Annotated in this window: 94 protein-coding genes (1 of these 94 only partly in view); 43 read left to right on the top strand and 51 right to left on the bottom strand. The window is 57.8% G+C overall.

What is annotated here, in order from left to right; genetic code table 11:
• The 4 genes from J0X19_RS17005 to J0X19_RS16990 all read right to left on the bottom strand — a co-directional run.
• On the bottom strand, window positions 1-405 hold the 5' portion of the coding sequence (locus tag J0X19_RS17005; protein ID WP_206985624.1) for a cytochrome-c peroxidase. The gene continues 1416 nt to the left of window position 1, outside the view; only the first 405 of its 1821 coding nucleotides appear in the window; its start codon is at window positions 403-405; its stop codon lies beyond the left edge, outside the window.
• The gene (locus J0X19_RS25165) at window positions 405-1268 is read right to left on the bottom strand and encodes a leucine-rich repeat domain-containing protein (RefSeq protein WP_206985623.1); all 864 of its coding nucleotides are present in this window, start codon (window positions 1266-1268) and stop codon (window positions 405-407) included. Before J0X19_RS25165 ends, J0X19_RS17005 begins: the two co-directional genes overlap by 1 nt.
• Window positions 1269-1318: 50 nt before the next feature.
• Complete coding sequence (locus tag J0X19_RS16995; RefSeq protein WP_206985622.1) at window positions 1319-2995, bottom strand: alkaline phosphatase PhoX; 1677 nt, start codon at window positions 2993-2995, stop codon at window positions 1319-1321.
• A 399-nt stretch (window positions 2996-3394) separates the two neighbouring features.
• The gene (locus J0X19_RS16990; protein ID WP_206985621.1) at window positions 3395-3871 is read right to left on the bottom strand and encodes a DinB family protein; all 477 of its coding nucleotides are present in this window, start codon (window positions 3869-3871) and stop codon (window positions 3395-3397) included.
• A 178-nt stretch (window positions 3872-4049) separates the two neighbouring features.
• Between J0X19_RS16990 and J0X19_RS16985 the strand changes: the two genes are divergently transcribed.
• The 3 genes from J0X19_RS16985 (at window position 4050) to J0X19_RS16975 (ending at window position 8351) form a co-directional block, all read left to right on the top strand.
• The gene (locus J0X19_RS16985; protein WP_206985620.1) at window positions 4050-5393 is read left to right on the top strand and encodes a type IX secretion system plug protein; all 1344 of its coding nucleotides are present in this window, start codon (window positions 4050-4052) and stop codon (window positions 5391-5393) included.
• A 68-nt stretch (window positions 5394-5461) separates the two neighbouring features.
• The gene (locus J0X19_RS16980) at window positions 5462-6748 is read left to right on the top strand and encodes a cation:proton antiporter (RefSeq protein WP_206985619.1); all 1287 of its coding nucleotides are present in this window, start codon (window positions 5462-5464) and stop codon (window positions 6746-6748) included.
• Between the two features lie 148 nt (window positions 6749-6896).
• Window positions 6897-8351 carry a M48 family metalloprotease gene (locus tag J0X19_RS16975; RefSeq protein WP_206985618.1) on the top strand — a complete coding sequence of 485 codons (1455 nt, stop codon included), beginning with the start codon at window positions 6897-6899 and terminating at the stop codon, window positions 8349-8351.
• Here the strand turns inward: J0X19_RS16975 and J0X19_RS16970 are convergent.
• From J0X19_RS16970 to J0X19_RS16955, 4 genes are all read right to left on the bottom strand, one after another.
• Window positions 8332-8670 (bottom strand): hypothetical protein, encoded by a 339-nt coding sequence (locus J0X19_RS16970; protein WP_206985617.1) that lies wholly within the window; start codon window positions 8668-8670, stop codon window positions 8332-8334. The two genes, J0X19_RS16975 and J0X19_RS16970, sit on opposite strands and share 20 nt — an antisense overlap.
• 80 nt (window positions 8671-8750) lie before the next feature.
• A complete protein-coding gene (locus tag J0X19_RS16965) occupies window positions 8751-8960 on the bottom strand; it encodes a zinc ribbon domain-containing protein YjdM (protein WP_019947089.1) in 210 nt (69 codons plus the stop codon).
• 147 nt (window positions 8961-9107) lie between these two features.
• Window positions 9108-10205, bottom strand: a complete 1098-nt coding sequence (gene ychF / locus J0X19_RS16960; protein WP_206985616.1) for a redox-regulated ATPase YchF — start codon at window positions 10203-10205, stop codon at window positions 9108-9110.
• A 739-nt stretch (window positions 10206-10944) separates the two neighbouring features.
• Window positions 10945-11301: a DUF3276 family protein gene (locus J0X19_RS16955; protein ID WP_206985615.1), complete on the bottom strand. Its 357-nt coding sequence runs from the start codon at window positions 11299-11301 to the stop codon at window positions 10945-10947.
• A 265-nt stretch (window positions 11302-11566) separates the two neighbouring features.
• Here J0X19_RS16955 and J0X19_RS16950 point away from each other — a divergent pair, with 265 nt between their 5' ends.
• The 3 genes from J0X19_RS16950 to J0X19_RS16940 are packed head-to-tail and all read left to right on the top strand — an operon-like array spanning window position 11567 to window position 12986.
• A complete protein-coding gene (locus J0X19_RS16950; RefSeq protein WP_206985614.1) occupies window positions 11567-12487 on the top strand; it encodes a DUF58 domain-containing protein in 921 nt (306 codons plus the stop codon).
• A gap of 24 nt (window positions 12488-12511) precedes the next feature.
• Window positions 12512-12769 (top strand): hypothetical protein, encoded by a 258-nt coding sequence (locus tag J0X19_RS16945; RefSeq protein ID WP_206985613.1) that lies wholly within the window; start codon window positions 12512-12514, stop codon window positions 12767-12769.
• A 19-nt stretch (window positions 12770-12788) separates the two neighbouring features.
• On the top strand, window positions 12789-12986 hold the full coding sequence (locus J0X19_RS16940) for a hypothetical protein (protein ID WP_206985612.1): 198 nt from the start codon (window positions 12789-12791) through the stop codon (window positions 12984-12986).
• A gap of 7 nt (window positions 12987-12993) precedes the next feature.
• Here J0X19_RS16940 and J0X19_RS16935 read toward each other — a convergent pair whose 3' ends face one another.
• The 3 genes from J0X19_RS16935 to J0X19_RS16925 form a co-directional block, all read right to left on the bottom strand.
• Window positions 12994-13635: a DNA-3-methyladenine glycosylase family protein gene (locus J0X19_RS16935; protein WP_206985611.1), complete on the bottom strand. Its 642-nt coding sequence runs from the start codon at window positions 13633-13635 to the stop codon at window positions 12994-12996.
• Window positions 13636-13650: 15 nt separating this feature from the next.
• Entirely contained in the window at window positions 13651-14079 is a 429-nt protein-coding gene (locus tag J0X19_RS16930) for a leucine-rich repeat domain-containing protein (protein WP_206985610.1), read from the bottom strand.
• A gap of 306 nt (window positions 14080-14385) precedes the next feature.
• Entirely contained in the window at window positions 14386-15411 is a 1026-nt protein-coding gene (locus J0X19_RS16925) for a threonine aldolase family protein (protein ID WP_206985609.1), read from the bottom strand.
• 98 nt (window positions 15412-15509) lie between these two features.
• Here J0X19_RS16925 and J0X19_RS16920 point away from each other — a divergent pair, with 98 nt between their 5' ends.
• Window positions 15510-15683 (top strand): hypothetical protein, encoded by a 174-nt coding sequence (locus tag J0X19_RS16920; RefSeq protein WP_022826037.1) that lies wholly within the window; start codon window positions 15510-15512, stop codon window positions 15681-15683.
• A 94-nt stretch (window positions 15684-15777) separates the two neighbouring features.
• Here the strand turns inward: J0X19_RS16920 and J0X19_RS16915 are convergent, their stop codons facing one another.
• Window positions 15778-16272 (bottom strand): metallophosphoesterase family protein, encoded by a 495-nt coding sequence (locus J0X19_RS16915; RefSeq protein WP_206985608.1) that lies wholly within the window; start codon window positions 16270-16272, stop codon window positions 15778-15780.
• A 262-nt stretch (window positions 16273-16534) separates the two neighbouring features.
• Between J0X19_RS16915 and J0X19_RS16910 the strand changes: the two genes are divergently transcribed.
• The gene (locus tag J0X19_RS16910) at window positions 16535-17212 is read left to right on the top strand and encodes an NUDIX hydrolase (protein WP_206985607.1); all 678 of its coding nucleotides are present in this window, start codon (window positions 16535-16537) and stop codon (window positions 17210-17212) included.
• An 83-nt stretch (window positions 17213-17295) separates the two neighbouring features.
• On the opposite strand, the gene coaD is transcribed toward J0X19_RS16910, so the two are convergent.
• From coaD to J0X19_RS16890, 4 genes are all read right to left on the bottom strand, one after another.
• Window positions 17296-17760, bottom strand: coding sequence for a pantetheine-phosphate adenylyltransferase (gene coaD / locus J0X19_RS16905; RefSeq protein WP_206985606.1), 465 nt, complete (start codon window positions 17758-17760; stop codon window positions 17296-17298).
• Between the two features lie 80 nt (window positions 17761-17840).
• Window positions 17841-18722, bottom strand: coding sequence for a DUF3822 family protein (locus J0X19_RS16900; protein ID WP_206985605.1), 882 nt, complete (start codon window positions 18720-18722; stop codon window positions 17841-17843).
• Window positions 18723-18889: 167 nt separating this feature from the next.
• Entirely contained in the window at window positions 18890-19399 is a 510-nt protein-coding gene (locus tag J0X19_RS16895; protein WP_206985604.1) for an NUDIX domain-containing protein, read from the bottom strand.
• 27 nt (window positions 19400-19426) lie between these two features.
• The gene (locus J0X19_RS16890) at window positions 19427-20035 is read right to left on the bottom strand and encodes a DUF4126 domain-containing protein (protein WP_206985603.1); all 609 of its coding nucleotides are present in this window, start codon (window positions 20033-20035) and stop codon (window positions 19427-19429) included.
• A gap of 137 nt (window positions 20036-20172) precedes the next feature.
• On the opposite strand from J0X19_RS16890, the gene J0X19_RS16885 reads away from it, so the two are divergent.
• The 4 genes from J0X19_RS16885 to J0X19_RS16870 all read left to right on the top strand — a co-directional run bounded on the left by J0X19_RS16885 (window position 20173) and on the right by J0X19_RS16870 (window position 23249).
• Complete coding sequence (locus tag J0X19_RS16885) at window positions 20173-20622, top strand: PaaI family thioesterase (protein ID WP_206985602.1); 450 nt, start codon at window positions 20173-20175, stop codon at window positions 20620-20622.
• A gap of 94 nt (window positions 20623-20716) precedes the next feature.
• The gene (locus tag J0X19_RS16880; RefSeq protein WP_206985601.1) at window positions 20717-21124 is read left to right on the top strand and encodes an endonuclease domain-containing protein; all 408 of its coding nucleotides are present in this window, start codon (window positions 20717-20719) and stop codon (window positions 21122-21124) included.
• A gap of 28 nt (window positions 21125-21152) precedes the next feature.
• Window positions 21153-22577 carry an ATP-dependent DNA helicase gene (locus tag J0X19_RS16875; RefSeq protein WP_206985600.1) on the top strand — a complete coding sequence of 475 codons (1425 nt, stop codon included), beginning with the start codon at window positions 21153-21155 and terminating at the stop codon, window positions 22575-22577.
• Between the two features lie 141 nt (window positions 22578-22718).
• Window positions 22719-23249 (top strand): DUF1573 domain-containing protein, encoded by a 531-nt coding sequence (locus J0X19_RS16870; protein ID WP_206985599.1) that lies wholly within the window; start codon window positions 22719-22721, stop codon window positions 23247-23249.
• Between the two features lie 160 nt (window positions 23250-23409).
• Here J0X19_RS16870 and J0X19_RS16865 read toward each other — a convergent pair whose 3' ends face one another.
• The 5 genes from J0X19_RS16865 to J0X19_RS16845 all read right to left on the bottom strand — a co-directional run bounded on the left by J0X19_RS16865 (window position 23410) and on the right by J0X19_RS16845 (window position 27705).
• Entirely contained in the window at window positions 23410-23787 is a 378-nt protein-coding gene (locus J0X19_RS16865) for a DUF423 domain-containing protein (RefSeq protein ID WP_206985598.1), read from the bottom strand.
• An 88-nt stretch (window positions 23788-23875) separates the two neighbouring features.
• Window positions 23876-24541 carry a YggS family pyridoxal phosphate-dependent enzyme gene (locus J0X19_RS16860; RefSeq protein ID WP_206985597.1) on the bottom strand — a complete coding sequence of 222 codons (666 nt, stop codon included), beginning with the start codon at window positions 24539-24541 and terminating at the stop codon, window positions 23876-23878.
• 153 nt (window positions 24542-24694) lie between these two features.
• A complete protein-coding gene (locus tag J0X19_RS16855) occupies window positions 24695-25741 on the bottom strand; it encodes a vWA domain-containing protein (RefSeq protein ID WP_206985596.1) in 1047 nt (348 codons plus the stop codon).
• Between the two features lie 151 nt (window positions 25742-25892).
• Window positions 25893-26813, bottom strand: a complete 921-nt coding sequence (locus J0X19_RS16850; RefSeq protein WP_206985595.1) for a hypothetical protein — start codon at window positions 26811-26813, stop codon at window positions 25893-25895.
• On the bottom strand, window positions 26806-27705 hold the full coding sequence (locus J0X19_RS16845; protein ID WP_206985594.1) for a DUF58 domain-containing protein: 900 nt from the start codon (window positions 27703-27705) through the stop codon (window positions 26806-26808). Before J0X19_RS16845 ends, J0X19_RS16850 begins: the two co-directional genes overlap by 8 nt.
• 101 nt (window positions 27706-27806) lie before the next feature.
• On the opposite strand from J0X19_RS16845, the gene J0X19_RS16840 reads away from it, so the two are divergent.
• Window positions 27807-28181, top strand: coding sequence for a DUF4296 domain-containing protein (locus J0X19_RS16840; protein ID WP_206985593.1), 375 nt, complete (start codon window positions 27807-27809; stop codon window positions 28179-28181).
• A 76-nt stretch (window positions 28182-28257) separates the two neighbouring features.
• Here the strand turns inward: J0X19_RS16840 and J0X19_RS16835 are convergent, their stop codons facing one another.
• The 6 genes from J0X19_RS16835 to egtB all read right to left on the bottom strand — a co-directional run bounded on the left by J0X19_RS16835 (window position 28258) and on the right by egtB (window position 34393).
• Window positions 28258-28596, bottom strand: coding sequence for a tRNA-binding protein (locus J0X19_RS16835; RefSeq protein WP_206985592.1), 339 nt, complete (start codon window positions 28594-28596; stop codon window positions 28258-28260).
• A gap of 47 nt (window positions 28597-28643) precedes the next feature.
• Window positions 28644-29204, bottom strand: coding sequence for a DUF922 domain-containing protein (locus J0X19_RS16830; RefSeq protein WP_206985591.1), 561 nt, complete (start codon window positions 29202-29204; stop codon window positions 28644-28646).
• Between the two features lie 147 nt (window positions 29205-29351).
• On the bottom strand, window positions 29352-30719 hold the full coding sequence (locus J0X19_RS16825; RefSeq protein WP_206985590.1) for an MATE family efflux transporter: 1368 nt from the start codon (window positions 30717-30719) through the stop codon (window positions 29352-29354).
• A 60-nt stretch (window positions 30720-30779) separates the two neighbouring features.
• Entirely contained in the window at window positions 30780-31886 is a 1107-nt protein-coding gene (locus J0X19_RS16820) for a pyridoxal phosphate-dependent aminotransferase (RefSeq protein ID WP_206985589.1), read from the bottom strand.
• A 67-nt stretch (window positions 31887-31953) separates the two neighbouring features.
• Window positions 31954-32979 carry an L-histidine N(alpha)-methyltransferase gene (egtD, locus tag J0X19_RS16815; RefSeq protein WP_206985588.1) on the bottom strand — a complete coding sequence of 342 codons (1026 nt, stop codon included), beginning with the start codon at window positions 32977-32979 and terminating at the stop codon, window positions 31954-31956.
• Window positions 32980-33076: 97 nt separating this feature from the next.
• Window positions 33077-34393: an ergothioneine biosynthesis protein EgtB gene (gene egtB, locus J0X19_RS16810; RefSeq protein ID WP_206985587.1), complete on the bottom strand. Its 1317-nt coding sequence runs from the start codon at window positions 34391-34393 to the stop codon at window positions 33077-33079.
• 280 nt (window positions 34394-34673) lie between these two features.
• On the opposite strand from egtB, the gene J0X19_RS16805 reads away from it, so the two are divergent.
• From J0X19_RS16805 to J0X19_RS16775, 7 genes are all read left to right on the top strand, one after another.
• A complete protein-coding gene (locus J0X19_RS16805) occupies window positions 34674-34925 on the top strand; it encodes a KGG domain-containing protein (RefSeq protein ID WP_206985586.1) in 252 nt (83 codons plus the stop codon).
• Window positions 34926-35088: 163 nt separating this feature from the next.
• Window positions 35089-36177 (top strand): o-succinylbenzoate synthase, encoded by a 1089-nt coding sequence (locus tag J0X19_RS16800; RefSeq protein ID WP_206985585.1) that lies wholly within the window; start codon window positions 35089-35091, stop codon window positions 36175-36177.
• A 168-nt stretch (window positions 36178-36345) separates the two neighbouring features.
• Window positions 36346-37644, top strand: a complete 1299-nt coding sequence (locus J0X19_RS16795; protein WP_206985584.1) for an aspartyl protease family protein — start codon at window positions 36346-36348, stop codon at window positions 37642-37644.
• Between the two features lie 133 nt (window positions 37645-37777).
• Window positions 37778-38932 carry a lysophospholipid acyltransferase family protein gene (locus tag J0X19_RS16790; RefSeq protein WP_206985583.1) on the top strand — a complete coding sequence of 385 codons (1155 nt, stop codon included), beginning with the start codon at window positions 37778-37780 and terminating at the stop codon, window positions 38930-38932.
• A 214-nt stretch (window positions 38933-39146) separates the two neighbouring features.
• Window positions 39147-40085, top strand: a complete 939-nt coding sequence (locus J0X19_RS16785) for an alpha/beta hydrolase (RefSeq protein ID WP_206985582.1) — start codon at window positions 39147-39149, stop codon at window positions 40083-40085.
• 207 nt (window positions 40086-40292) lie between these two features.
• Window positions 40293-40766 (top strand): phasin family protein, encoded by a 474-nt coding sequence (locus J0X19_RS16780; protein WP_206985581.1) that lies wholly within the window; start codon window positions 40293-40295, stop codon window positions 40764-40766.
• 189 nt (window positions 40767-40955) lie between these two features.
• Window positions 40956-42644: an ABC1 kinase family protein gene (locus tag J0X19_RS16775; protein ID WP_206985580.1), complete on the top strand. Its 1689-nt coding sequence runs from the start codon at window positions 40956-40958 to the stop codon at window positions 42642-42644.
• A gap of 71 nt (window positions 42645-42715) precedes the next feature.
• Here the strand turns inward: J0X19_RS16775 and J0X19_RS16770 are convergent, their stop codons facing one another.
• The 8 genes from J0X19_RS16770 to J0X19_RS16735 form a co-directional block, all read right to left on the bottom strand.
• The gene (locus J0X19_RS16770) at window positions 42716-44188 is read right to left on the bottom strand and encodes a glycoside hydrolase family 30 protein (RefSeq protein ID WP_206985579.1); all 1473 of its coding nucleotides are present in this window, start codon (window positions 44186-44188) and stop codon (window positions 42716-42718) included.
• A gap of 79 nt (window positions 44189-44267) precedes the next feature.
• Window positions 44268-46403, bottom strand: a complete 2136-nt coding sequence (locus tag J0X19_RS16765; protein ID WP_206985578.1) for an RICIN domain-containing protein — start codon at window positions 46401-46403, stop codon at window positions 44268-44270.
• Window positions 46404-46555: 152 nt separating this feature from the next.
• Window positions 46556-48013 (bottom strand): glycoside hydrolase family 30 protein, encoded by a 1458-nt coding sequence (locus J0X19_RS16760; protein WP_206985577.1) that lies wholly within the window; start codon window positions 48011-48013, stop codon window positions 46556-46558.
• A gap of 40 nt (window positions 48014-48053) precedes the next feature.
• Window positions 48054-49478, bottom strand: a complete 1425-nt coding sequence (locus J0X19_RS16755; protein WP_206985576.1) for a glycoside hydrolase family 30 protein — start codon at window positions 49476-49478, stop codon at window positions 48054-48056.
• Window positions 49479-49897: 419 nt separating this feature from the next.
• On the bottom strand, window positions 49898-51376 hold the full coding sequence (locus J0X19_RS16750) for a RagB/SusD family nutrient uptake outer membrane protein (protein ID WP_206985575.1): 1479 nt from the start codon (window positions 51374-51376) through the stop codon (window positions 49898-49900).
• A 63-nt stretch (window positions 51377-51439) separates the two neighbouring features.
• Window positions 51440-54658, bottom strand: a complete 3219-nt coding sequence (locus tag J0X19_RS16745) for a SusC/RagA family TonB-linked outer membrane protein (protein ID WP_206985574.1) — start codon at window positions 54656-54658, stop codon at window positions 51440-51442.
• Window positions 54659-54765: 107 nt separating this feature from the next.
• Window positions 54766-55596, bottom strand: a complete 831-nt coding sequence (locus J0X19_RS16740) for a PfkB family carbohydrate kinase (RefSeq protein WP_206985573.1) — start codon at window positions 55594-55596, stop codon at window positions 54766-54768.
• A gap of 230 nt (window positions 55597-55826) precedes the next feature.
• On the bottom strand, window positions 55827-58688 hold the full coding sequence (locus J0X19_RS16735) for a hybrid sensor histidine kinase/response regulator transcription factor (RefSeq protein WP_206985572.1): 2862 nt from the start codon (window positions 58686-58688) through the stop codon (window positions 55827-55829).
• A gap of 560 nt (window positions 58689-59248) precedes the next feature.
• On the opposite strand from J0X19_RS16735, the gene bglX reads away from it, so the two are divergent.
• The 8 genes from bglX (at window position 59249) to J0X19_RS16695 (ending at window position 74322) form a co-directional block, all read left to right on the top strand.
• The gene (gene bglX, locus J0X19_RS16730; protein WP_206985571.1) at window positions 59249-61564 is read left to right on the top strand and encodes a beta-glucosidase BglX; all 2316 of its coding nucleotides are present in this window, start codon (window positions 59249-59251) and stop codon (window positions 61562-61564) included.
• Window positions 61565-62164: 600 nt separating this feature from the next.
• Complete coding sequence (locus J0X19_RS16725; protein ID WP_206985570.1) at window positions 62165-64027, top strand: cellulase family glycosylhydrolase; 1863 nt, start codon at window positions 62165-62167, stop codon at window positions 64025-64027.
• Between the two features lie 41 nt (window positions 64028-64068).
• The gene (locus J0X19_RS16720) at window positions 64069-66084 is read left to right on the top strand and encodes a 7TM diverse intracellular signaling domain-containing protein (protein WP_206985569.1); all 2016 of its coding nucleotides are present in this window, start codon (window positions 64069-64071) and stop codon (window positions 66082-66084) included.
• A 634-nt stretch (window positions 66085-66718) separates the two neighbouring features.
• A complete protein-coding gene (locus tag J0X19_RS16715) occupies window positions 66719-69712 on the top strand; it encodes a SusC/RagA family TonB-linked outer membrane protein (protein WP_206985568.1) in 2994 nt (997 codons plus the stop codon).
• 114 nt (window positions 69713-69826) lie between these two features.
• Window positions 69827-71371: a RagB/SusD family nutrient uptake outer membrane protein gene (locus J0X19_RS16710; protein ID WP_206985567.1), complete on the top strand. Its 1545-nt coding sequence runs from the start codon at window positions 69827-69829 to the stop codon at window positions 71369-71371.
• Between the two features lie 38 nt (window positions 71372-71409).
• Window positions 71410-72231 carry a PKD domain-containing protein gene (locus J0X19_RS16705; protein ID WP_206985566.1) on the top strand — a complete coding sequence of 274 codons (822 nt, stop codon included), beginning with the start codon at window positions 71410-71412 and terminating at the stop codon, window positions 72229-72231.
• 44 nt (window positions 72232-72275) lie between these two features.
• On the top strand, window positions 72276-73145 hold the full coding sequence (locus J0X19_RS16700; protein ID WP_206985565.1) for a glycoside hydrolase family 16 protein: 870 nt from the start codon (window positions 72276-72278) through the stop codon (window positions 73143-73145).
• 340 nt (window positions 73146-73485) lie between these two features.
• Window positions 73486-74322, top strand: a complete 837-nt coding sequence (locus J0X19_RS16695) for a glycoside hydrolase family 16 protein (RefSeq protein ID WP_206985564.1) — start codon at window positions 73486-73488, stop codon at window positions 74320-74322.
• Window positions 74323-74331: 9 nt separating this feature from the next.
• On the opposite strand, the gene J0X19_RS16690 is transcribed toward J0X19_RS16695, so the two are convergent.
• From J0X19_RS16690 to J0X19_RS16665, 6 genes are all read right to left on the bottom strand, one after another.
• The gene (locus J0X19_RS16690; RefSeq protein WP_206985563.1) at window positions 74332-74838 is read right to left on the bottom strand and encodes a hypothetical protein; all 507 of its coding nucleotides are present in this window, start codon (window positions 74836-74838) and stop codon (window positions 74332-74334) included.
• 81 nt (window positions 74839-74919) lie between these two features.
• Window positions 74920-76656 carry a phospho-sugar mutase gene (locus tag J0X19_RS16685; RefSeq protein WP_206985562.1) on the bottom strand — a complete coding sequence of 579 codons (1737 nt, stop codon included), beginning with the start codon at window positions 76654-76656 and terminating at the stop codon, window positions 74920-74922.
• Window positions 76657-76919: 263 nt separating this feature from the next.
• Entirely contained in the window at window positions 76920-78161 is a 1242-nt protein-coding gene (locus J0X19_RS16680) for a T9SS type A sorting domain-containing protein (protein WP_206985561.1), read from the bottom strand.
• 107 nt (window positions 78162-78268) lie between these two features.
• Window positions 78269-79255: a T9SS type A sorting domain-containing protein gene (locus J0X19_RS16675; RefSeq protein ID WP_206985560.1), complete on the bottom strand. Its 987-nt coding sequence runs from the start codon at window positions 79253-79255 to the stop codon at window positions 78269-78271.
• A 613-nt stretch (window positions 79256-79868) separates the two neighbouring features.
• Complete coding sequence (gene hppD / locus J0X19_RS16670) at window positions 79869-81002, bottom strand: 4-hydroxyphenylpyruvate dioxygenase (RefSeq protein WP_206985559.1); 1134 nt, start codon at window positions 81000-81002, stop codon at window positions 79869-79871.
• A gap of 222 nt (window positions 81003-81224) precedes the next feature.
• Complete coding sequence (locus tag J0X19_RS16665) at window positions 81225-82142, bottom strand: DMT family transporter (protein ID WP_206985558.1); 918 nt, start codon at window positions 82140-82142, stop codon at window positions 81225-81227.
• A 94-nt stretch (window positions 82143-82236) separates the two neighbouring features.
• On the opposite strand from J0X19_RS16665, the gene J0X19_RS16660 reads away from it, so the two are divergent.
• The 3 genes from J0X19_RS16660 to J0X19_RS16650 all read left to right on the top strand — a co-directional run bounded on the left by J0X19_RS16660 (window position 82237) and on the right by J0X19_RS16650 (window position 83941).
• Window positions 82237-82626, top strand: coding sequence for a hypothetical protein (locus J0X19_RS16660; RefSeq protein WP_206985557.1), 390 nt, complete (start codon window positions 82237-82239; stop codon window positions 82624-82626).
• Window positions 82627-82730: 104 nt separating this feature from the next.
• Window positions 82731-83075 (top strand): DUF952 domain-containing protein, encoded by a 345-nt coding sequence (locus J0X19_RS16655; protein WP_206985556.1) that lies wholly within the window; start codon window positions 82731-82733, stop codon window positions 83073-83075.
• Between the two features lie 77 nt (window positions 83076-83152).
• Window positions 83153-83941 carry a hypothetical protein gene (locus tag J0X19_RS16650; protein ID WP_206985555.1) on the top strand — a complete coding sequence of 263 codons (789 nt, stop codon included), beginning with the start codon at window positions 83153-83155 and terminating at the stop codon, window positions 83939-83941.
• 52 nt (window positions 83942-83993) lie between these two features.
• Here J0X19_RS16650 and J0X19_RS16645 read toward each other — a convergent pair whose 3' ends face one another.
• From J0X19_RS16645 to J0X19_RS16630, 4 genes are all read right to left on the bottom strand, one after another.
• Window positions 83994-85430, bottom strand: a complete 1437-nt coding sequence (locus J0X19_RS16645; RefSeq protein WP_206985554.1) for a carbohydrate-binding protein — start codon at window positions 85428-85430, stop codon at window positions 83994-83996.
• Between the two features lie 529 nt (window positions 85431-85959).
• Complete coding sequence (locus J0X19_RS16640) at window positions 85960-87858, bottom strand: ABC-F family ATP-binding cassette domain-containing protein (protein WP_206985553.1); 1899 nt, start codon at window positions 87856-87858, stop codon at window positions 85960-85962.
• A gap of 80 nt (window positions 87859-87938) precedes the next feature.
• Window positions 87939-91493 carry a PAS domain S-box protein gene (locus J0X19_RS16635; protein WP_206985552.1) on the bottom strand — a complete coding sequence of 1185 codons (3555 nt, stop codon included), beginning with the start codon at window positions 91491-91493 and terminating at the stop codon, window positions 87939-87941.
• A gap of 281 nt (window positions 91494-91774) precedes the next feature.
• A complete protein-coding gene (locus J0X19_RS16630) occupies window positions 91775-92008 on the bottom strand; it encodes a hypothetical protein (RefSeq protein WP_206985551.1) in 234 nt (77 codons plus the stop codon).
• 162 nt (window positions 92009-92170) lie between these two features.
• Between J0X19_RS16630 and murI the strand changes: the two genes are divergently transcribed.
• The 8 genes from murI (at window position 92171) to J0X19_RS25160 (ending at window position 105773) form a co-directional block, all read left to right on the top strand.
• A complete protein-coding gene (gene murI, locus J0X19_RS16625) occupies window positions 92171-92986 on the top strand; it encodes a glutamate racemase (RefSeq protein ID WP_206985550.1) in 816 nt (271 codons plus the stop codon).
• 206 nt (window positions 92987-93192) lie between these two features.
• Window positions 93193-94197: a Kelch repeat-containing protein gene (locus J0X19_RS16620; protein WP_206985549.1), complete on the top strand. Its 1005-nt coding sequence runs from the start codon at window positions 93193-93195 to the stop codon at window positions 94195-94197.
• Window positions 94184-95521, top strand: coding sequence for a DUF4270 family protein (locus tag J0X19_RS16615; protein WP_206985548.1), 1338 nt, complete (start codon window positions 94184-94186; stop codon window positions 95519-95521). Before J0X19_RS16620 ends, J0X19_RS16615 begins: the two co-directional genes overlap by 14 nt.
• A 243-nt stretch (window positions 95522-95764) precedes the next feature.
• A complete protein-coding gene (locus J0X19_RS16610; protein ID WP_206985547.1) occupies window positions 95765-96451 on the top strand; it encodes a hypothetical protein in 687 nt (228 codons plus the stop codon).
• A 32-nt stretch (window positions 96452-96483) separates the two neighbouring features.
• Window positions 96484-97656 carry a glutathionylspermidine synthase family protein gene (locus J0X19_RS16605; protein WP_206985546.1) on the top strand — a complete coding sequence of 391 codons (1173 nt, stop codon included), beginning with the start codon at window positions 96484-96486 and terminating at the stop codon, window positions 97654-97656.
• 847 nt (window positions 97657-98503) lie between these two features.
• Complete coding sequence (locus tag J0X19_RS16600) at window positions 98504-101872, top strand: T9SS type A sorting domain-containing protein (RefSeq protein ID WP_206985545.1); 3369 nt, start codon at window positions 98504-98506, stop codon at window positions 101870-101872.
• 404 nt (window positions 101873-102276) lie between these two features.
• On the top strand, window positions 102277-104190 hold the full coding sequence (locus J0X19_RS16595; protein WP_206985544.1) for a T9SS type A sorting domain-containing protein: 1914 nt from the start codon (window positions 102277-102279) through the stop codon (window positions 104188-104190).
• 239 nt (window positions 104191-104429) lie between these two features.
• On the top strand, window positions 104430-105773 hold the full coding sequence (locus tag J0X19_RS25160; protein WP_206985543.1) for a T9SS type A sorting domain-containing protein: 1344 nt from the start codon (window positions 104430-104432) through the stop codon (window positions 105771-105773).
• A 92-nt stretch (window positions 105774-105865) separates the two neighbouring features.
• On the opposite strand, the gene J0X19_RS16585 is transcribed toward J0X19_RS25160, so the two are convergent.
• From J0X19_RS16585 to J0X19_RS16570, 4 genes are all read right to left on the bottom strand, one after another.
• Window positions 105866-106192, bottom strand: a complete 327-nt coding sequence (locus tag J0X19_RS16585; RefSeq protein WP_206985542.1) for a HesB/IscA family protein — start codon at window positions 106190-106192, stop codon at window positions 105866-105868.
• A gap of 120 nt (window positions 106193-106312) precedes the next feature.
• On the bottom strand, window positions 106313-106723 hold the full coding sequence (locus tag J0X19_RS16580) for a hypothetical protein (RefSeq protein ID WP_206985541.1): 411 nt from the start codon (window positions 106721-106723) through the stop codon (window positions 106313-106315).
• A 103-nt stretch (window positions 106724-106826) separates the two neighbouring features.
• Window positions 106827-107243 (bottom strand): Fe-S cluster assembly scaffold IscU, encoded by a 417-nt coding sequence (iscU, locus tag J0X19_RS16575; protein WP_206985540.1) that lies wholly within the window; start codon window positions 107241-107243, stop codon window positions 106827-106829.
• A gap of 117 nt (window positions 107244-107360) precedes the next feature.
• Window positions 107361-108575: an IscS subfamily cysteine desulfurase gene (locus J0X19_RS16570; protein ID WP_206985539.1), complete on the bottom strand. Its 1215-nt coding sequence runs from the start codon at window positions 108573-108575 to the stop codon at window positions 107361-107363.
• Between the two features lie 169 nt (window positions 108576-108744).
• On the opposite strand from J0X19_RS16570, the gene mce reads away from it, so the two are divergent.
• The 4 genes from mce to J0X19_RS16550 all read left to right on the top strand — a co-directional run bounded on the left by mce (window position 108745) and on the right by J0X19_RS16550 (window position 111868).
• Window positions 108745-109146 (top strand): methylmalonyl-CoA epimerase, encoded by a 402-nt coding sequence (gene mce, locus J0X19_RS16565; protein WP_206985538.1) that lies wholly within the window; start codon window positions 108745-108747, stop codon window positions 109144-109146.
• A gap of 128 nt (window positions 109147-109274) precedes the next feature.
• The gene (locus J0X19_RS16560; protein ID WP_206985537.1) at window positions 109275-109853 is read left to right on the top strand and encodes an L-threonylcarbamoyladenylate synthase; all 579 of its coding nucleotides are present in this window, start codon (window positions 109275-109277) and stop codon (window positions 109851-109853) included.
• A 129-nt stretch (window positions 109854-109982) separates the two neighbouring features.
• Entirely contained in the window at window positions 109983-110264 is a 282-nt protein-coding gene (locus J0X19_RS16555) for a hypothetical protein (protein WP_206985536.1), read from the top strand.
• 185 nt (window positions 110265-110449) lie between these two features.
• Window positions 110450-111868, top strand: coding sequence for a CCA tRNA nucleotidyltransferase (locus J0X19_RS16550; protein ID WP_206985535.1), 1419 nt, complete (start codon window positions 110450-110452; stop codon window positions 111866-111868).
• 334 nt (window positions 111869-112202) lie between these two features.
• Here J0X19_RS16550 and J0X19_RS16545 read toward each other — a convergent pair whose 3' ends face one another.
• Together J0X19_RS16545 and J0X19_RS16540 are read right to left on the bottom strand one after the other, a co-directional pair.
• A complete protein-coding gene (locus tag J0X19_RS16545; protein ID WP_206985534.1) occupies window positions 112203-114860 on the bottom strand; it encodes a PspC domain-containing protein in 2658 nt (885 codons plus the stop codon).
• 54 nt (window positions 114861-114914) lie between these two features.
• Window positions 114915-115277 carry a PadR family transcriptional regulator gene (locus J0X19_RS16540; protein ID WP_206985630.1) on the bottom strand — a complete coding sequence of 121 codons (363 nt, stop codon included), beginning with the start codon at window positions 115275-115277 and terminating at the stop codon, window positions 114915-114917.
• Between the last annotated feature and the right edge of the window lie 66 nt (window positions 115278-115343).

Raw genomic sequence — 115343 nt, 5'->3', positions numbered from 1 at the left:
CCGGTTCGGGCGGCTGTCGGGAGCGGCGTACACGTATTCTTCCAGCACCTGAAACCCGCTGGGCGGAATGACTTCGCCCGGCTCACCCGGTTCGGTTTCGGGCAGAGCCGCGCCGTTGATGCGGCCAGCGGCGTGCGGGTAGTAGTACTCAACGGCAAATTCCAACTGCTTGTACTGCTGCCGGCACGCGGCAAACTCGCGGCGCAGCGCAACGGTATCGGCGGAGTAGGTGCGCTCCTGGAAGTGGGTGAGGGCGGCGTGGAAATCACGCAGATGGCGGCTGTAATACACTTTCACTTGCTCGGCGGGCGTTTTGCGCAGCACCACAAACGAGAACAGCAGCACCGACAAACCGAGCAGTAATGAGCGGCCAACGCTGCTAAAATCAATTAGGCGAAAGGACATCAGAAGTAAAGTTTAGCGCCCGGCAGCGTGGTTTCCGCTTGGCGGCGGGCGGCGGGGGTGAAGGCGTTCTGCTTCACGATAATGGTTTTGAGCTGCTTTAGCTTGCTCAGTGAGCGGGGTAGGGTGGTAAGCTGGTTGTCGTTGAGAATCAGCATTTCCAGTTTGGTGAGCTTGCCGAGGCTTTTAGGCAGCGCTCTGAGTTGGTTGCCCGACAGAATCAGCACCTTCAGGTTCTGGCACTCGCCCAGGCTGGCAGGTAGTTCCTCCAGCTGGTTGTTGGACAGATTCAATTCCTCCAGTCTAGCTAAATCCCCGAGCCGGGCGGGCAGCTGTTGCAGCTTGTTGTCGTTCAGGTACAGGTAGCGCAGGTTGCCCCACCGGTTCACCGACGCTGGCAAAAACAGCAGCTGGTTGTGCGACACGTCGCAGTATTCCAGCTGGTTCCACTGGCCCACCTCTTCAGGCAAGGACGTGAAGTTGTTGTAGGCGCTCAGCAGGTACCGCAAACTATCCAGGCCGGCCACGCTGGGCGGCAGCTCGGTGAGCATGTTCTGCTCGATTTGCAGCTGCCGCAGCCGGCGCATATTACCTAAGGAAGCCGGCAAATCCAGCAGACTGTTCTTGTTGAGAAACAGCACCCGCAGGCTATCCAGCGCCGTTAGGTTTTCGGGCAGGTGGCGCAGGTGGTTTTCGTGCAGGAACAGCAGCCGCAAGCTGCGCAGCTGCCCGATGCTGGGGGGCAGTAGTTCCAGGCTTTGGCCCCGCAGGTTCAGCTCTTTGATGCAAGCAGGCTGTTGCAGCGACTGAGTGAGGGAAAAAGACGTTTTCGGAGGGCACTGCGCCAAACAAGTGTTGCCCTGCACAACATGCAGGGCAACAACTAGTAAGGAGAAAAGAGAAATCAGGGTTGACCTCACTGCTTGATGAACGGACGCGTGGTGGTGGTGGTAGCCGTGGTGATAACCAGGTTGTAGTGGCCGTTGGTCAGCTTGCTCACCGGCAGCTTCAACGTGTTCTGGCCCTGGTTGAGGGTGGCAGCCTGCTCGAATACGCGGGCTCCCAGCGTGTTGTACACCGTTAGGGTAGCCGCTTCTTTCTGGTTGTGGCTGAGTTGCAGCGTCAGCTCCGAGCCGTTCACCGGGTTCGGGTACACATCGGCTTTGGCTAGCTCGGCCTGAGCGCCTTTCGTGCTCAACGCCGTGCCCAGTACGCCCTTGCGAGCAATAACCACGGCCGTGGACTTGTTGAATACCACCGACTGCCCGGCGGCGTCTACCGTGGCCAGGGTGTTGGCGTCGGGGCTCTGCATGGAGATGAAGATGAACCGCTCGTCGGGCGAGAAGGTCATGCCGGTTGGCTCGCAGCCGGCGGGCGTTACGGCAAACACTTCCACGGCGGGGTTGGCCTGGGTGTGGCAAGGCTTAATCAACCAGACGTGGTTGCGGCCGCCGTCCTGCAACACGTACAGGTTGCCCTGCGAGTCGAAGGTCAGGTTGTCGTTGCCGGTGCGCCACAGTTCCGAGATAGTGCCCGTGCCGTAGTTGATGTTGTAAGCCTGCGCGGTGTTGGTGGGCGTGTTGCCAGCAAAGATTTCGAAGTTGCTGAACGTGGTGCCGGTAGCGCCCGTGTCGGTGAAGCGGTAGATGGTGCCGGGGCCCTTGGCCGTGAAGTACACCTGGCCGGTCAGGGGGCTGATTTCGATGTCCTCCACGCCGTTGAAGCTGGTAGCACCCAGCGCCCGAGCGGCGGCCGTAGTGTTGTTGCACTCAGCGGGCGTCGAGTTCGGAATTACAATCCAGGTGCCCGTGGTGCCCGTACCGATGGCGCCGTTGAGTTGCAGGGCATAGAGCGTACCGTTGCCGAGCTGGCCGGGCGTGGTGGCCACGTACTTGTACACGAAGCTGTTGCTGGAGCCATCATCGGCGCCTTCGTAGGCGGTGCGCTGGTCGGCGGCTACCACGATGTTCTCGTGCTTGAGGCGGCCCATTTTCCAGAGCTTATCGGGCGTGCCGTCGCCGTTCTGGTCTTTTACGGTGTGCGTAACCGGGTCGATTTCCACGTTCCAGCCCGAGTCCATGTACCCGTCGTTGTTGGTGTCGGTGGGGGTGGTGGGGCCGGTGTTTTCCTCGCAGGTTACAATCGTGCTCCACGGCGTAACCGTGCCCGAGCAGTTGTTGATGGTGCCAGTTACGGGACCGAAATTCACAGGGTGCTTGGCCGTTACGTTCCACAGCTTGGTGGCGGCGTTGAAGTTCAGGCTGAGCATGCTCACGCCCGAGGTAGTACCCGAGCCCTCGTGGTTGATGGACAGGTAGCCGTTGGTGCTGCTGCCCGCAATGGGAGCGTAGCCCGTGAAGTCAAATGCCTCCAGCATGTTGCCGTCGGCCGCGTTGGTGTAAGGCATGTTGCCCTGGGCCAGCATCTGGAACGTATGCGTCGACGGAATGCGTAAATCCTGGGGCTGGGTGGTGGGCTCCACCGACGTAAACCGGCTAATGTGGTCGGCGGGCAGGGTAGGGCAGGGCACTTGCGCCAGGGCTTTCCCACCACCGAGCAGAGCGGCTAAGAGAAGAGTAGAAGTAGGTTTCATAGGGGATTTTATTGTTGCTGAATTGCGCTGCAAGTTCCAAATCCACTATTTCGTCTGGTTTACGTCCAGGTTACCACTGTATAAAGCCACTGTGAAGTTAACGTTACCTGCCGGGGGCCTATAGTATTGGTAAGTATCTGTACCAGCCTCTGCTTGCTAACTCAAATTGCGGGCTAGCCGCGTAGCGGCGAAAGGTTGGTAGCTCAGCAGGCCAAAGACGGGCCGTGCCGTGCCGCGTAGCGGTGCCAGAGGCACACCCCCTTCTGGCACCGCTACGCGGCGCACCGTTCCAACAGAATCCAGTAGCTACCAGCCTTTCGCCGCTACGCGGCTAGTCCGCAATTTGGGTTTGCCAAGGTAGCTGCAACTATTCGTGCAGCCAAGTCTGGTTCCTGTAGTTCACTTGCCGGCAGCACCTGATGTCTGTTTCGATTCCACCAATTTTTTAATCACAACTATTTGCCCTAAGTGGTAATAGCTATGCTCAATTACGCCTTCGATGTTGCGCAAATAGCTGCCGTACTGCTCATCTACGAACGGCTTTGCCAAGATGGAGTCATCGAGCTGCTGAATTTGGCTGGCAAACTCTTCGGCGTTACTCAAGAACTCCCTTACCAGCGTATTCCAATCAGTTTCAGTTGTTATTTCTGCAAAATCATAGCTGTACTTGTCACTGATTTCCAGGTTTCCGCCTCTGAAAACCTGCAAGAGCCCTTTCAGATAATAGGTTAAGTGAAAAGTTAAGGCGGCAATAGTATTTAGGTTTTCCACCCGTTGAATTGCCTGCTCCCAGTGTATGGCCAGCAGCTGTTCCTGGCAATTGGTATTGGCAATCCATTTGCCATCGAGCAGCACCTCGCGGAGCCGGGCGGCCAAGTAGTGGGTCGTGGTCATGTTATTTCACGGGTTGGTGGCCTCCGGCGGCGGTTCCGCTTGCTCAGCGCGCAGGGGAAAACCTGGGGCTGGCAGGCGGAAGCTGGCGGGTAAGCTGTAAATCTGAATTAGTCGGCTGCTGCTAGTAGCCAAGATAAACCGCTGCTCGTACATTCGTCTTATGCCTCGTCTTTCCTACCTCGCCAGCCTGTTGCTGCTAGCCGTGTCCTGCGTGCCGCTGGGTACGCCCATCACCGACCCCAACGCCGCCCGCCGGCCCGGTGGCGCCCCCCAGCAACCCCCGGAATACTACGCCGACCGCACCCTGCGCTACCAAGATTACATCTACGACCCCAACGTGCGCTCGGTGCAGTGCTACGTGGCTTCGGGCAGCAACACCGAAATCTTCACGCCGCCGGTGGTGCCCATTTCGCAGGAGCAGCCCATTACGCTGGAGTTCGACATTGTGGCCGAGCAAAGCCAGCGCCTCACCGCCAAGCTCGTGCACTGCGACGTGGACTGGAAACCGTCGATTCTGACGGATATGCAGTTTCTGAGCGAGATAAACGAGTTTCTGTTCACCGATTACCGCACGTCCGTCAATACCAAGGTGCCGTATTACCACTACAAGCTGCGGGTGCCGCGCGTGAAGCTGAGCGGCAACTACCTGCTGGTGGTGCAGGGCGCCGGCAACACGCCGCTGCTGAGCCGGCGGCTGCTGGTGTACGAAAACGGCGTGCAGATTGCCCTGAAGCAGGGTATTCCGGTGGCCGGCACCGAGCGGTACACCTTGCAGCAGGTTGATTTTGGCATTCGCTACAACATGCAACTCGTCAACCCGGCGCAGGAAGTGAAGGTGGTGCTGCGCCAGAACTTCCGCTGGGACAATGCCAAGTACAACCTGCGCCCCACCTTCGTGCGCGACGCTGAGCGCCAGCTCGACTACCAGTACTTCAACTTCGAAAACGCCTTCCCGGCCCTTACCGAGTTCCGCTTCTTCGACCTGCGTACGTTCCGCTCTCTGGGCATCGGCGTGGCCAAGCTCGATGCCAATGCCTCGCCCCGTACGGCCTTGCTGCAGCTGGATGGTACCCGCAACGGCCAGGCTTACACCCAGTTCGAGGATATTAATGGGCAGCGCGTGTTTGAGAGCCGGGAGTACGGCAACGGCGCCACCAACGCCGACTACCTAAACGTGACGTTTCAGCTGAAGGCCGAGCAGCCGGCGCCCGGTCCCGTGTACGTGCTGGGCGCCCTCACCGACTGGCAGCTCAAAGACGAGTTCAAGCTCACCTACGACGCCGAAAACCAGCTCTACACCGGCCAAGCCCTCGTGAAGCAAGGCTACTACAACTACATCTACGCCACCCAAACCGCGCAGGGCCCCAACAGCGTGATGTGGGAAGGCAGCCACCAGGAAACCGAAAACCAGTACGACCTGCTGGTGTATTACCGCCCACCCGGCACCCGCGCCGACTTGCTGATCGGCTACCAGAGCATCGACTTCAACAGCCGCCGGCCTTAGATAATAACCAGCCGAAAAGGCAGCGGCTGCGTACATTGGAGCTTCCTCTCCTATAGATGCAGCCGCCTATGTCGCTCTACAACCTGATTCTGGTGGTGCTGGGCGTAGCCATTCTGGCCGTGGCCTGGCTCCCCTCTTTGTTGCGCAAGTATCCGCTTTCCTACCCCATTCTGTTTGTAGGGTTGGGGGCACTGGTCTTTTCGCTGCCGCTGGGCCTGCCCAATCCCGACCCCGTCGAGCATTCCACTTTCGTCATGCACCTGTCGGAAATCTGCGTGACGGTGGCCCTCACGGGTACTGGCCTCAAGATTGACCGCAAATTCTCGTTGTGGCGCTGGCGGGCTCCTTTGCAACTGGTACTGGTACTGATGGTGATTACTATCGGGGTTTTCACGGTGGTGGCTTGGCGGCTCGGGGGGCTCTTGCCCGCTTCGGCGGTGCTGCTGGCGGCCACGCTAGCCCCCACCGACCCCGTATTGGCCGGCGACGTGCAGGTAGGCAAACCTGGCGAGGGCGGCGAAGACAACGTGCGTTTCTCACTTACCGGCGAGGCCGGCCTCAACGATGGTTTGGCCTTTCCCTTTGTGCATCTGGCCGTGGTACTGCTGCCCACCGCCGCACTGGCACTGCCTCTCACCGACCGGCTATGGCACTGGGCCTGGATGGACGTGGGGTACCGCACGGGCATGGGCGTAGTGGGCGGCTGGCTGGCCGGCAAGGTGCTCTCGTTCCTGATTTTCGATTTGCCCCACCGGATTCGAATCAACCCGGAGGCGTATGGCTTTGTAGCGTTGGCGGTTACGCTCACGGCCTATGGCCTTACCGAACTGCTGCATGGCTACGGTTTCCTGGCTGTATTTATTGCCTCCGTCACGCTGCGGGGCCACGAGCGAAGCCATGAATACCACACTGAGATGCACGAATTCACCGACCAGCTGGAGCGACTCTTCATTGTGGCTATCCTGATTCTGTTTGGTGGGGCGCTGGTGAGTGGGTTGCTGGCGCCACTCACCTGGAGCGGCGCGGCGCTGGGCCTGTTTCTGCTGTTGGTGCTGCGGCCGGCCGGTGGCCTCCTGACCCTGGGCCGCAGCCGGGTGTCGTGGCCGGAACGGTTGGTTATTTCGTTTTTCGGGATTCGTGGCATTGGCTCCTTTTTCTATTTGGCTTATGCGTTCAGCGAGTGGCATTTTGCCGAGGCCCGCGAGCTATGGGCCATTACCGGCTTCACCGTCCTGACTTCCATCATTATGCACGGCACCCTTGCCACTCCCGTCATGAACTGGCTGGACCGCCACCACGGCCGTCCTACCGTGCTGGAGCTGGAAGAGCAGGAGCTGGAAAAAACGGCCACCTGAAACGAGGGCAACCACTCAGGCTCTCTCCCGGGAGGGTTGCCATGCAGTTTGGCACAGTAGTAGCCAAGCAAGGTTAAATGGCTTGTAACCTTTGTATAGCTCAGGTTCGTTGCAGGCCTATCCTATTCCTCGCTCTACTCTCTCACGTATGCAACCTACTCTCACCTCCATTGCGCGCGTCGGCCTCACCCTAACGCTCCTGTTGCCGCTGGCGGGCTCCCGCCTCGCCGCCACTAAAACCAGTGCCATACCCTCGCCGCCCCCGGTGCAAGGCGCCCAGCCCGACCCGCAGGTAATTGCGCAGTTCGGGCTGCTCGACAACGCCAAGCTCCAGAACTACATCGACCAGAAAGGCATGCAGATGGGCCGGATTTCCGACCGCCCCGCCGATGTAAAAGGCTTCACCGTTGTTGATTCGCCGATTATCAACGCCTTTGCCACGCCCGATGGCCACGTGTATTTTACCCGCGGTATTTTGGCTTATTTCAACAACGAGGCGCAATTCAGCGGCGTGCTGGGGCACGAAATAGGGCACATTACGGCCCGCCACGGCCAGAAGCAGCAGACTCGTTCCACGCTAGCCAACGGGGCTATTCTGCTAGGGTCCATCTTCTCGCGGCGCATTGCCTCCATTGCCCAGCCGGCTGCGCAAGTGGTAGGGCTGGGCTTGCTCAAATACGGCCGCGACGATGAAACCGAATCCGACCAGCTGGGCGTGAAATACTCCAGCAAAATCGGCTACGACCCGGCCTCTATGGCCGACTTCTTCCTGACCCTCTCGCGCACCGAGCAAAGCAGCGGCGCAGCTACCGTGCCCACCTTCCTGTCGTCGCACCCCAACTCCGCCGACCGATACACCAACGTGAAAAAGCTGGCCCAGCAAGCCGAACAGCAAGCCGGCCGCCAGCTCGCCGTCAACCGTGACCAGTACCTGCGCCTGATTGAGGGCCTGCCCTACGGCGACAACCCGCGCGAGGGCTACGTGGAAAACAACACGTTCTACCACCCCGATTTGAAGTTTCAGTTTCCGGTGCCGCAGGGCTGGAAGTCGCAGAACTCGCCCAGCCAGTTCCAGATGGCTGAACCCAACGGCAAGGCGGTAATCGTGCTGCTGCCCGCCGGCAACAAAGGCCTCGACGAAACCGCCCAGGCGCTGGTGCAACAGCTGAAAATCCAGAACGCCCAGGCCCAGAAAACAACCGTTAACAACTTCCCGGCCATCGTTATTCAAGGCGACCAGGTGGGCCAAGACCAGCAAACTGGCCAGCAGGGTATTACGGCCAACACGCTGAGCTATCTGATTCAGGATGGCCAAACGATTTATGCCCTCGTAGGACTTTGCGGACCTGGTACCCTGAACACCTACGGCGGTACCTTCCAAAACGTCGCTCAGAACTTCCGCCGCCTCACCGATGCCAGCAAAATCAACAAGCAGCCCGAGCGGGTACGCATCAAAACCGCTAAAGCCGGCCAGACACTAGCCTCGGCCCTGGCCGCCAACGGTATTCCCTCCAAGCGCTACGAAGAAATGGCCATCCTGAACGGCATGAAAACCACCGACAAAATGACGGCTGGCATGCTGTTTAAAGTGGTAGGGAAGTAGTGAGAGCTGCCTTCAAACCGGGTTTTAAATACCAGACAAAACCTCTAGTTGAATTATGTTTACCTGTAAATATTATTGTCCACCATTCGATGGTCTTACCGTCTGCCTTACTGTAAGAAAGATGCTCACTTATTTTTCTGCCTAATCTGCCGGCTAATGCGTTTGCGGCTACAAAATGTTTATACCCTAAAACTTCGGCAACTTGTGGTGCTGTAACTCCATTTGTATGCTCAAATGCCAGAGCCAATAATGTCGCTTCAGCTTCTGACAGCTGTCTACAGCGGGCTAGTGCTTCTGAAAAGTCTTCCTTCGTATCCATTACTCAAAAATAAAAAAACGCCCCAGCCGACTCGTTCGGCTGGGGCGCTTAAGTTACTGGTTGTTGCTGAAGAAACGGCGTTAGGCTTTCTTCAGAAACTCGGTTTTGAGCACCATCGTGCTGCCACCGGCGCGACCTTCAATTTCGGCGGGTGAGTTGGTGAGGCGGATGTTCTTAACCACTGTACCGCGTTTGAGCGTGAGCGAAGAGCCTTTCACCTTCAGGTCCTTGATGAGCGTCACCGAGTCGCCTTCCGCGAGCAGGTTGCCGTTGCTGTCTTTTACGTCCATGAGGAGAACGGCTTATTGCGGTAGAAAATAGAACGTCATGCTGAGCCTGTCGAAGCATCTCGCGTGCTGACGCAAGATTACCAATTCAGCCTCAGCACGCGAGATGCTTCGGCAAGCTCAGCATGACGGTGAGTGTATTTTGTTCAACTACACGTTAAAGCGGAAGTGCATGATGTCGCCGTCCTGCACCACGTATTCTTTGCCTTCCACGGCCATTTTACCGGCTTCTTTGATTTTTACCTCGGTCTTGTACTCCTGGTAATCGGCCAGTTTAATCACCTCGGCCCGGATGAAGCCTTTCTCGAAATCAGAGTGAATGACACCCGCCGCGGCCGGTGCTTTGTCGCCCTTGTGGATGGTCCAGGCGCGTACTTCCTGCACCCCGGCCGTGAAGTAGGTAATCAGGTTGAGCAAAGAGTAAGACGCGCGAATCAGGCGGTTCAAACCCGACTCGGTGAGGCCATATTCGCCCAGGAACATCTCTTTTTCCTCGGGGTCTTCCATCTCCGCAATCTGCGACTCAATGGCCGCCGACACCAGCACCACTTCGGCGCCTTCCTGCGCTACGTGGGCCTGCAACGCTGCCGTGTGGGCGTTGCCGGTGGTGGCGCTGGCCTCGTCTACGTTGGCCACGTAAATCACGGGCTTGATGGTGAGCAGCTGCAAGTCGGCTACGGCTTCCAGCTCCTCGGGCGTGGCCTGCACGGCGCGGGCGTTCTGGCCGTCCTCTAGCGCCGCCTTGAACTTCTGCAACGCCGCTACTTCCTTCTTGGCCTGGGCGTCGCCGCCTTTGGCCGAGCGCTCCGACTTAGCGAGCTTCTTATCCACGCTCTCCAAATCTTTGATTTGCAGCTCGGTATCAATAACGTCCTTGTCGAAAACGGGGTCAACGCCGCCGGCTACGTGCACGATGTTGGGGTCGTCGAAGCAGCGGATAACGTGAATGATGGCGTCCACCTCGCGGATGTTAGCCAGAAACTTGTTGCCCAACCCTTCGCCCTTGGAAGCGCCTTTCACCAGGCCGGCAATATCCACAAACTCGATGATGGTGGGCAGTACCCGCTTGGGGTTCACCAGCGCCTCCAGAATCTGGAGCCGCTCGTCGGGCACGGTAATCACGCCCACGTTCGGCTCGATGGTGCAGAACGGGTAGTTGGCCGATTCGGCCTTGGCATTGGAAAGAGCGTTGAAAAGCGTGGATTTGCCGACGTTTGGCAGGCCGACGATACCGCAGCGGAGACCCATATAACAGTGAATGAGTGAATGAGTGGATGAGTGAATGGGGCTAGGCCGCGCAATTCGGGGGCAAAGGTACGGGGCTTTTCCGGGGAAAGCACGGCTGACTTGGTACTGCAGCCATCAACACGTGAATAGTTGAACCAGCCACTGCGCTGTAGGTGTTGAGCAGGCATGTGTGAACACCATAAACCCGCCCGGAAATTGCAGCGCTTCTGCTTGTATCTAGCAGCTGGCGTGATTGTTATAGTCACGCAATACTACGGACTTTGAGAGGTTGTTTAAAATAGCAAATACATCCACCAAGACGGTGTAGAGACGCCTACTTGCGTCTCGGTGTTGTAACAACAGTAGCCGAACAGTGCGCTCAACAAGACGCACGTGGGCGTCTCTACATCGTTCTGATGACTTACACACTTGCTTAAATAATCCAGGCTGCAAGGTATCCGCGTAGCGGTGAGAGGTTTGTAGAATGGGTTATTTTCGGCACGAAGCGCCGCGTAGCGGTGCCAGAATAGCAGGTAGCTCTGGCACCGCTATGCGGCGCACACCTACTGTCGCTGTATATGCTACAAACCTCTCGCCGCTACGCGGCTACCTCGCAACTTGAGTTGAATAGCTTCTTAAAAGCCGATGGTTACCGGACTACCTCAAATAGTAGCGCCCACTCCTTGCTGTAAGGAGTGGGCGCCACCGTAGGATAAGCCGATAATTAATGTACTAACTGTTTCGCTAGGCTCTGGGGTGCTTAGTAATTATCGTCGGCGCGGTTGGGGTTGAAGCCGGCGTCGCCATCCGGATGGTGGTCGTATACTGGCCGTGGGCGGTCCAGCTCGGCTACTTCCTCGGGGGTAAGTAGCTCCTCGCGCACATATTCAACGGCGTCCTGCAACGCGTCCACGAACTTCAAAAAATCTTCCTTGTATAGGAAAATTTTGTGCTTCTCATAAGAGAAGGTGTCGTCGTCGCGGAGCTTGCGTTTGCTTTCCGTGATGGTCAGGTAATAGTCCTGGCCGCGGGTGGCTTTCACGTCGAAGAAATACGTGCGTTTGCCAGCCTTAATACGTTGCGAATAGATTTCTTCTTGGTCGTGACGGTCTTCCACAGTGCCTTCCGTAAAGTTATGTTATTCTAAGATGATTGAAGTGTTTGCGAAAAATACGGGCTTCCTCGCATATATAAAAATTTAAAGGGCTGCTTTTTTGAACCAGGCACGGGTATCTTTGTTTTACTTGCCTTCCGATAAGCGTATAAAACGCATTTATGAACTTGCAGGGGCATTTTTAGGGTTGACGCTCTTATAGATGCGGCTTGAAATATTCCGCTGAACCGGTACTTTTCCACCTCATTACTTTTTGAATCTTCCGCCTATGCCTCAGCCAATCGACCTAGCTGCCATCCGCTCTTTCGAAAATTTGGAATTTCTGGCTCGTCAGCTGGTAGAAGGATTCATTACGGGCTTGCATCAGTCGCCGTACCACGGTTTCTCGGTGGAATTCTCGGAGCACCGGCTTTATAACCCTGGTGAAAGCACGCGCCACCTCGACTGGAAAGTGTTTGCCCGTACCGATAAGCTGTTTGTGAAGCGCTACGAGGAAGAAACCAACCTGCGCTGCCACCTGCTGCTCGACGTAAGCCCCAGTATGTACTACCCCGAGCCCAGCCACGACAAGCTGCGCTTTGCGGTGCTTTGCGCGGCGGCCATTGCCACTATGCTGCAAAAGCAGCGCGACGCCGTGGGCCTCGTCACCTTCGCCGACCAAGTAGAACTGCAAACCCCCGTGCGTAGCACCAGCACCCACCGCCACACGTTGCTGCTCACGCTCCAGCAGCTATTGGAGCGGCCACCCACCCCGCGCCGTGCCACCACCGACGTCGCCAGCGTGATTCACACCATTGCCCAGCAAATCCCGAAACGCTCGTTAGTGGTGCTGTTTTCCGATATGCTGGGCCGGGCGCCCGAAGAGCAAACGGCCACCCTGGCCGCGCTGCAACACCTGCGCCACCAAAACCACGAGGTGCTGCTCTTCCACATCATGGACCGCGCCACCGAGGCCGATTTCAACTTCCAGGACCGGCCCTACGTGTTTGAGGACCTGGAAACCGGCGAAACCGTGAAGCTGCAACCCAACCAGGTGCGCGAGCAATACCAGGCGGCCATGCGCCAGTATGAGCACGAGCTAGTGCTACGTTGCGGCCAGTACAAGATTGATTTCGTGCCTGTAGATATTCGGGAGCCGTTCGATAAGGTGCTGTACGCCTATTTAGTGAAGCGCGGTAAGGTCCGCTAACATTCTCAATTCGCCTTTCTGCTTATGCCAGTATGGTATTGCCGGGTGTGCGGCCTCGATTATGATGAGTCGCCGTGGGGACCAGATAATCAGTCGCCGGATTATAGTATTTGCCACTGCTGCGGCGTAGAATTCGGTTACGAAGACTATACCCCCGACTCCACCCGGCGCTACCGGGCGGAGTGGCTGGCCAACGGGGCCTCGTGGTTCTACCCGAAAGTGAAGCCCGCTAACTGGCAACAAGCCGCGCAGCTTCGGCAGGTGCCGGAACTATACCGGTAGCCAACTTCTTCCTATCAGTATGCTGGTTGACATTTTCTTTGCCATACTTTTCCTGAGTTTGCCCTCGGCGCTCATCACCGCCTACATTGCCCACATGAACGACCGGTCGTTGTGGCGGTGGCTGGCGTTTGGCTTCTTGGTACCCTACGTAGCCACTTTCGTAGCTATGATAGTCACGTATTTCGACCAGAAAAAGGCCGGCACCCTCGACGAATAGCGGCGCCTTATTTCGCCGGCGTGTTGTCCAGTGACTGCCACAGGTACTTGCAAGCCAGGCTGCGGTAGGGGCGCCACGGCTCGGCAATTTCGGTTATGCGCCGGAGCAGAGCCTGGCCGGTTTCCTCGAGCCCATAGTGCTTACGCATGGCGTTTTGCACGCCTAGGTCGCCTTCGGCAAATACGTCGGGCTGGTCGAGGGCAAACATCTGGAGCATTTGGGCGGTCCAGCGGCCTACGCCTTTTATCTGAGTGAGGTGCTTGGTGAAATCGTCTTCGGGAAGCTGACTAAGGTGGGCGTGGTCGAGTTGGTCGCGCTGGGCAAAATCGGCAACGGAACGCAGGTAGCTGGCTTTCTGCCGCGAAAGACCCGCCGTGCGCAGGTCTTCATCGGTCATAGTAAGCAGGGCCGCTGGTTCGGGGTAGCCGTCGGGTGGGAACAGGGCCTGCACTTTGCGCCAGATGGCCGCGGCGGCCTTGGTGGAAATCTGCTGGCCGACAATGGCGCGCAGCAAAGCCAGATACAAATCCTCGTGAGCCGCCGGCTGAATGGGGCGCCCGCGCTGGATAATGGCGGCCAGCACAGGGTCGGCTTGGGTGAGGTAGTCGCGGGCGGCGGCGTAGTTATCGGAATCGAAAGGAGTGAGCATGGAATGGCTTCAAGGTTATTTAACGCCGTTCAGACAAACACGCAACTTCGGGAAACGGCTATGCAACTCGTCGTAATCGACGCCAGCCAGCAACGACGAATAGCTCAGTTCCAGGTGCGTCAGGCTTGGCGGCAAGTGTTTGATGGGCAGATACCGCAGGTATGTATCCCGAAAGCTCAGGTACCGTAGCGCCCTCAATTCCCGGAACGATTCGGGCAACATGCTCAGCGGATTCTGACAGTTTTCGATTCGTAGCAGTTCCAGTCGGTGCAGGTTGCTGATGGTGGCAGGTAACTTGGTGATGTCGGTACCGCGCAGCATCACATAGCGCAGGTCAGTCAAAGTTGTCAGCCACAATGGTACTTCTATCAGCGCTAGGTTGAGCACCAATAGCTCACGTAGTTGAATGAATTGCCCCATTTCGACGGGGAGAAAACAGGGCATTTCCCAAGCTTGCCCGCCGCCGTGTAAGGACAGGCTCCGCAGTTGGCGCAATTGAAGGAGATCAGCGCTGCGTGAGGCCAAGTTATAGTCGAAACATAGTGCCAACTCCCGCACCCGGCCAGCGTGCCGCACCGCATCAGGCAATGAAGTCCAGCGCTTCGGTTTAAACCAACCGCGCCACCAGTAAGGCCGTCGGGCTCCGAAACTATATTCAGCCTGAAAGCTCATATGGCTACTAACGGTATGTACGTTGCAAGATGTTGATTCGACTAGATTGCACTGGTAACACCGGACTTCTTTAAGTCTCTAAAACGCCGACAACGCGTCTTCTATCCGCGTAATCATCTCATCATCCACATCCAGATGCGTCACGAAGCGAATCATCTGAGGGCCAAACGACGAAGCTTTGATGCCTTGTTCCTCTAGTTGCGCCAGAAATTTTTCGGCCGGCATTTCGGGCTTCAGCCGGAAGATAACCAGGTTGGTTTCCACGGGCAGCACTTCGGCCACGTAGGATTGCTGCGCCAGCTGCTCGCCCAGCTGCCGGGCGCGGCGGTGGTCGTCGGCCAGCCGGTTCACGTTGTTTTCCAGGGCATAGAGTCCCGCAGCGGCCAGGTAGCCGGCCTGCCGCATGCCGCCGCCCATCACCTTGCGGATGCGCTTGGTTTTTTGGATGAACGCCTTGCTGCCCAGCAGTACCGAGCCCACCGGCGCGCCCAGCCCTTTACTCAAACACACCGAAATGGTATCGAACAAGCGGCCGTACTCAGTGGCTTGCTGGCCGGTGGCTACCAGCGCGTTGAAGATGCGGGCTCCATCCAGGTGCAGCGGAATACCGTGGCGTCGGCTCACTTCGGCAATGGCTTCCAGCTCAGATAAGGCGTAGCAGCTGCCGCCGCCGCGGTTGTGCGTGTTTTCCAGCGAAATCAGGCTGGTGGTAGGGTAGTGCACGTTCACGGGCCGGATGGCGGCTTCCACTTGCGCGGCCGTCACGCGGCCCCGCTCCCCGGCCAGCAGCGCCACCGACGCGCCCGAGTGAAATGCAATACCGCCCACCTCCCAAAGGTAAATGTGCGAAGTCTGCTCGCAAATCACCTCCGACAGCGGCTCGGTGTGGGCTTTGATAGCAATTTGGTTGGTCATGGTGCCGGACGGACAGAACAAGCCAGCTTCCAGCCCGAAGCGGGCAGCCGCCTCGTTTTCCAGGGCGCGCACGGTGGGGTCTTCCTCGTACACATCGTCGCCGACGGGGGCCTGGAACATCATTTCCAGCATGGCCGGAGTGGGGCGCGTAACGGTATCAGAGCGCAAATCAATCAACGGATTCATCATCAGGGGAGAAGGTAAAACGGGGAAAGGTTTCTCGGTTTCAAATTTATGACTTACTTTTGCCCCTCCTTTACAGAAAGACCTTAACCGACCCGGAAAAAATGAGCGCTACCCGACTGAAGCGTAAGCACCGCAAGAACATTGCCCGTGCCAACAACAAGCAGACCATCATCAAGCAATTGCTGTTGACTCCCGTTCTGAAGAACGTGGATATCGAAGAACTGAAAGCCCGTTTCCCTAAGGCCGGCGAAGCAAAGACGGAAGCTGCGGCTTAGGCTGCGCACCATCTGGCACACCCGACCCCGGTGTCGGTGGGTTTCGGTCAGAACCAATGAAAAGCGTTTTCTCCTACTCGGGGAAGACGCTTTTTTATTTAGGCCCTAGCTCGATTACCTGGAGCTGCTGCACTTTGCCCTCAGCCACCTCAAAGCGTAAGAGTGTGCGCACCTTATGGAAGCCATGCCGCCCGGCCGCGCCGGGGTTGAGGTGCAGCAAGCCCAGCTTGGGGTCGGGCATGACTTTGAGCATGTGCGAGTGGCCGCTGATAAATAAGCCGGGCCGTTCCTGCGCAAGCAAGGGCCGCGCCACCGGGCTATAATGACCAGGGTAGCCGCCAATATGCGTCATGAGTACGTGCAGTTCTTCGATAACAAACGACTGCACCAGCGGCTGCGTAGCGCGCACGTCGCGGCCATCAATGTTGCCGTATACGCCGCGCAATGGCGCCACGGCCGCCAGTTCCTCGGCTACAGCGGCCGTGCCGAAGTCGCCGGCGTGCCAGATTTCGTCGCAGCCGCTGAGATGATGCAGGATTCGCTCGTCGAGGTAGCTGTGAGTGTCGGATAGCAAACCGATTTTCTTCATCTGGCGAAGGTACAAGGCGAAAAGGAGAGCGGTAGAAATAGTGAATTACCTATTTTCGGGAACTTGGCGCCTGAAGTGAGAGTGGCCGAAACTGCGGCAGGGCTCCTAATAATTTGCCATCTTATGAGCCTCGAACAACTCAACCGGCGCCAACCCGTATCTTGCCCGACTTCTTTGCTCTTTCGTATGCGAAGATTTATGTTGTGCTTTGCAACAGGCCGCGGCCTGCATCTCTCTCAGTAGACCTCCTGATTACCCCGCGATGAACGTCTTCATCAACGATATTCCGCTGATTATCAAAAAGAACAGCGAGAAAGTATATAAGCATAAGTACGACCTGATTCTGAATCCGGAAGACGAGTTCATCTCCAAGGATTTAGTGGGCGACGTGCTGGTGCGCGACGTTACCGACGTATTTGTGGACCGGCTGCTGCGGCTGATGGAAGTGAAAAAGCTGAAGAAGCTAACTTCACTCACCATGCTGGCCCGCAAGAAAAGCCGCCTGATTCTGCACCTGAAAGACCAATTTCGCATTGTGAAGGCCGCTGGTGGCCTCGTAGTGAAAGACGGGAAGGTGCTGATGATTTATCGGCTCGGCAAGTGGGACCTGCCCAAGGGCAAGCTTAAGAAGGAAGAGGACCCCGGCATTGGGGCCCTGCGCGAAGTAGAAGAGGAGTGCAATATCAAAGTGGAATTGGGCGACAAACTGCCCAGCACCTGGCACTCCTACGCCTACAACGGCAACAAGATTCTCAAGAAAACCAACTGGTACATCATGCGCTGCCTCGACGATACGCTGATGAAGCCTCAGGCCGAAGAATATATCGAAGAAGTACGTTGGATGACGCCCAAAGAGGCGCTATCGGTGCTTGACTCATCGTACGCCAGCATTGCCTTGGTGATGCGCCATTACCTGAGCGAGAATCCAATTAAAAATTAAGAATTAGCACTTAAAAATTGGGCGCCGGATACACGTATAAGTGGTGATCCGGCGCCCAATTTTTAAGTGCTAATTCTTAATTTTTAATTATTAAAAGGCGGTAGCTCAAATGGCACAAAGTCGTTGACGTTGCCGCCGAAACGGTGAATTTCGCGGATGATGGTGCTGCTGATGGCCGCTAGCACCGGTGAGGTAATCAGGAACACGGTTTCCAGCTCGGGGTTGACGTGGCGGTTGGCTTGCGCGATGGTGTTTTCGTACTCGAAATCCGTGGTATTGCGCAAACCGCGCAGCAAAAACTTAGCCCCCACTTCCCGCGCAAAATCGGCTGTTAGGCCTTTGTAGGCTTGCACCGATACGCGTGGCTCATCCCGGAACACGTCTTCAATCATGCCAATCATTTGCTCGACGGGCAAGTAACGAACCTTGCTGCTGTTGTTGCCGATGGCAATAATCACTTCGTCGAACAGCTCGGTGCCGCGCCGCACCACGTCTAAGTGGCCGTTGGTAAATGGGTCGAAAGAACCGGGGAATAAGGCAATGCGCATAAGAGAGTAGCTAAGTAAGTGAGTAACTGAGTAATTTATTTAAGCGGAGCCACTGATTACTCAGCTACTCCGTTACGCAGTTACTCGCAGAGGTGCAGGCTGTATAGCTCGAAGAAGCGGTACTCAAACAACTCGTTGAGACGGTAGCTATAGTGCAGGTCGAAGGGTCGGTTGCCGAACTTCACGTGGCGAATGTATTTGCGCAACACCGTGAACAGCTCGGAGTCGTGCATCAGGTCGCCCCACACCACTACCGGGTCCTGGTCGGGGTTGAGCTGGAGTTCCTGCATCACCAGGATGGTGTAGTAAATCAGGTCTTCGGGGGAGCTGAAGGCGAATACGTTGCAGAACTCCGGCTTTTTGTCGCGGATAACGATAATAGTCAGCTCGTGGTGACCGATGCTCAGGTAGAAGCGGCGCGAAGTAGTTGATTCGCTCTGATGCACCAGGCCTTCGAGCATCGCGCTGGTTTGATGCAGCAAGGTGCCGGTAGGATACGTGCCCCGAAACCAGGCAACCAAGGCGTTTTCAACGGCAAATACGCTGGCGACTTCCTGGCTGGTATGCGTGTAGGCGAGTACGGTTTCGCGCTCTGAATCAACGGCATGGTGCAAACGCAAATACCTGTCCTCGTCGCCGGGACGTAGCAGCGGCGACGGCAGCAGCGTGAAGTGCCGGTTCTGGACAGCCAACCGCACGTGGTTCCAGCCGGGCTGGCCTACCAAATCATGGTGGGCGGCCAGGGCTTGCAGCTGGCCGCCGTAGGAGGTAGCGGGTAGCGCCGCGTAGTCTTCCAGCACCACAAACTTGTTGCGGCGCACATCGGCTACGCCCACGCGCAGGCCGGCTGGGCTGGCCGTTAGGTAGAGGTTGTAAGCGGCCAGATTATCAGCGTCCAGGGTTTCGTCGCGGAGGCGGTGCAGGGCTGTGGGAGCCGGCAGGTGCGACGAAGGAACGGACATAGCAGCGGAAACTAGTGGATCGACAGACACAGGCATTGCGTAAGGCAGAAGTCCAAAGGTACTTAGGTCCGTCTAAACTGGCGTTAGACAAATCCAGCCAAAGGCTTTTGCCATGAACCGGGCGTAAGTATCAGTAGCTTATTTGCTGCAAACGTATTCGTCAAGCCTCACGATTTAAACCGAATCTGCGGAATGAACACGTCATCGGGGCTGATGATCTGGCGGAGCATGGGATGCACCTGGGGGGCAGGCAGCCGCAGAAGCTGCTGCGGGGCCACGAAGGCTAGCTCGGTGAGCAGCTGCGCATCGGCGGCATGCTCGGGGTCGAGGCCAAGTTGAGGAACGGCAGCCGAGTCGGTTAGCGTTACCTCAAAGAACAGTTCCAGCGCCTGCAAATCAGCGCTTTGGTACTCGTGCAGATGCAGAAAACGACCTGCGGTTACGGCCAGGCCGGTTTCTTCCTGAAACTCGCGCCGCAAGCAGTCCTGAATCGTTTCGCCAAACTGCCAGCCCCCGCCGGGTGGCGACCAAAACGCTGCGTCGTCGGGGAGTAGGCCGCGGTGGGCGGTGAGCAGTAGCTTGCCTTCCTGCACCAGCAGCCCGCACACGCGCACCCTCACGCGGCCACTATATGCTTCTAGGAGCTTGAAATCGGAAAGAGAATCGGGAGCAGACATGCAATAGGTGTAATAGAACGAGTAGCCTCAACGGCTGGGCAGCGCCGGTGTTGCGGCAGCCCGCCGATTGGTACGCCGCAGCCGCCAGCGCCGCAGCCGGGTGGCAATATACAGCACCAACACCAGCCCGAGGCCAGCAGCCAACGCCGGCAAGAGCAGCGCCAACGCCGTGCCTACAATGGCTAACGTGTTTTCGATGGTGGCTAGTATAGGGTTGCCGAGACCCGCCGTGGTGAGGGTGGAGCCGGCCCTTAGCAGCGAGGTGCCCGTTTGAATAATACCCGCCGTGCTACCGCCCACCACGATGCCTAGGCCCCAGCGCACCGCCGGGTCGAGGTCGGGGAGGGCGGCTGTCATGAGCACGGTACCCGCAATAAATGAGGCTGGCGTAGTTATCGAGTCGAGCACGTTATCAACCACCGGAAAATAATAGCCCAGGATTTCGGCCACGGTAGCCGTGCCCAGCGCGGCCACGGCCGCCCAGCTACCCAGCCACGCAAACCCCGCCGACGGCTGCAACAGGCCAGTGCGGTAAGCCAAGCTAGCGGCCAGCATCGGCACAAATACCCGGAAGCCACTGCACGCCGCCAGGGCCAAACCAAGGGCGCCACTCAACAAGTATTCCTGCGGTTGCATGGTCGTTTTTCGTTGTTGGTTTTTCGTTTTTCGGTGGCCGGAAGGCGGCGGACTGCACCAGGTCTGAGTCGTAGTAAACCTTCCCAACTAATATCGAAAAACAAACAACTAAAAACGAATACCGAACTTCGGCCCCGATGAACACACCCGACACTCCGGCCATTTCTCCCGCGGCCGACAACAACCTCGAAGCCCGGATCCGCCGCAAGCTCACGCGCCAGCACTTCATGCACCTCATTGGGGCCGACCTCACCCATATCGAGCCCGGCCGGGTGGAAGCTGAGTTAGTATTGGGCCAGCAGCACCAGCAGCAGAAAGGCTTCGTGCATGGCGGCCTCACGGCCACCATGGCCGACCTCGCCGCCGGTTTCGCCGCCGTTACCCTCGTGCCCGACGATACCGGTGTGGTAACGGTGGAGCTGAAAACCAGCTACCTGCACCCTGGCATCGGCCAGAAGCTGCGCGCCGTAGGCTGGGTGCTGAAAGCCGGCCGCCGCCTGTATTTCTGCGAAGCCGAAGTGTGGTGCGATGACCTGCTGATTGCTAAAGCCACCGCCACCATGGCCGTAGTAGAGCCGCAAGGCTAAAATAAAGTTAAAACTAGAGCTAAAGAACTAGCTCCCCTCCTTTTTTAAGGAGGGGCTGGGGGTGGTCCAATCGTCCGCATCTATATTGACCCAAATGAAGCTTGCTCACCATAACCAGCCTGAGTTAAAAAGCACTAGGAAAGCACTGCGCGATAATCTCACGCCTGCTGAGGCTACATTATGGCGGGCACTACAAAACAGTCAACTTGATGGCCGTAAGTTTCGCCGACAGCATAGCATCGGGAATTATGTGATAGATTTTTATTGCCCAGCTGAGCGTCTGGCAGTGGAACTAGACGGGCACGGGCATTACACAGTTTCAGGGGAAGCTGCTGACATGGAGCGCACCAAGTTTCTGCAAAATATATCTGTTCGTGTGGTGCGTTTTGAGAACAAAATGGTGTTTGAACAGATAGAGTTTGCGCTAGAAGGTATCAGACAAGCTTTTCGTAACAACGACTTAACCACCCCCAACCCCTCCTTAAAAAAGGAGGGGAGCTAGTTCTTTAGCTCTAGCTTTGTTAGTATCTATGCTCTCACTCCGTACCCCCTCCGTCCGCGACCATTTTCCCTACGAACCAACGCAGGACCAGGCCACGCTATTTCAAAAGCTGGACGTGTTTCTGAAGGACGACTTGCCGGGCCGGAAGGCGTTTGTATTGCGAGGTTATGCTGGTACCGGCAAAACCACCGTGGTCAGCGCCCTGGTGCAGTGGCTGCACAAGCTGGGCCGCAAATACGTGCTGATGGCGCCTACCGGCCGCGCGGCCAAAGTAATGAGCGCCTACGCCGGGGTGCCGGCCAGCACCATCCACAAGAAAATATACCGCCAAACCAGTGGTTCACCCAGCCAGAGCCTCTCGTTTCAGCGCCAGCCCAACCGCGCCCAGGACACGCTGTTTATTGTGGATGAGGCGTCCATGATTTCCGACGAAAAAGCGTTTGGGGAACATGGCCTGCTCGACGACCTGATGAACTACGTGTTCGAGAAGCCCTCGAACCGGCTACTGCTCATCGGCGACACGGCCCAGCTGCCACCAGTGGGCCAGCTGCTTAGTCCCGCCCTCGACCCGGAACTGCTGCGGCACCGTTTCCGGGCGACGGTGGACGGGGTGGAGCTGCGCCAGGTAATGCGCCAGGCCGAGGCTTCGGGTATTCTGATGAATGCCACGGTGCTCCGCGAAGAGTTGCGCCAGGAGCAGCCCAACATCCAGTTCCACACCCGCGGCTACCCCGACCTGTTCCAGATGGGCGGCGACAAGCTGGAAGACGGCTTGCGCTGGGCCTACAAGAACTTCGGGCACGAGAATACCACCATCATCTGCCGCTCCAACAAAAACGCCAACCAGTACAACCAGATGATTCGGCGGGTGCTGTTTGAGGCCGAGGATGAAATCGAGTCGGGCGACTACCTGATGGTGGTGCGCAACAACTACTTCTGGCTGCCCAAAGACTCGGAAATGGGCTTTCTGGCCAACGGCGACTTTGTGCAGGTGGTGAAAATCATCCGGCGCACCGAGGAATTCGGCTTCCGGTTCGCTGATGCCCGCGTGCGCCTCGTAGACTATCCCGACGAGCCCGACATGGAAATTAAGCTCCTGCTCGACACGCTACACACCGAAAGCCCCGCCCTGCCCGCCGACCGGAGCAAGGAGCTGTACGAAGCCGTGGGCAAGGACTACGACCACCTCACCACCAAGCGCGACAAAAGTGCCGCCCTGCGCAAAGACCCGTTCCTGAATGCGCTGCAAGTGAAATTCGCTTACGCCCTTACCTGCCACAAAGCCCAGGGTGGCCAATGGCAAGCTGTATTCGTTGACCACGGCTTTTTGAAAGAGGATATGGTGAATTCCGAGTTTGCACGCTGGTTGTACACGGCCGTTACACGGGCATCGGAAAAGCTTTTTTTGCTTAACTTCAATCAGAAGTTGTTGGCAGAGAAGCCGGAAGCGTAAGCGCGTCGAACGAAAAGCGGGGCGCATGATGTTGGGCTTCACGGAGTCTTCACCGATTGGGTGGAAAACTGGCACTCAACTTGCGGCACCCGCCAAAACCAGTATTTTTGTTTTCCTCAATTCATAACGCAGTACCACCTCATGAAAAAAGCACTTGTACTTGCCCTGTCGCTGGCCTGCGCTGGCTTCGCTGCCCAGGCTCAAACGGCGGCCGTTAAGCCTGCTAATGCCCAAACCAAAGTAGCTGGCCCCCAAATCCAGTTCGATGAAATGAAGTACGACTTCGGCACCGCCAAGCAAGGGGAAGTGGTGAAGCACGTATTCAAATTCAAAAACATCGGCACTCAGCCGCTGGTGATTTCCAACATCGGCGTAAGCTGCGGCTGCACCACGCCGGAGTGGACCAAAGAGCCCGTAATGCCCGGCAAAACCGGCACTATTACCGCCAACTTCAACACCGCTGGCAAAATGGGTATGCAGAACAAAGTGCTGACCGTGGAGTCGAATTCGGCCGCCGGTAACGCTATGGTATCGGTAGTAGGTGAGGTGAAAGAAAATGGCACCCCCACCATGACGGTTGACAAAGTGGAATCGGCTGCGGCTGCTCCTGCCGAGAAAGTGAAAATCAAAGCCGATGACAGCAAAGCCAAAATGAAGGCCAAGAAGTCGTAAGCTTCATCTAGCTGAAATAAAAAAGAGGGATTCGCATTCAGCGAGTCCCTCTTTTTTTGTGTACATCTCGCAAGAAATCGTCATTCCGACGCAGGAGGAATCTGAGTGTACTAGTTCAACAGCTTCACTCAGATTCCTCCTGCGTCGGAATGACAACCGGCTATACCTGCCGGGCGGCCAGTAGTAGCGTAATCCAGCCGGCAATGAGCAACAGACCCCCGATGGGGGCCACGGCGCCCAGCTTGGTAACGCCCGTGAAGCACAGCAGATATAAGGAGCCACTGAATAGCAGTACGCCCCCCAGCCATAACCAAGCGGTAGTGCTCAGCAGGCGCAGCTCGGGGCGGGCATGCAGCAACACGCCTACCGCCAGCAAGCCCAGCGCATGGTAAAACTGGTAGCGCACAGCCGTTTCAAACGTGTCGAAGCGGCCGGAAGCTTCCAGCATCGGGCGCAAGCCGTGCGCCCCAAATGCGCCGATGCCTACTCCGAGGGCGCCCAGCAGGGCAGCGAGTTGCAAAATGATTCGTGCGGTCATGAGTTGGTTTTTCGTTGTTGGTTTCTTGTTTTTCGCTGTTGGTGTGTGATATGGCGTAACTGCCGAAAACCAACAACGAAAAACGAATCTAGCGGGCCCCAAAAATAGCGCTGCCCACCCGGATGAGCGTGCTACCCTCGGCAATAGCCAGCTTATAGTCGGAGCTCATACCCATGGATATTTCCCGGAAATACTCAGCATCAGCGAAGTAGCGCGTGCGCAGCAGCTCGAAATAACCGCGCAACTCACTGAACTCCCGGCGCAGCTGGGTTTCGTCGGGGGTGTTGGTGGCAATAGCCATAACCCCCGTGATGCGTACGTGCTGTAACCCCTTGAAGGCGTCGGATTGCAGAATTTCCTCGGCTTCAGGGAGGGTGAGGCCGGTTTTTGTTTCTTCGGCGGCAATGTGGAACTGGAGTAGCCCATTGATGACGCGGCCGTACTTGGCAGCTTGCTTCTCCATTTCCAGCAGCAGCTTCAGGCTATCTATGCTCTGAATGGTGTGCACAAATGGCGCAATATATTTCACCTTATTGGTTTGCAGGTGCCCAATCAGGTGCCACTCAATATCGGCGGGCAACTCGGGGTGCTTGGCAGCCATTTCCTGCACCTTGTTCTCGCCAAAAAGCCGCGCGCCGGCGTCGTAAGCCTCTTGCAGCTTCTCCACCGGGTGCGTTTTCGTAACGGTAACCAGGCGACAATCCGTGCCCGCAAGCTGGTTTTGAAAGAAGTGGATATTATCGGAAATGGACATTAGTTGATGTGCTGATTTTCGATGGGTTGATTGTTGATGAAGAGTAGTTAATGGTTGGTTGTTGCTGAGCAGATGGGCAGTATTCTTTTGGAAGTCAACGCGTTTTTGGGTTGCCTCATCAGCACATTAACACCTCAGAAACCAGCACATTAATTAATCTTCCAGCGAGTTAACGAGGAACGTGTTTTTGAGGCCCAGCCACAGCAGCCATAGCCCTACGCACCAGAACAGATAAATGCGGTAATAGTCGCGGGTGTTGCGGAAGCGGGTTTGCTTGATTTCTGATTTTTCGTAGCGGTTGATGCGCTGAAACACCTGGCGCAGGGCGGCGTTGTCGGTGGCCCGGAAGAACTGACCCTCGCCGGCTTCGGCAATCTGGCGCATGGTGGTTTCGTCGAGCCGGGTGTTTACGTAATTGGTGCGCCCCAGCCCGTCTTTGCCAAATGGCACCACGCCATCCTGCCCCAGCCCAATGGTGTAGATTTTCAGGCCGTAGGCGTGGGCGAGCTGAGCAGCTGTAAGCGGGTCGAGGCTGCCGGCCGTGTTTTCGCCGTCGGAGAGGAGGATGCACACGCGGGTACGGCTGTGGGAGTCGCGCAGGCGGTTGGTTGCCACGCCCAGCGCCGTACCAATGGCGGTGCCGTCATTGGCAATCATGCCTAGTTTCAAACCCTCAATACTCTCGCGCAGCAACTCATAATCGGTGGTGAGGGGCGCCAGCGAGTACGCATCACCGGCAAACACCACCAAGCCCAGCCGGTCGCCGGAGCGGCCATTTACAAACTCCTGCGCCACCCGTTTAGCGGCTTCCAGGCGGTTGGGGCGCAGGTCGCCCAGCTCCATCGAGCCCGATACGTCCAGCACCAGCAGAATATCAATGCCCTCTCCCGACTGCACCACTCGGTCGTCGGTGCGTTGGGGGCGGGCCAGCGCTACTATCCCAAACGCCAAGCTCAGGCCCAGCACAATATCAGGAAGGAAGCGCAGCACAGCACTCCAGTCGCGCCGGATGTCGCCCTGCACGAAGGCCACGCCCAGCTTGCTGCGTCGCCGGTACGCGAGCAGCCAACGCACCCCAAACAGCAGCGGAATGCCCGCAATCAGAAACAGCAGCCGCGGCTTTTCCCAGGCATAGCTGGCCAGGGTGGCGTAGCGTAAGCTATCCACAAGAGGGGCCAGAAACTGTTGCCAAAGCTGCATTCTTTTTTGAATTAAGAATTAAGAATTAAGAATTAAGAATTAAGAATTAAGAATTAAGAATTAAGAATTAAGAATTAAGAATGCATTCGTTGAAAGCCAGTTGTATTGGTCACAAAGCTCAGCCCCTGGTAACCAGCTGACACCCGACAACTCATACCCCATACTTTTTGATTATTAATTCCTCGAACCGGCGCTGGGCGAAGTCGCGCAGCAGGTCGAAGGCGAGGTCGGTTTCGGTATCGTCTTCCGTGAACTGGTTGCCATAAATAACCCGGTCGGCGAGGCGCAAGGCCAGTTTCACGTCATTATCGTTTTGGTAATGCGCTACTATCTCGCGGGTGGTGAGGCTATTGATAACGCTGTTTTCGAGCGTGGTGAGGTAATTTTTCCAGAGCGTGATGGCGCGTTCCATGTTGTTGAGCGAGCGGCTGAGCGTAAACCGCTCGACGTGGCGGGCGTACTGGGTCAGGAAATACACGTGGTTTTTGCGCAGCTTATACAGCTGATACTGCCGCCGCCACCGTCGGCCAAACCCCAGCGCCACGCCCCCCAGCACCACCGCCACCAAACCCAAACCAGCCAGCCAGTATGGATAGTTGAAGGTGGGCTCAACGGGCAGCAAGGTGGTGTTTTCGCGCAAAACAGGCGCCGCGCCATCCGTTACCGGGGCCACTGTCCGCTTCAGGCGCACGGTGGCTACCGTGGCCGGCGCAGTAAGCGTATCGAGGCCTTGCAGAATAGTGACGGGCAACGCCAACTGCTGCACCGAATCAAGCGCGAAGGTGCGCAGGTGATACACCGTTTCGTCGAGGCTACGGCCCCGGCGGGTGCGGGTGGGCCGGTAAGTTTTGCCCACGTACTCGAAGGGCGCGTAATTGGCCGTCGAGTCGGGGAAGATGACGTTCAGCCCCGGCTCGTGGGTGTAGCTCAGCTCGTAGTCAACCAGCTCGCCCACTCGCACCGACGGTTGCAGGAAACGGCCGCGCGGCGGAATCGTGTCGGCGGTTGACTGGGCCGCACTGGCAAGCGGCAGTGCCAGCAACACCAGCAAATAGAGCAGCGCTTTACCCACGGCCCGCCCGGAGGTTGCGCCGCCGAAACAGCCGAATCAGCTGGGGCATGTAGTCGGCATTGGTGGCAATGGACAGATATTCGGTGCGGTGGCGGCGGCAGATGTGGCTGATTTGGGAACGGTTTTGCTCGTAGGTGGCGCGGTAACGGGCCCGGAATGCACTCGAAGAGGTGTTGGTCCAGATGGTGCGGCCAGATTCCTGGTCGTAGAGCGGCACGATGCCCAAGGGCGGAAACTCCCGCTCCCGCTGGTCGAGGAGCTGCACCACTACCAGGTCGTGCTTTTGGGCCAGCATGGTTAGCTCCCGCTCGTAGGTGGAGTCAATGAAATCGGAAATCAGTAGAATAATGCTGCGCCGCTTCAACAGTCCCAGCGCCTGCTTGATGCCCGCACCCACCGCCGTCTGCCTAGACTTGGGCTCCAGGTCGTAGAGCCGCTTGATGAGGGCGTAGGCGTGCCGGATGCCTTTGCCAGGCGGTAAGTACAGCTCCTTTTGGTCGGAAAAAGCCAGAATGCCCAACTGCGCATCCTGCCGGGCGGCGGCCAGCGCCAGAATCCCGCAGATTTCGCGGCCTACATCCAGCTTGCTACGGCCCTGGGCACCCACTTGCTGTGAACCGCTGACATCAAACAGCAGCAATACCTGCTGTTCTCGCTCTTCCTTGTAGGTTTTGATGAACGTGCCGTGGCCCTTGCTCGATACGGCCCAGTCGATGGCGCGCACCTCGTCGCCGTATTGGTAGAGGCGTACGTCGTCGAATTCGAGGCCGGTACCCTTGAAAACGGAGCGGAAATTGCCTTGAAGTTGCGCGTCCACGGCCTTCAGCATCCGGATTTCCAGCTGCTGAAGCTTGCGCACGAGCAATTGAAACGGGGTAGTGGGCGCATTCATAACAGCTAAACTACGCGAATCAGGTAAGTATTGCCGTTCGTATAAAAAGCAGACATCCAAATAAGCCACCGGAAACCAGTAGGAAATTGTATTTTTGCGCCGTGAAACACTTGCTCTTTCGGGTTTATCCGCTAACACTTAGCTTGCTATTCGCCGGCCTGCTGCTGGGCTGCCAACGCTCCGACGATGTGCCGCCGCCGCAGCCTTTGATGCCCCGCGTGCAGATGGTCAGCGTGCTGGCCGACCTGCACTTGCTGGAAGCCCGGGTGGAAAGCTCCCGGCTCTCCACCGACTCGGCGCGGGCTTTGTACTTGCAACAGCAGAAAGCCATCTTCTGGCGCTATGAAATAAGTGATTCGCTGTTTCACCAGAGCTACCGCTACTACGCCACCCACGGCAAAGACCTCGACGACATCTACGGCGTCGTGCTCGATACGCTGTCGATGCGGCAAATGAAGCTGGGGGAGAAGAAGTGAAATGGCGAGATAGTGAAATGGTGAGTTTGTGGCAAATAGAACGTCAAACTCACTACCTCACCAGTTCACCGGTTCATTATACCAGGCGGCTGCCGTTGGGAACGGGCCCGGCCAGCGCGGCCAGCACAATGTAGCCCTGCTCGTCGGCGGCCCCGGTTACCAGTACTTCCGACATAAATTTCCCAATCTGCTTGGGTGGGAAATTGACCACGCACAGCACCTGGCGGCCTACGAGGTCGGCGGGCTGATAGTGCTGCGTGATTTGGGCGCTGGAGCGTTTGCGGCCGATTTCAGGGCCTAAGTCGATGAGCAATTGATAGGCGGGGCGGCGGGCTTCCGGAAATTCACGGGCTTCCAGGATGGTGCCCACCCGCAAATCAACCCGCTCGAAATCAGCCCAGGTAATAGCAGCCATAGTACTAACAAGGAAAGGTGGAGCGCAAAATAAAGGCTTCGCGCCACTTACTGCTGGGCGAAGGCCGTTAGCTGGTTGAGGCGCAGCTGCACCTGGGCTTCCCAGAACTTCTGTTTTTCAGCGTTGAGGCCGTGGTTGGTTTCGCCGTCGTAGCGGCTTTCCTCGCGCTGCCAGGCGGCAAAGGCGGCCTTGGTCAGGTTGTTGAAAGCGGGGTTGAGGTGCTGGCAGTCCAGTTTCACCAAACTCAGCTTCTGGCGCAGCATGCGGGCGTGCAGCTCGGTCAGGTCGAAGTGCAGCTGCTCGTGGCGCAGTAAGGCCGGTGAGGCGTTTTTGGCGTCGCGCACCCACGATTCAGTGGGCATGAATACGGCCTTCACGCTGGAGCGAAACACGAAATCGGTGCAGCCCACTTGCACGTCGATGTTGCTGGCCGTGAGAGCCGCCAGCTGTTCCGTAGCAATGGGCCGGCTTTTGAAATCCACCCAGGCAAGTGGCCGTTCTGCCGACCAGGCAATGGTTTCTTTGGGCGGAGCAGTTTTGGCCGGGGTTTGCGCAAGAGGCTGCGGCGCAGGAGCCAGCAATAGCAAGAGAAAAGAGAAAAAAGCCATTTTCAAATATAATAACCAGATAACCCACCGAAAAAGCGACTAGGTTTTTCTGATACATCAACGGCGAAACTCTCGTTCCAGAAAGACCCCGAAACTGCACATTTCGAAGTTGGGAGATAAAGAAAAATGGTTTCTGCGGACAGTAAATCAATTGCCCGCCAGCACCGCAGGCGGCGCTGCTACCACAGTGCTGTGCTGCCGGAAGCGCCACAGCAGTACCCCCGCCACCAGCGTCAGGCCCAGTAGCAAGCCCAGCCACACGCCCACATTGCCCATCTCAAATACAAAGCCCAGCGTGTAACCCAGCGGCAGCGCCACCACCCAATACGCCAGCAACGCCACCACCGACGGCACTTTCACGTCTTCAAGGCCGCGCAACGCCCCCAGGCCCACCACCTGCAAACCATCGGAAACCTGGAAAGCGGCGGCAATGAGCAGCAAGGTGGCGGCCTGGGCTACCACGGCCGGGTCGTGATTATAGAAATGCGGAATATAGAAGCGGGCCGCCACCAGCAGCAACCCCATAGTGGCCATAAATAGGAACGCCAGCAGGTAGGCGGCCAGCCCCGCCTGCCGCGCCCCAAAGGCGTCGTTGAGGCCGCGCAGGTTGCCCACCCGGATGGTGGCCGCCGCCGCAATGCCGCTGGCAGCCATGTAGGTAACGGAGGCGACGTTGATGGCAATCTGGTGGGCCGCTAGCGAAGTGGCGCCGAGCCAGCCAATCATGATGGCCGAGAAGCTGAACGCACCCATTTCAAACATCATCTGCACGCCAATGGGGGTGCCCAAACCCATCAATCGGCGCAGCGTGGTCCAGTCGGGGCGGAACCACGAGGGCACGGCGGTGCGGTAAGGTTGCAGGCGCGCCGCCCGCAGCACGTAAGCGCCCATGAGCAGCGCCATCAGAATGCGGGCCGCCACCGTGGCCCACGCTGAGCCCATCATGCCCATCTGCGGCGCCCCGAAGTGCCCGAATATGAGCAGGTAGCACAAGCCGGCATTCACCACGTTGGCCATAATGGAGAGGTACATAGCCTGCCGGGTGAGGCCCAGCCCTTCAGCAAATTGCCGGAATCCCTGAAATACCATCAGTGGCAGCAATGACAGAAATATCACCCGAATCCAGGGAGCGGCCAGGGCTACCACCTCGGCTGGCTGGCCCAGGTACTTCAGCAGCGGCGCAATCAGCAGGCCCGTAGCCCCGAGCACCAGCCCCGCCACCGCGCACAGCCACACGCCGCTGCCCAGCAGCCGGCCCAGTTGGCGTACGTCGCGCTGCCCGTCGGCGGCGGCTACCAGTGGCGTAATAGCCATTGAGAGGCCCATGCCCATCACCATTACCATCGTATTCACGCTCACGCCCAAACTCACCGCCGCCAGCGGCACTTTACCGGTCTGCCCGACCATCACTGAGTCGCACACGTTAACCAAAACGTGGCCTAACTGGCTAAGCACAACCGGATAAGCTAGCGAAATGGTGGGTTTGAGGTGGGGGCGGAGGGCGGCGAAAGACATGAGAGCAACAGCAGAATGAAGCCGCAAAGGTAACCCCGTAAAGCCAAGCGCCGGGTTATGTTACAACGAAACAGGCGGCCGAAGCGCCTTATCGAGCCGTTCGAGGGCCTGGGCTAACTCGGAAGTTGGCACCGCATAAGACAGCCGCACGAAACCGGGTGCGTGGCAAGTAGCCCCGTCCACCACTTCCACACCGGCAGCCTGTAAACGAGCTACGAGTTGTGCCGAACCGGGAACGAGCGGCAGGGTAGGGTCGAGGAAGGCCCGCAAATCGGGAAAGGCGTAGTAGGTGCCGCCGGGTGGCTGGGGCAAGGCCTGCGGGAGTGTGGCCAGGAAGTTGAAAAGCAGTTGCCGGTTTGGGAGCAGTTGCTGACGCAAAGCGGCGGTAATGGCGGGCTTGTTTTCGGTAGCTGCCAAGGCGGCCATCTGGCTAGGAACCGCTACGGCCCCGGCGGTGGTAAACTGCTGCGCGGCACACGCCTGGGCAATAGGCGCCGGTGCCACCAGGTAGCCGATGTTCCAGCCCAGCAGCGCCAACGACTTGGAAAACCCATTCACCACCACGTGCTGGCTATGCGGGTCGGGGAAAGAGAGCAGCGTAGGAACGGCCGCAGCTTCAAAGCAGATACCATCGTAGATTTCGTCGGACAGCACGAATAGCTGCGGATGCTGACGGGTTACGTCTAACAGCGCCTGTACTTCAGCGCGGGTGTATATCCGGCCGGTAGGGTTGTTGGGGTTGGTGAATAACAGCAGCCGCGTGCGGGGGGTAATGGCTGTTGCTAGCGTGTGGGCTGATAACGTGTAATTGTCCTCGGCACTGAGGGGCAGTTCGCGCACTGTGCCACCGGCCTGCTCAACCAAACCCCAGAAGCCGAACCAGTTGGGCGTGGGCAGCAGTACCTCGTCGCCGGGGCGCAACACGGCGCGCAATATGGCAAACAGCGCCGCTTTGGTACCGGGCGTTACCACCACTTGGCTAGCCGAAAGACCCGGTAAAGCACCTTGCGCTTGGTAGCGGGCAACCAGGGCCTCGCGCAGTTCCGGCAACCCCTCCGGCGGACTGGCTGGTAGCTTGCCACTCGCCAGCAAAGCCGTTACGCGGGCCAAGGCTGCGGTTGGCAGCTGGAAATTGCCATAGCCGGAAGCAAGGCTGATAGTAGGCATTGGCAGTTGTGTTGCGGTTGTTGGCTTGCGGTTGCTTTAGGCTGAAATCCAACAGCCAACTCGGTACTTAGGCCGGCCGGAGTACGACATCAGCAAAGTAATCCTGCGAGTCGGTGAAAAACTCGGTTACGCGCAGACCGGCTTCGGCGGCCAACACTTCAATTTGCGGCGCCGTGAACTTGTAGGAATTCTCGGTGTGAATGGTTTCCCAGGCCCTAAAGTCGAAGGTTTGCTGCAAGGCGGCCATGTGCACGGCTTGAGCGCGGGTGCTTACTAGAAACGACCGAACGGTGCCCGCCAGCGGGTCGTAATCGGTGTAGTGCTGCCAGTGCGCCAGGTCGAAATCGGCACCCAGCTCCCGGTTGAGGCGCGTAAGCAGGTTCAGGTTGAAAGCAGCCGTAACGCCTTGGCTATCATCATACGCCGCCCGAATAAAGCGCGGGTCTTTCTGCAAGTCGAAGCCGATAAGTAGCCGGTCGTTGGTGGTGAGGGGGCCGGCCAGGGTTTGCAGAAACGCCTGCCGGTCGTCGGGCGAGAAATTGCCGATGTTGGAACCCAGAAACAGCACCACTTTGCGGCCCGGCCGGGAAGCCATCAACTGCAACGCCGCCGAATAATCGGCCACAATAGGCTCCACCCGCAACTCCGGCAGTTCCTCTCCCAAACTGGCCGCCAGCCCGTCCAGCGCCGCCCCGGAAATATCAACGGGCACGTAGGTGAATACCGCGTTGGTTTCCAGCAGATGTCGGAGCAATATTTTGGTTTTCAGACCGTCGCCGGCGCCTAGCTCAATCAGAAAGAACGGTTCCTGCGCCGCCGCGGGCCGTAGTGCCGTAGCCAGGGCCGCCTGGTGCTGGGTCAGGAGCCCAAACTCGGTGCGCGTGGGGTAGTACTCGGGCAGGGCCATGATTTGCTGAAACAGCCGGCTGCCTTCGTCGTCGTAGAAATACATCGACGACAACGTTTTCTGCGGGCGGCTCAGGCCAGCGGCTACGTGCTCCTTCAAGGCCGTTAGCTGTTGGTCGTCGGGCGTGAGTTGCTCGGGTTCGGAAGAGGCCGTCAGGAAGGAGGTTGAAGCGGAAGGAGAGGTCATGAACGAATACTGGAAGGCGTAGAGTGAGAACCGCGCCGGGTGACAGAAGCAGTTGATTCAAAGCGAAAAATCAACGAAAAAAATGTTGGAAGCCAAGCTAGCGGGCCAGCCGAATTCCCGTGAATTGCCAGCGCTTATCGGCGTGGAAGAAGTTGCGGTACGTGAGCCGGATGTGGCTGACCGGCGTGGCGCAGGAGCCCCCGCGCAGCACCAGTTGGTTGACCATGAACTTGCCGTTGTACTCGCCCAGCGCCCCGGCCGCACGGCTATACCCCGGATACGGATGATACGCCGAATACGTCCATTCCCAAGCGTCGCCGAGTAGCTGGTGGCAGCGGGTAGGGTCGGCATCGGCGGGTAGCGGCTGCGGGTCGAAGAGGTTGCTTTCCAGGAAGGTACCGCCCGCAGGTGTGGCCCCAAAGTGCCGGGCCGCTACTTCCCATTCGGGTTCGGTGAGCAGGCGGGCGCCCGCCCAGTTGGCGTAGGCATTGGCCTCGTAGAAGCTGACGTGCGTAACCGGCGCGGCCAAGTGTACGGGTTGCAGGCCATGGTGCGTGAACCGGTGCCAGCCGTTGTCTTTCTGCACCCAATAAAGTGGGGCCTCCCAGTGCATGGTCTGCACTAAGTCCCAGCCTTCGCCCAGCCAGTAGCGGAAATCCTGGTAGCCGCCGGCGGCTATGAATTCCAAATATTCGCCGTTGGTTACCAGCCGGTTCTGCACCTCGAAATCGGTCGTCAGTACCTCATGCGAGTTCAACTCATTATCAAAGCAAAAGCCATTGCCCTCGTATCCAATACGCGAAATACCACCAGGTACCGGCAGCCAGGTAGCCCTTGGGGCTTCCGGATTCGTTGCCTTTCGGGTTGCATCTTCTAACCCGGAATTATCAAGATATGCCGGCGCTAAAGGGCTGGTGCTGAGAATGTATTTGATGTCGGTGGCCAGTAGCTCCTGATGCTGCTGCTCGTGCTGCAAGCCTAACTCGAACACCTCGTGGAAGGCGGGGGGCAGCGTATCGGCCAGGGCCAGCAGCTGCGGCATGTGGGCATCTACGTGGGCCCGGTAGGCATACACATCGGCCAGGGCCGGACGCGAGATGGTGCCCCGGTCGGCGCGGTTCACGCGGGAGCCCAACGAGTTGTAGTAAGAATTGAACAGGAAGGCGTAGTCGGGGTGATACACCTGGTAACCAGGTAGATGCTCCTTAAGCAGAAACGTTTCCCAGAACCAGGTAACGTGCGCCAGGTGCCACTTTGGCGGGCTCACATCCAGCATGGGCTGCACTACCGTATCTTCGGGCAGCAGCGGCCGGCACAGCAGCTCAGTGCGCTGGCGGATGGTATGGAAACGGTTGGTTAGGGTGGACGCAGCAGTGGTAGCCGGCGTGGCCAGAGAGGGAGAGGCAGCAGACATATGGAAAGGCAGTTGAGGTGGAGAGGCTAGAAAGTAACTGTATTTCTCTGGTTCAGGTTTTGGCACCTGCGGATGTAGCGCGGCGCTTGGTGCGCAAGCTCCTCCGTATTTGTCGCAACCGGTATTTGTATATCGCGCAACCTCATCAGTACAAAGCGGTATTTTAGGCCAATACGGGCGTTTTTTGTTGGTTTTGATTGGTCTGGGTGGACGGGTGTGCGTTTATTGTCCTTTCCAACGCCCCTAACAGGCATTCCTTTCCACTACACATATTTGAGCTATGCAGACTAACCCCTCAACCAACGCCGTAAAGCAACCAATCGTTAAGTCGAAGGCTGCCGCCGATGCCAAAGTGAAGCGTCCGCGGGGCTTTGCGGCCATGGACCCCGAGCAGCAGCGCAAAATTGCCAGCGAAGGGGGCAAAGCCTCGCACGAGAGTGGCCGGGGCCACCGCTTCACGGCCGAAGAAGCTCGGGCCGCCGGCCGCAAAGGAGGCCAGGCTACCCGCAAAACCCCCACTGCCAAAGCGTAGTCCGCTACCCGCAATACGTGCCGTTTTACTTGATAAAAGCCGCTTCGGAATTGTTCCGGAAGCGGCTTTTGTGTTTGGGGCATCATGGCTGACCAAAGCTATACTGCATTTGCCCAAGCGGCCGCCACAACTTGCTCTGGCTAATCTGCCGTACTATTGCCTTATGCTTCAGCTTCATTATTCGCGGCGGGTGCTGCGCTTCAACTTTCCGGCCCGAACCTCCCGCGGGGCCCTCACCGAGCACACGGCCTGGTACCTGCACCTTACCGATACGCAACGGCCGGGCCTGGTGGGCTTGGGCGAAGCCGCCCCGCTGGCCGGCCTCAGCCCCGACTACCGCCCCGATTTCGAGGCGCGCCTCGCCAACCTATGCGCCGATTTCAACCGCGCCGGATTTGCGCCCGATGCCGGGCCGGAAGAGGTGCTGGCGCTGGCAGAGCCTACCTGGCCCGCGCTCCGCTTCGGTCTGGAAACCGCCCTGCTTGATTTGCACCACGGCGGACAGCGCCAGCTGTTCAGCAACACCTTCAGCCGCGGCGAAGCCGGGATTCCCATCAATGGGCTGGTGTGGATGGGCGATGCCGCGTTTATGCGCGAGCAAATCCGGAAGAAGCTGACCGAAGGCTATTCCTGCCTGAAACTCAAGATTGGCAGCCTCGATTTCGCCACCGAACTGCAGCTGCTCAGCGAAATCAGGGCCGAAGCCGGGCCCGCCGAGCTAACCTTGCGCGTGGATGCCAACGGCGCCTTCGCCCCCGCCGAGGCGCTGACGAAGCTAGAGCAGCTGGCCCGCTTTCAGCTGCATTCCATTGAGCAGCCGCTGGCCGCCGGGCAGTGGGCTGCTATGGCCGAAGTGTGCCTTCACTCGCCAGTGCCAGTGGCCCTGGATGAGGAGCTGATTGGCGTTGTGGACCCCGCGCTACAGGTGGCGTTGCTTGATGAAATTCAGCCGGCGTATATCATTCTCAAGCCCACATTGGTAGGCGGGCTGGCCGCTGCCGCGGGCTGGTGGCAGCAAGCCGAAGACCGGGGCATCAGCTGGTGGCTCACGTCGGCGCTGGAGTCGAATGTGGGGCTGAACGCCGTGAGCCAACTGGCCGGCGAGTACGCCCTCCCCAACTTTCCGCAGGGCCTGGGCACCGGGCAGCTCTACCACAACAACCTGCAAGCGCCCCTCCACATTCAGGCCGGCCAGCTCCACTACAACCCGCACGGCGCATGGGAATTGCCGGTAGCTACCCAAGAACAGTAGCCCTAAGGCGCAAGCAAGCAGACCGGGCAAGGAGTAACAGAACGGATGCGCAGCGGGCTGGTACTTAGTCGTTTGTTGGCGCTGCCTTTTGTAGAGCACCGAAGGACGTGGGCGGCCCTGGCGAAACAGGTGGTTTTTTGGCTATATTTCCCAACCCGCCCCTGTCCTATGTCTGCCTGCCGGTTTTATGCGCGCTATTTTCTGCTGTGCCGTTGGTGGCCGGGCTGGCAGTGGTGCAAGCTGTGGCTGTTGCTGGCTTTGGTGCCCACTTTAGCGGAGGCGCAAGTGCCCGGCACGTCGGCAGCTTTCCGCTTCGAGAAACCCAAAGAACACAAGGTGCGGGTGCCGTTCGAGTTTCAGCGCAACCTGATTATCGTGCAAGCGCAACTCAATGGAAAGGGCCCGTTCAACTTTCTGCTCGATTCGGGAGTGGGTATCTCGCTTATCACCGACCCCACGCTGATTGAGCTGCTGGGGCTGCGGCGCGGTGTCAGCTACAACGTGGTGGGGGTGGGAGAGGAGAAGCCGCTGGAAGCCTTTGCCTCCGACAGCGTACGGGTGCAGCTCCACGGCGTAGTGGCGCCCGCATTGTCGTTTCTGGTGCTCTCAGCCGATGTGCTCAACCTCTCGGGCTACGTGGGCATTCCGGTGCACGGCATCTTGGGCTATGATGTATTCAACAGCTTCGCGGTGCAGATTGACCCCGTGGCAGTGGAGCTGTTTTTTCACGACCCGGCCACTTACCGCCCGCCGCGGGGCCGCCGCTGGACGCCCGTTCCGTTCGACATCGAAGGGCGCAAGTCCTACCTCACGGTGCCCGTTGCCCTTACCGATTCCCTGACGCTGCCGCTCAAGCTCATTCTCGACACCGGGGCCGGCCACGCCTTGTCTTTGGAAACCTACTCCGACCCGCGGCTGCGGGTGCCGGCCAAGCGGCTACAGTCGCAGCTGGGGCGTGGGCTCAGTGGCGCCATCAACGGCTATCTGGGCCGTGTGCCAAGCATTCAGCTGGGCCGGTACCGCCTCCGCAACCTGCTAACTTCGTTTCCCAACGTGGAAAGTGGGGCGCTCCGGGCCGAGGTGCCGCGTAACGGCAACATCGGTTTTGAAACGTTGAAGCGGTTCGAGGTAATCATCGATTACTCGCGCAACACCATGTGGCTGCGCCCCAACGGCTTGTTCCGGGACCCGTTCGAGCACGACATGTGCGGGATAGAGCTGATAGCCTCAGGCCCCAGCTACCACCGCTACTTCGTGCTGCGTATCGAACCCAACTCCCCCGCCGCCGAAGCCGGTCTTCAGCTCGATGATGAGCTGCTGTCCATCAATCTGCTGCCGGTGAAAAGCATGAGCCTGACCCAAATCAGCCGCCTGTTCCATTCCGCCGATGGCCGCAACATGTTTCTGCTGCTGCAGCGCAACGGCGAGCTGGTTTCCACCGTCATCCGCCTGAAGCGGCAGATTTAGCTGCCGCCGCGTGGCAGAGCGTGGTTAGCGCAATACAGGGCCAGGTGCAGGGCCGAGCTTTGGCATGGCCCCCAAAACCGCTACATTTAAGAACTTGCGCTCCGTATAGCTTTACCCCCGCCCACCCCGCCTGATGCCCCCGCCCCCCGTGTTGCCGCCCCCGCCGCTTGCCATTCAGGCTAACCAGCACATCTACTCCGACTATTTCCGGGCGGATTTCGTGGAAGCCCTGGACCGCAACATCCTGCAACTGCTCGACCGGGTGTGGTTTCGTTCGCGCCTGATTGGGTTCGAGGACTTTCCGGAGCGCAATAACCCCGAGCGGCCTCTCATTTTTGCGTCCAACCACTCGGGTATGGCTTTCCCCTGGGATGCCATTGTGGTACTGGCGCACATGTGGCGCACCCTGCCCGGGCAGCGCGGATTGCCCCGCCCGCTGTCGGCGCCGCTGCTTTCCCAGTCCACGCTCATGAACCCGTTTCAGGTCAAGGATTTTTGGAAGAAGTGCGGCTGCGTGGATGCCACCACGCTCAATTTTGAAACGATGATGTACTATCAGGACCACAACCTGATGCTGTACCCCGAGGGCGTGCCGGGCATTGGCAAGGGCTTCAACAACAAGTACGAGCTGCAACGGCTGGCCAGCAGCATGGTGCGCCACAGCATCACGCACCGCACCGACATCATGCCGTTTTACACCATCAACGGCGAGTACCTGAACCCCTACGCCTACAGCTGGGAGTGGCTAAACCGCCTGAGCAAGAAAGTAGGAATTCCGTTTATTCCACTGGGGCCCATTGTATTGCTGGTACTGTTGCAGCCCTGGTCGTTCTACATGGCGTATCCGGCGCAGCTGAATTACGTGCTGGGCTCCCGCATCAAGCCCTACGAGATGATAACCAAGGACCCCGCCGACCTGACCCGCGAGGACTACACGGCCCTGTCCGAGAAAGTGCGCCTGCTGATGCAAGCCGAGATGAACGAAGCCGTAGCCAAGCACGGGCAGCAGCCTTACCGCTGGCGCGAGCTATGGCAGCGCATGAAAGAGAACTGGCGCTACTTCCCGTTTTTCCTGCCCGTGGCCTGGCCGGCGCTGTTTCGGGAGTTCGAGCGCCTGTACGTGCACGAAGGCCGCCGCGACTTCAAGATGCAGCTCGACAAGCCCGGCGCCTGGCTGCGCATGGTGTGGCGCAACCCGTTCACCCTCACATTCTTTATTCCCATCCTCGGCTGGATTCCCATTGCCATCCGTGGCTACAAAGGCCACCGCATCGGCGAGAAGCCGTGAATTGGTTGATTGGTGATAGTTGATTGTCAGTTGGTGATTGGTCTGAGAGTATGGCGAATCAATAATCACCAACTGACAATCAACTATCACCAATCAACCAGCAGCTAACAATCAACCATTAACCTACGTATCTGATAAGCAGCACCTAATGCCCGTGGCGTACTGCCGCACCCCCGCTCCGTTTCCGCCCCAAGCTCCCACCTTACCCGTTCCAATGCCGTCTTCCCAGCATTTGCTGCTCAAGCAGTTCCTGACTGCCGCCACCGGCCCGCTGGCCCGTAGCCGGCCCCGGCTGCCCGCCATCCGATTTGCCGCCGAGGCGGCCGCGCTGTTTCAGTTTATGCCCTGGAATGTGTTTCTGGAGGACGCCGACGTGGATGGTATGCCCGCCGAGTGGCTCCGGCCCGCCGGCGCACCCACCAACCGGGTGTTGCTGTACCTGCACGGCGGCGGCTACGTTATTGGGTCTCTGAATACGCACCGCGCCTTGGTGGGGGCGCTGGCCGAGAGCTGCCAGCTGAACACGCTGGCCATCAACTACCGCAAAGCCCCCGAATACCCGTTTCCCGCCGCCCTCGAAGACGCCCGCCTGGCGTATGATTGGCTGCTCAACCAAGGCTATCAGGCCCACAACATCATGGTAGCCGGCGACTCGGCCGGGGGGGGGTTGGGGCTGGCGCTACTGCTGCAACTCCGCGACGCTGGCTATCCGCTGCCCGCCGCCGCCATCGGCCTTTCTCCCTGGATTGATTTGGCGCTGCCCACCGCCGCCGTGCAGCGGCAGGCCTGCCAAGAGGAAACCCGGGTGCTCGAAGCCCTCGAAATGCAAACCTGGGGTAGCCTCTACGCCGAAAGCACCTCCCAGGCGCACCCGCTGCTTTCACCCGTGCGAGGTAAGCTGCACGGCCTACCGCCGCTGCTGGTGCAAATATCCAATGCCGAAGTGCTGCACGACGACGTGGTGCGCTTCTGCCGGAAAGCCCGCGTGGCTGGCGTACCCGTTACGCTTCAGGTGTTCGATGGGCTGGTGCACTGGTGGCATTTGTTTTGGCGGTTCGTGCCGGAAGCCCGGCAGGCCCTCAACCAAGTAGGCGACTTCACGCGCAGTATTTGGGCTGTGCAGCAACCTAATTCGTCAGCCGAAGCAGCATAGCCACTATAGTAGCAGGTTGTTGTAAGGCGCTATAAGCATGCTATTTACTGTTAAAAACGCCTTGCTGAAGAATAATATATTCTTAGACTCAACTATATAGTTGGCTTTTCGTAGGTTTGTGAAAATTAGTCGGCTTGCATACTACTTGCCCGGCGCGCGAGGGCGCACTGCCGGTTTTTCTTCACTCTCTTTTAACCGTTCAGCTTTATGGAAGATTTGTTTAAAAAATTCGTCAACGCTGGCGTTGGCTTCGTGTCCCTGACCACCGACCGGGTGCAAAAAACCATCGACACCTTGGTGAAGGAAAGCAAACTTTCCGAGCAGGAAGGCGCCAAAATCATGGACGAGCTGAAGAAAAACGGCGAAACCAAGCGCAAGGAGTTGGAGAAGCAAGTGCAGGGCATTGCCGCCCGCGTGATGAAATCGGTAGGCGTAGCGCCCAACTCCGACGTGGAAGAACTGAAGCGCACCGTGAAAGGCAGCAGCAAATCAGCCGCGGCTCCCAAAGCCAGTGCCAAGCCTGCCGCCAAAACCCCAGCTGCTCCTAAAGCCGCTGCCAGCACTACCGGCAAAGCTGCCTCTACAACCAAGAAAGCCGCCGATAAAGCCAGCCCCGCTGCCAAAACGCAGAAGTCGGCGGGTGCTGCCAAAAAGCAAGAAACCAGCGCCGGCAACGCGTAAGTTGACGCTGCTAACTAGCACGAAAAACCCCGCCCGTATTCAACGAGCGGGGTTTTCTGTATAGCTTTCAATGGCGTCATCTCAACGCAGGAGCAAAGACGGCCGCGCGCTGTCGAAACCAACCTGGTTTACTTTCGTCTTGGCTGCTGAGGCCACGCAATCCGAATAATCTGCATAATCTGCGGCTGCATGTTTAAAAAGACGATTTCCAACCTGACCCGCATCCGGCAGGTAGCTGAGGTGCTGATTCGCTACGGCTTCGAGGATGCCGTAACCAGCACGCCTCTGCGGCGGCTGGTGCCCAAAAGCCGCCGGGTTTCGTGGCAGGAAGGTGAGCAGGCGGTATTTGAAACCACGCGCTGGCAGCGGATTCGGATGATAATTGAGGAACTGGGCCCCACGTTCATCAAGCTGGCGCAGGCCATGAGCAACCGCGCCGACCTGCTGCCCCAGCCCCTCATCGACGAGTTTGAGAAGCTGCAAAGCAACGTGCCGCCGTTTGATGTGCAGGAAGCCAAGGCTATTATCGAGCGGGAAATGGGTTGCCCGATCAACGAAGTGTTTTCCGAGTTCGATGAAGTGCCGTTGGGCTCGGCCAGCATCGGGCAGGTGCACCGGGCCCGGCTGCTGACCGGCGAGGAAGTGGTAGTGAAAGTGCAGCGCCCCGACGTGCAGGAAAAAGTGCGCTCCGACCTAGCCTTGCTGCACGAACTGGTGCGCCTGACCGGCAATTTCCTGCGCAAACAAGGCCTGAGCAACCCCCAAGACGTGGTGGACGCCTTCGAGCGGAGCATGACCAAGGAGCTGGATTACACCTCCGAAGCCCGCAGCATGGAGCAGTTCCGCACGCTCTACGCCAATTACGAAACCTTTTATATCCCGAAGCCCTACCGGGAGCTGAGCACCGCCCGCATTCTGGTAATCGAGTTTGTGAGCGGCTGCAAAATCACCGACAAGCCGCAGCTGCTGGAGTGGGGCCTGAGCCCGGAAACCGTGGCCGAAACCGGCATGGATATCTACCTGACCCAGATATTCGAGTTCGGGATGTTCCACGCCGACCCGCACCCCGGCAACGTGCTGGTGCGCCCCGACGGCACCTTGGTGCTCATCGACTTCGGGATGGTAGGCAAGCTCACCAAGCAGCAGAAATACGCCTTTGCCGGCGTGTTTATTGGCATGGCGCGGCAGGACGCGCGCGGCATGGCGTTGAGCTTCCGCCGCCTCGCTATTACGTCCGATATACCGGACATGCGGGCCTTCGAGGCGTCGTTGAGTGAGCTGATTGAGGATTTTGCCAGCCTCGACGTCAAGGACATGAGTATGTCGGACCTGGCGGATGCCTTGCAGAGTGTCATCTATAACTACAAGCTGCAAGTGCCCGGCGCGGTGTTTCTTATCCTGCGGGCCCTCGTGATTCTGGAAGGCATTGGCAAGGTGCTGCACCCGCGTTTCAACACCTTCGAGTTCGTGCGGCCATATGGCGCGCGCATTGTGGCCGAACAGTATTCCGCCGAAAACATCCTCAGCGAAGCCGAATACACCGGCACCCAGCTGCTGGCCCTCATCCAGACCCTGCCCGCCGACATTCGCCAAATCGTGCGCAAAATCAGCAAAGGCGACCTGCGGGTGCGCGTGGAGCTGAGCGGCTACCTGCTGCTGCTGCGCAAAGCCGACCAGCTGGTGAGCCGCGGCATTCTGGCGGCCATATCGGTGGCCATGATTCTGTTTGCGGGGATGAGCTTGCTGGGCCATTACCCGGCCGGCCAGATGCGCTACTACCGTGGCCTGCCCTTCGTGACGTGGTACAGCCTGGGCATTGCGGCGTTTCTGCTGCTGATTCTGTTTATCCTGGGTACCAAGCAGGAGCGGCGGGAGTAAATACTCCAGACAAGAAGGCCCCAGCCGTGGCCATGGCTGGGACCTCTGCGTGCAATACTATTAGCTCTGCCTTATTTCACCACCATCGTCATGATGGAGTGGGGCTTGCTGGTGGTTTGGGCGGCTTGGCCTTTCATCCAGAGCTGGAAGGGCTGCTCCTTGTCGGTGCTGTTCATGACCACTACGGCCACGCTGCCATCGGTATTGACGAAGGCCGTGGACTGGAGCACGTCGCGGGTGGTGGTGGTGGCTACGCGACGCGCACCGGGCCGGATGAACTTCGAGAAGTGGCCGATGTAATAGTAAGCGTTGGTGTAGAGCAGCTTGCCGCTGCGTGTGTCACCGATGATGGGGGCGTAGCAGAAGTTGCCGACGTGGTTGGGGCCACCGGTTTCGTCGAGCAGCACGTTCCAATCGGTCCAGGCGACGGTGCCGGCGTTGAAGTCGTTGATCATCGAGTGGCCGTACCGCTCGCCGAGTTTCCAGTCGGTGATGCCGTCGAACTGGAAGTTCTCCACGCAGCCTTCCGTAAATACCAGGTTTTTGTTGGGGTAGGTTTCGTGCACGCGGCGCAGGTTATCGAACTGCATGGCGCTGCCGGTCCAGGTTTCGTACCAGTGAAAGCCGATGCCCCAGTAGTACTTGCTGGCCTCGGGGTCGTCGAAGAGGGTAGCGGCCCGCTGAAAGAGCAGGTCGCGGTTGTGGTCCCAGCCGATGAGTTTCCGGTCACCGAGGCCGCCTTTTTTCAGGGTCGGCCCGAGGTAGCCTTTCACGAAGTCGCGCTCTTCTTCGGCGGTGAAAACGCACGACTCCCATTTCTGCACGGCCATGGGCTCGTTCTGCACTGTGAGGCCCCACACCGGAATGCCCTGCCGCTCGTATTCCTTGATGAACTTCACGTAGTAGTCAGCCCAGGTTTGGCGGAACTCGGGCAGCAGCTTGCCGCCTTTGAGCATGCTTTTGTTGTCCTTCATCCAGGCCGGGGGGCTCCAGGGGCTCACGTACATTGTGAGCTTGCCGCCGGCGGCCGCAATGGCCTGCTTGATGAACGGAATGCGGTACTGCTCGTCGTGCTTCACGCTGAAGGTTTTCAGCGCCTTATCGTTGTCGGCTACGTAGGTATAGCTGCCACTGGAGAAGTCGGTGCTGTGGATGCTGGTGCGGCCCAGCGTGTAGCCGATACCCTTGGTGGGGCTGTAGTACGCCTGCAAAAACTCCTGCTGCTGCGCTTTGGGCATCTTAGCGAAAGTTTCGGCGGCTGCATCGGTGAGGGCACCCCCAATACCGAGCAACGTTTGGAAGGTGTGCGTGGGGTCAACGAACACCGTGGGCTGAGTTTCCAAGGGCTGGGCCTGCGCCTGAAACGACAGCTTATCGGTGGGGGCAAGGCGTAGCTGCGTGTTGTCGGCGGTGGTGTACACCTGCACTTGCTTGCCAGCGGCAGAATACGTTTTAGTTGGCGCGGCCGGCTTGGGAGCTTGAGCTACCGCGGCACTTGCGCCAAGCGCCGACAGCAACAGAGAGGGCAGAAACTTTTTAAGCATACAAGAGGAATAGAGCGGAGACTTCCGCCTTGCGGCCCGCCAACCGAGGAAAATTGGCGGGCCGCCTGAAAAAAAGAAGTTAATGGGTGATGACGAGCTGGCGTTGCAACTGGCCTTCGGGCGAATCAATTCGGAGCATATATACCCCTGCCGTTAGTGCGGCTACGTTCAGCTGGAAGTGGTTGGAGCCGGCATGCACGGCGTTGGCGGGATGGGTAAGCACGGTTTTGCCTAGCATGTCCACCACGCGCACCTCAAGGCTGTGCGCCTGCTGGGCAGCGTAATCGAAAGCCACTTCCGACTGCGCCGGGTTGGGGTACACTTGCAGGCGAGTATCGGTTTGCGCAGTGGCGGTGGCAGACAGCGCCGTGCGGGCCGCGGCGCCTTGGTCGGAGAAGTACCAGCGCTGGTTGTTGCCACCGCCGTAAGCCCATTGCTGCACGGCGGCGCCGTCGGCGGTGGAGTTGTTTTGCACATCCAGGGCTTTGCCACTGTACTTGCTGATGATGCGATAAGTACCGTCGCCGTTGCTAATTACCTGCCAGTACTGGCTGTCCTGGGTCAGCCAATCCCACTGGTGTACCAGGGCACCATCGGCAGTGGAAGGCCCCGCTATATCCAAGGACTTGTTGCTGTTCAGGTTCACGATGCGCACGTAGCCGCCGCCGGCATCTACCAGCTTCCATTTCTGGTTGGCGGCGCCTACCCAGCCCCATTGCTGCACCCGGCCACCGTTGGCCTGCGAGCTAGCGGATACTTCGAGGGCCTTGCCGCCGTTTTTAGAGCTGATTTCGTAGATGCGCCCGATAACCGGGCCGCTGGGCGTGCTGCCAGTAGTGCCGTAGTAATTGCCGCCGCCGGGGTAGTTCACGATGCCGTTCTGATTGGGCGAAACGGCTGCCACCGTGGAGTTAGGCACGCAGTTGGCAAACAGAATGTTGTTGAGCACCTGGTTCAGGCCCGCCGTGCCATCTACAATGTAGGGCGGGTTGATGTGCATGAAAGCCGCGTTGTTCTGGTTTTCAAAACGCTTATAGGTCCAGTGGCACCAGCCGATGCCCACCGAGTTGAGGCTACGGGCTGCGTCGCGCATCCAGGTGTCGGTGTTTTCGCCGGTTTCGCCCACCCAGATGGGCACGTTGTTGTCGGTGCGGAAGCGGGTGAGGTTGCCGATGGTGCGCAGGTTGTTGGGGTTGCCACCGTCCACGCTGTTCACGTTGTTATCGAGCAGGTACCCGTTGCCGCTGTAGCGGTGCGAGTTGTAAACCAGGTTGGCGTTGTTGGTGAAGGTGCGCTTCTCCATGTAGTTGTAGTCGTTGCCCCAGCCATTGCCCTCAATCATCAGCAAGTGGTTGTCGCCCTGGGCCCGCACCGTGTTAATCAGCCGCTGAAACACGTCGTGAATCTGCTGGTTGCTGGGTACGTTGTTGGGCTCATTGATGAGGTCGTACATGGCAATGCGCGCATCGTTGCGGTAGCGCTGGGCAATGGTGGCCCACAGCCGGTCGGTGATGTTCTGGTACACCGGCTTGTTCCAGAAGTCCAGCCGCGTGAGGGCGTCGGCAATATTGGCGTCGGTGCCTTGCGAGCCGGGGGCGGCGTGCAAGTCCAGCACCACGTACATCTGGTTGGCGGCGGCCCAGGCCAGCGTATTGTCAATCATGCGCCAGGCTTCCATGTTGGCCGCGTCGTTGAACAGCTGGTTGTTGTTGTACCAGTTGGTGAGCGAGCTGACGTAGGAATCGTAGCTGACGGTGCCGCGGATTACGCTGTTGCGCACGGCCCGTTGGGCGGGCGTCAGAAACAGGTCGTAATGCAAAGGCAGCCGCACGCAGTTGAAGCCCTTGGAGGCAATGTAGTCGAGGTCGGGTTTCTGAATGAAGTTGTTGCGGTAGTTCTGGTAGAAGGTTTCCACCGCCGCGTCGCTCATACCGAAGTTGTAGAGCGTTTTCTTGACGCTGCCCTGCGTGGCCTTGCCATCGAGGCCCGGCCAGCCCGGCTTTACAATGTAGCCTTCCTGCACGGCCCAGCCGCCCAGGTTCATGCCGTTCAGGATAACCTCCTGGTTGCTGGCATTTACAATGCGGCCGCCATCGGCCCGTAAAAAACTTTGCGCTGCCGCCTGGTCCTGCTGGCCAAGGCTAAGGCCGGCCGCCAGGGTCAGCGTGGTGCATAGCCGCCGCGCTATGCCTGAGAGAGTGAAGGTTGTGGTCATGGTGGGATTGGGGTTGGTTGGTGGAAAGAAACTTCGGGAAGGAAACTTCAGATAACAGCGCGGCGAACAGGTGTTGGGCAAGCAGAAGCAGAGCGAGCTATATAGGCAATGGGCTAAGCGTGAAGACAATAGAAAAAAATCGGGTAGGTGCCTTACCAGACGTAGGTGCCCACGGCGCCAGCTTCCAGCAGGGAGGTAATTACCTTGCCGCGGTACTGGATATCAAAGGTTTGGGCCGTGGCTCCGGCGTTGAGCACTACCACCACCTTCTTGCCATCGGGCGTTTTGAAGGCCACGTTTTGCAGGTTGCCGGGCACGTTGCTGCCAATGCGCACCGAGCCGGGCCGTACAAACTTGGCCGCGTGGGCCACCGTGTAGTAGGCCGTGTTGCGCGTCACGGAGTTGCCGGAAATGGTGAGGGCGCCCAGGCAGGTGCTGCACCCGCCGCTGGTGTGCGGACCGTAGTTCTGGTCGGCGGCCAGGTTCCACTCCAGCACGTTGCGGCTCCAGTTGCGGGTAGCCCCAATAATAAGGTTGTTGGTGTGCCAGTTCAGGTCGCCGGCGAAGTTGCCGGGGCCGCCAATCCACTGCTCGGTGAAGTACACGTTCTTGCTCGGGAAGGCATCGTGCACCGCACTCATGGCCGAAATATTGCCGGCGTAGAGGTGGAATGCCGAGCCATCTACGTACTGGCTGGCCTGGTTGTCGCGCAGCACCGTGAGCGGGTACTCGGGCACGTCGAGGTTGTGGTCGTAGAGGATGATTTTGGTGGTCAGCCCCGCCGCCTGCAACGCCGGCCCCACGTTGTTCTTGATGAACGTGGCCTGTTCGGTGGCCGTCATCAGCATGCTAGGGTTGTTGTTGGGGTTGAGTGGTTCGTTTTGCAGCGTCACCGCGTCCACCCGAATGCCCTCGGCCTGCATGGCTTGCAGGTATTTCACGAAGTATTGCGCATACGCGGCGTAGTATTCCGGTTTCAAGGAGCCACCGATGTAGCTATTGTTGGTTTTCATCCAAGTCGGCGCCGTCCAGGGGGAGCCCAGGATTTTGATGTTGGGGTTGATAGCCAGGATTTCCTTGAGCACCGGTACCAGGTTCACCTTATCGGGCGCAATGCTGAATTGGGCCAGCGTGGGGTCGGGCTGGGCGGTGTCGTCGTAGGTGAACACGCTGGCGTCCAGGTCGGAAGCCCCAATGCTGATGCGCAGGTAGCTGGTGCCGATGTTGCTGGCGTCGGTGGCGAATAGCTCCCGCAGCAGCGCGGTCCGGTCAGTGGCGGCCATCTGGTTGAGGAGTTGGGCGCTGCCACCGGTCAGGGTGTAGCCGAAGCCGTCGATGGTCTGGTAGGTTTGGGTGGTATCGACGCTGATGGTCGGATTCTGACCCACAGCCGTTTTGAAGTTCAACGCCAAGGTGCTCTTGCTGAACAGCGAGGACCGGTTGGCCGTGGTCAGCCACAACGCCACTTGCGACGGGCCCGCGGGCTCCACCGGCGGCGGGGGCGGTGGGGGAGTGGGATCGGGCGAGTTTTTGTCGCCGCAGCCCACAACGGCACCCCCTAGCACCAGGGCTAGCGCAAAACGGGCAACTACAGAATCCAAGTTTTTCATAGCGCAAGAGCAATAAGAAAAGAGTGAAATGGGCCAGCAGCTACCACACGTAGGTGCCCACGGCGCCCGGCTTCAGCGCCGACGTCAGGAGCTTGCCTTGGTAGCGCAGGCTGAAGGTTTGGGGCGTGGCGGCGTTGTTCTGCACAATCACCACTTTCTGCCCGTTAGGCGCTTTGAAGGCCACGTTGGGCAGCGTTTTGGAAGGGGTAGACTGAATGCGCACCGAGCCGGGCCGGGCAAACTTGCTGGCGTGCGCAATGATGTAGTAAGCATCTTCGCGGGTCACGGAATTGCCATCGAGCGTGAGGGCGCCGCGGCACTCGGTGCAGCCGCCCGGCGTGTGCGGGTTTTGCTGTGGATCAGCGGCCAGGTTCCACTCCAGCACCGTGCGCGCCCAGTTGCGGGTAGCCCCGATGATGAGCGTGCGCACGTGCCAGGGCAGGTTGTCGGCGAAGCTGCTTTTCGAGCCCACCCATTGCTCAGTGAAGTAGATGTTCTTGTCGGGGTAGGCGTCGTGCACCTTGCTCAGGGTATCGATGGGGCCGGCGTAGAGGTGGAACGCCGAGCCATCCACGTACTTGCGGGCTTCGGGGTCGTGGAGGATGGTGAGCGGATAATCGGGCCGGTCGGCGTTGTGGTCGTACACAATGATTTTCGTATCTAGCTTCGCCGCCTTAAACGAGGGGCCGAGGTTTTTCTTCACGAATTCGGCCTGCTGCTCGGCCAGCATGAGCAGGCTGGGGTTGTTGCCGGGGTGCAGCGGCTCGTTTTGCACCGTCACGGCATCAATGCGGATGCCCTGCGCCTTCATGCCCTGGATGTACTTCACGAAGTAGCGGGCGTAGGCATCATAAAACTCCGGCTTCAGGGACCCGCCTTTCGAGCTGTTGTTGGTTTTCATCCAGGTTGGTGGCGACCAGGGCGAACCGAGAATCTTGATGCGCGGGTTGATGGCCAGGATTTCCTTGAGTACCGGAATCAGGTGCGCCTGGTCGGGGGCGAGGCTGAACTTGGCCAGCGTAGGGTCGGTCTGGCCTTCGGGCAGGTCGTCGTAGCTGAACACCTTGGCATCGAGGTCCGAGGCCCCAATGCTCAGGCGCAGGTAGCTTACCCCAATATTGTTGCCATCGGTGGCGAACAGCTCGTGCAGTAAAGCTTGGCGCTCCTTGGCACCCATGCGGTGCAGCAGCTCCGCGCTGCCGCCGGTCAGGCAGTAGCCAAACCCATCAATGGTCTGGAAGGTCTGTTTCTCGTCGATATCAATAACCGGCGTACCAGTTTGCGGAGCCGCCGTGCTCCAGGCCGGAGCGGTTTGCGCCTTAAACAGCACCGATTTATCGGGGTTGGTCAGCCAGAACGCCGCCGCGCCTTTGGCCTGGTTGGCAGGCTTCTTTTGGCCCGCTGCGCCCAAGCTCAGGGCAAGTAGCAGCGCCAGCGAAAGGGTGGATTTGGAAAGGAAAGTCATGCAAAGGGTGGAAAGGAAAAGCCAACCGGCAACCAGCTTATAGCCACTGCTACAAGCAAAGCAACCCAGGAAAGAAGAGGGCAAGTGGAAGCGCCATTAAAACGCACCGCACGGCAAGAGAAAGCGCCGAAGTGCAAAGCCAAACGGTCAATCCGTAGGCAGAAGTCAATCAAATATATCAGCGCGGCACAGCGGAAAACAAGCCTTGCAAGTGGCCCTTTACGCTCGTGCGGCTGGCCCTATACGCTTACCACACACCGGGTAAAGCGTATTTGTTGGTGGGCTTGCCAACCAATCGGCGCCGACATAAAAAGCACTACGGTTAAGAAACAACCGGAAACTTCCAAACCGTAGCCGGGCAACTTGTGCCGCGGAAGGCTCCGGCAGCCACGCGGCCACCGGAGCGCTGTGCAAAGCGGTTAATAGCCGGGGTTCTGCGTTACCTGCGGGTTGTTGTTCAACTCGTTAAGCGGAATCGGGAACAGCAGGTAGTTTACGTCGGCCGTGGGGCGCTTTTGGCGGATAATGTCCAGCGCCGTAGTGGCGTGGTCGGCGGTAGGGTCGGCTTGCTCGTGGCGGGCGTAGCGCAGCAGGTCGTACCACCGCTCCCCCTCGAAGGCCAGTTCCAGCCGGCGCTGCCGGTCGATTTCCTGGCGCATGGCCTGCTTGCTGGCGTACTGCGGCGAGGCAGCCGTGAGAGCAGCCAGGCCCGCGCGCTGCCGAATGGCGTTCAGGCGGCTGAGCACGTCAGCGCTGGGGCCGCTTTGCTCGTTGGCCGCTTCGGCGTAGTTCAAATACACCTCGCCCAAGCGTAGCACGTAGGTGTTGTCGGGCGAGTTGAAGCTGTTGGGGCTGCCGGGCCATTTGTACACGAAGGGGCCATCGTCGTTGCCGGTGCCCCGCCCGCCGTCCACGTAGCTGCCATGGTCGCGGCCGGCATTGGTGGTGCCTTGGTAGCTCCAGCGCCGGTCATTTATGGTGTCTACTACGGCTGTCAGGTCGGTGGATTGGGCCGTGGCCGCTGGCCGGAACAGCGTTGGAATGTTGAATTTCGGAAAGGAATACGTAGCCGGTGGCGAAGGCAGCAGCAAGTCGGGTAGGATGTTGTTGCCATCGGCCGAGCCTGAGTTTTGCACCTCGAATATCGACTCCGCTTTGTTGTCGGCCGGGAACAGGCTCTTGAAGCTGGTAGCCAGCGTAGCCCCGCCAGCCAGAGCCTTAGCGGCTGCCGCCTGGGCCAGGCTCCACTGCCGCTGATACAGATACACTCGGGACAGCAGTGCATTAACGGCTCTCTGCGTAACCCGTGTGGAATTGGAAGTGGCTACTAATGGCTCAGCCGTAGTTAAGTCTAGCACCACTTGGTTGTATACGTCGTCGGCCGTAGCGCGAGGCAGATTCAGCACTTCCGCCGACGCATTTTCAGTAGGCTCCAGGCGCAAGGGTACACCACCGTAGAGTTTCACTAGGTTGAAGAAATGCAAGGCTCGTAAGAAGCGCGCCTCGCCCAGAATCTGGTTGCGGCGCGCTTCCGGCATAGCAATAGCCGGCACATACTTCAGCACCGCGTTGGCCCGGTTGATGCCAATGTAAGAGTCGCGGTACACGTTGTATACCTGGCTGGTCGAGGAATTCCAGGTGATATTTTCCAGATTAATAACGTCACCGTTGGCACTAGTGCAGTTGTCAGAGGGCATTTCGCCCACTACTACCAAATCCTGGCTGTAGAGGCCGGTGCCTTGCAAAGCGTCGTAAGCGGCCGTCAGGCCTGCTTCAGCATCATCGGCCGACTTAAAAAAATTCTCGGGGGCAATTGAGGAAAGGGGCTGTTTGTCCAGGATGTCGCAACCCGACATCATAAGGGACAGCGCGAAAACAGGAATGAATATCTTTTTCATGGGGAAAGTAAGAAGGGAGTGGACCGGGGAGCCGACAAGCGGCCAACTCCCCGCCGAAATCGGTTAGAAAGTGGCGTTCAGACCCACGGTGTAGGTGCGTGACTGCGGGTACACCCCGAAGTCGCGGCCGAAACCGGTGTTGGAGAAAGGATCGGCACTCACTTCCGGGTCGTAGCCCGAGTAGTCGGTCCAGGTGATTAAGTTCTGGCCGGTTACATATACCCGCAGCGCACTGACTTTAGCTTTCTGGGTGAGGGTACCCGGAATGTTGTACGCCAGGGTGAGGTTTTTCAAGCGCACGTAGGTGCCATCTTCCAAGAAGCGGTTCGAAAACCGGTTGTTCTGGTTGGGGTCGTTACGGACGGCGCGCGGAACGTCGGTGTCGCGGTTGTTAGGCGTCCAGCGTTCCAGCACGCGGGTGGTCTGGTTCAGCGGGTCCGACATGCCTTCCAGCGTCTGGCGGTTCTGGTTGTAGATGTCGTTGCCGAAACTGCCCTGGAAGAACACGCTCAGCTCCAGTCCTTTGTAGGTGAAGTTGTTGGTGACACCCGCAATAGATTTCGGGTTGGGATTACCAATGATGGTCCGGTCCCGGTCATTGATCTGGCCGTCGCCATTCAGGTCTCGGAACCGAATATCGCCAGGGGCAGCATTGGGCTGGGTAGCGGAGGCTCTAACCTCGTCCTGGCTCTGAAAGATACCATCGGTTACGTAACCGTAGAACGAGCCCAGCGGGGCGCCTACCTGCGTAATGCGCGAGCCATCAATGATTGTGCGTGGTACGCCTACGCCCTGGTCATTAACGATGGTCCCCAGGTCGGTTACTTTGTTGCGGTTGAGGGTGAAATTCAGGTTGGTGGTCCAGCCGAAACCGTTGTCCTGCGCCTGCACATTGGTTGTAACGAGACCCAGCTCCACCCCTTTGTTTTCGATGTTCCCAACGTTCTGAATAATGCTCAGGTCTTGGGAACCCGTGCTGAGTGGAATTGGCACGTTAGTCAGTACATCAGACGTCTTTTTCAAGTACACATCCGCCGTGAAAGTCAAGCGGTTTTCAAACATGCCCAAATCCAGACCGCCATTGTACTGGTAAGTGGTTTCCCATTTTACATCTTGGTTGCCAATGACATTTGGGCCAATGCCGCCCAAAATGCTGCCGCCATTCTGATAGTTGTAGCCGGTGGCATACTGTGAGTAACGGGCATAAGTGTAGATTTCCTGGTTGCCAGTGGCGCCTACGCTGGCCCGCAGCTTCAGGTCGGAGAGGGCGGCAGCTTGTGGGAAGAACGATTCTTCGGAAATGCGCCAGCCCAACCCCAGAGCCGGGAAGTAGCCGATTTTATTGTCGTTGGAGAAACGGCTGCTGCCATCGGCCCGTACGCTCAGGGTTGCTAGGTACCGCCGGTCGTAGTTGTAAATAGCGCGGGCGAAGTAGCTCACCAAGCCCCACTGATCCTGGAAACTGCTGGGTTTATTGAACTGCGACACGGCCACCAGATACGGTACCGCGTTGGACGGGTAGCCCCGGCCACTGGCCGACGACGTCACCCGGTCGTACTCCTGCATCGACTGGCCGGCCAGCAGCGTCAGGTCGTGCTTTTCGCCCAAGGTGGGGTGGTAAGTCAGGGTGTTCTCCCACAGCCAAGTTACCTGCTGGTTGTTGCCGGTACGGCCGCTGCCGCGAGTAGCAGGGTCGGCGTTTGAGGTGCCCGGATAGTCGCGGGTGATAAATTCGTTTTCGTTCTGGGTCCGGAAGTCAATCCCCAGCGAGCTACGCAGCGTTAGATTGCTGATGATATCCAGCTCGCCGTACACGTTGCCAATGGCTTGGTAGATATTGGCGATGTTGCTCGTTTCTAGCAGGTTGCCTACTGGGTTGTCGAAGGCCTGAAACGGATTGACTCCGTAGGCACCCGTAGACGTCCGCACCGGAATGGTTGGAATTTGAGCCAGGGCACCCAACACCGTGCCCGAATTGCCCGCGCCCAACTCCGAGCGGACCGAGCCATTGGTACTGGTGCGGCTCAGGTTCAGGTTGGTACCGGTCCGGAAGCGTTGGCCGAGCTTCTGATCCACGTTGATCTTGAAGTTATACCGGTCGAAGCCCGAATTCAGGCTAATGCCGTCCTGCTTGAAAAAGCCACCCGAAACGTAGTAGCGCGTCAGTTCGGTGGCGCCACTGAGGTTGAGCTGATAGCTCTGAATGGCTGCCGTCCGGTAGATTTCGTCCTGCCAGTCGGTGTCGAAAGGTAAGTTGTCGAGCTGTGTGCTAGAGAAGGCTGGGGTGCCGCCTGCGTTGGCGAGGGCTTCGTTGTAGTACTCGGCAAACTGCCGGGAGTTGAGCAGGTCAATCTTTTTGCGGAGTGTCTGCTTGCCATAGTACACGCTCAGACCAACCTGCGGCTTGCCCAGTTTCCCCTTTTTCGTGGTAATAACTACTACCCCGTTGGTGGCGCGCAACCCGTAAATAGCCGCGGCGGCACCATCTTTCAGTACGTCGATGCTTTCAATATCGGCTGGGTTCAGAGCGTTCAGCGGGTTGGGCCGCTGCCCACCTACAGCCAGCTCCTGGTCGTACGCTGGTAACACCGGTACGCCGTCAATTACATACAGTGGAGAACCGTTAAGATTAACGGAAGCATTGCCGCGAATCCGCACGTTGATGCCCGCGCCGGGCGCACCAGTCGGCGACGTTACCTGCACGCCGGGGGCCTGGCCCTGCAATGCCTGGTCGAAACCAGCTACGGGTTGGCGCGCCAGTTGCTGCGCCCCCACCGACGTAACCGAAGTAGTCAGTTCCTGGCGGCTCTGAGAGCCGTACCCTACCACCACTACCTCGTCCAGGGCCTGCGTATCCTCGCTCAGTGTGGTAGCGGCAACCTGTGTTGGCTGGCCTTCTACCACCGTAATGGCTACGCGCTTGGTGGTGAAGCCAACCGACGAAACAACCAATGTGTGCGGACCAGCTGGTACGTTCGGGATGGTGAAATTACCGCTGGCATCGGTAGCTGATCCGAGGGTGGTACCATCTACGACCACCGTCACGCCTGGCAGGCCTTCGCCCTTGGCATCTACAATGCGGCCACTAACGGGGCTGTCAACTAAAAAGGCGTTGAACGAGTTGTTGGCGGCTGCGGTGGGGCTGTTGGGCAGAAGAGGGGCAGACTTGGCAACCGGGTGCGCCAGCGCGGCTCCCGAAAGCAAGATGCTGCCAACTGCCGGAGTCAGCACCAGCCGTCGGAGGGGCCGGGAGCCGTGAGGGAATTGTAGTGAAAACGGCATGGGTAAAGTGGGTTAATGTGAAATGAGAGCAGGCAACTATGGGCAAGCAATACCACCGTGCCACGCTGTAATGGAGAATGCCAGCGTGGTAGGCAGCAAATGGAGTGTCAGGGTGTTAGGGAGTGGATACTGGTGGGGGTGAGGGGAGGGGCAATGCTGGCCCCAGTGGCAACTGCGGCCGCAGTTTGGCAGGCCGCCCGCAAGGCCTCGGCTGGGTTATCGGTGGGCCAGGTAGCTAGCAGAGCCGCCAGAAAAGCGTCGCTGCTACCCAGCGTGTCGGGCGTTGCGGTTGGGAAAGCCGGTTGCTCCAGCAGCTGATTATTGTACCAGAGGCTAGCACCGGCGGCCCCTTTCGTGACGCACACGGCTTGCAGCTTGAAGTGCGCGGCCAGCCAGGGCAGGGCGGTAGCTTCGGTGGCGGGTTGCCGTAGCCAACCCATTATTTCCACCAGTTCCTGTTGGTTCAGCTTCACCAAATCGGCTTGCCGCAGCAGGTACTTCACCACGGTACGGGAGTAGTGCGGCGGCCGCAGCTTCACGTCGAACACCTTGAAAGGGGCCACCTGCAACAGCCGATACAGCGTCTCGCGAGAGGTAGCACTACGAGCCGCCAGCGAGCCGTACACCAGCATACGTGACCCGGCCACTGTCGCCCGAAGTTGGTCGGTATGCTGAAGGTAGTCCCAGGCCACGGGCTCCACCACTTTGTAGATTTTGCGGCCTTGGCTCAGGTTCACTTTCACCATGCCGGTAAGGTGGCTGGCGCTGTGCTGTACTAGCTGGCTGTCGAGGCCGTGGCCTGCTAGTACGGCTAGTAGCTCCTGACCCAGCTCATCGTCGCCGACGCGGCTGACCAGTTGAGTTGCTTGCCCCAACTGTTGCAGCTGCACGGCCACGTGAAAGGGCGCGCCACCGGGCTGCCGACCGGTCGGTAGCATGTCCCAGAGGAATTCCCCGATGCAAATGATAGGCGCTGAGCAGGTCATGGCTGGTGGCGGTTTCTACAAAATTCCGCAGCCAGCTTGCCAAGTACTTACTGATTTATTTCAACCGCCGTGCTGCAACGAACACGAAGGATAAGTAGTTGATTGTCAAGTAATATAAAAATAAAAAACCGGATCTAAATAAGATTCGGTTTCACTTTTCTTACACGGCTTATGGTATTGTTTCAGTGGTGCGGCGTGATGTGCAAAGCCCGGAACTCGGACGGCGAAATCTGGTAGCGGGCCTTGAAGCTGGTAGAGAAATAAGAGGGCGACGAGAAGCCCAGTTCATACGCCACATCGGCAATGGTGAGGCTGTCGTCGAGCAGCATTTCGCGGGCTTTGGTGAGGCGCAAGCTCTGGATGAAGTCGGTGACGCCGGTGCCGAGTACGGCCTTCACCTTGCGGTAGAGCTGCATGCGCGAGATGCCCAAACTGCGGGCAATGTCCTCCACGTTGAGGTCGGTTTTGGTGAGGTTGGCTTCGATGATGGCCGTGAGGTCGGCCAGGAATTTCTGGTCGGGATTGGTGGTAGCTACGGTGGCGGCATCCACGGCCAGCTCACGCCGGAAATGCTCGCGCTGCTTGGCCCGGTTGGCCAGCAAGGTGCGCACACTTTCCAGCAGAAAGGTGGGGTTGAAGGGCTTGGTCAGGTAGAGGTCGGCCCCGGCCTGCACGCCTTCCACTTGCTGCTCCGGGGCGTTGCGGGCCGTGAGCAGTACCACCGGAATGTGGGAGGTGCGCCAGTCGTCTTTGAGCTGGGCCACCACTTCCAGCCCGGTCAGGCCCGGCATCATCACGTCGCACACTATCAGGTCCGGAATCAGGTCGGTGGCCATACGGAAGCCGGTGTGGCCGTCGGTGGCGGTTTCCACCCGAAAATCCGACCGAAACTTGCGGGCCAGAAAGTCGTTGACTTCGGCATTGTCCTCGATTACCAGCACCAGCGTCTCAGAACCGGTATCGGAGCTAACGGCGGTGTTGTTAGGCGTATCCAGCTCGAAATCAACGGCAATAGGGTCGGGTTCATCCACCATGAAGCTGGGAGCAGGGGCCAGCTCGGTGGAGCGCAACTCTTCCGATACTTCGCGCGGCAGCGTCACCACGAACGTGGTGCCGTGGCCCGGTTGGCTGCTGAACGTGAGCTGCCCCTGATGCAGGCGCGCCAAGCCCTGAGCCAGCGCCAGGCCCATGCCGGAGCCTTTGGCTACGGCGCCCTGGTCGCCCTGGTAAAACCACTCGAAAATGTGCGCCCGGTCCTGCTCACTGATGCCCTGGCCGGTATCGGCAATGCTCACGCGCAGGGTGCGGCCGTGGTCGGCGGGTTGCAGGCTGACGGTAATCTGGCCTTGGTCGGGGGTGAATTTCAGGGCGTTACTCAGCAAGTTGAAAAACACCTTGTCGAGAATGTTGCCGTCGAACCACGCCGTAAGTACTGGCTCGGCGGCCACAAACCGTAGCTGAATGCCCCGTAGCTGCGCCGGCTTCTCGAAGGCGTCCACAATTTCGCGCACGAAGGCTAACAGGTTGCCCTCAGTGGCCCGCACTGCCATTTTACCGACTTCAATTTTGCGGAAATCGAGGAGCTGATTCACTAACTGCAACAGCCGCTGGGTGTTACGGCGTACCAGCTTCAAATCCTGACTTTGGGCGGCGGTGAGGTCGGGGCTGCTGGTGAGCAGCTCTTCCACTGGCCCCATGATGAGGGTGAGCGGGGTGCGCAGCTCGTGCGAGAAGTTGGTGAAGAAGCGCAGCTTGGCCTCGGTATCGGCGCGCGACTGTTCGGCTAGCTTCTCCAGTTGATTGCGCTGCGAACTGATTTCCTCGTTCTGGGCTACCAGCTGCCGGTTGATTTTGTCGTTTTCCGCGTTTTGGGCTACCAGCTGGCGGTTAATCTTGTCGTTTTCCGCGTTTTGGAGGGCTAGCTGGTGATTGATGCGGCGGTTGATACGCGCCGAATTCCAGGCCAGGCCGCCGAGCACCACAGCGCCGAGCAGCGTGGCCAGCAAGCCGTAGAGGACGGTTTGCTGGCTGGCGTAGGTGGCCCGCAGGCGCTGCAACAAGCTCTGCTGCCGCTCGATGTCGTGCTGCTGGCTTACCATCTTCTCGGTTTGCTGCTGCATGGTTAGCACATTGGTCGAGTCAATAACCAAGGTGCCGAGGGTACTTTCGCGGTTATAGGGCTGGCGGTTCAGGATTTTCAGCGCCGTTCGGATGGCTTCTTCGCCGCCCGGCGAGTACAGCACCGAGGCATCAAGCACGTTGCGCTGCACCAAATCAATGCCTTCACCCTGGCCCGACAACCCATCGACCCCAATCACGCGCACCCGCCCGCTAATACCCAGCTGCTGGCAGACTTCGCGGGCACCGCGGCCCATGGCGTCGTTGTGCGCAAACACCAGGGATACTTCGGGGTGCGCTTGCAGCAGTTTGGTGAGGGCCGGCTTCAAGGTTTTTTCCTTCCAGTCGCCGGTTACCTGGCCCACTAAGTGCAGCCCCGGATACGCAACCAACCCCCGCACGAAGCCCTGGTGCCGCTCGGCGGTGGCCGATGAGCCGGGCGTACCCAGAATTTCCACCACATTGCCGTGCTGCTGCAACAGCCGCGCGGCGTAGCGGGCCGCTGTTTGGCCCACTTCCACGTTGTTGCCGCCCACGTAGGCCGAGTAGTTCGGCGAGGTGGTGCGCCGGTCGAGCAATACCACCGGAACCCCTTGCTTATACGCTTCTTCCACGGCGGGCGTCACGGGGCCGGCTTCGTACGGCGACACAATCAGCAGGTCGAGGCCGCCGCGCACCAGCTCCCGAATCTGCTCCTGCTGCACCTGGCTGTTGTCGTGGGCATCAGTAATGCGGAACTGCACTTCGGGGTGGAAGCTCAGCTCCCGTTCCATGCCGGACTGCATGGCCTGGCGCCAGGGCCCGGAGGTGCTGCACTGCGAGAATCCAATGCGGTACACCGGCGCTTTAGGGGGCTGCGCACAGCCTGCCAGCAGTGCCAATACTGGCACCAGCAGCAGGCGGGTGATAGTATGAAAGGAAGTCAATTCAGTAAACGCTTGGTGGTAGCTCCTGCGGAATGGAGCCGGTGTTGCATGTTCAAAGATACCACAACTTCGCACCGGGCGTCAAGGGTACGCTTCTGCTTCCAAGGGACTACCATGCAAGGCTCTATGGCAGCAATAGTGCTAGTGAAAACCGGTAGAATTCCAGGCAGGTAAGAAATTCGCTTCCCCAACAACAGAAAGGTTTGTAGTATTGTGCGCCGGAAACAACAAATGCAGCCGTTGCTGCGCTATACAGTTTCGTTGGCGGCGCCGTGCTTGCACCTGGTTGGTGCGGGGGCCGCGCCTACTACGCTCCATTAGCGCCCACCAGGGCCCGGAGGCTCCCCCTCGCACTTCCACAACGCGGCTGAATCGGCTGCTCCTAACCATAATCTGCCGTTAAAGGCCTTGTCTGTCAGGCGTATGCTGCCGCGCCGGCTGTACTGGCTTGTTGCGGGCTGCGGCTGTTATTGCTGAGTTGCCCTAGGTGCCGGCGTTGTGAGAATGTTTTGTTGCCCGCTGCTCGACCTGCTTTACCCTACTCTTTTTTTCATTCCCACATGAAACACGCTTTCCAAACCGCTCTGCTTTTGTCGCTGGGGCTGCTGACGCCGCTGGCCCAGGCGCAAAAAACGGCCACCACTGTTTCGCCGGCTTCCCAGGACCCCAAGATGGATAAGTTCATTGCGGACCTGATGCAGAAAATGACGCTGGAAGAAAAAATCGGCCAGCTGAACATGATTACCGTGGGCTTCGACGTGACCGGGCCGGTGGTGAGCAAGGACGTGGACGCCAGCATCAGGCGCGGCAACGTGGGCTCGGTGCTGAACACCTTTACGCCCACCGCCGCCCGCAAGCTCCAGGAAATGGCCGTGAAGGAAACCCGCCTGCACATTCCGCTCATCTTCGGCTACGACGTCATCCACGGGCACCGCACCATCTTCCCCATTGCGCTGGGGCTGGCGTCTAGCTGGGACCTTACGGCCATGGAGCGCAGTGCCCGCATTGCCGCCGAAGAAGCCTCGGCCGATGGTATCAATTGGGTGTACTCGCCGATGGTGGACATTGCCCGCGACCCGCGTTGGGGCCGCATCAGTGAAGGCTCGGGCGAAGACCCGTATTTGGGCTCTCAGATTGCCCGCGTGATGGTGCACGGCTACCAGGGCGACGACCTCAAGAAAAACAACACCGTCATGGCCTGCGTGAAGCACTTCGCGCTGTACGGTGCCGCCGAAGCCGGCCGCGACTACAACACCACCGACATGAGCCTGGTGCGCATGTACAACGAGTACCTGCCGCCTTACAAAGCCGCCGTGGAGGCTGGCGCGGGCTCTATGATGTCGTCGTTCAACGACATCAACGGCGTGCCGGCTACCGGCAACAAGTGGCTGATGACCGACCTGCTGCGTACCCAGTGGGGCTTCAACGGCTTCGTGGCCACCGACTACACTGCCATCAACGAAATGACCGCCCACGGTATGGGCAACGACGCGCAGGTGTCGGCGCTGGCCCTCAACGCCGGCATCGACCAGGACATGGTGGGGGAGATTTTCCTGCGGAATCTGGCCCAGAACCTCAAGGACGGCACCGTGAAGCAAGAGCAAATTGATGTGGCCTGCCGCCGGATTCTGGAGGCAAAGTGGAAGCTCGGGCTGTTTCAGGACCCCTACCTGTACACCAACGAGAAGCGCGCCAAGCAAACCATGATGAAAAAGGAGTTTATTGCCGATGCCCGCGACATTGCCCGCAAAAGCATGGTGCTCCTCAAAAACAGCAACAACGCGCTACCCCTCAAAAAGACCGGCACTATTGCCCTGATTGGCCCGCTAGCCACCCGCCAGCGCGATATGATAGGCTCTTGGAGCGGCGCCGGCGACTGGAAACAGGCGGTTTCGTTGGAGCAGGGGATGAAAAACGCGGTGGGCAGCTCGGTGAAAATCGTGACGGCGCAGGGTGCCAACTTCACCGACGACGAGCAGATGATTGCCCGCCTCAACGCCCACGGCGGTGAGCTGAACGTGGACAAGCGCAGCTCGGAAACCATGATTCAGGAAGCGGTGCAGGTGGCGCAGGGTGCCGATGTAATTGTGGCCGCCGTGGGCGAAAGCCAGGGCATGACCGGTGAGGCCGCCAGCCGCGCCGACATTGGCCTGCCGGGCCAGCAGTTGGAGCTGTTGAAGGCCCTCAAGAAAACCGGCAAGCCGCTGGTAATTGTGCTGATGAGCGGCCGACCCATGACGCTGCCTTGGGAAGACAAAAACGCCGATGCCATCCTGGAAACCTGGTTTGCCGGTTCTCAGGCCGGTAATGCCATTGCCGATGTCCTGTTTGGGGCCTACAACCCATCGGGCAAACTCACGGCCACCTTCCCGCAGCACGTTGGGCAGATTCCGCTGTACTACAACCACAAAATGACCGGTCGGCCCTACGCCGGGGTAGCGCTGGACAAGTACAAGTCGCGGTATATGGATGTGAGCAACGACCCGCTCTACCCGTTTGGCTACGGCTTGAGCTACACCACCTTCCAATACGGCAAGCCCGAGCTAAGCACCTCCAGCCTGCCCATGAACGGCACGCTCGACGTGAAAGTGACGGTGCGCAACACCGGCAACTACGATGGCGAGGAAGTGGCGCAGCTCTACGTGCGGGACATGGTAGGCTCTATTACCCGGCCGGTTAAGGAGCTGAAAGGCTTCCAGAAGGTAATGCTGAAAAAGGGGGAAAGCCGTACGCTAACCTTCCGCCTGACCCCTGAGGACCTGAAATTCTACAACGCCGACCTGAAATTCGCGGCCGAGCCCGGCGACTTTCAGGTGATGGTAGGCGGCAACTCCCGCGACGTACAAATGGTGCCTTTCACGCTAACGGCGCAGTAAACTACAAGGAATTAGAATCCTCAACGTAGCACGGCGGCTCCAGTGGGGCCGCCGTTTTGCGTGTTACCGGTGGCTGCGCGAAAAATCCTGGCCTCCGCGCTACATCCTGCCTGCTTTGTCGGGCCGTAAATTATTTACGCGCGGCCGCATTTTTCTGGTTGTTTCTTATCTGCTGTAAGGCACTCTCTATACTATAGGTATATGCAGAGTGCTTCGGCGCCGGGTATGCCTGGGCGTGTGTGGTAAGCGTATAGCCGCGCGCCGTTGGGGTGCAAAAATGCCTTTTCAGAAACGTGGGATTAGGTTTCGGGGCTTGCTTTTTAGACGAACGGCTTGGTTATTTGGTGCGGTATCAGCGTTTAAGACGCCTTTGCGGAAGCCGTTTACCAACCGGCTGATTCCGCCCGCTGGCTTGCGTAGCTCCGCGCGCTCCTGCCGCTCCCCAACGAGCCTCCACCACACCACTTCGCCACCGTCACGAGCCGTCATTTGTTGGCTGTTGAGTTTGGCGTTGTTGGTGGCTGAGCCAGCTTTCAGGCTCCGGAGTGAAGCATTACCGCTAGAGTAGCTAGCCGCAACTGCCACCAACCCACCTCACATATGAAACGCGCCACCATCGGCTTTCCAGTTCAGCGCCGTACGCTAATGGGCATCGTGCTATGCGTAGGGTTGCTGCTTGGCCTGCTTACCGGCAGCCGGCCAGTAGTGGCGCAACAACTGAGCATGCTGCATGCGGCGGGTTCTAAAATACTGGATGCCAACGGCCGGGAAGTGGTGTTGCGGGGCTACAACGTGGGTGGCTGGCTGCTCCAGGAAAGCTACATTCTGCAAACCGACACGCTGGACTGCCAATGGCGCATCAAGCAGGGCCTGCTACGAACAATGTCGGAAGCCCAGATGGAGGAGTTCTACCGGCAGTACCGCGCCAACTTCATCACCAAAGCCGACATTGACTACCTGGCTAAACTGGGTTTCAACTGCGTGAGGGTGCCTTTTCATTATGATTTGTTTCTGACGGACGCCCAACGCCGGGCCCGTACCCAGGTGATGCGCAGCCCTCAGAACGTGGCCGGCTACGTGCAAAACCTGAGTAAGTGGTACGATGAAAACCAGCTGTTCACCGACAAGAACATGGAAGGCTTCCGGCAACTCGACAACGTGCTGAACTGGTGCGCCGCCAACAACCTCTACGTAATCCTGGACCTGCATGCTGCCCCCGGTGGCCAGGGTGCCGACCGCAACATCAACGACAACTTCGTGCCCCTCGACCTGTGGAAGCGCCGTGACGCCAAGGGCCGCCTTATCTACCAGGATGTTACCGTCCGCCTCTGGGAGAAACTAGCCGCCCGCTACCGCTCCGACGCCCGCATTGCTCTGTACGACCTCATCAACGAGCCGCATAAGATGGATGCAGCCAACGGGTTGTCGGGTGATAACCGAGAGCTAAGCGCCCTGTATGCACGCCTCATCAACGCGGTGCGGGCCCAGCACGACCAGCATATTCTGCTGCTGGAAGGCAACGGCTACGGCAACGAGTACACCAACCTCACGCCCGACAAGCTGGCCGTGCGCGACAAAAGCAATTTGGCCTACAACGCCCACCGTTACTGGTGCCCCAACGACCCCACCGCTACCGACCCCAATCCCAATCAAATCAATCTGTTGCACAACCTGGTGGCTTTCCGGGAACGGTGGCAGGTGCCGGTGTGGGTAGGGGAGACGGGCGAAAATTCCAACGAGTGGTTTGCCGCCGCTGTGCAGGGCCTCAACGCGCAGAACATCGGCTGGTGCCACTGGAACATCAAGCGGGTGAACAGCGCGGCGGGTTTGCTGCGCATAAAATCCTACGGCAGCCTGCTGACTGCGGAAGGCCGGGCGGCGCTGCTACGCAACGTGCAGTTCAGCAATTGTATCCCCAACCGGGACGTAGCCACGGCCCTCACGCAGACGAGCAGCTTCTCGGCGCCGTTTCTGCCACACGCCATTCCCGGTACCATTCAGGCTGCCGACTACGACCTGGGCCGCGCCGAGGTAGCCTACCACGACGCCTTTTCCGCCAAAACCGACTACCGCGACAATACCCCCTGGAACCAGGGCGGCGCTTACCGCAACGACGGCGTAGACATCAACACCAGCCCCGACGGCACCTTTGCGGTAAGCCACCTAACAACCGGAGAATGGCTGAATTACACGGTAACTGTAAGTAAACCAGGCGCCTACGATGTGCAGGTGCGCGTGCAAAGCACTGCGCCCGGCCGCCTCACGCTGAAAATGGAAGAAGCCACTATTGCTACGCTGCCCGTCAGCCAGGGTACTTCCCCTGAGCAATGGCAAACCCTAACGTTGCAGACGCAACCCTTGCCCGCCGGGCAGCACACCTTGCGGCTCTGCGTTGAACAGCCAGTGACGCAACTGGCGTGGCTGCGTTTCACTCCGGCAGCTGTAGTAGCACCCGGTGGATAGTAGGCACTTACTTACCGGCTTTTCGTACCTTCGGGAGCCTTATGAAATCTATCATACACTACCTTTTATTCGGTTGTCGCCGGTTGCTATTGCCTAGTGCTTTGTGGGTGTGCCTGTTGCTGACAATACCTTGGCAAGCCGCTGCCGCTCCAGCCCCCTCCGACACTATGCGGGTGCATGCCGGGCTGGAGGAGGTTTTCGTTGACCCGCTGTATTACAAGGTGCTGGAAGATTCGGCTGGCACACTTACGCTGGCCGATGTGCAGCAACCGGCCCGCGCCGCGCAGTTCGTCCGCGGCGACCAGGTGGCTACGAACATGGAGCATCCGGGGGCCGCGTACTGGCTCCGGCTGGTTGTGCAGGCCAAAGGGCCACTAACCCAGCACTGGTACCTCGAATTGTTCGATTCGCACACCAACGACATCCGGTTCTATCCGTTTGCCAGCGGCCCGCAAGGCATGGTGCACACCGGTGCCGATTACCAGCTGGATTCGCGCCGGTTTCCCTACAAGAACTTCCTGTTCCGGCTGCCGCTCGAAGCCAACCAGACCCACACGTTCTACCTGCGCCTGACGTCCAACTCCAAAACCAGCTTTATCAGCCGCCTGCGCACCGAGCAGCCCTTGGCCGTGCACTTCCAAACCGAGTACGGGCTGCTGGGCGCGTTCTACGGGGTGCTGCTGATTATGGTGGTGTACAATCTGTGCCTCTACCTGTTTATTGGCGAGCAAACCTACCTGCGCTACGTGCTGTACGTGCTCAGTTGTAGCCTGGTATTCCTGTCGGAAGATGGGCTGGGGTTTCAGTACCTGTGGCCGGCTTTTCCCATTCTGAATCAGGTGGTTATTGCCTGTTCGCCCATTCTGTTGCTGCTTACGTTCAGCTACTACGCCCGCCACTTCCTCGACTCGCCGCAGCGCCTGCCCGCCTACGATGCCTGGGTGCGCCGGGTGGTATTGGTGAGTGCCGGCGTGTTGCTCCTGGACACCATTTGGCTTCATTCGGAATGGGGCTTCTGGCTGTATCTGTTGCCGTATGGCATGATTTACTACGCTGCCTGGCAGGTGTGGCGGCACGGCTTCCGGCCGGCGCGGTTTTTCCTGCTGGCGCACGCGCTGGTGGCCATCAGTGTCGGCTTCCTGATTCTGCGCAAGCTGGGTATCAACACGTTCACCACCACGGCCACCGTGTACAGCATGAACGTGGCCTTCGTAATTGAGGTAGTAGTACTGTCGTACGCCTTAGGTGAGAAAATCAAAGGCATCAAAGACGCTACCATTCGGGCTCAGGACAAGCTGGTGAAGCAGTTACGCAAAAAGCATCAGGCGCAGGATATGCTGGTAGAGCAACTGCGGCAAAACCAGGAGCTTAAGGACCAGTTAAATACCGAATTGGAAGATTTGGTAGCACGCCGCACCAAAGAGTTGCACCAGCAAAGCGAAACCATTGCTGCCCAAAACCGGGAACTGCTGCAAGCCAACGGGTTGCTGGCGTTGCAGTCGGCGGCTATTGAGAAGTTAAATCTTGATTTGGAGCGCGACCTGCATGCTGCCCAAACCGCGCGGGTACTGTCCAAGGAAGTGGATTTCGGCGAGTTCAGCCAGATTTACCCCGATAAGGACGCCTGCCTCACCTATTTGGCCAACCTGAAATGGGCCGATGGCTACCACTGCCGCAAGTGCGGCCACGAGAAGTACTGCGACGGGCGGGAGCCTCATTCGCGCCGCTGCACCAAGTGCCGCTACGTGGAATCGGCTACAGCTTACACGCTGTTGCAGAAATGTAAGTTCTCCATTATCAAGGCCTTTTACGCCGTATTCCTGATTTACACGCACAAAGGCAGCTACTCTTCGCAGGAACTGTCCAGGGTGCTCGATTTACGCCAGGGCACGTGCTGGAGCTTCAGCCAAAAGGTGACGGATGCCATGCGCCGCCGCCGGTTAGCGGCCGACTTCGACGAAAGTGAGGGCTGGACCCATGTGCTACTGGATGCCACCGTGAGCAACGAAGAAGAGTTGGTATCGGAAGCCGAAGAAGTAGGAGCCAGGGGTAAATAAATGCTGGCTGACAAGACGCAAGAAATGTTGAAAAAAGTGGGCCGAAAAGTCCACTTTTTTCATTGTTTTTTAGCTGTTGACCATCCGTCATGGGAAGTGGCTTAGCAGCGAAATGGCCGAATAATAAGCGCAATTCGCTTGTGTGGTAAGTGTATAACCTGGTTGTGGCTAAGACGCAAAAACGCTTTTTCAAGGCTGCTAGGGCACTTTTTGCTATTGCATTTCCGCAACAAGCTCTGATATATTTGAGCACTCCTACCGGTTTTAGCTTCCGGGCCTGATAACGAGAAAGACGGTATCGAGTCCTTTACTCAGTAGAGCTTACCGTCACGCCAGCCGCTTTTGCGTGGTGTGCCTCCCTCATTACCAGCTGAGCAGGTTACTGCACTGCGCATCCAGCTTGGATACCGCTCTTCATCAGACAACCTTCAATGGTTTACCTGTTTTCGGCAGGCAGCATATACCCCACACTTACCATTTCCATAATTCCCACACACTCATGAAGCAAAACCTACACACTCAAACCCTACTGCGGCGAGCTATGTTGCTGGCGGCTTGTGGTGGGCCAGTGGTGGCCGCCCCTGCCAGCGCTGGTACCTCTTTTTTTAAGAGTGAGCCGGCAAACGATTGCGCTATGCTTGCCGAAGTACCGGTATCGGGCCGCGTAACGCAGTCGAACGGTGACCCGCTGCCGGGCGTAACCATTATTGTAAAGGGCACGACCGTCGGCACCTCCACCACGGCCGACGGCACCTTTACGTTGAACGCTCCCGAAAACTCCACGCTGATATTCAGCTACGTGGGCTTCGGCCGGAAAGAAGTACCCATAACCGGCGCTACGTCCAGCCTGTCGGTAACCTTGCTGGAAGACAACCGCGCCCTGAGCGAGGTGGTAGTAGTAGGCTACGGTACCCAGGAGCGCGGCAGCGTAACGGGCGCCATTTCCTCGGTAGGAGCCGCTGAAATTGTGCGCCAGCCAGTGCCCGATGTTACGCAGGCCATTCAGGGTAAAGTAGCGGGCGTAACCATCACCTCCAACGGCGGCGCGCCGGGTGGGGCTGCGGGTACGTCGGTGCGGGTGCGGGGTATTACTTCGGCCGGCAACAACAACCCGCTGTACGTGGTGGATGGCTTCCCGCTGCCCGATGGCGGCGACAACCAGCTGAACGCCATCAGCCCGAACGACATCGAAACCATTGACATTCTGAAGGACGCGTCGGCCACGGCTATTTACGGGGTGCGGGCGGCCAACGGAGTAGTTATCATCACTACTAAGCGGGGCAAAGCCGGCAAAACCACGTTCAACCTCGATGCTTACCGCGGCGTGCAAACCGTAGCCCGCAAGCTGGATTTGCTGAACGCCGAAGAGTACGCCACCATCAACAACGAGTCGTTGTTGGCAGCGGGCAAGCCGATTGCGCTGGACAAGCTGCGCGACCCTTCCACGCTGGGCGAAGGCACCGACTGGCAGGACTTGCTGTTCCGCCGCGCCAAGATTCAGAACTATTCGGCGTCGGCTACCGGGGGCAGCGAAAAATCCCGCTACGCGCTGTCGGGCTCCTATTTTCAGCAGGATGGCATTGTGCTGGGCACGCAGTTCGAGCGGTTTACGCTACGGGCCAACGGCGACGTGCAGGTAGGCCGGATGCTGAAGATTGGCAACAGCATCTCGCTCACCCACCTCAACGACCGGCAAGTAACCAGCAACGACGGAGAGTACGGCGCGGTGCAGCAGCTGCTGCGCATTCCGCCCACGGTGCAGCCCTACCGGCCCGATGGCTACTGGTACCAGCCCAACAGCGCCTCCGATAACTTCACCGAGGAAAATCCGCTGGCTACTTCGCAGCGCGTCAACCAGAAGTTCACCCGTAACCGGGCCATTACCACCTTCTACGCCGAGCTGGAGCCGCTCAAAGGCCTGCGCTTCCGCACCAACGTAGGCGCCGACTTGATTTTCGACAACTTCAACAGCTTCGCACCGAAAGGGCCGGAGCTGGCCGGTTACACCCAGCGCTACATCACGGCCGGGGCCTCTGCTACCTCCAGCTACGCCCCCAGCTACCTGATTGAAAACACGGCCACTTACGACCACCTATTTGCCGAAAAGCACCAGGTGACGTTCTTGGTGGGGCAGTCGGCGCAGGAGTTCAACTTCAGCAACGTGCAGGCCTACCGCTCGCTCTACCTGCGCAACGACCTGCAAACCATCAACGTCGGCCCTGTCAACTCCCTGTTGAACAACGGCGGTACCATCGACCCGCCCCGGCGTCTGGCCAGCTATTTCGGCCGCCTCAACTACGAGTTTGCCGGTAAATACATCTTCCAAGCCATTGCGCGCTATGATGGGTCGTCGCGGTTTCAACCCGGCGAGAAGTTCGGCTTCTTCCCTGGGGCGTCGGCAGGCTGGCGGATTTCCGAGGAAGGATTTTTGCAGGGCAACAACACCATCAGCAACCTGAAGCTGCGGGTCGGCTACGGGCGGGTAGGCAATGAGCTGAACGCCGGCCGCTTTGCTTACCTCTACACCATCAACTTTGGGGCGGTGTACCCATTGGGGCCGGATGGGGCCATCAATACGGGTGGAGCTCCTATTCGACTGCCAAACCCCAACCTGCGCTGGGAATACAACGACCAAACCAACGTCGGCATCGACCTGGGCTTGCTGGATAACCGCTTCGAAGCCAGCATCGACCTCTACAACCGCAACTCGCCCAACCTGATTGCGGGCGTGCCGCCGTCCTTGGTGTCGGGTACCTATGAGTCGGTAAACGCCAACGCGGCGTCGGCTTACAACCGGGGTATTGACGTAGGGCTTACCTCGCGCAACTTCACTGGCGCCGACCAGGGCCTGAACTGGACCACCATCTTCAACGTGTCGGCCTACAAAACCCGGCTGGAATCGTTGGGGGCCGGGGTGCCCTACAACGGCTTGGGCTCTCTTAGCGGTACGATTGTGCGCTACGACGTTAATCAGGCGTTCGGCTCGTTCTTCGGCTACGTGAAGGAAGGCTTGTTCCAGAACCAGGCCGAGGTAGACGCCGCCCCCCGGCAGCCCGGCGCGGCCCCCGGCGACATTCGCTACCGCGACCTGAACGGCGACAATGTTATTACCGACGCCGACCGCAAGTTCATTGGCAACCCGAACCCCAACTTCACCTTCGGCCTCACCAACAACCTGAACTTCCGCAACTTCGACCTGAGCTTCTTCATCCAGGGCGTGCAGGGCAACGATGTGTACAACCTCAACCGCTACATCACGGAAAGCGCCCTCTACAGCACCACCAACGGTACCACCCGCATCCTGAACCGCTGGACCGGCGAGGGAACCAGCAACGACGTGCCGCGCGCCATCAACGGCGACCCCAACAACAACCTGCGGGTGTCCACCCACTTTATCGAGGACGGCTCCTACGTGCGCCTCAAAAACCTGACGTTCGGCTACACCCTGCCCAAAAGCATCATGAGCCGCATTTCGGCCACCCAGATTCGGGTGTACTTCACGGGCCAAAACCTGGTTACGCTCACCAAATACACCGGCTTCGACCCCGAGGTGAGTGCCAGCGGCGTCGACCGAGGCATCTACCCCCAGACGCGGGTGTTCATGGGCGGCCTGAACATCGGGTTCTAACTGGTGGGTCATGAGTAATTGGATAAAGAATAAGTACTTGAAAAGCAGGTGCCTGACATCCTACTACTTACTGCCTACTACCTAAATCCATTTCAAATTCCCACTTACCTGATCATGACTATCTCGAAATTCACCTGCGGCGCCTTCCTGCTGTCGTTAGGACTACTGACTGGCTGCGGCGAAAAATTCCTGGAAGAAGCCCCCGCCGACCAGATTACCGATGCCAACTTCTACCAGAGCCAGCAGGACGCCATTCAGGCTACCACCGCAGCCTATAGCGAGCTGACCAAGGAAGGCCAATACAACCTTTCCATGTGGGCCTTTGACATCATGGCCGACATTTCGGTAACGGGCGGCGACGACGGCAACGACGGCATCGAGTACAAGCAGCTCGAAGCCTTCAACATTCCGTCCACCAACACCGTGATAAACCGCCTGTGGGGTGGCAGCTTCATTGGGTTGCAGCGCGCCAATCTGGTGCTGCAAAAGGTGCCCGGCATTGCCAACATGGACCCCGACATCAAGAAGCGCTGCCTCGGCGAAGCGCAGTTTCTGCGGGCCAAGTACTACTTCGACCTAGTGCGGGTCTACGGCGACGTGCCGCTGTTCACGGCCCCGCCGGCCAGCCCCGCGGCCGTAAATATTCCGCGCACTGCTGCTTCCGAAGTCTACAAGCAGATTGAGCAGGATTTGACCGACGCCATCGGCAACCTGCCGCCGTCCTACAGCGGCGCCGACCTGGGCCGGGCCACCAAATGGGCTGCCACTGGTTTGCTAGCTAAAGTGTACATCACCGAAGCTGCCATGGGTGACGCCAGTAAGAAAGCCCTGGCCGCCCAGCGGGCCCGCGAGGTAATCAATAGCTCTGGGAAGACGCTGTGGCCCAATTACGGCGACAACTTCAAGGTGGCCAACGAAAACGGGCAGGAGTCGCTGTTCGAGGTGCAGTTTATCAACGGCCGCAATGAGTACGACCGCAACAACGTGGGCTCGTCGATGAACGAGTTTTTCGGACCCCGCGGGGCCAACCAAACGCCCGGTAGCGGCTACGGCTTCAACATTCCGGAACCCGATTTCGTGAACGGCTACGAAGCCGGCGACACCCGCAAAGCCGTTACCATCTGGGTGCCCGGCGACGTGTACCCCGACGGTGGCCGGCAGGCTCCGCGGGCTACCGGCTCGCCGTTCGGCTACAACTGCAAGAAGTGGTTTATCGGCAAGGTGAACACCAACATCTGGGACTCGGGCCTGAACGTGCCGGTACTGCGCCTGGCCGAGATGTACCTGATTCTGGCCGAAGCCGTGGGGCCAACTACCGAAGGGCTGGAGGCCATCAACAAAGTGCGCCGCCGGGCGTTCGGTTTGCCTATCAACACGCCATCAGCAGCCCGCGACCTGACTTCCAGCACCACCGACTTCACGGGGGCCGTGCTGCGCGAGCGGAAATACGAGCTGGCGTTCGAGTTCGACCGGTGGTTTGATTTGAAGCGCTACAACGGCACGCAATACGGCTTGATTCCGGTGATGACGGCCCAGGCCGCCTACCTGCGCACTTTTGGCATCACCCGCGGCATCCCGACCGAGAAAAACCTGGTGCTGCCCATTCCGCAGTCGGAGCTGGATGCCAACCCCGGCCTAGTGCAAAACCCCGGCTACTAAGCCGTTCTTTCCCACGACTTCTCAGTGCTTCTTACCCCATGAACTATATCCTGAATAAAGCGACGCTGGCCGTACTGGCCGGCGCGCTCCTGCTCACTGCCTGCGACAAAGAAGACGAAGGCAAGCTGGAAGGCCCCAAGCCCGAGTCGAGCTTCACGGCCTCGGCGCCCCGCGTGGTGGGCCTCACCTCGGAAGTAACGTTTACGAGCACCAGCACCAGCCCGGATGCTTTCCTCTACCAGTGGGACTTCGGCGACGGTACCATTGGCTCGGGCAAAACCGTTACGCACGTCTACACCCAGGGCGGCACCTTTAAAGTGAAGCTGACCACGGCCGGCCGGGCCGGTACCACTGTTTCCGCCACCCAGGACGTGGTAATTGCCTCCACGCTCAACCTGGTGAACCAGCTGCTGACCGGCGGCTCGTCGCGCACCTGGATGATTGACAATGCCGCCAATGCCCCTATTACCGTGGGCACCGAGGCTGCTCCCGCCACTTACTTTGCTGGCGTTGCGGCCGGAGCCTTGCCTACCTGCCAGTCCGACGACGAATACACTTTCTCCACCAGTAACACGTTCACCTACAACGCCAAAGCCCAGACCTTCTCGGCGGCAGCCGGCTACATCTGCACCACGCCGGAGTCGGGCACGTCGCCGTTTGTATTTGCACCGGCCGTAGGCACTGGCTTGGCTCAGTTCACCTTGTCTCGTGCAGGTGCCTTCATTGCCGCCACCGATGCTTCGCCCACCGAGCGGGTGTACCGCATTCTGACCATCGACAGCCAGAAGATGACTTTGCGGGCCGGCAGCGGCCAGAACGGGGGCACTGTATTCACTATCAAAATGGTAGTGAAGCCGTAAGCGGCCTCCTGGCTGTTTAGCACCACTACCCTAAGCGCGTTTCAATGACTACTATACGTGAGCGGCTACGACGCAACGCATTTCTCGGGGCCGGCTGCGGGCTGGCTCTGAGCTTGGCCTCGTGCACCGAAACCAAAACCAAGAACATTCCGGCCCCAACACCTACGGCAACGGCGGTGAACGAGGAAGCGCGCGACTACGCCCAATACACCAACCAGGTGTGGAGCGACGAGTTCAACGCCAACACCCTCGATTTAACCAAATGGACCTGCGAGCTGGGCGCCGGCGGCTGGGGCAACAACGAGCTGCAAACCTACACCAGCTCCCCCGACAACGTGCTGGTTGATGGCAGCAAGCTGATCATCCGGGCGCGGCAGCAGGGGAGCAGCTACACCTCGGCCCGGCTGATTACCAAAGGCAAGCAGAGCTTCCAGTTCGGCCGGACGGATATCCGCGCCAAGGTGCCGAAGGGTAAAGGCGTGTGGCCCGCCATCTGGATGCTGGGCGCCGACATCGACCAGAACAACTGGCCCGTATGCGGCGAAATCGACATCATGGAGCTGCGCGGTAGCAAGCCCCGCGAGATGCTGTCCACCATGCACTACGGTAGCAGCTCGGCTACGCACCAGTACAAAGGCACTACCAAGCAGCTCACTGCCGACCTCTCCGACGACTACCACGTGTTTTCGGTGGTGCGCAGCAAAAACCTGATGCGCTTTTTCCTGGATGGGCAGGAGTACTACCGCTTCACCAACGCCGACGTGGGCACTTTCGCCTACCCATTCAACAACCCATTCTTCGTGATTCTGAACGTGGCCGTTGGCGGCAACTTCGACGGCAACCCCGACGGCACCGTCACCTTCCCCCAGCAAATGGAGGTGGACTACGTGCGGCACTACCAGTATCCACAATGAGTAGCTGAGTAGCGGAGTAACTGAGTAATCGTTCTAAATGCTCGATAGCGCCAGCAGAACGATTACTCAGTTACTCCGCTACTCAGTTACTCGCAAAATTCCGGCGGGGATTTTTTGGGAATTTGACCCGCCGGACTGGGCGGTGGCTGCACCCGGAGTAATGGAGGCCGGGTGCGGCTGCCCCCATTGGTTACTGCAACGTCCTGCGGGGTTGGCTGGGGCTTGACTACTATTCGGTTGCATTGTTGCAGCGAAGCAGTAGCCAAGCCCAGCCAACCCCGCAGGATGTTTATTTTGTTGAAGGACCACTCAGAACGAGTAAGAGTTTGCACTTTACTACATGATTTCCATCCTAGTTTCCGGCTTTCTATTTGTGAGTGACATCTTCGGGTACACTCAACCTGTTTCTGCCCCGCCCGCCACGCCGCGCCACACCTTCCGCAAGCTGGCCTGGAGCGACGAGTTCAACTACACTGGCCTGCCCGATTCCACTAAGTGGAAGTATGATGTAGGCGGCAACGGCTGGGGCAACAAAGAGCTGCAATACTACACCAAGGCCCGCCGCGAAAACGCCCGCGTCGAAGGCGGCAACCTGATAGTGGAAGCCCGCCGCGAATCCCTGATGCCCGGCCATGAGTACACCTCGGCGCGGCTACTGTCCAAGGGCAAAGGCGGTAGCCAGACCTACGGCCGGTTTGAAATACGGGCCCGTATTCCGGGCGGGCGCGGCACCTGGCCGGCCATCTGGATGCTGCCCGACCAAAACCCCTACGGCAACCACAGTTGGCCCGACAACGGCGAAATCGACATCATGGAGCACGTTGGCTACGACCCCAACGTGATTCACGCCAGCACCCACTGCAAGGCCTACTATTTCCGCATCAACAACCAGAAAACCGGCGTCACCAAACTACCCGACGCCACCACCGCCTTCCACACCTACGCCGTGGAATGGACCCCCGAAACCATCACCGCCGAAATCGATGGGCAACTCTACTTCGCTACCCGCAACGAAAACACCGGTTGGGAAGCCTGGCCCTGGGACAAGCCGTTTCATCTGCTGCTCAACGTGGCCGTCGGCGGCGAGTGGGGCGGCCAGAAAGGCATTGATGCCGATGCCTTTCCCCAGCAGATGCTGGTGGATTACGTGCGGTTCTACCAGATGAAAAAGGAGTAGGAAATAGCCTTATTCCAATTGCCCGAACTTGTTATAAATTTTGGCTTCAATGCCTAATACCTGCGCCAACGCTTCGGTCAGATGCTTCGCAGCTTTGTATGTTGACGCTTGATAAATGATGACACCTTGGCTGGAATCGGGAATTGAAAACATAATGATATAACGGCCATCTTTTAATGTAACACGTGTTGTCCTAGTGGAAGTAAAAAGTTCAGCATAGAACTTCATGGTGATGCTGTGAGCTTCGGGAAGAGGTTCCCAATCACCAATTTTAAACCCGGCCACTGATGTGAATATGCGGTAGTCACGGGCGCGAGTATCTACTTCCAATCCTTTATTAGAAGTAGCTGATAGTATGCAGGCAACTGAGCAAATAACTCCAGTAACAACAACGCCAGTATAAAATAAAAGAACTGCCATGATAGCAAGTGCTGCTGTGCGCACGATATCATTTGAATCTTGAATGAAAATAGTGGTGGTAGGCTGAGACTGCCTGCCAGTGGGGGAAGATTCCATGTGAGATATGACAGAATGAAACCACAACAGCCCGGCCAAATAGCCGGGCTGTTGTGTGAAAAGCTATAAAGCAAACTAAGTTTACTTCAGCTGCATATCCTCAATAATGGCTTCAATCTTCTCGTTGAGCTGCTTTTCCACCAAGGCGAAGTCAACGTGCGACTTGAGCGGGGCTTTCACGCTGAAATAGAACTTGATTTTGGGCTCGGTGCCGGAGGGGCGGGCCGAAATCTTGCTGCCGTCGGCGGTGAGGAACTGGAGCACGTTGCTGGACTCCAGGCCGGTGGGCGTTTGCTGGCCGGTGCGCAGGTCGTGGAGCAGGCCGGTTTTGTAGTCGCGCAGCTCCACCACTTCCGAGCCGGCAATGGTTGCGGGCGGGTTGGCGCGGAGGCCCGCCATCATTTCCTGGATTTCCTCGGCCCCGCGCTGGCCTTTCTTGGTGAGCGAAATCAGATGCTCGCGGTACAGGCCGTAGGTGGCGTACATCTGGGTCATTTCCTCGTAGAGCGTGCGGCCGTTGTCTTTGGCTACGGCAGCCATTTCGGCAATCATAGCGCAGGCCGATATGGCGTCTTTGTCGCGCACGAAGTCGCCAATCATGAAGCCGTAGCTTTCCTCGCCGCCCCCGATGTAGGTTTCCTTGCCTTCCAGCTCCCGAATCAAACCGGCAATGTACTTGAAGCCGGTCAGCGTCTGGTAGCTTTTCACGCCGTACGAATCGGCAATGTCGCCCAGCATTTCGCTGGTTACAATGGTGTAGACGATGAAGTCTTTGTCGGTCATTTTGCCGGCCTGCTTGCGCGCCGACAGCAGGTAGTAGGTGAGGAGCGCGGCGGTTTGGTTGCCGTTCACCAGCACCCATTCGCCCAGCGTGTTCTTCACCGCCATGCCCACCCGGTCGGCGTCGGGGTCGGTGGCCAGCACGATGTCGGTATCCAGTTCCTTGGCTTGGTCGAGGGCCATTTGCATGGCTACTTTCTCCTCGGGGTTCGGCGACTGTACGGTGGGGAAATTACCGTCGGGCGTGGCCTGGCCTTCCACGATGTGCACGTTGGTGAAACCAAGCTGCGCCAGCGCCTTCGGTACCAGCGTAATGCCGGTGCCGTGCAGCGGCGTGTACACGATTTTCAGGTCGTGCTGGCGCTGGATGGCGGCGGGGTTGATGCTCAATGACTTCACTTTGGCGAGGTAGGCCTCGTCTAGCTCAGCCCCGATGATGTGCACCTTGGACTCGTCGGCCTGGAACTTCACCTCATCCACGGAGCGGATGGCCTCCACTTCCTTGATGATGTTTTTGTCGTGGGGGGCTACAACTTGGGCGCCGTCGTTCCAGTACACCTTGAAGCCATTGTACTCCTTGGGGTTGTGCGAGGCCGTTACCACGCAGCCGCTCTGGCAGCCCAGTTGGCGGATGGTAAACGACAGCTCCGGCGTGGGCCGTAGGGCCTCAAACAGGTACACGGTAATGCCATTGGCCGAGAAAATATCGGCGGCAATGCGGGCGAATTCCTTGCTGTTGTTGCGCGAGTCGTGGGCAATAGCCACCTTGATTTCCTGGCCGGCAAACTGCTGCAACAGGTAGTTGCTAAGGCCCTGGGTGGCCATGCCCAGCGTGTAGCGGTTCATGCGGTTGGAGCCGGCGCCCATCACGCCGCGTAGCCCGCCCGTCCCGAATTCCAGGTCGCGGTAGAAAGCATCGGACAACGCATCTTCCTGATTCTGGGCTTGTAGTTCCCGGATTTCGGCTTGGGTGGCGGCATCGTAGTTGCCGGTGAGCCAGGTGTTTATTTTTTGCTGAACTGCGTCGGTAAGGGCCATGAGGAGGGAGTTGAAAGAATAGAGGGCAAGCGTGGCGGTAAAGAAAAGCAGATTTATGCTAAAAGTAGGTGGTTTGCTAGTTACCAAGAAGCTGTGCGAACCAACGAAACCTGGTTGTTAGGGTGTAGAGACGCATACTTGCGTCTTGTCGTTCGCACCGCTGACCGATTTCGTTAATACGACGAGACGCAAGTATGCGTCTCTACACCCGTTGGCAATAGGCAACGCGCCTGTTGGGCTTACTCCAGCGCCTGACCAGAAGTCTATTGATTAACGATTTTTCTGGAAAAAGTGCCGGTGCTGGACTTGATGCGCAGTACATACGTACCGGCCGCGTACGGCACCAGATTGATGGTTTGGGCCATTTGTGCGGGCTGAATAGCCGTGGAAAGCAGCGTCTGGCCCTGCATATTCTGCAAGCTCAGTTCCACCGTACCCGTCACGCCGGCCGCGCGCTGCACCGTTACGCTCTGCCGGGCCGGATTTGGGAATACCTGCGCGCTTTCCAGCGGCGCGGCGCCTGCCGTAGCCATTGGGGCGGCCAGCCACGGGCTGGTGTTCAACTCATATAGCCGCTGCGGAATAGTAATGAGGTTGGTAATCCGCTCGTTGGAGAGGTACAGCCGGTACCGGTCCATGAACGTTACGCCCTCGGCCTGCCCGATTTGGATGGCGTTGGGTAGCTCGATGCGGCGCTTGTTGCCGGCAAAGAACTTGGTGCCGGTGAAGTCGGAGAGCAGCCACAGGAAGGTGGAGCCGTTGGTGTTGTTGTAGCCCAGCAGGCAGGCCTCAGTGCCGGTGGGGTTGACACTGGCGGCCGTAATCAGGCCATTCACGTTGAAGCTGGCTTTCAGGCGGGCTACGTGGGTGCCGGGCGTGGCGGGCACCGTGTAATACTTGGTTTGGCGGTCCAGCCAGTTTTTGGTGAACAAGTGCAGGGAGTCGTTGGCGTAGAACAGCGCCTCGCAGTCGAAGTTATGGTTGTTGGTGCCGGGGGTGAAGGTGGTTTGGTCGGGGTAGCTGAACTGGATGGCTTGGGCATCCACGGTGTCTAGCGCCGCCGAGTTGATATCGGCTTTGCGCACCCGCAGAATCCGCAGGTCGGTCCGGTCGCCGTTGTTGTTGCCGAAGTCGCCGATGTAGAGATACTGGGCGTCGGCGGCCAGGTCTTCCCAGTCCACGTTGGGGAAGTTGCCGATGCGCACACGCTGGGTGATGCTGCCGGTGGCGGGGTCGAGTTTGTAGAGCAGCGGGGAGTTGCCGCTGTCGTTGAGCGTCCAGAGCTGCTGGCTGGTGTATTGCAGCGCCGAGGTTTCGGCAATATCAGCGGGCAAGGTGGCCCTGGTAGTGAGCGTAGTAGCGGTGGTAGCGTACTGGCACGAGCCGTCGTTGACGGTGGCGGCGGGGTTGTAGTTGGTTGCCCGCGTATCGGGGCAGCCGGCAGTTTGGGCGCGGGCCTGAAAAGAAGCCAGTACAACCAGGAGTAGCGTAAATTTTTGAATCATAAGCAATAGCCGTTTTATAGCTGCAAAGAACGCCACAGTGCGTTCCGCTTCCGAGATACTTGGACGAAATATTTTAGATATGGAATATCCAAGCTTGCTTCAACTCGTTAATGCTCCGCTACTGCCAGTCGGCTCGATGCTAGCACTCGTCCATCGGCTACCAGCGCAGCCAGATACAGCCCCGGCTGCAGCCCTGCCAGCGTCACCCGCGCTTCTCCACTACGCCCGGTTAATGCCTTTTGCCGCACCAGCCGCCCGGTGGCATCATAAAGGCACAGCACTGCCCCAGCGGAGCCGGGAGGCACGGTATAGCGCACGGTTACGTCTTGGATAGCTGGGTTGGGGTAGAGGTCGAGCAGCACGGCCGGCGGGGTGGGCTGGTGGGGAGTGGGCGCGCTGAGTACCAGCGGCAGGGTGGGGTCTAGGTCGAGGCGGGCGGCGTAGGCCCCGGTGGAGGGGGGCAGCACGCTGGCCCCGCCTACAAACACAGTGCGCGTGCCCGGCACGGGCACCAGCGTACTAAGTCGGAAGCCGGTGACAAGGGCACTAGTGAAAGAGTATATACGCACGAGCTGACCAGTGGCGCTGATATGGTGGAGGTAGTAGGTGTTGCCGCTACCGCCCGCGGCCAAGGCTAACACGGAGCCATCAGCCAACTCGCAGGTGCCCACGAACGGGGCGTACTGGGTGAGCCGGCCGCGGTAGACGTAGCTCCAGACGGGTTGCAGCTGCGCGTTGACCTTGCGCAGAAAGGGCAGCATGTCCACGAAAGGAGGCCGGAACACGGTATCTACCGCGCCGGGTAGCAGCAGGCCTCCGTCGCGCAGGCGCAGCATCTCGCAGTAGGGGTCGAATTGCACGCTGCCGTTGCCGGCCGGCGCGGGCAAGCGCACACTTTGCAGTGAGTCGCCGGTCAGGGCATCGAGCCGCAGCAGGCGTATCTGGCTAAAGGGCGTGCGCAGATAGTCGTAGTCGGCAATTTCAAGGATGATGTTGCCGGCCAGGTCATATTGAATATCTTCTGGATAATGCCCGGCGCGTAATCCACAGTCGCGGGTCCACCGGGGCTGGCCTATGCTATCGACCCGCGCCATATGAACCCGCTCGCTCTCAATTAGGCGCGAGGGGCTAAAGTCTTCAATAGCAACCGCAAGAAAGAAGTCACCATTGGTAGCAGGTAGTAAGCCACGAGGAAAGCCTCTAGCCAACGCCACGCCCTGATAGCGGCGGTGCGGCCCTTTGCGTCCGCTGGCTGTAATGGTTTGAGTAGCCGTGTAGCTATAAGAGCCCACTGCCCATTCAGTCTCAACCGTTAAAAAACGACCATCTGCTTGACGAACAAACCCTTGCCCTCCTTGTAAGATGCGGCCACCTAACCGGCGCCAAATAGTGTCGCCGGTGATAGTATTCAGCATGTAATAGCTGGTGTAGCCATCCCGACCGGTTGCGGTCGGCTGAACGGGTGTTGAGCCAACGAATAAGAGACGGTTGGGGGCCACCGCTAGTCCTTCAAAGAAAATCTGAAAATCATTCGTGGGAACTTCCTGATAAAGTCGTTCCCAAGTAGGAGCTTGGGCTGCTACGGGTAGGGCAAGGACTAAGAAAAGGTAGATGAGCAGTAGGAGTAATTTCATATTCAACCTATAAGTGAAAGCCCGTCCTGCCGAGAGCAGAACGGGCTTTTCAATGGCTCAAAAACCAAGCCGCTTACAGGTTCCCGCGCAAACCCTGTTCCCGCTCAATGGCTTCGAACAGGGCCTTGAAGTTGCCTTTGCCGAAGCTCTTGGCGCCTTTACGCTGGATGATTTCAAAGAACACGGTGGGCCGGTCTTCCACGGGCTTGGTGAAAATCTGGAGCAGGTAGCCTTCCTCGTCGCGGTCCACCAGCAGGTTTAGGTCGCGGATGCTGTCCAGGTCCTCGTCGATGTGGCCGACGCGCTCCAGCAGGTCGTCGTAGTAGGAGGAGGGCACCGTCAGGAACTCCACGCCGCGGCGGCGTAGCTCGGTTACGGTCGTGCGGATGTCGTGGGTGATGAGGGCCATGTGCTGCACGCCCGGCGAGTGGTAGTAATCGAGGTACTCTTCAATCTGGCTTTTCTTCTTGCCTTCGGCGGGCTCGTTGATGGGGAACTTCACGAAGCCGTTGCCGTTGCTGACCACCTTGCTCATCAGGGCCGAATACTCGGTGCTGATGTCCTCGTCGTCGAAGGTGATGAGCAGCTTGAAGCCCATCACGTCCTCGTAGAACTTCACCCACTGGTTCATTTCGCCCCAGCCCACGTTGCCTACGCAGTGGTCCACCACTTCCAAACCTACCGGCGCGCCCTGCGGCACGTTGCTGGTGCGCGCCACGAAACCGGGCAGAAACGGGCCGCGGTAGTTGCTGCGCTCTACGAAGGTGTGGATGGTTTCGCCGTAGGTGTAGATGCCGGCCAGCGTGACGGAGCCGTTTTCGTCCTCGATGGTATAGGGCTCGAAGGCCGGCTTGGCGCCGCGGCTGGTAGTTTCCTCGAACGATTTGCGGGCATCGTCCACCCACAGCGCCATTACCTTCACACCGTCGCCGTGCTGGGCCACGTGCCGCGTAATGTCGGAGTCGGGCAGGAGGGAAGTGGTAAGCACAAAGCGGATTTTATTCTGCTGCAACACGTAGCTGGCCCGGTCGCGCACCCCGGTTTCGGGGCCGGCGTAAGCCACCAGCTCGAAGCCGAAAGCGGCCTGGTAGAAGTAGGCCGACTGCTTGGCATTGCCGACGTAAAACTCCAGATAGTCAGTGCCGTTGAGGGGCAGAAAATCCTGGGCGGGCTGGGCCAGCACTTCTGGCGAGGTCATGGTTTGCATGGGAAGATGGGTGAGGGTGGTACTAGTGGATGAGAGGGTAAAAATAGGGTTTATTGCGGATTGGTGAAGAAAGCTAGTAACTAGTTCCCCTCCTCAGATGAGGAGGGGCTAGGGGTGGTTGAAAGATTAGAATTAGAAATTAAAGCTAGTAAGTTGTTCAACGACCATCAACCACCCCTAACCCCTCCTCATCTGAGGGGAACTAGTTTTCTAGACTAACTTCTAAGCTGCCTGAGGCGCTACTTTCCTTTTAGCTCCTAGCTGCGCCACCAAAATACCCACCAGTACCACCGCCCCGCCAGCCAGCTGCGGGCCCGTGACGGTGCCGCCGTAGGTAAGCGCAATTAGCACCGAAAACACCGGCACCAAGTTCATAAACAGCGCCGCCTTGTCGGGCCCGATTTGCACCAGGCCGCGGTTCCAGCTGATGTAGCTTAGGCAGGTGCCCAGCACGCCCATTACCAGCAGCGGCAACCAGAATCCTACCAGCGGAAACGTGGCGTACGGCGCGGCCAGCAGCGCCGGAGCGGCCGGCACCGCCAGCAGCAAGAGCCCCAGCAACGAGGTAACCGCCGTGGTTTCCAGCGCCGGCAGTGCCGCCAAAAACCGCCGCACCGATACGTGGTTGAGGGCAAATGCTAGGTTGGCCAGCAGAAACCACAAGTCGCCGCGTGAGAAGCTCAGGCTGCTGAGCGTATCCCAGCTGCCCTTGGAAATGACGACCAACACGCCCGCCAAGCTGAGCGCCGCGCCCAGCCACTGCCGCCGCGTGAGGCGGGTGCCGAGCATTTGGGTGGCCAGCAGCATGGTCGTGACGGGGTTCAGGCCGATGATGAGCGTGGCATTCACCGGCGAGGTGTATTGCAAGCCCTCGAAAAACGCGTAGTTGAACAGAAACACGCCCGAGCCGGCCACCACCAAAATCCCCACCCAATGGGCCCGCACCCGCGCCCACGAGAAGCCCCCACTCGCCACGACAAGCCCCAGCAGCGCCGCACCGCCCACCGCGTAGCGCAGGGCGGCTCCGGCCAACGGCGGCACAAACTTCAGCACCGGCACGGCCAGATGGAAGTTGAGCGCCCATGAGGCCACGGCCAGCGTAACCAGCGCATAGCTGCGCACAGAGGAAGACGGATTCATGGTTCTTTCGTAAAATTGGGACAAGAGCAGGAGCGGCACGCGAAAATGCCGAATCCTGACCACCTTTGCAGCCTAAACCTATTGCCTACCCCTTATGAATCTGGAAGAGCTGAACCGCGCCCTCGTTACCCTGATCGAGAAAAAGCAAGTCCTGCACGACATGAAGTACGATGATGCCCGCTACGACGACGTGGAAGAGGAGCTGCACGACCTGGAAGACGATTTCAACGACGAGTACGGCGCTTACCTGGAAGCCGCCCTCGACAAAGTGCACACCGAGCTCAATTCTGATACCGACGTGCTGCTGCCCACCGCCTATCTGCCCTCCAGCACCGGCGGCACCCCTTCGCCCAAAGAAGGTGTCTGGGTTGATTCCGAGAAATATCCCGGTAAAGAAGCCCGTATCACGCTGGTGCCCAACCCTACGCGCATCATGCTCACCGTAGGTAAAGCCGTGCAGCAAGAGCTGTGGAAGGCAGAATAATCAATTAAAAATTAGGAATTAAAAATTGGCCGTTGCACGATTCCTATTGCGGGCCGTAGAACGGCCAATTTTTAATTCCTAATTCTTAATTTTTAATTCAAAAAATGCTCTACCGCATAGCCGAGCCGGCCGACTGGCAGCAAGCCCAGCAGACCGGCTTTTTTGTTAGCGCCGACCTGGCCGCTGAAGGATTCATTCACAGCTCTGAACGCACGCAGATTCTGGAAACAGCGCGCCGCTATTATGCTGGCCGCCCCGATTTGGTGTTGCTGGAATGGGACGAAGACGCGCTGACGGCTGCCGGGGTGCGAGTGGAGCGGGAGTGGGTAGAGAACCGGCAGGAGTATTTTGCGCACGTATTTGGGCCGGTGCCGCTGGCCGCGGTGCGGCGGTGGTGGGCGTTTGCCCCGGCGGCTGATGGGCAGTTCGCGTTGCCCGCCGATTTGTGAGTGCGAAGGGAGCTTCCGTACAACCATTGGCCGGATTGTTGCCTCCGTTAGCTGGAAACAGCTACTCCCTCTTTACTATGAGATACTCTATACTATGGGCTTGCCTGGCGGGGCTGGGTTTTACAAGCTGCGGTGCTTCCACTTTCCTGGCCCTGCGCCCCGCCCAGCCCGACGGTTCCAGCGTGAACGGCCACCCCACCAGCACCAAATATCAAACTGAGGACAGCGTAGAGGTCAGGCTGAGCTTCGTGCGCTACGACGCTACCGAACTGGTGTTCGAGGTGGAAATTGGTAACGATTCCAAGCGGCCGGTACTGATTGAGCCTACTTCGTTCTTCTACGCGCCCATTGATACCACTGTAGCGCCGCGGCCGGGCGCTCAGCCTATGCTGCCCCGCATAGCCGCCATCGACCCGGAAACGCGCCTGAAGAACCTGGCCGCCAACCTGGAAACCGAAGCTACCAAAGCCGAAAAGGTGAGCTGGTTTGAAATTGCTACCACCGTTACCCAAGTGGCCGAGAGCGTAGCCAGCATCAAGAAAAAGGAAACCGATGCGCAAATAGCTGAGCGCGAAGAGCGCCACGCCAGCACCAACGCCTACTTCGCCAACCAGCGCGAACAACACGCCCAAAACGCCGACGACCTTTACAATCAGCACCAAAATGCTCAATCGGTGATGCTGCGCAGCGCCCGGCTGCCCTCCGGCGAGTACGTGAGTGGGCAGGTCAACTTCCCCCGCACTGATACCGCCCGCCGCTTGCGGTTTGTGCTCTTCTACAACGAGCGGCCCGTTACCTTCGACTTCAACCAGACCTTGGAGAAAGTGAGCTATACCCCAACGGGTGAAATAGTGCAAGCGCACTAACAAGCAAAAAGGCCAGCCGTGAGGCTGGCCTTTTTTTCGCCGTAGGTAGCAGCTATTCCTTACTGAACCGGATGGTTTGCTTTTGTTGGTCGGCACCCGTGAGCACCAGGTTATAGAGGCCGGGTTCCAGCTTCGATACGTCCAGCGCTTTGCCGGTATATGCGCCAGTCCACACGGGCCGGCCCTGCATGTTGAGGATGCTTACCTGGCCGCCGGCTTTGGAAACCCCCGATAAGCTGAGCTGTCCGGTTACCGGGTTCGGGTAGAGGGCCAACTCGGCCGAAGTGGAGGTTACTTGGGCATCGGCGGTGGTAGGCTGGGCCATGCGGGCACCGCTGGCTTTGGTGATGCGCAGCCAGTTGAAGTTCCAGCCGCCGGCCTGCGCGTACACGCCAAAATTGTACGCACCGGCATTTACATACACCGTCTGTGAAACGGTGGTCCAGTTTTGCCAACCGCCGGTAGCCGGAATGGTCACGGTACCAAGCTGCGTAGAGCCGGCGTTGAGGTCCGAAGACAGGCGGCTGCCGCTGGGACTGGCCACGCGGTACTCGATGGTGTAGTTGCCCGAGGTAGGGAAGTTGACGTTGTTGTAGGCCATCCAGTCGCCGGCGTCAATGTAGGCTACGTTCTGGCCGCCGCCCGTATCGGCGCAGCCTTCCAGTTGCACGCCGTTCATTGAGTTGTAGCTTTCGGCCTGAATCTGGGTGGAAGCTGGGGCTGTGGTGCCGCCGGTTTTCTGGTACACCCGCACGTAATCGACGTACATGGTGGCGGGTAGCTTGCTTTCGTCTACGGTCTGGCCGGGCCAGTTGCCGGCTACGGCCAGGTTAAGCAGCAGGAAGAACGGCCGGTGAAATTCCTCGGTGCCGCCCGCGTTGTTGAGGATGCTCATCACATGGAACTGGGTGCCATCCACAAACCAGCGGATGGCGCTGGCGTCCCATTCCACCGAGTACACGTGGTAGTCCTGGGGCGTGGTGATGGTGTTGCCGCCGTATTCGGCGTGGCCGTTGCTGTCCCAGTGCGGAGTGCCGTACACCTTGTTTTCGGAGTTGATGTGCTCCATAATGTCGATTTCGCCGCAAGCCGGCCAGCTCACCGTGTTGATGTTGCCGCCCAGCATCCAGAACGCCGGCCACAAACCCTGGCCCAGCGGCAGTTTCATGCGCGCCTCCATCTTGCCGTAGGTGAACTCCTTGCGGCCCTTGGTAATCATGCGGGCCGAGGTGTAGGGCATGCCGCCCACGGTTTGCTTGCGGGCCGTAATCAGCAGGTTGCCGTTGGCCACGCTGGCATTGGCCGCCTGGTAATACTGCTTCTCGTTGTTGCCCCAGCCCCCGCCGCCGGTTTCAAATTGCCAGTCGGGGCTGATGCTGCCGTTGAACTCGTCGGCCCAGACGAGCTGGTAGGTTTGGGCCTGCACTGCAGTGTGGCCGAGTACGGCCAGCGCCGCCGCGCCGAGCAATGTGCGTAAGAACTTTTTCATGGTGGTTGGGGAGTTGGTTGGAAGAAAAAAGTGAGCAGAACAAGTCCAATGTTCGCACTCCTTTCCTCAAACGCAAGCCTCCAAAACGCACCAGATTAGGCTTGGTAGCGCCTAAAAACCAGACGCCAAACACTTACCGCACACGTACTGGTAGAGAATTTATAGCGTTGGATTATGACCGTTTCTAACAGACTGCAACCCGGTTATCGTTTAGAAAACAACCCACACCCTAACTACAAGCCACATCTTTTCTTTAAATGCCAAAATCTTATTTCCATCGGCTCACTAATCGAAGCCTAGATATGATGTGAGTAAGCTGCCTGAACGGAGACGCGACGCTTCGCGTCTCGGCGTTGAACGACTGGAACCGCACCTTGCAAAACAACATCAGCAACGAGGAGACGCGAAGTGTCGCGTCTCTACATCGTTCAGGAAATAGTTCTTTGGAGAATAACTACCACCGAACGCAAAACGGCGCCGATATGCACCGGCGCCGTTTTTTTTGCAGTCGTTTCTGGGAGCTTGAGAGCTACACGAATTCAGCTAGTTCCAGCCACCGTTCGCCCTTGGCGTCCAGGTCGGCATCGGTGCGCTTGAGCTGGGCGGCCCAGTCGGCTAGCTCGGTGTGGGAGCCGGTGCCGGAGTTCAGCTTCTCAATGAGCTGCTGCTTCAGGATTTCCAGCTGCTCGATTTCTTTTTCCAGCGTTTCGTACTCCTTCTTTTCCGCAAAGCTGGCCTTGCGCTTAGGTGCCGCCGCGGCAACCGGAGCAGGCGTAGCGGCCGTGGGGTTCACCGATTTCAGGGCCTTCTCGGCGTCGCGGGCGGTGTTGTCGGCGGGTTGTTCCTGCAGCCACTCACGGTAGTCGGTGTAGTTGCCGGGGAACTGCCGGATTTTGCCGCCGGGTTCCAGCGCAAATACCTGCTCCACCAGCGCATCCATAAAGTACCGGTCGTGGCTCACAATAATCAGGCAGCCCGCAAACTGAAGCAGAAACTCCTCCAGAATGTTGAGCGTGATGATGTCGAGGTCGTTGGTTGGTTCGTCGAGAATCAGGAAGTTGGGGTTCTTGATGAGCACGCGCAGCAGCTGCAAGCGCCGCTTTTCGCCGCCACTCAGCTTGCTAACCAGCGTATACTGCTGGGCCGGCGGAAACTGAAAGTGCTGCAAAAACTGCGAAGCCGTTACCACGCTGCCGTCGGCCAGCTCAATCACCTCGGCCACTTCCTTGGCAATATCGATTACGCGCTGCGTGGGGTCGAAGGTCAGCTCGGTTTGGGTGTAGTAGCCAAACACGGTGGTCTGGCCCGCGTCTACGGTGCCGGAGTCGGGGGCGAGCTGCTTGGTGAGCATGTTGAGCAGCGTGGTTTTGCCCGCGCCGTTGGGTCCCACCAAACCAATCCGGTCCTTCTTCTTGAACACGTAGCTGAAATCGTCGAGCACCACTTTGTCGCCGAATTTCTTGCTCAGGTGCTCTACCTCAATGATTTTACCACCTTGGCGAGTGGTTTTCACCGACAGCTCCATTTCCGGACCTTTCAGCTTGGTTTTGGCTTTCTCCTGCGTTTCGTAGAAGGCGTCGATGCGGGCTTTTTGCTTGGTGCCGCGGGCCTGGGGCTGGCGGCGCATCCACTCCAGCTCCTTGCGCAGCAGGTTGCGGGCCTTTTCCACTTCGGCGGTTTCCATCTGCTCCCGTTCGGCCTTCTTCTCCACGAAGTAGGCGTAGTTGCCCTGGTAGCGGTGCACGCGGCCCTGGTCCAGCTCCACAATTTCGTTGGCCACCCTATCGAGGAAATACCGGTCGTGGGTTACCATCAGCAGGGTGAGACTCGGGGAAGCCAGTCGGTTTTCCAGCCACTCAATAGTAGCTAGGTCCAGATGGTTGGTGGGCTCGTCGAGAATCAGCACGTCGGGCTCTTCAATCAGCACGCGGGCCAGGGCCACGCGCTTGCGCTGCCCACCCGAGAGCTTGCTCACGTTGCGCTGCAACAGCTCGCCCAGAATGCCCAGCTTGCCCAAAATCTGCTGCACCTGCGACTCGTAGTCCCAGGCGTTGTACGAGTCCATCAACTCCATTACACGCTGCAAATCGGCGGGCTTGTGGTGGGGGTCGTTTACTACGTGCTCATAGTCACGGATGGCGGCCAGGGTATCGTTCTGGCTGGCGAAGATGGTTTCCTCCACCGTCAGTGTTTCATCGAACACCGGCTGCTGGCCCAGAAACGACACGCGGGTGTCTTTGCGGGTGCTCAGGGCGCCGGTATCCGGCGGCTCCAACCCAGCCAAAATGCGCAGCAATGTGGTTTTGCCCGAGCCATTGATGCCCACCAAGCCCACACGCTGGCCTTGTTGCAAACCAAAGTTCAGTTCCCGGAAAAGCCACCGGTCGGCGTAATTTTTCGAAAGGTTCTCGGCAGAAAGCAGATTCATAGCTACAAAGGTAGCCACGGGTAGGCAGCCGGGAAGCACAAACCCGCAATTACTCTAAGGGTGGCCGGGTTACACCTCGTTCAGGCGATACTGTCGGGGCCGCTGCCGAGGGTTTTGGTTACCGCGGCTAAGTCAATGGTCATTTGCCGGATAATCTGTTCGAGCAACTCGATAACGGTTTTGATGAGCGGCGGCAGAACAGTAGCGTCATAGGCGGCGTCCCAGGCGTCGAGGCGCTTTACGAGGGGGAGCAGCTGGTAGATGTGCAGGTGGTCGAGGCTGGGTTTGAGCTTATGGGTGGTGGCTTTCAGCAGTTTCCCGTCTTGCGTGAGCAGGGTTTGGTGCAAATCCTGCGCGGCTTCCTCGCAGCTTTCAATAAACGACTCCAGCATCAGGGCCACAAATCCTTGGTCCCCCTGCCCAATCTGGTAGAGCAGGTCGAGCTTGTAAAGCGGCGCGTCGGAAGGGGCCGCAACCGGGGCCGGCTTGGGAGGTGTGACGGGGTGGGGGGCCGAAGCTCCCAAAATCCAGTCGCCGACCAGCTTCAGCAATTCCGCTTCCTGAAATGGCTTGGCCAGGTAGTCATTCATGCCGGCCGCTATGCATTTTTCCCGCTCGCCCTTAATGGCGTTGGCTGTGAGGGCAATAATGGGCGTGGTCAGCCCCAGCTCGGCGCGCAGTATGGCCGTGGCTTCCAGCCCGTTGAGCACCGGCATTTGCACGTCCATCAGCACCAAGTCGTAGCGGTGGTGGCGCAGCATGTCTACGGCCACCTCCCCATTCTCGGCTTCATCTACCTGAAGCTGAACATTCGTGAGCAACGCCTTGGCAATCTGGCGGTTGAACTTGTTGTCTTCTACCAGCAGGACCTTTCTATTTTTCAGCTTTTTGAGCCGGCCTTGGTCGATAATTTCCCGGTGCGGCAAATCCTGCTCTGAGCCCTGGGGTAGCTGCAAGGTGAAGCTGCTCACCGTGCCGATGTGCTTTTCACTGTGCAGGCGCAACTCGCCGCCCATCAGCGTTACAAGGCTCTTGCTGATGCTCAGGCCCAACCCCGTGCCCCCAAATTTGCGCGTCACGGAAGGGTCTTCCTGGCTGAATTCCTTGAAAATGTCGTTCAAGTAAGCCGGGTCAATGCCGATGCCGGTATCAGCTACCGTAAACTTGATTTCCACTAATTCGTCGGCGTGGCCGAGCAACTCACATGAGATGGTAACGCGGCCTTTCTCGGTGAACTTGATGGCGTTGCCGGCTAAGTTGAGCAGTACCTGCGTGATGCGGTACGGGTCGCCGAGCAGCACCGGCGGCAACTCGGGCGCCGCGTGGGCTACAAACGTGAGGCCTTGTTCTTCGGCGCGGTAGAGTAAGGTTTTCTCGATTTGGGCAATCAACTGGCTGGGATTGAAGCCGATGCGCTCCATTTGCAGTTGGCCGGCTTCAATTTTCGACAGGTCCAGAATATCGTTGATGATGACCAGCAGATTGGCCCCGGAGGTGGAAATGGCCCGCAGATAGTCGTCCTGCTCGGAGGAGAGCAGCGTTTTCGACATGAGGTGCGCCATGCCCAGAATGGCGTTCATCGGCGTCCGGATTTCGTGGCTCATGTTGGCCAAAAATAGCTCCTTGGCCCTCGACGATTCCTCGGCAAAGTCTTTGGCCGTGCGCAGCTTGTTTTCCAGCTCTTTCTGGTGCGTAATGTCGAGGGTGATGCGGATGGTGCCGATGCGCTGCTGGTCGTCGTTGTACACGGCTGAGCGGCTCACCTGCAACCACTTGTGGCGGCCGTCCTTGCTCCAGGTGGCTACCTCGTACGCTTGTTCGTCTTCCGCCTCCGGCTCGGAGCCTTGCTCTATTAGTAGGCTGCGCAGCATCTGCTGCGTGATGACTTCGTCGGGGGAAAAGCCCAGCGTGTCGCGCAGCACCTGGTTGACGTAGAGTACGTCATCGGTCAGGTTTGATTCTACCAGGCCCAGCTTCATTTGCTCGATGATGCGCCGGTACTTTTCCTCGCGCCGCTTGAGGGCTTCTTCGGCGTTTTTCTGCTCGGTTACATCCTGGAATTTCCAGAGGTAGCCCAGCGCAACCTGGTTGCTGGAAACCGGAATAAAGTCGCGCTGAAACACCTGCCCGTTCTTGCGCACCAGCAGGTCGCCAATTACGGCGTGCTGTTTCAGGGTGCTGCCGTTGCTGCCCGTCAGCCAGCCCTGTTCCGCTCTGGTATTGGCCTGCGTGGCCGCCATGAGGGTTTCCGTTTCCATTCCGGTCAGGTAATCGGGCGTGACTTCCAGCTGAAGCATTCGGCAAAACGCCTCATTCACGAGAACCACCCGGCGGTTTTCGTCTTCCAGTAGAATCCCTTCCTGAAAGTTGGCAATAGTAGCCGCCAAGTGCCGCTGAGCCGCTTCAATAGCCAGATTGGCTTTCTTGATTTCAGAAATATCGGTGTGTACACCCGTCATAATCAAGGGCTTGCCTTCGGCGTCGCGCTTGGTGATGAGGCCCCTGGTGAGCACCCATTTGTACTCGCCGTTACGGCACAGCAAGCGGCGCTCCACTGAATAAATAGGTACGTCACCGCGCAGATACGCATCAGCCGCTTCCAGGCTGGCAGCCTGGTCGTCGGGGTGGACATGGTTGTGCCAAGCCTGAAAACCGGTTGGAAAGTCCTCATCGGGGTAGCCCAACATGGCCCGGTAGGCGCTGGAAAAATAGTCGTCGCCGGTTTGGTAGTTGAATTCCCAGGCTCCGTCGCCGAACCGCTCAATAGCCATCAGCCAGCGCGCTTCGTTTTCCAGTACAGCTTCCTCGGCTTCGCGCAGCGGGGAAATATCTTGCAGCACACCACTATAAAGCGCACCCGCCGCGTCGTACGTTGACAGCTGGTAGCTGGCGCTGCACCAGCGCAACGGCTGGCCGGGCACCAGCAAGCGCCCTTCAAAAGTAGGCGCTGCTTTGCTACTGGCTGCATTCAGAAACTGCATCCATTGTGCCTGTTCCTGTGGGTGTACCACCGCCGTTAGCTCGGCCAGCGTTGCCGGCTGAAACCCGAATATGGCTTGCGCAGTGCTGCCAATGTAGGTGAGAGCAGTGCTGCCATCGGGGTTGGCGCGCCACTGAAACAACACCCCCGGCGCCTGCGCATCGAGGTAGCGGAGTTGGGCTTGCTGGGCGGCAGCGGCAGCTTGGGTGGCCTTTTCGTCGGTAATGTCTTCGAAAAGTGCCAGAAAATAATCGGGTGCTACCTGGCTGGGCAGTAGAGCCGGTTGCAGCTTCACGCGCAGCCAGCGGGCTGAGCGGTTATCGGTTTGCACCAGCGTTTCGTACCCAACTACCGAGTGTGCAAGCAAGCTGACCGGAGCCGTGAACGAGGCGGCCGGCACCGGCGGTAGTATTTCCCAGATAACCGGGTGCGAAGCCAACCTCTCTGGGCTAAGCCCAATTATTTCGGTGAAGCCTTCATTCACCCATACTAATTGGCCGTGGTCGGTGAGAATGGCTACCGCCGCAAAGGCTTGTTGCACCAAGAGAAGGCTCTGGGTGAGCTGGTGAAGCGTGGAGGAGGCCCCAGGTGCGGTTTGCTGCCCCGGTAACGTCTGCTCCTCCAACAAGGAAGTGGAAGTACCCGCCTTCTCCATAGCACTAACTCAACATGAAATTCTCTTATTCTTAGGCGTTGATGCTTGCCTAATAATCCGGCTAAACCACAAATTTACTGTTTACTAATTGCCTGCTACCTGATACACTATAGAAAATACCGGATTCTTTACATTGTACTATATTCCGCACAAGCAAGCTAGGCCTCAGTGATGAGGCGAAGCAGGTAACAGTATGCGCCAAACAGTGTGTCCGTTTGATTTATACACGGTAGAAGCTGGCAGTTGCGAAGGAGCGGTGAAAGCAGCCCAACGGGAAGATGTTATATCACCCGTACCCGGTCTACGTGAATGTCGTCGCGCAGAATCTCCAGCCCTTTGTAAGCCAGTGGCCGACCGGTGTTATGGGTTAGCTCGCCGCCCGCGCTGTGCAGATGTGCCATGTCCAGAACAAGCTGCGTGTACTTTCGCTCCCCCAGCTCAATAGCAACCGGGCGGCCCTGGGTGGAATCGAAGGCAGCCAATGCCTGATTGATTTCTTCCAGAATGATGCTCATAAGCACGAATAACTAGGGAATTTCCGTGGCAATTAACAATTAATAATTAAGCCGCAACGATGAATTCAAGATGAGTTGGTGGAAACCGGCAACTTTGTGCGGCTGGCGGCCCGCCCACCTCAAGTGCCGGGGTGTTACCTCATCAGTTGTTATCTACTTACTATGAATCCTACCACTCGCCCCATTGGGGTATTCGACAGTGGCATTGGCGGGCTAACCGTGGCCCGCGCCGTGGCCCGCGAGCTGCCCCATGAGCGCCTCATTTACTTCGGCGACACCGCGCACCTACCCTACGGCGACAAGTCCACGGCCGCCATTCAGGCGTATTCCGTCAAAATCTGCGACCTGCTGCTCAAGCAGCAGTGCAAGCTGATTCTGATTGCCTGCAACTCGGCCTCGGCGGCAGCTTACGAGCTGGTGCGCGAATACGTGGGCTCGAAGGCGCGGGTGCTCAACGTCATCGACCCGATAGTGGCGCATGTGGGCGCGGCTTACGCGGGCCGCACGGTGGGCCTCATCGGCACCAAGCAAACCGTGAACAGCAACGTGTACCGCAAAAAAATCGACGACCTCGACGCGGGGGTGCGCCTGCAAAGCCTAGCCACGCCGCTGCTGGCCCCCATGATTGAGGAAGGCTTTTTTGCCAACACTATTTCCGACAGCATTATTCGCTCTTACCTCACCAATCCGGCGCTGGCCGGCATCGAGGCGCTGGTGCTGGCCTGCACGCACTATCCGCTGATCAAGCAGCAAATAGCCGAGTTCTACCAGAACGACGTGGAAGTGCTGGACGCTTCCGATGTGGTGGCCGCCCATGTAAAGAGCTATCTGAACAGCCACCAATTGGCCGCTACGCCTGGGCCAACGCCGCCCACGCATCATTTCTACGTTTCTGATTTCACCCGCTCGTTCGAGGAAAGCACCCGCATTTTCTTCGAGCAGGAAGTGCATCTGGAGCATTATCCGCTGTGGGAATAAGCAACGTGCCGCCCTGGCTTGTCGTCGGATGAATAAGGAAGACAGTCTAGGAATCGGGTGGGTTGGTAGATAGTGTTCCGGGCGAGGGTAGGGGAGCCGGTAGGTTTGTAGCGGTGAGTGAAAGTGCCCAAGCCAGCTAGCAGGGCTGCAACTCTGCTGGCTGGCCTGGTACTCCCTCATTCGTTCAACTTCCCTACCTCTTTTCTATGAATCATCCCCGGATGCTACTGTGGCTGTTTTTGGCCATGCTGAGTTTAGCTGCCTGTGACAGCAACGACGACGAAGACACCGAACTAATTGGCAACTGGACCAAAAGCTCCCAGTTTGAAGGCCTGGCCCGTAGCGGGGCCATATGTTTCACCATCGGCGACAAAGCCTACGTGGGCTTGGGTACCGACGGCACCGATGAGTTCAAGGATTTCTGGGAGTATGACCCCAGCCTGAATACGTGGCGACAGCGGGCCGATTTTCCGGGCGTAGCGCGCTACCAAGCCGCTGGTTTCGCCGTGAACGGCAAAGGCTACATTGGCACTGGCTACGACGGGGTTAACCGCCTCAACGACTTCTGGGAATTCGACCCCAGTACCAACACCTGGACCCGCAAAGCCGACTTTGCCGGTTCGGCCCGCTATGGCGCCGTAGGCTTGGAAATAGCCGGTAAAGGCTACTTGGGCACCGGGCACGACGGCAACACCAAAAAGGATTTCTGGCAGTACGACCCCACCACCGACCAGTGGACGCAAAAAGCCAGCTTCGGCGGCGACAAACGCCTCGGGGCCTTGGCTTTCACCATCAACGGCACCGGCTACATACTTGCCGGCTCCGATAACGCGCTGGTGAAAACCGACATCTGGGCCTACGACCCCACCACCGAGCGGTGGACGGAGCGCCGCAAACTTGAACTCAACGACAGCGACGACGAAGGCGACGACTACGACTACAGCGCCGTGCCGCGCATGAACGGGGTGGCTTTCGTGGTCAACAGCCTGGCTTACGTAACGGGCGGCTCCAACAGCGGCAATCTGTCTAGCTGCTGGCAATACGACCCCACCAGTGACACCTGGACCGAGAAAAGCGCATTTGAAGGCGCTACCCGCACCCTGGCCGTAGGGTTTGGCCTCGGCGACCGGGGCTACGTGGGCACGGGCACGTCGGGCAGCACCCGGTTAGATGATTTCTGGATGCTGGCGCCGAACGATGATAATCAGTAGCCACTCTCCACACCCGCGGTGGCGCTTTGCCGGTGGTTGGCTGGTCTGCCTGCTACTGTGGGCCCTGACCGCCTGCGAAGACGCCACCAGCATCGGGGCCGAGCTGCCCCCCGCTGATAAGGTAACGGGCACCATCTACGTCGATACGCTCACCATTCGTACATCCACGGTATTGGTCGATTCCGTCCCGACGTCCAGCAACAGCTACCTGCTGTTGGGCCGCTATACCGATGCGCGCCTGGGTACGCTTACGGCTAGCAGCTACGCTTGCCTGGGGCTGGCAGATGGGGTGTTTCAACCGAAAACCAGCATGGTCTACGACTCGGTAGTGCTGTTACTGCTGTCCGATTCGTACCGCTACGGCGACACCACCCGCACCCAGCAAGTGCAGGTGCACCGCCTCCGCGCTCCAATCCGGCCCAGCACCACCTATTACGCCAGTAGCTCCCTGGCGTATGATGCGGCCCTGCTCGGCACTACCACTTTCCACGCTCGTCCGCGCCCGCGCCTCGATACCCTGCGGGTCCGCCTCGCCGATGCGCTAGGGCAGGAGCTATTAGCCGCCGGCCAGAACCGCCAGCTTGGCACCCAAGACGAGCTGGAAGCCCGGCTGCCCGGCCTGGTTCTGACGCCCGGCACCTCCGATAATGCGGCGTTGCTACGCTTTGATGCCACCAACCAAGCCACCACGGTCCGCCTCTACTACCACGACCCCGCCGCCCCGGCCACGGCGCTGTCGTACTCGTTTTCAACGGCTACGGGTGGGCGGCATTTCTATCAGCTAACCGCCGTCCGCAATGGTAGCGCGCTGGGTAGTTTGAACTCTTACCTCCAAACGCTCCCAAGTGCCCGCACCGCTGCCGAAGCCTACATCCAAGGTGGGTTGGGGCTGCAAACCAAGATAGAAGTGCCGTACTTGCTGAACCTGAACGAGCTGGACGGTACTTGGGTCATCAACTCGGCCGGCATAACGCTGGAAACCGTTACGGCTGCCGAAAACCGTTACTTCCCACCGCCCACCAGCCTCACCGTGTACTTGGCCAGCCGCGGCAACCAGTATCTGGGGCTGCTAGCCGATGCCGCCGGCACCCAAATTACGGCCCCGTATTACCGCGGCTTGTCGGCCCGCACCAACCTCGACCAGGGCAGCTACTCCTTCTCCCTGACTTCTTACTGCACGGCAGTTCTCAAGCGCCAAATCGACAATTACGGCCTGATCTTGGCGCCGCCCACTTCTTACACGCCCGAGCAGGTTGTGTTGGGCGGCAGCGGCAACAGCGCGCACCCGCCTAAGTTCTCGTTGTATATGACGCGGGTCTTGTAACGGCTGCGGCACCCACTCCACAATCACCAACCACCGCACGGGCGGGCGAAATTCGTTTTCGTCCGCCCGTCTGGCGTTCTGGCGGCATGGTTATTGGGCTGTAACAGTTTGCTATAGAGAGCGGATGCAACCCAGCCACCTAAAAATTGCTCTTGGATGGCGAATGAAGATGGATAAAGTTGTGGGTTTTGCGTTAACTACCTGAAACAAGCAATCAGAACCAGTCACCTAGTACCATCTGCTATGAATAAACCGTACTTCCGCCTCGGCGATTGGCGCCGCAACGTGCTACTGATGGCCGCCGCCGCTAGCCTGGGTGTTGGGCTACCCGCTTGCTCCAGCAATTCCGAATCGGAAAACACCTCCGACAACTGGAGCAGCGGCAACGGCGACTCGTATTCCGAAGGAGTCATCACCGAAATGACGGAGGTGAAGCCCGGCGAGTGGAAAATAACGGCCGAGCGACCTGCCGGTAAAGAGCAGGTTGCCGCTGTCCTCAAGCATTTCGATGGCAAGGTGGACACCCTGCAAGGCCAGGCACTGCAAAAGCAGATGCAGGACTACAGCCGCGCCTATCCTGAAAATCGTGCCGGCGGCACTGGCATGATGGACATTCTGATGTGGGGCGGCATTGGGTACATGGCCGGACGCTTTCTTACCCCCAACGTGGGCGCCTACGCCAATCCAGGCCTGATTCAGCAGAACAACAGTTGGCGCAGCCGCGTGGCTCAGGAGCGGGACCAGGGCCGGGGTTTCTTCGGCCGAGGCTTTACGGGTAATCGTAACTCGCCTACTTCGGGTATTCGGCCCAGTAACAGCGTTGTGCGCACCACCGGGTTTGGGCGGAGTAGCAGTGTGCGGAGCAGTGCGCCCTCGGGGCGTAGTTCTGGCTTTGGCAGCCGGGCCAGCAGCCGGGGCTTTGGCGGTTAACACCTTATATATAGTATAGATAGCAGCTACGGATGATACAGCTACTGCCGCTTACCGGAGATATTGCCCCGGCCGTTCGGGAACTGGGCTGGGATTGGGCCATTGAAGATGCCTGCCAGAACTACGTAGCCCGTGAAGCCGTGCAACTTGCCGAAGCTACTGCCGATGCGCTGCTGCAAGCCGCCGATACGCTCTACGACCTGATGGTGCAGTCTATTCCCGACCCCATTCCTGATGAGCTGCTGCGCGTATTAGCCATTCCCGACAACCTCTGGGCGGCCGTGCGCCATTCCTGGAACGACGACCGGCACTGGCACCTATACGGCCGCTTCGATATTGCCGATACCCCGGATGGACCTAAACTGCTGGAATTCAACGCCGATACGGCTACTAGCTTGCCGGAAACGGCAGTAGTGCAGTGGGCCAGCCTGATGGCTGCTGGCCAAGCCGACGATGAGCGCCAAGTCAATGGCTTGTTCGAAGGGCTGCAAAACCAGTTGGCGCACTGGCTCGAACTCAACAACGACCTGGAGCCAACCCTTTTGTTGGTGCATCTGCCTGATAGTGAAGAGGACGAAGCCAATTGCGCCGTACTAGCCGCTGCCGCCACCGAAGCAGGCTTCGAGTTAACACACGTTTGCTCGGTTGACGCCATGAAAGTCTCAGTGCAAGGAGAGGAGCGGGGTGCTTGGGTGGAAACGGAGCCCGGCAAATGGCAGCGGTTTGCCTTCGTGTTCAAACTGGTGCCGTGGGAAATTCTGGCCGAAGAAGAACCTGAGCTAACGGCCGACCTCACCCAATTGCTGCAAAGCCGCGACTTGGTTATCGCCAATCCGGCGTATTCGCTTCTGTTCCAAAGCAAGGGTATCCTAGCTTGGCTGTGGCAGAATTACCCGTATCACCCGCATTTGCTGGAAGCCTCACTCAACGACTTGCCTGGCCGCTACGTGCGCAAACCCCTCTTTGGGCGGGAAGGCCAAAACGTAACAGAGGTAACCGACTCGCAGACGGGACAAACCGTAGCTGGCGATTTTGGACACCAGCCCCAGGTCCGCCAGCGCTTCGCCAGCCTACCTCAGGACCCGCAAGGCCGCTATTATCAGGCTGGGGTTTTCTGGGCTGGTAATGCCTGCGCTATCGGGCTCCGCCGAGAAGCCGGCTTCATTACTAATCTATCGGAGTTTGTACCACACTTAATCAAATAGACGAGCGTAAGCCGACCAGTCGGCCAAATCGGTGTGTAAGTAATGTGAATATTAAAAGAATAAATTCTACAATGGCTGATCGACCAGATTACATTTCTATGAGGTAAATGCAATATTTATAACAATTATAGTTTACTGTACTCCAGTACAGAACACTGTTTGGGTAGAGTGCATGGCACTACTTCCAGGCAATTAGCAGTGGAATGAGCTTCCTTATGTGTGTACTTGAAACTTGGGTGCTATGTCTTTTATGTTTTGGTTATATTTTTGATTTACAGATAGTTAAAAATTTTTGGCTACTTGATGATTAAGAAGCGGTACCGCACATGGTGCTACATGTAGCATAAAAATAACTGGCGTTGTAGCAGCAGCAAGTATCTTATGGCGTTAGCATAAGGAAAAACAGGTAGGTAAATAAAGCTGCTACACCGACTGCTGATAATAGGTAAAACAAAATTTGTTTTATTTAATGAATCTTAATAGGTAGAAAGTAAAAAATGGTGCATTTTTGCACAAAAGAGCTACAGTTTCAGAATGTTGATAGGATCGTGTGGAATATGACTGGTAGGAACAGAACCAATTCAGGATAGAGTTCAGCTGAATAACGCTCTCCACAAAGCAGTTGGCATTACGCGTGATGACCCAGGAGCTTGAACATATAGGACGTGTAATTTCTATGGAAAATTTTATAATGTATAAAAAATGTAATAATCCATCACGGTGCTTGTCTCGTAATTAGCCCTAGTTTCTTGGAAACGGTGCTTCAAAGTTTTTTCTGTCTCGTAATTCCTCTCCCATTTTCATACTCACTATGAATCACTCTTACCTGCGTAATCTACGCCGGGCCTTGCAACCTGAGTACCAAATACCTAAGTCGCGCCCGACGATAAGCAGCCGCCTGTGGGTGCTGTTGCTTTTATTACTCACTGTGTCATTCAATGGAATGGCGCAGACCTTCAGCGAAGGAATGGGCACAACGGCTCTTTCCCGTGAATCCATCAGCTCTTACTATGGCAAGGGAGGATTCAATAATGACACGGAAAGAGGGTTTGTATATTCCGGTTCGGCTGTATTGGCGAACAGTAATTCCAGTGCGGATGTGTCTCTCAACCGATACCCCGGAGCCAGCGGATCAAACTCTGTGTATTTCGGCCCTGGATACGTAAGTGGTAACTCAGGTCCTACTCGTAGCGATTCACCGCCTTATAATTTCCAGATTGCTAATATTAATACAGCAGCTCTATCGTCCCCTAGCTTTACGTTCGGGCTATTAGCTCCTACCGGTACTGCTATCGGGACACTGAACGCGCAGTTTCAGGTGGAGTTCAGTGCTGATGGTACCAACTATATTACGGCTACCTACGCGGCTTTAACGACCAATACCGTAACCAGCGGGTCTATTTTCAATCAGTATGCTATTACAAGCAACATTCCACAGGTGAATAACCTACGGATTCGGTTTACTCGGTTGAATAACAATAGTAATCTGTACCGTCTTGACGACGTGGTTCTTAATGCTACGGCTGCGCCTGCTATCCAGGTGTCGCCTACTACCCTCATCTTCAATAACACCGACGTCAATACGCAAAGCGCATCGCAGACAATTACTGTAAGCGGCCAGAATTTGACAAATAACATCATTGTGACTGCTCCGAACGGGTTCCTGATTCGGACAGGCAGCAACAGCTACACCTCTTCCCTGACACTCACTCAGTCGGGAGGAGTAGTAGCATCTACCATCGTGGATGTGCTATTTGCCCCAACGGCTGTTCAGTCCTATAGCGGTTCTGTAACTCTGACCAGCGTAAACGCGCAGACGCGTACCGTGGCTGTATCAGGTACAGGCGTGGCTCCAGCTCCTGAGCTGACGGCTTCTCCCAATTCGCTCACATTTCCGACTACGCAGGTTGGTCTGACCTCGGCCGTGCAGTCGTTCACCGTTTCGGGTAGCAACCTGGTGAATCCTGTAACTATTACCGCACCAACTGGTTTCCAGATTCGGCAGGGAGCCAATCCGTTCAGCAGTGCCTCTATCACGCTGACTCCTACGGGCGGTGCTGTTAATTCCAGCATTGATATCCGTTTCGCGCCTACGGTGGATGGCAGCTACGATGATGTTGTCTCGGTTACTTCATCAGGGGCTCTAACCACCGGAGTAGATGTATCGGGAATAGCTACGCCGGCCCCAACTGGTCCATTTATCACGGCAAATCCCACCTCACTGGATTTCCAAACCGTATCGAGCAGTGGCTCGGCTCAGGCACTGACATTCGAAATCAGCGCGGGTAACTTAACCGCGCCATTGGTGCTGACGGGTTCGAGCGGTGTCATTCGGTTCCGCGACGCTTCAGCGGGTGGCAGCTTTGTTAGCGGCCCTATCAGCATTACACCTGTTAGCGGAAGCGTATCATTGCGGACTATTGAGGTGCAACTGTTCGGCCCAATTCCGAATGGTGTATTCAACGGGAACATTACCCTTACCAGCACCGGTGCAACGCCAGTTGTAGTTAACATCACGGCTAACAATTCGATTGGTAACGAATCTACCTTCACGGTAGCCAACAACCTTACCTTGTTCTCAACCGTGCCGGGCCTTCCTTCGGCAGTGCAATCGTATCAGGTATCAGGCCGCAATCTGTTGCAGGATATCATAGTAAGAGCCCCGCAATATTTCCAGGTTTCCCTGGATGCCTCGTTTGCTGGTATTACAGGAACAGGCAACGTTATTACGGTACCTCGCAACGCCGGAAATGACATTGATCCGGCCGTAACAGTATATGTCCGCTTCTTGCCGCCATCCGCTCTGAGCACAACCTCGCTGATTATTTTCACCAGCAGCCCTGCCGGTTCCCAAGGTTTGCCAGTGGAAGGAACCAGCGAGCCTTCTGTTCAGATCCTAACAGCACCTCAGCAGATTCTTACCGTTGTTATCAATACGGCATCGGCAAGCCAGGCCTTAACCATCAAGGCTGAGCGAGTGCAGCAGAATATCATCATTTCTAAATCGGTATCTCCTAATCCGTTGAACCCAAACAATGTTCAACAGTTCGAAATATCGGCGGATAACGTAAACTTCAGCAACACATTGATGCTGACGCCGGACCAGAGCACATTTAGTGTTAATCAGCAGATATACTTCCGTTACAAACCAACTTATCTGGGGGCAGCACAGTCTACTTTACAGTTCCGCAGCAACGACTTCAACAATACCAATGTTCAGTCGTTTGGAGCCAACGATTTGTTGTCGGGCCGCTCAATTGATACGGAGCCTACCCTGCGAAGCAGCCCAACCGTAACCCGGAGTGGCAACACAGCTACCGTAAACTTCAACTTGCCTGCCAACTACGCCGCACTTGGGTATGGTGAGGGCCGCTTGATTGCTGCCAGCACTAGTGCTACGTTGCCTGCTTCCAGCCAGCCATTGGATGGGGAAGGGTATCTGGCTGGTAGCCAAGTGTACGGGCAAGGCCCACAGATTGCTCCTGGTTACTTTGTAGTGTATTCCGGAACAACCCAAAATGCTACTATTGAAGGACTTGATCCGGCAGTTACTTACTACTTCTACAGCTTCGAGTACAACTACATTGATCCGAACTTCAACATTGCTATCGGTGGAGCCCAGAACTATTTGTCGCCGCCGGTACCAGGAGTTATCAATGGAATTATCGTGCCTGGTACGCCACTACCTGTAACGCTGGTTTCCTTTACCGGTAAACTTCGCAATAATCAGGTGGCGCTCAACTGGGTGACGGCTTCGGAACTCAACAACAAATTGTTTGAAGTTCAGCGCAGCGCATCAGGGCAGGAGTTCGAAACCATTCTGACCCGTGAAGGCAAAGGCACCACTTCCTCACGTACTTCGTACGAAGCAGTAGATAGCCAACCACTGATGGGATTGAGCTACTACCGCCTGAAGCAGGTTGATAGAGATGGTACGTATGCTTATTCACCGGTAGTAGCCATCAACAACGGTGGCCTGGCTAGCGCAACGTTCTATCCGAATCCAACCACAGGTAAACTGACCATCATCTTGCCTCAAGGGCAGGCTGGTGCCTCTCAAAAAGTATACATCACCGACTTGGCTGGCCGCTTAGTACGCAGCCAGGAACTACCAGCAAATGGTGAAATAAGCCTGAGTGAATTGCAAGCTGGTACTTACCTGGTAAGCGTTGGAACAGGCGCAAACCGGATTGTACAGCGAGTGGTGAAGCAATAACTTCTTGTGCTCGATTTACAGTGAAAAGGCCCTCTGCGGAAGCAGAGGGCCTTTTTTGTATATAAATAGAAAAGATAACTATGTAAATAACTTGAATTACTTCAAGATAATATTGTAATTTCAAGTTCGGTGGTTAGCGCGTGCCACTGGCACCTGCTACTTATTCCTCACGCTAAACTTAAATTATGACTTTAGTTTGTACTTCGTTGCCGCAACTCACAGGTCTTAAAACTATCCAACGACTACTATTCGCCCTCATACTGTTGTGTCCGGGAGGTAGTTGGGCGCAGAGTATCACCTATACCTGGACCGGTAACGGAGGCAACGGAAACTGGAGTAATGGGCTGAACTGGACCCCAACCCGGGTAACAGCAGCAACTACTGATATCTTAGTTTTTGATCCGTTGGCCACGCCCATTGCCACACCTGCTGCCCCACAGGTGGAACTGGATTTTACTGCCCCCGAGTCGGTTGCGCAGCTACGGTTTCTGAATGGCGTACGAGTTGCTTTCAGTTCCAGTGCTGCTCGAAGTATAGCCATCAATAGTAGCTTACCTGGGGCCGAATTTGAAGTTTCAGGAGCAGCTACCAGTGTACAGTTCAACGGGCCAGCCGCCGTGCAGGTAACGCTGGCTGCCGGTAGTCAAGGGAGTGTTACAGGGTCCGTAACATTCAACGGTGCGGCGCACACTATCGTGGCGGCTGGGTCCGAGTCGTTGCTATTTGGTGCTGGTGGCTCGTTCACCGCCGGTGCAAACTTCACGGGTAATGCGTTTGGCACAACTGGCACCATCAATTCCACTATTTTTCAAAGTGGTTCCGTTTACACGCAGTTAGCCGGCGCAAGTCCATTCGGGAATACAGCCTCCGCGGTAGCCCGTTTCGACCGGGGTAGCCGTTTCGTTGCCAGGTCGTCGCCATTGGCTTTCAGCAACCGCACCTTTGGTACCCTGGAGCTAGCTGCCAACCTGACTGCCACGGGCGCGGGTATTCTAAACGTACTTAACGATTTAGAAGTAACAAGTGGAAATGCCAACCTGAACCTGACTACCGTGCAGCTTGCGGGTAATCTTGTTATCAACGGCGGAACCATCAGCTTCGGTGGGCCGCCCAACTCGATTGTGCGGTTTAACGGCACTGTTTTACAGAGTATTACGGGAGTAGGTGGGAACAATCCTACGTTCGAGGGGAGCTTGGAAGTAAGCAACCCTACCGGCCTCGCGCTTCTTCGCCCCGTTCAGGTAAATACGGGTTTGATACTAACGAACGGGACTATACGCACTACTAGCAGTGCTTCACTGACGCTGAGTGCCAGCGCAACAGTAACGGGTGGTAGCGCCATCAGTTTTATTGATGGTCCGCTTAGCCGGGAGGCTATGAGGGCCGGGCAGCTGACTTTTCCAGTTGGCAAAGGCACTGCTTACCGGCCACTGAAGCTCACTGTTGTGGTGGTGCCACCCGCTACTACCACGTACACCGCCGAACAGAACGAGGGTTCCCCCGCAGATCAGGTACTGCTGGGAGATATCAGAAGCATATCTCGCGTCCGGTATTTCACGGTAAGCCCGAGCCCGGTACCTGCCGCTGGCACATTTAGCGGTACGGTTGAGTTGAGCTTCGGAGCTGATGATAGAATTGCGAATTTTAATGATCCGGCATTTGTCATGGCCAAGAGTGAGGGAGGCGGTTGGAGCAACATCGGCCGCTCCAGCACTACCAACACCACACTCGTGTCGGCGCCATTCAGTTCGTTTAGCGACTTTATTCTGGCCAGTACCAATCCAGATCTGCTGCCTTTGCCCGTTACGCTCACCCGATTTGAGGCCGAGCGGACACCGGATGGCGTAGAGTTGAACTGGACTACCGCTTCGGAAACGAATAGCGCTACTTTCGAGGCCCAGCGCTCCACCAACGGCTACAGTTTCACGACCATAGCTACTGTGGCCGGTAAGGGGCAGAGTAACAGTACGCAGCACTACTACGCTCTCGACCGAAACTCGGGCACTGGAATCAACTATTACCGCCTGCGCCAACTCGACACTGATGGCACCGCAACCTTCTCGCCAGTGGTGGCAGTAACATCAGAGCAGAGAGTAGCATTATACCCTATACCAGCCCAAAATACACTCACCGTAGTAGCACCCACTACCAACACGCAGTACCGGGTACTAAGTACTACTGGGCGTGTAGTATTGGCTGGTAGTATAGCCAGCACTATCACTGTACTAGATGTGGCTATGCTTCCTGTGGGCTTATATCAGCTGGAAATAACTTCCAGCGCCGGACGAGTAGTACGCAAATTCACAAAAACGGATTGAGGTAATTTACCTACTGCCAGCTACCTACAGCCGTCCTTTCTTATCAACGAGAAAGGACGGTTGCATTTTATAGTACAGCCAACAAGTAGCACAAACGCTCTTAGACTGCGGTTAAGCTATTCTATATTATGATATCTGCCTCATAAATAGCGATGTACGCTCTTTGGTATTGTGGTGCTTGCAACGCAGATGGCAGAGTTTGAATATGTATTATAGTACAATCGGCTGATAGTTATACTGTGAAGAAAAATAATGATAATGAAATTTGCGGTATTTACTGTTTATTTAACTTTATTTATAAAAAATTTAACATAACCACCTGCAACAGTATGAAAAACCTTTCCCCCCTTATTCATATCCACAACAAGCTTCGAAACGCTGTTTTACTGAGTGGTATTCTAAGCTTATCCGCTTATGCTGTACAGGCTCAATCACCGTTGGATGTACAGAGCTTTAAGGGTACTAATGATAATACTACTGAACTAGGCTTTGATGGAGTAGTCACTCCTATTCTCGCAGGAAGCACTGCTGGTACAGGATGGACTAATGATGGGTCTCCATTATTTGATATCAGCAATCCAGGAAGCGGTGCGTGGGGAGTAAGTAGAGCTACGGAAGGCGTACTATTCCGCACTAGATATACTACAGCATCCTCTAGAGGCAATTACATTCAATTCAAAGTAGGAGCTTGGGGAAAAGTAAATAATGAAGGCCTTGATTTAGCAGATGATATCAAGGTGTATGTGAGTATAGATGGAGGCACCAATCTTTACTATGTTTTACAAATCACTGGTCAAAACAATGGGGGCTCATATTGGGATTTCTCTTCAGGTACTCCACCACAAAGGGTGGTTACTTTTAATACAAGTAATATCCCAGACGTCGTTACACCCCCTAACGGCAACGGAAACCACACAGGCCAAGGATATTCTAATTACAGGATAAACTTACCTGATGGTGCTTTAAATATTCGCCTGGGTATAGTTGCTACGAACGATAATCTTAATGAACTCTGGACGATAGATGAAGTTTCTATTGGCAATAGCACCAACGCCCCACTACCCGTCGAGTTGAAAAGCTTCACGGCTGAAGCTGCTACGAAAGGCACGCAACTGAAATGGGCTACGGCTTCTGAGAAAAACAACGCTGCTTTTGAAATTCAGCGGAGCAGCACACCCAGCGAATTTAAAACCATCGGCCGCGTAGCAGGGCAAGGAACTAGCAGCCAAAGCCACAGCTACGAGTGGTTGGACGCACAACCACTAGGTGGCCTGAGCTACTACCGGCTCCGTCAGATCGACACCGACGGCACCGAATCCTTTTCGCTGGTAGTTACCGTGCAGCATAAGGAAGGGATGGCGGGTGCTTTCTTTCCCAACCCAACCACCGGCCTGGTAACTCTGAATGCTGCGCTGGGAACCGTGAAATATCGGGTACTGAACACGCTGGGCCAAACCGTACTTACAGGGGAAGCCCAAGGCGGTAACACCGTAGATATGCAGTCGTTGCGCACCGGAGCCTATTTCCTGGAGCTTCAATCAGCTTCTGGCCGTACTGTGCAGCGGTTCATGCGCGAGCTATAAGCCCGGCGACAGACCAGTAAAACAAAACCCCGCTCTTTTTGGAAGAGCGGGGTTTTGTTTTGGTATGGTGTAGCGTTTGTAGCGCAGCTGAGCTACACCGAGAAACTCTCGCCGCAGCCACAGGTACGGGACGCATTAGGGTTGTCGAAGTAGAAGCCTTTGCCGTTGAGGCCATCCGAGAAGTTAAGCTCGGTGCCAGCCAAATACAGGAAGCTCTTCATGTCTACTACTACCCGCACGCCTTTATCCTCGAACTCCTGGTCCATCGGCTTCACCTCGTTGTCGAAGTCGAGCTTGTAGCTCAGGCCCGAGCATCCGCCGCCAGCCACCGAGGCCCGCAGCCGATATGTTGCATCAAGCTCTGCGTCGTGCATGAGCTTTTCAACTTTCTCTTTGGCTTTATCTGAAACGGTAATCATGGGTTTGAAGGCTTAAGAGCTTTGAATGTTCGGGCTTAGTTGCTGTTCTAATTTCTGTGAGCTGGCAGTACCAAAACAAAAAATCAGGCTCCTAAGATCCCAAGTACCCAATAACTAAACTTAAGAAGAAGGGTTTAATACCACGCTGAAAACAGTGATGGTATTCAGGTCGCGGCCGTAGTAAAGCTTGTCAAGGGCTTCGTATGCGTTGTGGGCGCGGAAATACGAAGTCTGTAACTCTTTGTCGCCGCGGGCACGCCACTGAATGGTGTAGGAGCTTTCCGTATCACGGTAGCGCTGCACGTAGGCTAACATTTTGCGCAACACATCCAGCCTGTCATAGCCTACTTCATAACGAAACAGGAAGCTTTGTTGGTGACGCGGGTTTACTGTAATCAGATCCAGCCGCGTTTGGTTGTCCAACTGGCGGAACTCGAACAGCAAATTACCCGAGCCCATACCCAGATACTGCTCGATCTGCTGCTGAACGCGCGCACTTTCAACGTGGATATCGGAAGCAGAAACGTCCATTGCTAAGTAGCGAGGAGGCAGAAACTAGAAGCTAGAAGATAAGGTACTAGCCGACAAAGGCGAATACATTCTGTCTTCTAGCTTCTGTCTTCTGCTTACTTTATTAGTGGTGCGACTTGGCCTCTTCCAGCGCCGGCATACCGTTTTTTACGCGGTAATCATTAATGGCCGACTTGATAGCATCTTCGGCTAGTACGGAGCAGTGGATTTTCACGGGCGGTAAGGCCAGCTCTTCCACAATCTCCATGTTGTCGATAGCCAACGCCTCATCTACGGTTTTGCCTTTCAGCCACTCCGTTGCCAGCGACGACGACGCAATAGCCGAACCGCAACCAAACGTCTTGAATTTAGCGTCGGTGATGGTGTTGGTGATTTCGTCAACCTCGATTTGCAGGCGCATTACGTCGCCGCACTCAGGGGCACCAACTAGGCCGGTACCTACGTTTTTCTTGCTCTTGTCCAGCGAACCAACGTTGCGTGGGTTGCTATAATGGTCGATTACTTTATCGGAGTAAGCCATGGCTTTTTTTGAAAAGAATTAAAAATTGAGAATTAAAAATTAAAAATGAGTTGCTCTACAGCGCAAAACCGGCAAGAAGCCAATTTTTAATTCTTCATTTTTAATTTTTAATTGATTCTAGTGTTCGGCCCACTCAATCTTGCTCAGGTCGATGCCCTCTTTGAACATCTCCCACAGCGGCGACATTTCGCGAAGCTTGGTTACCGCTTCTTTTACGTGGTTGATGGCGTAATCGATTTGCTCGTCGGTGGTGAAGCGGCTCAACCCAAAGCGCAAGGAGCTATGCGCCAGGTCGTCGCTCAAACCCAGGGCTTTCAATACATAGGACGGCTCCAAAGAAGCGGAGGTACAGGCCGAACCCGACGAAACTGCCAAGTCTTTCACGCCCATCATCAGGCCTTCGCCTTCCACGTATTTAAAGGAGATGTTGGCTACGTGCGGCAGACGGTGCTCACGCGAACCGTTTACATAGCTTTCTTCCAGCGTCAGCAGCTCCTTCTCCAGCCGGTCACGCATTGCACTGAGGCGGGCCGTGTCGGCAGCCATTTCCAGGCGGGCCAACTCGCAGGCTTTGCCCAAGCCTACGATGCCGGGTACGTTCAGGGTGCCGGAACGCATGCCCCGCTCGTGGCCACCGCCGTCCATTTGGGCCGTCACCTTCACCCGTGGGTTTTTCCGGCGCACGTACAGCGCCCCTACGCCTTTGGGGCCATACATTTTGTGGGCCGTGAAAGCCATCAAGTCGATGCCGTCGGCTAATACGTCAACCGGGATTTTGCCTACCGCCTGCGTGCCGTCGGTCATGAACAGCGCACCGTGCTTGTGGGCAATGGCCGCAATTTCGCGGATGGGCTGGATGGTGCCGGTTTCGTTGTTGCCGTACATGATGGTCACCAGAATGGTCTGGGGGGTCATGGCGGCTTCTAGCTCTTCGAGGCTAATGAGGCCCTCGGCGTTTACGGGCAGGTAGGTAACCCGGCCGCCGAGCTTCTCGATGTGCTTACACGTATCGAGCACCGCTTTGTGCTCGGTGGTAGCAGTGATGATATGATTGCCCTTCTGGGAATACATCTCGAAAACCCCTTTGATACCCAGGTTGTCCGACTCGGTAGCGCCTGAGGTGAAGATGATTTCCTTGGGGTCGCAGTTGATGAGGGCTGCAATTTGGTCGCGGGAGTAGTCAACGGCTTCTTCGGCCGCCCAACCGAACGGGTGGTTACGGGAAGCCGCATTGCCGAACACCTCGGTCAGGTAGGGCATCATGGCTTCCAGCACCCGCGGATCGAGGGGCGTGGTTGCGTTGTTATCGAGGTAAATAGGGAGCTTGAGCATGGCGCGTTAAGCAGGTTTCAAAGGAAATCTGGAAATCAAAAGGTAGTCAAAGAAAACCAGAGGCTATTCATTTGCAGATAGAACACAAAAATCCGCGAACTGGTTTTACTTTGGCACTGCAAAAGTAGAACAAATCCAAAGAAGCAGCGCTATATCTGCCACCGTGCTTATGCTCACAAATCTGGAACACATAGGCGTAGCCGTGCAGGACCTGGAAGCCGCCACGGAACTATACACGGTGCTACTGGGGCAGGAGCCCTACAAACGGGAGCATGTAGCCAGTGAGGCAGTAGATACCGTGTTTTTTCAGGTGGGCGGCTCGAAGGTGGAACTGCTGGCTGGCACCTCGCCCGACAGCGCCATCAGTAAATACCTCACCAAAAAACCGGAAGGTATTCACCACATGGCCTTCGAGGTGAGCGACATTCGGGCGGAAATGGCCCGCCTGCGGGAGGCTGGCTTCGTGCTGCTCAACGAAGAACCCAAGCGCGGGGCCGACAACAAGCTGGTGTGTTTCGTGCATCCGAAGAGTGCCAACGGCGTACTGGTAGAGCTTTGCCAGAGTATTTGAGTTGCTGATTATTGCTTGTTACTGGTTAATAGGCTGGAAAAGAGAACCACTGCTTTCTGATCCAGTAGCCTGAAAATCAACAAGTAAATCAATCGGCAAACCAACCCCAACAATCAGCAACCAAGCATATGAGTAACTTTTTTCGTCAGGAAGTGGATGCCGCCGTTGATGCGCTGCTGTTGCAGCAAGTCATTCTGTACCCCACCGATACGGTATGGGGCCTGGGCTGCGACGCCGAAGTGCCGCCCGCCGTGGAGCGCCTATATAAGCTGAAGCAGCGCCCGCCGGAAAAATCGTGCATTGTACTGGTAGCCGACGAGGTGATGTTTGCGCGCTACGCCAAAGTGGTGCCGCCGCATCTGTCAAAGCTACTGGCCGCGCAGTCGAAGCCTACCACCTACGTTGTGCCGGCTAGCCGGCATTTGGCCCCCAACCTGCTGGCCGCCGACGGCACCATTGGCCTGCGGGTGGTGCTCGATGATGAGTTTTGCCACAAAGTGGTGCGCCGCCTGGGGCACGGCCTGGTTTCAACGTCGGCCAACCTGAGCGGCGAGCCCACACCAGGGCTGTATGCCGAGGTGAACCCTGCGCTGGTGCGCGGCGCCGACTACGTAGTGAACTGGCGGCAGGATGAAACCAGCCGCACCACGCCGTCGAGGGTGGTGCGCGTGCTGGACGACGGGGAGATGGAAGTGCTGCGCGACTAACTGGTTAACCTCAACCGTAGCGGTAGTTGCTTTAAGTGTTGAGGAAGAGAATCTGACAGCGGGTGGGTTACTTTCCGGAGTGACGGGGTATGAACAGAGAATCTTCCACAAAAACATTCGACTTCAACTATGAAATTCTCTGTTAAATCCCTGCTTGTTCTGGCTGCTTTTGCTCCTTTCGCTCTGACTTCCTGCTCGGAGAAAACCCAGGAAAACGCAGAGGCTACCGCCGAAAGCGCTGCTACCGATGCCGCTAACGCCACTGAGAAAGCAGGCGACGCCGTTGAAAACGCTACCGACAATGCCGCTGCCGAAGTTAAATCGGAAGTAGCACCAGAAGCAGGCGACACGGCTACCGTACGCAACCAGCCCGCCGACAAACTGGTGGAAGAAACTCCTGCCAAGCAGTAGTTCTACCCTGCTTATAAGCCTATGAAAACTCCCCCGGCCTTTACGCCGGGGGAGTTTTTTGTTGACCTGGCCGAAGAAGCCGGAGCCACTGGCAGTGGATACGGGCCAGTATTCTTGCCGGGTAAAATGCCCGATTTTCAGGCAATGCGAGTTGCGGAGTACCTTTGCCGCTTACTTACCGTTTTATGAACACCCCACAACTACCTGACCTTCCTTTGTTTCGCACCATTGCCGCTGCCGCCGGCGAACTGGGCTACCCGGCCTACGTGATAGGGGGCTTTGTGCGCGACCTGGCGCTGGCGCGGGAAAGCAAGGACGTGGACGTGGTGTGCGTGGGCGACGGAATCCGGCTGGCGCAGGAGGTAGGGCGTAAGCTGCCCGGCCGGCCCCGCGTGACGGTATTCAAGAACTTTGGAACGGCTATGCTGCCGACGCCGGAAATTGAAGTGGAGTTTGTGGGTGCCCGTAAGGAAAGCTACCGGGCCGAAAGCCGCAAGCCGGAAGTGGAAGCCGGTTCCCTGGAAGAAGACCTGGCCCGGCGCGACTTCACCATCAACGCCCTCGGAATCAGCCTCAACCCCGCCGACTTTGGCGCCCTCGTAGACCGCTACGACGGCATGGGCGACTTGCAGCGCCGCACCATCCGCACGCCCCTCGACCCCGATATCACCTTTTCCGACGACCCATTGCGGATGTTGCGCGCCATCCGGTTTGCCACGCAGCTGGATTTCGACATCGAGCCCGATACGTTTGATGCGCTGGCCCGCAATAAGGAGCGCATTAAAATCGTGTCGCAGGAGCGGATTACCACCGAGCTGAACAAGATTATTATGGCGCCGAAGCCGAGCTACGGCTTCAAGCTGCTGTTTCAGTGCGGCCTGCTGCAACTCATCTTCCCGAAGATGGCGCAGCTCTACGGGGTGGAAAAAGTGGGGCAGCATGCACACAAAGACAATTTCTACCACACGCTGCAAGTGCTTGATAACGTGGTAACGGCCGGCGGCGACCTGTGGCTGCGCTGGGCGGCCATCTTGCACGACATTGCCAAGCCCGCCACCAAACGCTACGATAAGCGCGTGGGCTGGACCTTCCACGGCCACGAGGACAAGGGTGCGCGCTGGGTGCCCGGCATCTTCACCGACCTGAAACTGCCGCTGGGCGAGGAAATGCGCCAGGTGCAAAAGCTGGTGCGCCTGCATCTGCGGCCCATTGTGCTGTCCAAGGAAATTGTGACGGATTCGGCGGTGCGGCGCCTGCTGTTCGAGGCCGGCGACGACATTGACCGGCTGATGCTGCTGTGCCGCGCCGACATCACCAGCAAAGACTACGACCGAAAGAACCGCTACCTGCGCAACTTCGACGTGGTGGAGCAGAAGCTGAAGGAAGTAGAGGAAAAGGACCACCTGCGTAATTTCAAGCCTGTTATTACCGGCGAAATCATCATGGCAACGTTCGGGCTCAAGCCCAGCCGTGAGGTAGGCGAATTGAAGGAGTCGCTTTTGGAGGCTATTCTGGAAGGCAAAGTGCGCAATGAGTATGACGAGGCCTTTGCGCTGCTCCTGGACCTGGGCCAGCAGAAGGGCTTGGAGAGAGTAGCGGAGTAACTGAGTAATTCGTTCTGAACCAAAGCAGAAGGCCGGCGTGCTATGAGTAGCATGCCGGCCTTCTGCTTTGTGAATACGGCTTCAAGCAAGTTGCTGCCTGATTGCTAGAAAAAAGTTGAGGAAGCCTCTCACTGGCCGGTTGCAGCACGACCAGTAAAAGAGCTTCCTCGAGGGGTCGGCCTTTCACTCACCAGAAAAATTAGACCCTCTTTTTTAATTCATCAGCAGTATAGATGTACGCCTTGGTTCAACCGTTGCCTAACGTAGCAACTAAATCTTCGACGACAAATATATATACAACCTATGTGGATTCGGTGAAGTGAGGACTTACTAATTAATCCTCAACCGACTCCACGCGGGAAGCACCCGTAGCGTCTTTGGTAACACTGGTTGGTTTGCCGCTGTATTCTATTACGCTGGCCCCCACCGCATCGGCATCCAGGCTTTCCGTCACCCGCAGGCGGGCTTTGCTGGCCCCAATCATGTCGATGGCGGCGCGGCGGGCGGTGAAGTCGTCGGCAGCCAGTTCGCAGCCGCCGGCTCCGTTCACGTTCAGGTCGTCGGCTTCGCCTTCCAAGATAGCCCGGCAACCGCCGGCTAGTTCCAGGTCGAGGGCGCTGAAAGAGCCATTGAGGCGAAGGAGGCTGGCTCCAGCTTGTTCCACTTCCAAATTGCCGTTGCTAAAGCCATTTACAACCGCCTGCGCCGCACCTACCAGCTCTAGCTTGTTGAGCTCGGGCGTTTCGATGGTAATCAGGATTTTCTTGTAGCTGCGCCAGCTGGACCCCGTGAGGCTTTTGCGGCGCGGCCGAATCACCAACTCGTTGCCGTTACGCTCCACAATAATTTCGCTTAAGTCGGCTTCGTTGCCGGCTGCCCGCACCGAGTGGTTGTCGTTGGCCCGAATCACTACCTGGAACGGGCCGGTTACGCTCACGTGGTCGAAATCGTCGCCGGCAAAAGAGCGGCGGCCGTCGCCGTACGACGACTCATCAGTGCTGAACGTGGAAGAAGTGCCGAAATCGAGGTTTATGTTCGAGTCGTCTTCGCTGGAATTCTCGTCGTTGGTATCGGTGCCACGCAAGTCCTCCGAAGTACAGTCTACGCACTCGATGCGGCTGCCACTCAACCGGAACGTATGCTTGTCGGCGTTGTACGGGGCCTGGCCGTTCACGTATTGCTCGTCGTCGAGCCAGTTGCTGAAGCCTTCATTCATGCGGAAGGTCCGGTCGCGGGGGAGCAGCAGGCGCAGGCGCAGGCGCTGGTTGCGGTAGCGGGCCCCCGGCTGGTAGCTGAAATGGTCGTCGATAACCAGAGTGGAATCGTTGGGCGTATCGAGCGTGTGCAGGATAGACGTGCCGGCTGTGCGGCGGGCATCTTCCTCGGTAGCGCCGCGGGCCGAGAGTACGCGCTCCAGGCGAGGTACCTGGCCACTGTCCACCGGAATCAGGTCGAGGTCAACGTATTCACCCACATCCGTCCAGCGGCGTTCCAGCACCAAGCGTTTGGCGGTCAGTGGCGTCAGTGTCTGGGTCTGAATCACTTCAGCCTTGCGCTGATACTCACGGGCCAGCCGGGTGCCGGCAATGCTGCTGCCTACGATACCCAGTAGCCACAGGGCCAGCAACGACAAGCTTACGCTCCGGTGCAGAATAGTACGACGAATCAGTAGCCCCAAGCCACCCAGTAGTAAAGCCAGTGCGGGAATAGCTACCATCAGGTAGAAGCACAGCACCGCCCACGGCGACACGCCATTGAGGAAGATGTACGCAGGCAGCGGCCCCGTTACGAAGGTATCAGACTCAGGAATAAGCCCCAGCCCTATCCCGAGTAGAATGGTGAAGCTCAGCAGCAACCCAAAGCCTGTGACGCTGAGCAGCAACCCGGCGAAGATGCGAATGGCCGTGCCGACGAAGGTTAGCAGGGGATTCAGTGCCTTAGCCAAATCCTCAAAGAAACTGCCTAGCAGGCGTTTGTTGCCAGGGGTACCTTCTTCGGTGTAGCTATTGCGCACCTTGCTATCAATGCCAGAGAGGGTAATGGCGTCGCCGCGCATGCGCATCTTATCCGATATGGTTTTGGCTTCGGGCACCAGTGCCCACAGCAGCGGATAGAGGATGAAAGAGACGCCCCCGGCAAACAAGCCAACAATGAACAGAATCCGCACCAGAGTGACATCGGTGTTGAGGTAAGCCGCCAAGCCGGCGGATACGCCGCTCACCTTGCCGTTGTCTACGTCGCGGTACAGCTTGCGGTAGCTCCGGTCTTCCTGCTCCGTTGGAGTGTCGTAGCGCTTGGGCAGGGCTATCCAAAGGATGATGTAGGAGATAACCGAAAATGCCGCCAGCTTTTCGCCGAGTTGTTCCAGCCAGCCCAGGTCATCGAAGGCCAAAGGCACCAGAATCAGGAGCCCGATAAAGCCCAGGCGCACCCACAGCGGGTTGATGGCGAAGTAGCGGGCGATACCAGCGGCTACCCCGGCCAGTTTGCGGTTGGTCATGTCGCGGAACAGGCGGCGGGACTCGGTCGAGTCGGCTTCGGAGCCGGCGCCTAGCGGGCCATCGGGGCCGAAAGCACCTTTCTTACCGAATGTGCCTTCCGGACCGAAGGCGCCTTTCTTGCCGAAGGGGCCGTCGGGGTCACCGATGCCGGCTTTGGTGTAAGTGCCGGCGGCGGTGCCACTGGCCACGGCATCGGCTAGTAGTTCGTCGTCGTCCTCGGCTTCGTCGGCGCTCTGGAAGTCACTCACCCGGCCCATTTTGGCGGTCATGGCTTGCACGTCTTCCAGCGAAATCACCTGCTTGGTGCCGGAAAGGCGGGCGGCAAACAGTTCGGCAATGCGGCTTTCAATGTCGGCCACAATTTCCTCGTGCCCACGGTAGCCGCTGAAGTGGGCTTTCACTTCCGCCAAATAGCGGCTCAGAACTTCGTAGCCATCTTCCTCAATGTGGAAGATGATGCCTTGGAGGTTGATGCTGATGTTCTTTTTCATCTCAGTCAGTGCTGCAACTAGTCGGAAAAAATCGGGAGAAGAAGAGGGCCGGAGTTAAAGCGGAACCGGCAGGCTGCTCCCGTTGGCGGAAGGCTTTTGGCGGATGATGCGGATGGAGTCCTGTACTTCTTCCCAGGTCAGGCGCAGCTGTTGCAGGAATTCCTGCCCGCCTTCGGTGAGGGTGTAGTACTTGCGCGGCGGGCCACTCGTCGATTCCTTCCAGGTATAATCGAGCAGGCCGGCGTTTTTGAGGCGCGTGAGCAGCGGGTAGAGCGTCCCCTCCACCACAATCATGCGGGCTTGGGTGAGTTCTTCGAGCATGTCGGACGCGTAAACCTCGCCGCGGGCGATAATCTCCAGGATGCAGAATTCCAGAATTCCCTTCCGCATCTGCACTTGGGTGTTCTCTACTTTCATGGGCTTGAGGCGGTAGTCGGTGAAGAATAGATCAAAGATAATAGAAGGTACTATGTGACGCAAGGT

The organism is Hymenobacter telluris (genome assembly GCF_017313265.1).
Classification (GTDB): Bacteria; Bacteroidota; Bacteroidia; order Cytophagales; family Hymenobacteraceae; genus Hymenobacter; species Hymenobacter telluris.
Note: the sequence above shows the minus strand (reverse complement) of the source record. Positions and strands in the feature narration are given on the sequence as shown.

Coding starts and splice junctions, on each gene's coding strand:
- J0X19_RS16760 (WP_206985577.1), bottom strand. CDS start 48,013: ATGAAAAACTTGGATTCTGTAGTTGCCCGTTTTGCGCTAGCCCTGGTG.
- J0X19_RS16915 (WP_206985608.1), bottom strand. CDS start 16,272: ATGAAGAAAATCGGTTTGCTATCCGACACTCACAGCTACCTCGACGAG.
- J0X19_RS16895 (WP_206985604.1), bottom strand. CDS start 19,399: ATGTCTGCTCCCGATTCTCTTTCCGATTTCAAGCTCCTAGAAGCATAT.
- J0X19_RS16745 (WP_206985574.1), bottom strand. CDS start 54,658: ATGCCGTTTTCACTACAATTCCCTCACGGCTCCCGGCCCCTCCGACGG.
- J0X19_RS16985 (WP_206985620.1), top strand. CDS start 4,050: ATGCCTCGTCTTTCCTACCTCGCCAGCCTGTTGCTGCTAGCCGTGTCC.
- J0X19_RS16860 (WP_206985597.1), bottom strand. CDS start 24,541: ATGTCCATTTCCGATAATATCCACTTCTTTCAAAACCAGCTTGCGGGC.
- iscU (WP_206985540.1), bottom strand. CDS start 107,243: ATGGCTTACTCCGATAAAGTAATCGACCATTATAGCAACCCACGCAAC.
- J0X19_RS16780 (WP_206985581.1), top strand. CDS start 40,293: ATGGAAGATTTGTTTAAAAAATTCGTCAACGCTGGCGTTGGCTTCGTG.
- J0X19_RS16890 (WP_206985603.1), bottom strand. CDS start 20,035: ATGCAACCGCAGGAATACTTGTTGAGTGGCGCCCTTGGTTTGGCCCTG.
- egtD (WP_206985588.1), bottom strand. CDS start 32,979: ATGACCTCTCCTTCCGCTTCAACCTCCTTCCTGACGGCCTCTTCCGAA.
- J0X19_RS16935 (WP_206985611.1), bottom strand. CDS start 13,635: ATGCTCACTCCTTTCGATTCCGATAACTACGCCGCCGCCCGCGACTAC.
- J0X19_RS16715 (WP_206985568.1), top strand. CDS start 66,719: ATGCTTGCCGAAGTACCGGTATCGGGCCGCGTAACGCAGTCGAACGGT.
- J0X19_RS16845 (WP_206985594.1), bottom strand. CDS start 27,705: ATGAATGCGCCCACTACCCCGTTTCAATTGCTCGTGCGCAAGCTTCAG.
- J0X19_RS16720 (WP_206985569.1), top strand. CDS start 64,069: ATGAAATCTATCATACACTACCTTTTATTCGGTTGTCGCCGGTTGCTA.
- egtB (WP_206985587.1), bottom strand. CDS start 34,393: ATGTCTGCTGCCTCTCCCTCTCTGGCCACGCCGGCTACCACTGCTGCG.
- J0X19_RS16910 (WP_206985607.1), top strand. CDS start 16,535: ATGAACGTCTTCATCAACGATATTCCGCTGATTATCAAAAAGAACAGC.
- J0X19_RS16700 (WP_206985565.1), top strand. CDS start 72,276: ATGACTACTATACGTGAGCGGCTACGACGCAACGCATTTCTCGGGGCC.
- J0X19_RS16685 (WP_206985562.1), bottom strand. CDS start 76,656: ATGGCCCTTACCGACGCAGTTCAGCAAAAAATAAACACCTGGCTCACC.
- J0X19_RS16695 (WP_206985564.1), top strand. CDS start 73,486: ATGATTTCCATCCTAGTTTCCGGCTTTCTATTTGTGAGTGACATCTTC.
- J0X19_RS16755 (WP_206985576.1), bottom strand. CDS start 49,478: ATGACTTTCCTTTCCAAATCCACCCTTTCGCTGGCGCTGCTACTTGCC.
- J0X19_RS16820 (WP_206985589.1), bottom strand. CDS start 31,886: ATGCCTACTATCAGCCTTGCTTCCGGCTATGGCAATTTCCAGCTGCCA.
- J0X19_RS16570 (WP_206985539.1), bottom strand. CDS start 108,575: ATGCTCAAGCTCCCTATTTACCTCGATAACAACGCAACCACGCCCCTC.
- J0X19_RS16950 (WP_206985614.1), top strand. CDS start 11,567: ATGCCTCAGCCAATCGACCTAGCTGCCATCCGCTCTTTCGAAAATTTG.
- J0X19_RS16835 (WP_206985592.1), bottom strand. CDS start 28,596: ATGGCTGCTATTACCTGGGCTGATTTCGAGCGGGTTGATTTGCGGGTG.
- J0X19_RS16630 (WP_206985551.1), bottom strand. CDS start 92,008: ATGAGCATCATTCTGGAAGAAATCAATCAGGCATTGGCTGCCTTCGAT.
- J0X19_RS16785 (WP_206985582.1), top strand. CDS start 39,147: ATGCCGTCTTCCCAGCATTTGCTGCTCAAGCAGTTCCTGACTGCCGCC.
- J0X19_RS16605 (WP_206985546.1), top strand. CDS start 96,484: ATGATACAGCTACTGCCGCTTACCGGAGATATTGCCCCGGCCGTTCGG.
- J0X19_RS16665 (WP_206985558.1), bottom strand. CDS start 82,142: ATGAATCCGTCTTCCTCTGTGCGCAGCTATGCGCTGGTTACGCTGGCC.
- J0X19_RS16870 (WP_206985599.1), top strand. CDS start 22,719: ATGAAAAAAGCACTTGTACTTGCCCTGTCGCTGGCCTGCGCTGGCTTC.
- J0X19_RS16580 (WP_206985541.1), bottom strand. CDS start 106,723: ATGGACGTTTCTGCTTCCGATATCCACGTTGAAAGTGCGCGCGTTCAG.
- J0X19_RS16740 (WP_206985573.1), bottom strand. CDS start 55,596: ATGCTACCGACCGGTCGGCAGCCCGGTGGCGCGCCCTTTCACGTGGCC.
- J0X19_RS16805 (WP_206985586.1), top strand. CDS start 34,674: ATGCAGACTAACCCCTCAACCAACGCCGTAAAGCAACCAATCGTTAAG.
- J0X19_RS16550 (WP_206985535.1), top strand. CDS start 110,450: ATGAACACCCCACAACTACCTGACCTTCCTTTGTTTCGCACCATTGCC.
- J0X19_RS16620 (WP_206985549.1), top strand. CDS start 93,193: ATGAATCATCCCCGGATGCTACTGTGGCTGTTTTTGGCCATGCTGAGT.
- murI (WP_206985550.1), top strand. CDS start 92,171: ATGAATCCTACCACTCGCCCCATTGGGGTATTCGACAGTGGCATTGGC.
- J0X19_RS16615 (WP_206985548.1), top strand. CDS start 94,184: ATGATAATCAGTAGCCACTCTCCACACCCGCGGTGGCGCTTTGCCGGT.
- J0X19_RS16555 (WP_206985536.1), top strand. CDS start 109,983: ATGAAATTCTCTGTTAAATCCCTGCTTGTTCTGGCTGCTTTTGCTCCT.
- ychF (WP_206985616.1), bottom strand. CDS start 10,205: ATGGGTCTCCGCTGCGGTATCGTCGGCCTGCCAAACGTCGGCAAATCC.
- J0X19_RS16750 (WP_206985575.1), bottom strand. CDS start 51,376: ATGAAAAAGATATTCATTCCTGTTTTCGCGCTGTCCCTTATGATGTCG.
- J0X19_RS16680 (WP_206985561.1), bottom strand. CDS start 78,161: ATGATTCAAAAATTTACGCTACTCCTGGTTGTACTGGCTTCTTTTCAG.
- J0X19_RS16640 (WP_206985553.1), bottom strand. CDS start 87,858: ATGAATCTGCTTTCTGCCGAGAACCTTTCGAAAAATTACGCCGACCGG.
- J0X19_RS16995 (WP_206985622.1), bottom strand. CDS start 2,995: ATGAAACCTACTTCTACTCTTCTCTTAGCCGCTCTGCTCGGTGGTGGG.
- J0X19_RS16725 (WP_206985570.1), top strand. CDS start 62,165: ATGAAACGCGCCACCATCGGCTTTCCAGTTCAGCGCCGTACGCTAATG.
- J0X19_RS16830 (WP_206985591.1), bottom strand. CDS start 29,204: ATGGCTTTTTTCTCTTTTCTCTTGCTATTGCTGGCTCCTGCGCCGCAG.
- J0X19_RS16585 (WP_206985542.1), bottom strand. CDS start 106,192: ATGATTACCGTTTCAGATAAAGCCAAAGAGAAAGTTGAAAAGCTCATG.
- J0X19_RS16635 (WP_206985552.1), bottom strand. CDS start 91,493: ATGGAGAAGGCGGGTACTTCCACTTCCTTGTTGGAGGAGCAGACGTTA.
- J0X19_RS16705 (WP_206985566.1), top strand. CDS start 71,410: ATGAACTATATCCTGAATAAAGCGACGCTGGCCGTACTGGCCGGCGCG.
- J0X19_RS16800 (WP_206985585.1), top strand. CDS start 35,089: ATGCTTCAGCTTCATTATTCGCGGCGGGTGCTGCGCTTCAACTTTCCG.
- J0X19_RS16610 (WP_206985547.1), top strand. CDS start 95,765: ATGAATAAACCGTACTTCCGCCTCGGCGATTGGCGCCGCAACGTGCTA.
- J0X19_RS16675 (WP_206985560.1), bottom strand. CDS start 79,255: ATGGCGCGGGTCGATAGCATAGGCCAGCCCCGGTGGACCCGCGACTGT.
- J0X19_RS16775 (WP_206985580.1), top strand. CDS start 40,956: ATGTTTAAAAAGACGATTTCCAACCTGACCCGCATCCGGCAGGTAGCT.
- J0X19_RS16945 (WP_206985613.1), top strand. CDS start 12,512: ATGCCAGTATGGTATTGCCGGGTGTGCGGCCTCGATTATGATGAGTCG.
- J0X19_RS16880 (WP_206985601.1), top strand. CDS start 20,717: ATGAAGCTTGCTCACCATAACCAGCCTGAGTTAAAAAGCACTAGGAAA.
- J0X19_RS16980 (WP_206985619.1), top strand. CDS start 5,462: ATGTCGCTCTACAACCTGATTCTGGTGGTGCTGGGCGTAGCCATTCTG.
- J0X19_RS16645 (WP_206985554.1), bottom strand. CDS start 85,430: ATGAAAAAGTTCTTACGCACATTGCTCGGCGCGGCGGCGCTGGCCGTA.
- J0X19_RS16975 (WP_206985618.1), top strand. CDS start 6,897: ATGCAACCTACTCTCACCTCCATTGCGCGCGTCGGCCTCACCCTAACG.
- J0X19_RS16545 (WP_206985534.1), bottom strand. CDS start 114,860: ATGAAAAAGAACATCAGCATCAACCTCCAAGGCATCATCTTCCACATT.
- J0X19_RS16920 (WP_022826037.1), top strand. CDS start 15,510: ATGAGCGCTACCCGACTGAAGCGTAAGCACCGCAAGAACATTGCCCGT.
- J0X19_RS16855 (WP_206985596.1), bottom strand. CDS start 25,741: ATGCAGCTTTGGCAACAGTTTCTGGCCCCTCTTGTGGATAGCTTACGC.
- J0X19_RS16660 (WP_206985557.1), top strand. CDS start 82,237: ATGAATCTGGAAGAGCTGAACCGCGCCCTCGTTACCCTGATCGAGAAA.
- J0X19_RS16900 (WP_206985605.1), bottom strand. CDS start 18,722: ATGTCCGTTCCTTCGTCGCACCTGCCGGCTCCCACAGCCCTGCACCGC.
- J0X19_RS16540 (WP_206985630.1), bottom strand. CDS start 115,277: ATGAAAGTAGAGAACACCCAAGTGCAGATGCGGAAGGGAATTCTGGAA.
- J0X19_RS16925 (WP_206985609.1), bottom strand. CDS start 15,411: ATGATGAATCCGTTGATTGATTTGCGCTCTGATACCGTTACGCGCCCC.
- J0X19_RS16940 (WP_206985612.1), top strand. CDS start 12,789: ATGCTGGTTGACATTTTCTTTGCCATACTTTTCCTGAGTTTGCCCTCG.
- J0X19_RS16765 (WP_206985578.1), bottom strand. CDS start 46,403: ATGACCACAACCTTCACTCTCTCAGGCATAGCGCGGCGGCTATGCACC.
- coaD (WP_206985606.1), bottom strand. CDS start 17,760: ATGCGCATTGCCTTATTCCCCGGTTCTTTCGACCCATTTACCAACGGC.
- J0X19_RS16875 (WP_206985600.1), top strand. CDS start 21,153: ATGCTCTCACTCCGTACCCCCTCCGTCCGCGACCATTTTCCCTACGAA.
- J0X19_RS16560 (WP_206985537.1), top strand. CDS start 109,275: ATGAGTAACTTTTTTCGTCAGGAAGTGGATGCCGCCGTTGATGCGCTG.
- mce (WP_206985538.1), top strand. CDS start 108,745: ATGCTCACAAATCTGGAACACATAGGCGTAGCCGTGCAGGACCTGGAA.
- J0X19_RS16825 (WP_206985590.1), bottom strand. CDS start 30,719: ATGTCTTTCGCCGCCCTCCGCCCCCACCTCAAACCCACCATTTCGCTA.
- J0X19_RS16930 (WP_206985610.1), bottom strand. CDS start 14,079: ATGCCCTGTTTTCTCCCCGTCGAAATGGGGCAATTCATTCAACTACGT.
- J0X19_RS16770 (WP_206985579.1), bottom strand. CDS start 44,188: ATGCTTAAAAAGTTTCTGCCCTCTCTGTTGCTGTCGGCGCTTGGCGCA.
- bglX (WP_206985571.1), top strand. CDS start 59,249: ATGAAACACGCTTTCCAAACCGCTCTGCTTTTGTCGCTGGGGCTGCTG.
- J0X19_RS16795 (WP_206985584.1), top strand. CDS start 36,346: ATGTCTGCCTGCCGGTTTTATGCGCGCTATTTTCTGCTGTGCCGTTGG.
- J0X19_RS16655 (WP_206985556.1), top strand. CDS start 82,731: ATGCTCTACCGCATAGCCGAGCCGGCCGACTGGCAGCAAGCCCAGCAG.
- J0X19_RS16865 (WP_206985598.1), bottom strand. CDS start 23,787: ATGACCGCACGAATCATTTTGCAACTCGCTGCCCTGCTGGGCGCCCTC.
- hppD (WP_206985559.1), bottom strand. CDS start 81,002: ATGCAAACCATGACCTCGCCAGAAGTGCTGGCCCAGCCCGCCCAGGAT.
- J0X19_RS16970 (WP_206985617.1), bottom strand. CDS start 8,670: ATGGATACGAAGGAAGACTTTTCAGAAGCACTAGCCCGCTGTAGACAG.
- J0X19_RS16885 (WP_206985602.1), top strand. CDS start 20,173: ATGAACACACCCGACACTCCGGCCATTTCTCCCGCGGCCGACAACAAC.
- J0X19_RS16790 (WP_206985583.1), top strand. CDS start 37,778: ATGCCCCCGCCCCCCGTGTTGCCGCCCCCGCCGCTTGCCATTCAGGCT.
- J0X19_RS16965 (WP_019947089.1), bottom strand. CDS start 8,960: ATGGACGTAAAAGACAGCAACGGCAACCTGCTCGCGGAAGGCGACTCG.
- J0X19_RS16650 (WP_206985555.1), top strand. CDS start 83,153: ATGAGATACTCTATACTATGGGCTTGCCTGGCGGGGCTGGGTTTTACA.
- J0X19_RS16690 (WP_206985563.1), bottom strand. CDS start 74,838: ATGGAATCTTCCCCCACTGGCAGGCAGTCTCAGCCTACCACCACTATT.
- J0X19_RS16710 (WP_206985567.1), top strand. CDS start 69,827: ATGACTATCTCGAAATTCACCTGCGGCGCCTTCCTGCTGTCGTTAGGA.